The organism is Gluconobacter cerinus (assembly GCF_002723935.1).
Taxonomy (GTDB): domain Bacteria; phylum Pseudomonadota; class Alphaproteobacteria; order Acetobacterales; family Acetobacteraceae; genus Gluconobacter; species Gluconobacter cerinus.
Map to the genome: position 1 here is coordinate 519,045 of NZ_BEWM01000001.1, position 114,693 is coordinate 633,737.

At 58.1% G+C, this 114,693-nt stretch carries 109 protein-coding genes, 1 tRNA gene, 2 pseudogenes and 1 riboswitch (2 of these 113 running past the window's edge); of the genes and pseudogenes, 57 read left to right on the forward strand and 55 right to left on the reverse strand.

Annotation, left to right across the window (positions count from 1 at the left end; all coding sequences use genetic code 11):
* Both GCE01_RS02380 and secA read right to left on the reverse strand, forming a co-directional pair.
* On the reverse strand, window positions 1–741 hold the 5' portion of the coding sequence (locus GCE01_RS02380) for a YebC/PmpR family DNA-binding transcriptional regulator (RefSeq protein WP_046899943.1). The gene continues 9 nt to the left of window position 1, outside the view; only the first 741 of its 750 coding nucleotides appear in the window; its start codon is at window positions 739–741; its stop codon lies off the left edge, out of view.
* 32 nt (window positions 742–773) lie between these two features.
* Window positions 774–3,512, reverse strand: a complete 2,739-nt coding sequence (secA, locus tag GCE01_RS02385; protein WP_064274169.1) for a preprotein translocase subunit SecA — start codon at window positions 3,510–3,512, stop codon at window positions 774–776.
* Window positions 3,513–3,784: 272 nt separating this feature from the next.
* Between secA and GCE01_RS02390 the strand changes: the two genes are divergently transcribed.
* The 5 genes from GCE01_RS02390 (at window position 3,785) to GCE01_RS02410 (ending at window position 8,700) form a co-directional block, all read left to right on the forward strand.
* Complete coding sequence (locus GCE01_RS02390) at window positions 3,785–4,705, forward strand: peptidylprolyl isomerase (RefSeq protein ID WP_099211107.1); 921 nt, start codon at window positions 3,785–3,787, stop codon at window positions 4,703–4,705.
* A gap of 10 nt (window positions 4,706–4,715) precedes the next feature.
* Window positions 4,716–5,951: a bifunctional glutamate N-acetyltransferase/amino-acid acetyltransferase ArgJ gene (gene argJ / locus GCE01_RS02395; protein WP_099210682.1), complete on the forward strand. Its 1,236-nt coding sequence runs from the start codon at window positions 4,716–4,718 to the stop codon at window positions 5,949–5,951.
* 103 nt (window positions 5,952–6,054) lie between these two features.
* The gene (locus GCE01_RS02400) at window positions 6,055–7,284 is read left to right on the forward strand and encodes an NAD(P)/FAD-dependent oxidoreductase (RefSeq protein WP_099210684.1); all 1,230 of its coding nucleotides are present in this window, start codon (window positions 6,055–6,057) and stop codon (window positions 7,282–7,284) included.
* Window positions 7,285–7,336: 52 nt separating this feature from the next.
* Entirely contained in the window at window positions 7,337–8,086 is a 750-nt protein-coding gene (locus GCE01_RS02405; RefSeq protein WP_046899947.1) for a 2OG-Fe dioxygenase family protein, read from the forward strand.
* A gap of 53 nt (window positions 8,087–8,139) precedes the next feature.
* Window positions 8,140–8,700 carry a hypothetical protein gene (locus GCE01_RS02410; RefSeq protein ID WP_064273848.1) on the forward strand — a complete coding sequence of 187 codons (561 nt, stop codon included), beginning with the start codon at window positions 8,140–8,142 and terminating at the stop codon, window positions 8,698–8,700.
* Between the two features lie 17 nt (window positions 8,701–8,717).
* On the opposite strand, the gene GCE01_RS02415 is transcribed toward GCE01_RS02410, so the two are convergent.
* Window positions 8,718–8,791 (reverse strand) — tRNA-Gly (locus tag GCE01_RS02415).
* Window positions 8,792–8,901: 110 nt separating this feature from the next.
* Window positions 8,902–8,981: riboswitch (SAM riboswitch) on the forward strand.
* Window positions 8,982–9,060: 79 nt separating this feature from the next.
* On the opposite strand from GCE01_RS02415, the gene metZ reads away from it, so the two are divergent.
* The 3 genes from metZ to GCE01_RS02430 are packed head-to-tail and all read left to right on the forward strand — an operon-like array spanning window position 9,061 to window position 11,988.
* The gene (gene metZ, locus GCE01_RS02420; RefSeq protein WP_064273847.1) at window positions 9,061–10,254 is read left to right on the forward strand and encodes an O-succinylhomoserine sulfhydrylase; all 1,194 of its coding nucleotides are present in this window, start codon (window positions 9,061–9,063) and stop codon (window positions 10,252–10,254) included.
* Window positions 10,255–10,295: 41 nt separating this feature from the next.
* Window positions 10,296–10,769 carry a Co2+/Mg2+ efflux protein ApaG gene (gene apaG / locus GCE01_RS02425; protein WP_086634393.1) on the forward strand — a complete coding sequence of 158 codons (474 nt, stop codon included), beginning with the start codon at window positions 10,296–10,298 and terminating at the stop codon, window positions 10,767–10,769.
* 52 nt (window positions 10,770–10,821) lie between these two features.
* The gene (locus GCE01_RS02430; RefSeq protein ID WP_099211109.1) at window positions 10,822–11,988 is read left to right on the forward strand and encodes a bifunctional 2-C-methyl-D-erythritol 4-phosphate cytidylyltransferase/2-C-methyl-D-erythritol 2,4-cyclodiphosphate synthase; all 1,167 of its coding nucleotides are present in this window, start codon (window positions 10,822–10,824) and stop codon (window positions 11,986–11,988) included.
* A gap of 125 nt (window positions 11,989–12,113) precedes the next feature.
* Here the strand turns inward: GCE01_RS02430 and GCE01_RS17330 are convergent, their stop codons facing one another.
* The 11 genes from GCE01_RS17330 to aat form a co-directional block, all read right to left on the reverse strand.
* Window positions 12,114–12,242: a hypothetical protein gene (locus tag GCE01_RS17330; RefSeq protein WP_255376441.1), complete on the reverse strand. Its 129-nt coding sequence runs from the start codon at window positions 12,240–12,242 to the stop codon at window positions 12,114–12,116.
* A gap of 140 nt (window positions 12,243–12,382) precedes the next feature.
* Window positions 12,383–13,072 carry an ATP12 family protein gene (locus GCE01_RS02435; protein WP_099210686.1) on the reverse strand — a complete coding sequence of 230 codons (690 nt, stop codon included), beginning with the start codon at window positions 13,070–13,072 and terminating at the stop codon, window positions 12,383–12,385.
* Window positions 13,069–15,642: an AsmA family protein gene (locus GCE01_RS02440; RefSeq protein ID WP_099210688.1), complete on the reverse strand. Its 2,574-nt coding sequence runs from the start codon at window positions 15,640–15,642 to the stop codon at window positions 13,069–13,071. Before GCE01_RS02440 ends, GCE01_RS02435 begins: the two co-directional genes overlap by 4 nt.
* Window positions 15,639–16,631, reverse strand: a complete 993-nt coding sequence (locus tag GCE01_RS02445; protein WP_086634390.1) for an RluA family pseudouridine synthase — start codon at window positions 16,629–16,631, stop codon at window positions 15,639–15,641. The genes GCE01_RS02440 and GCE01_RS02445 overlap by 4 nt, the downstream gene beginning before the upstream one ends.
* Window positions 16,628–18,040, reverse strand: a complete 1,413-nt coding sequence (locus GCE01_RS02450) for a replication-associated recombination protein A (RefSeq protein ID WP_099210690.1) — start codon at window positions 18,038–18,040, stop codon at window positions 16,628–16,630. The genes GCE01_RS02445 and GCE01_RS02450 overlap by 4 nt, the downstream gene beginning before the upstream one ends.
* A gap of 77 nt (window positions 18,041–18,117) precedes the next feature.
* Entirely contained in the window at window positions 18,118–21,348 is a 3,231-nt protein-coding gene (locus GCE01_RS02455) for a YhdP family protein (protein ID WP_099210692.1), read from the reverse strand.
* Window positions 21,349–21,412: 64 nt separating this feature from the next.
* On the reverse strand, window positions 21,413–21,898 hold the full coding sequence (gene bcp / locus GCE01_RS02460) for a thioredoxin-dependent thiol peroxidase (protein ID WP_099211111.1): 486 nt from the start codon (window positions 21,896–21,898) through the stop codon (window positions 21,413–21,415).
* A 60-nt stretch (window positions 21,899–21,958) separates the two neighbouring features.
* The gene (locus GCE01_RS02465; protein WP_046899957.1) at window positions 21,959–22,345 is read right to left on the reverse strand and encodes a hypothetical protein; all 387 of its coding nucleotides are present in this window, start codon (window positions 22,343–22,345) and stop codon (window positions 21,959–21,961) included.
* A gap of 142 nt (window positions 22,346–22,487) precedes the next feature.
* A complete protein-coding gene (locus tag GCE01_RS02470; RefSeq protein WP_099210694.1) occupies window positions 22,488–23,060 on the reverse strand; it encodes a hypothetical protein in 573 nt (190 codons plus the stop codon).
* Entirely contained in the window at window positions 23,057–23,935 is an 879-nt protein-coding gene (locus GCE01_RS02475) for a hypothetical protein (RefSeq protein WP_099210696.1), read from the reverse strand. Before GCE01_RS02475 ends, GCE01_RS02470 begins: the two co-directional genes overlap by 4 nt.
* Window positions 23,935–24,594 carry a leucyl/phenylalanyl-tRNA--protein transferase gene (aat, locus tag GCE01_RS02480; protein ID WP_099210698.1) on the reverse strand — a complete coding sequence of 220 codons (660 nt, stop codon included), beginning with the start codon at window positions 24,592–24,594 and terminating at the stop codon, window positions 23,935–23,937. Before aat ends, GCE01_RS02475 begins: the two co-directional genes overlap by 1 nt.
* A gap of 92 nt (window positions 24,595–24,686) precedes the next feature.
* Here aat and GCE01_RS16775 point away from each other — a divergent pair, with 92 nt between their 5' ends.
* Entirely contained in the window at window positions 24,687–24,854 is a 168-nt protein-coding gene (locus GCE01_RS16775; protein WP_157091174.1) for a hypothetical protein, read from the forward strand.
* 3 nt (window positions 24,855–24,857) lie between these two features.
* Here GCE01_RS16775 and GCE01_RS02485 read toward each other — a convergent pair whose 3' ends face one another.
* Together GCE01_RS02485 and GCE01_RS02490 are read right to left on the reverse strand one after the other, a co-directional pair.
* Window positions 24,858–25,250: an MAPEG family protein gene (locus GCE01_RS02485; RefSeq protein WP_232309097.1), complete on the reverse strand. Its 393-nt coding sequence runs from the start codon at window positions 25,248–25,250 to the stop codon at window positions 24,858–24,860.
* A 31-nt stretch (window positions 25,251–25,281) separates the two neighbouring features.
* Window positions 25,282–26,115, reverse strand: coding sequence for an EcsC family protein (locus GCE01_RS02490; protein WP_086634383.1), 834 nt, complete (start codon window positions 26,113–26,115; stop codon window positions 25,282–25,284).
* Window positions 26,116–26,235: 120 nt separating this feature from the next.
* Between GCE01_RS02490 and GCE01_RS02495 the strand changes: the two genes are divergently transcribed.
* Window positions 26,236–26,751 carry a hypothetical protein gene (locus tag GCE01_RS02495; protein ID WP_099210700.1) on the forward strand — a complete coding sequence of 172 codons (516 nt, stop codon included), beginning with the start codon at window positions 26,236–26,238 and terminating at the stop codon, window positions 26,749–26,751.
* Window positions 26,752–26,766: 15 nt separating this feature from the next.
* Here GCE01_RS02495 and GCE01_RS02500 read toward each other — a convergent pair whose 3' ends face one another.
* Complete coding sequence (locus GCE01_RS02500; protein WP_099210702.1) at window positions 26,767–27,183, reverse strand: EVE domain-containing protein; 417 nt, start codon at window positions 27,181–27,183, stop codon at window positions 26,767–26,769.
* Between the two features lie 148 nt (window positions 27,184–27,331).
* Here GCE01_RS02500 and ccmC point away from each other — a divergent pair, with 148 nt between their 5' ends.
* From ccmC to GCE01_RS02550, 11 genes are all read left to right on the forward strand, one after another.
* The gene (ccmC, locus tag GCE01_RS02505; protein WP_086634380.1) at window positions 27,332–28,093 is read left to right on the forward strand and encodes a heme ABC transporter permease CcmC; all 762 of its coding nucleotides are present in this window, start codon (window positions 27,332–27,334) and stop codon (window positions 28,091–28,093) included.
* Entirely contained in the window at window positions 28,090–28,257 is a 168-nt protein-coding gene (locus GCE01_RS16655) for a heme exporter protein CcmD (protein ID WP_143412318.1), read from the forward strand. The genes ccmC and GCE01_RS16655 overlap by 4 nt, the downstream gene beginning before the upstream one ends.
* Window positions 28,254–28,757 (forward strand): cytochrome c maturation protein CcmE, encoded by a 504-nt coding sequence (ccmE, locus tag GCE01_RS02510; protein ID WP_064273832.1) that lies wholly within the window; start codon window positions 28,254–28,256, stop codon window positions 28,755–28,757. Before GCE01_RS16655 ends, ccmE begins: the two co-directional genes overlap by 4 nt.
* A gap of 8 nt (window positions 28,758–28,765) precedes the next feature.
* The gene (locus GCE01_RS02515) at window positions 28,766–30,745 is read left to right on the forward strand and encodes a heme lyase CcmF/NrfE family subunit (protein ID WP_099210704.1); all 1,980 of its coding nucleotides are present in this window, start codon (window positions 28,766–28,768) and stop codon (window positions 30,743–30,745) included.
* A gap of 12 nt (window positions 30,746–30,757) precedes the next feature.
* A complete protein-coding gene (locus GCE01_RS02520) occupies window positions 30,758–31,312 on the forward strand; it encodes a DsbE family thiol:disulfide interchange protein (protein ID WP_046899968.1) in 555 nt (184 codons plus the stop codon).
* On the forward strand, window positions 31,312–31,770 hold the full coding sequence (locus tag GCE01_RS02525) for a cytochrome c-type biogenesis protein (RefSeq protein WP_099210705.1): 459 nt from the start codon (window positions 31,312–31,314) through the stop codon (window positions 31,768–31,770). The genes GCE01_RS02520 and GCE01_RS02525 overlap by 1 nt, the downstream gene beginning before the upstream one ends.
* 4 nt (window positions 31,771–31,774) lie before the next feature.
* Entirely contained in the window at window positions 31,775–32,515 is a 741-nt protein-coding gene (gene ccmI, locus GCE01_RS02530; RefSeq protein ID WP_099210707.1) for a c-type cytochrome biogenesis protein CcmI, read from the forward strand.
* Window positions 32,512–32,796, forward strand: a complete 285-nt coding sequence (locus GCE01_RS02535) for a hypothetical protein (RefSeq protein WP_046899971.1) — start codon at window positions 32,512–32,514, stop codon at window positions 32,794–32,796. Before ccmI ends, GCE01_RS02535 begins: the two co-directional genes overlap by 4 nt.
* 198 nt (window positions 32,797–32,994) lie before the next feature.
* Window positions 32,995–34,401 (forward strand): class II fumarate hydratase, encoded by a 1,407-nt coding sequence (locus GCE01_RS02540; RefSeq protein ID WP_099210709.1) that lies wholly within the window; start codon window positions 32,995–32,997, stop codon window positions 34,399–34,401.
* A gap of 114 nt (window positions 34,402–34,515) precedes the next feature.
* Window positions 34,516–36,018 (forward strand): S10 family peptidase, encoded by a 1,503-nt coding sequence (locus GCE01_RS02545; RefSeq protein WP_099210711.1) that lies wholly within the window; start codon window positions 34,516–34,518, stop codon window positions 36,016–36,018.
* 155 nt (window positions 36,019–36,173) lie between these two features.
* A complete protein-coding gene (locus GCE01_RS02550) occupies window positions 36,174–38,378 on the forward strand; it encodes a histidine kinase dimerization/phosphoacceptor domain -containing protein (RefSeq protein ID WP_099211113.1) in 2,205 nt (734 codons plus the stop codon).
* An 89-nt stretch (window positions 38,379–38,467) separates the two neighbouring features.
* Here the strand turns inward: GCE01_RS02550 and purF are convergent, their stop codons facing one another.
* Genes purF through thiC form a run of 4 tightly spaced genes read right to left on the reverse strand, consistent with a single transcriptional unit; the run spans window position 38,468 to window position 42,723 of the window.
* The gene (gene purF, locus GCE01_RS02555) at window positions 38,468–39,907 is read right to left on the reverse strand and encodes an amidophosphoribosyltransferase (RefSeq protein ID WP_046899973.1); all 1,440 of its coding nucleotides are present in this window, start codon (window positions 39,905–39,907) and stop codon (window positions 38,468–38,470) included.
* A 25-nt stretch (window positions 39,908–39,932) separates the two neighbouring features.
* Window positions 39,933–40,496: a CvpA family protein gene (locus tag GCE01_RS02560; RefSeq protein ID WP_086634374.1), complete on the reverse strand. Its 564-nt coding sequence runs from the start codon at window positions 40,494–40,496 to the stop codon at window positions 39,933–39,935.
* Between the two features lie 3 nt (window positions 40,497–40,499).
* Window positions 40,500–40,856, reverse strand: coding sequence for a hypothetical protein (locus GCE01_RS02565; RefSeq protein WP_099210713.1), 357 nt, complete (start codon window positions 40,854–40,856; stop codon window positions 40,500–40,502).
* Between the two features lie 13 nt (window positions 40,857–40,869).
* Entirely contained in the window at window positions 40,870–42,723 is a 1,854-nt protein-coding gene (thiC, locus tag GCE01_RS02570) for a phosphomethylpyrimidine synthase ThiC (RefSeq protein ID WP_244591051.1), read from the reverse strand.
* A 307-nt stretch (window positions 42,724–43,030) separates the two neighbouring features.
* Here thiC and GCE01_RS02575 point away from each other — a divergent pair, with 307 nt between their 5' ends.
* Together GCE01_RS02575 and GCE01_RS02580 are read left to right on the forward strand one after the other, a co-directional pair.
* On the forward strand, window positions 43,031–43,528 hold the full coding sequence (locus GCE01_RS02575) for a DUF1543 domain-containing protein (protein ID WP_099210717.1): 498 nt from the start codon (window positions 43,031–43,033) through the stop codon (window positions 43,526–43,528).
* Between the two features lie 31 nt (window positions 43,529–43,559).
* Window positions 43,560–43,907 (forward strand): gamma-glutamylcyclotransferase family protein, encoded by a 348-nt coding sequence (locus GCE01_RS02580; RefSeq protein WP_099210719.1) that lies wholly within the window; start codon window positions 43,560–43,562, stop codon window positions 43,905–43,907.
* A 75-nt stretch (window positions 43,908–43,982) separates the two neighbouring features.
* Here GCE01_RS02580 and hemA read toward each other — a convergent pair whose 3' ends face one another.
* The gene (gene hemA / locus GCE01_RS02585) at window positions 43,983–45,194 is read right to left on the reverse strand and encodes a 5-aminolevulinate synthase (RefSeq protein WP_046899979.1); all 1,212 of its coding nucleotides are present in this window, start codon (window positions 45,192–45,194) and stop codon (window positions 43,983–43,985) included.
* Window positions 45,191–46,144, reverse strand: coding sequence for a LysR family transcriptional regulator (locus tag GCE01_RS02590; protein ID WP_099210721.1), 954 nt, complete (start codon window positions 46,142–46,144; stop codon window positions 45,191–45,193). The genes hemA and GCE01_RS02590 overlap by 4 nt, the downstream gene beginning before the upstream one ends.
* 112 nt (window positions 46,145–46,256) lie before the next feature.
* Between GCE01_RS02590 and GCE01_RS02595 the strand changes: the two genes are divergently transcribed.
* Window positions 46,257–46,961 carry a pirin family protein gene (locus GCE01_RS02595; RefSeq protein ID WP_099210722.1) on the forward strand — a complete coding sequence of 235 codons (705 nt, stop codon included), beginning with the start codon at window positions 46,257–46,259 and terminating at the stop codon, window positions 46,959–46,961.
* A 131-nt stretch (window positions 46,962–47,092) separates the two neighbouring features.
* On the forward strand, window positions 47,093–47,452 hold the full coding sequence (locus GCE01_RS02600; RefSeq protein WP_086634368.1) for a YidB family protein: 360 nt from the start codon (window positions 47,093–47,095) through the stop codon (window positions 47,450–47,452).
* Between the two features lie 52 nt (window positions 47,453–47,504).
* Here GCE01_RS02600 and GCE01_RS02605 read toward each other — a convergent pair whose 3' ends face one another.
* Entirely contained in the window at window positions 47,505–48,398 is an 894-nt protein-coding gene (locus tag GCE01_RS02605) for an EAL domain-containing protein (RefSeq protein WP_244591052.1), read from the reverse strand.
* Window positions 48,399–48,734: 336 nt separating this feature from the next.
* On the opposite strand from GCE01_RS02605, the gene GCE01_RS02610 reads away from it, so the two are divergent.
* Window positions 48,735–50,021 carry an MFS transporter gene (locus GCE01_RS02610; protein ID WP_099210726.1) on the forward strand — a complete coding sequence of 429 codons (1,287 nt, stop codon included), beginning with the start codon at window positions 48,735–48,737 and terminating at the stop codon, window positions 50,019–50,021.
* Here GCE01_RS02610 and GCE01_RS02615 read toward each other — a convergent pair.
* The 4 genes and pseudogenes from GCE01_RS02615 to GCE01_RS02630 all read right to left on the reverse strand — a co-directional run bounded on the left by GCE01_RS02615 (window position 50,018) and on the right by GCE01_RS02630 (window position 53,233).
* On the reverse strand, window positions 50,018–51,625 hold the full coding sequence (locus GCE01_RS02615) for an NAD(P)/FAD-dependent oxidoreductase (protein WP_086634366.1): 1,608 nt from the start codon (window positions 51,623–51,625) through the stop codon (window positions 50,018–50,020). The two genes, GCE01_RS02610 and GCE01_RS02615, sit on opposite strands and share 4 nt — an antisense overlap.
* Window positions 51,622–52,239, reverse strand: a complete 618-nt coding sequence (locus tag GCE01_RS02620) for a TIGR00645 family protein (RefSeq protein ID WP_064273814.1) — start codon at window positions 52,237–52,239, stop codon at window positions 51,622–51,624. Before GCE01_RS02620 ends, GCE01_RS02615 begins: the two co-directional genes overlap by 4 nt.
* 60 nt (window positions 52,240–52,299) lie before the next feature.
* Window positions 52,300–52,623 carry a ribbon-helix-helix domain-containing protein gene (locus GCE01_RS02625; RefSeq protein ID WP_099210728.1) on the reverse strand — a complete coding sequence of 108 codons (324 nt, stop codon included), beginning with the start codon at window positions 52,621–52,623 and terminating at the stop codon, window positions 52,300–52,302.
* Window positions 52,624–52,649: 26 nt separating this feature from the next.
* A pseudogene (locus GCE01_RS02630) lies at window positions 52,650–53,233 on the reverse strand (DJ-1/PfpI family protein).
* Window positions 53,234–53,428: 195 nt separating this feature from the next.
* Between GCE01_RS02630 and GCE01_RS02635 the strand changes: the two are divergent.
* The 3 genes from GCE01_RS02635 to GCE01_RS02645 are packed head-to-tail and all read left to right on the forward strand — an operon-like array spanning window position 53,429 to window position 56,015.
* Window positions 53,429–54,397, forward strand: coding sequence for an ABC transporter ATP-binding protein (locus GCE01_RS02635; RefSeq protein WP_099210730.1), 969 nt, complete (start codon window positions 53,429–53,431; stop codon window positions 54,395–54,397).
* Window positions 54,394–55,218, forward strand: coding sequence for an ABC transporter permease (locus GCE01_RS02640; RefSeq protein ID WP_099210732.1), 825 nt, complete (start codon window positions 54,394–54,396; stop codon window positions 55,216–55,218). Before GCE01_RS02635 ends, GCE01_RS02640 begins: the two co-directional genes overlap by 4 nt.
* Window positions 55,215–56,015 carry an ABC transporter permease gene (locus tag GCE01_RS02645; RefSeq protein ID WP_064273805.1) on the forward strand — a complete coding sequence of 267 codons (801 nt, stop codon included), beginning with the start codon at window positions 55,215–55,217 and terminating at the stop codon, window positions 56,013–56,015. The genes GCE01_RS02640 and GCE01_RS02645 overlap by 4 nt, the downstream gene beginning before the upstream one ends.
* On the opposite strand, the gene GCE01_RS02650 is transcribed toward GCE01_RS02645, so the two are convergent.
* Window positions 56,012–56,605 carry a DUF805 domain-containing protein gene (locus tag GCE01_RS02650; protein ID WP_099210734.1) on the reverse strand — a complete coding sequence of 198 codons (594 nt, stop codon included), beginning with the start codon at window positions 56,603–56,605 and terminating at the stop codon, window positions 56,012–56,014. The two genes, GCE01_RS02645 and GCE01_RS02650, sit on opposite strands and share 4 nt — an antisense overlap.
* A 214-nt stretch (window positions 56,606–56,819) precedes the next feature.
* Here GCE01_RS02650 and GCE01_RS02655 point away from each other — a divergent pair, with 214 nt between their 5' ends.
* From GCE01_RS02655 to GCE01_RS02675, 5 genes are all read left to right on the forward strand, one after another.
* Window positions 56,820–57,866, forward strand: a complete 1,047-nt coding sequence (locus GCE01_RS02655; protein ID WP_099211115.1) for a cation diffusion facilitator family transporter — start codon at window positions 56,820–56,822, stop codon at window positions 57,864–57,866.
* 8 nt (window positions 57,867–57,874) lie between these two features.
* Window positions 57,875–58,768 carry a cation diffusion facilitator family transporter gene (locus GCE01_RS02660; RefSeq protein ID WP_046899993.1) on the forward strand — a complete coding sequence of 298 codons (894 nt, stop codon included), beginning with the start codon at window positions 57,875–57,877 and terminating at the stop codon, window positions 58,766–58,768.
* A gap of 20 nt (window positions 58,769–58,788) precedes the next feature.
* Window positions 58,789–60,150, forward strand: a complete 1,362-nt coding sequence (locus GCE01_RS02665) for an L-serine ammonia-lyase (protein WP_099210736.1) — start codon at window positions 58,789–58,791, stop codon at window positions 60,148–60,150.
* A 371-nt stretch (window positions 60,151–60,521) separates the two neighbouring features.
* On the forward strand, window positions 60,522–61,772 hold the full coding sequence (locus tag GCE01_RS02670) for a chloride channel protein (protein ID WP_373321864.1): 1,251 nt from the start codon (window positions 60,522–60,524) through the stop codon (window positions 61,770–61,772).
* A 401-nt stretch (window positions 61,773–62,173) separates the two neighbouring features.
* Window positions 62,174–64,129 carry a Hint domain-containing protein gene (locus GCE01_RS02675; RefSeq protein ID WP_167386100.1) on the forward strand — a complete coding sequence of 652 codons (1,956 nt, stop codon included), beginning with the start codon at window positions 62,174–62,176 and terminating at the stop codon, window positions 64,127–64,129.
* A gap of 94 nt (window positions 64,130–64,223) precedes the next feature.
* Here the strand turns inward: GCE01_RS02675 and GCE01_RS02680 are convergent, their stop codons facing one another.
* Window positions 64,224–65,009: an acid phosphatase gene (locus GCE01_RS02680; protein WP_099210742.1), complete on the reverse strand. Its 786-nt coding sequence runs from the start codon at window positions 65,007–65,009 to the stop codon at window positions 64,224–64,226.
* A 181-nt stretch (window positions 65,010–65,190) separates the two neighbouring features.
* On the opposite strand from GCE01_RS02680, the gene GCE01_RS02685 reads away from it, so the two are divergent.
* Window positions 65,191–65,472 (forward strand): SelT/SelW/SelH family protein, encoded by a 282-nt coding sequence (locus GCE01_RS02685; RefSeq protein WP_046899997.1) that lies wholly within the window; start codon window positions 65,191–65,193, stop codon window positions 65,470–65,472.
* Here GCE01_RS02685 and GCE01_RS02690 read toward each other — a convergent pair.
* On the reverse strand, window positions 65,457–65,987 hold the full coding sequence (locus tag GCE01_RS02690) for a DinB family protein (protein ID WP_099210744.1): 531 nt from the start codon (window positions 65,985–65,987) through the stop codon (window positions 65,457–65,459). The genes GCE01_RS02685 and GCE01_RS02690 overlap by 16 nt on opposite strands.
* 176 nt (window positions 65,988–66,163) lie before the next feature.
* Between GCE01_RS02690 and GCE01_RS02695 the strand changes: the two genes are divergently transcribed.
* On the forward strand, window positions 66,164–67,219 hold the full coding sequence (locus GCE01_RS02695) for an aromatic ring-hydroxylating oxygenase subunit alpha (protein ID WP_099210746.1): 1,056 nt from the start codon (window positions 66,164–66,166) through the stop codon (window positions 67,217–67,219).
* Between the two features lie 53 nt (window positions 67,220–67,272).
* On the opposite strand, the gene GCE01_RS02700 is transcribed toward GCE01_RS02695, so the two are convergent.
* From GCE01_RS02700 to GCE01_RS02710, 3 genes are read right to left on the reverse strand one after another with little or no spacing between them, the layout of a single operon-like run.
* Window positions 67,273–68,313 (reverse strand): WD40 repeat domain-containing protein, encoded by a 1,041-nt coding sequence (locus GCE01_RS02700; RefSeq protein ID WP_099210748.1) that lies wholly within the window; start codon window positions 68,311–68,313, stop codon window positions 67,273–67,275.
* The gene (locus GCE01_RS02705) at window positions 68,310–69,296 is read right to left on the reverse strand and encodes a CobW family GTP-binding protein (RefSeq protein WP_099210750.1); all 987 of its coding nucleotides are present in this window, start codon (window positions 69,294–69,296) and stop codon (window positions 68,310–68,312) included. The genes GCE01_RS02700 and GCE01_RS02705 overlap by 4 nt, the downstream gene beginning before the upstream one ends.
* 21 nt (window positions 69,297–69,317) lie before the next feature.
* Complete coding sequence (locus GCE01_RS02710) at window positions 69,318–70,616, reverse strand: O-antigen ligase family protein (protein ID WP_244591053.1); 1,299 nt, start codon at window positions 70,614–70,616, stop codon at window positions 69,318–69,320.
* A gap of 59 nt (window positions 70,617–70,675) precedes the next feature.
* Between GCE01_RS02710 and GCE01_RS02715 the strand changes: the two genes are divergently transcribed.
* Entirely contained in the window at window positions 70,676–71,674 is a 999-nt protein-coding gene (locus tag GCE01_RS02715; protein WP_046900003.1) for an aldo/keto reductase, read from the forward strand.
* Here GCE01_RS02715 and GCE01_RS02720 read toward each other — a convergent pair.
* Together GCE01_RS02720 and GCE01_RS02725 are read right to left on the reverse strand one after the other, a co-directional pair.
* Window positions 71,649–72,728: a glycosyltransferase family 4 protein gene (locus GCE01_RS02720; RefSeq protein ID WP_099211119.1), complete on the reverse strand. Its 1,080-nt coding sequence runs from the start codon at window positions 72,726–72,728 to the stop codon at window positions 71,649–71,651. The two genes, GCE01_RS02715 and GCE01_RS02720, sit on opposite strands and share 26 nt — an antisense overlap.
* A gap of 99 nt (window positions 72,729–72,827) precedes the next feature.
* Window positions 72,828–72,977, reverse strand: coding sequence for a hypothetical protein (locus GCE01_RS02725; RefSeq protein WP_232309094.1), 150 nt, complete (start codon window positions 72,975–72,977; stop codon window positions 72,828–72,830).
* 249 nt (window positions 72,978–73,226) lie between these two features.
* On the opposite strand from GCE01_RS02725, the gene mtnA reads away from it, so the two are divergent.
* The gene (gene mtnA, locus GCE01_RS02730; protein ID WP_099210752.1) at window positions 73,227–74,324 is read left to right on the forward strand and encodes an S-methyl-5-thioribose-1-phosphate isomerase; all 1,098 of its coding nucleotides are present in this window, start codon (window positions 73,227–73,229) and stop codon (window positions 74,322–74,324) included.
* Window positions 74,325–74,597: 273 nt separating this feature from the next.
* Window positions 74,598–75,518: a DUF2272 domain-containing protein gene (locus tag GCE01_RS02735; RefSeq protein ID WP_086634000.1), complete on the forward strand. Its 921-nt coding sequence runs from the start codon at window positions 74,598–74,600 to the stop codon at window positions 75,516–75,518.
* Here the strand turns inward: GCE01_RS02735 and GCE01_RS02740 are convergent.
* On the reverse strand, window positions 75,494–75,886 hold the full coding sequence (locus tag GCE01_RS02740) for a rhodanese-like domain-containing protein (RefSeq protein WP_174694771.1): 393 nt from the start codon (window positions 75,884–75,886) through the stop codon (window positions 75,494–75,496). The two genes, GCE01_RS02735 and GCE01_RS02740, sit on opposite strands and share 25 nt — an antisense overlap.
* A gap of 58 nt (window positions 75,887–75,944) precedes the next feature.
* Here GCE01_RS02740 and GCE01_RS02745 point away from each other — a divergent pair, with 58 nt between their 5' ends.
* The 4 genes from GCE01_RS02745 (at window position 75,945) to aroE (ending at window position 80,351) form a co-directional block, all read left to right on the forward strand.
* Window positions 75,945–76,988 carry a cysteine synthase A gene (locus tag GCE01_RS02745; protein WP_099210754.1) on the forward strand — a complete coding sequence of 348 codons (1,044 nt, stop codon included), beginning with the start codon at window positions 75,945–75,947 and terminating at the stop codon, window positions 76,986–76,988.
* A gap of 60 nt (window positions 76,989–77,048) precedes the next feature.
* The gene (locus GCE01_RS02750; protein ID WP_046900890.1) at window positions 77,049–77,774 is read left to right on the forward strand and encodes a response regulator; all 726 of its coding nucleotides are present in this window, start codon (window positions 77,049–77,051) and stop codon (window positions 77,772–77,774) included.
* Between the two features lie 2 nt (window positions 77,775–77,776).
* On the forward strand, window positions 77,777–79,375 hold the full coding sequence (locus GCE01_RS02755; RefSeq protein WP_099210756.1) for an ATP-binding protein: 1,599 nt from the start codon (window positions 77,777–77,779) through the stop codon (window positions 79,373–79,375).
* Between the two features lie 115 nt (window positions 79,376–79,490).
* Complete coding sequence (gene aroE, locus GCE01_RS02760) at window positions 79,491–80,351, forward strand: shikimate dehydrogenase (RefSeq protein WP_099210758.1); 861 nt, start codon at window positions 79,491–79,493, stop codon at window positions 80,349–80,351.
* Window positions 80,352–80,401: 50 nt separating this feature from the next.
* On the opposite strand, the gene GCE01_RS02765 is transcribed toward aroE, so the two are convergent.
* From GCE01_RS02765 to GCE01_RS02785, 5 genes are all read right to left on the reverse strand, one after another.
* Window positions 80,402–81,322 (reverse strand): ABC transporter permease, encoded by a 921-nt coding sequence (locus GCE01_RS02765; protein ID WP_099210760.1) that lies wholly within the window; start codon window positions 81,320–81,322, stop codon window positions 80,402–80,404.
* Window positions 81,319–82,194 carry an ABC transporter ATP-binding protein gene (locus GCE01_RS02770; RefSeq protein ID WP_099210762.1) on the reverse strand — a complete coding sequence of 292 codons (876 nt, stop codon included), beginning with the start codon at window positions 82,192–82,194 and terminating at the stop codon, window positions 81,319–81,321. Before GCE01_RS02770 ends, GCE01_RS02765 begins: the two co-directional genes overlap by 4 nt.
* Entirely contained in the window at window positions 82,191–82,550 is a 360-nt protein-coding gene (locus tag GCE01_RS02775) for a GntR family transcriptional regulator (RefSeq protein WP_080951414.1), read from the reverse strand. Before GCE01_RS02775 ends, GCE01_RS02770 begins: the two co-directional genes overlap by 4 nt.
* 230 nt (window positions 82,551–82,780) lie before the next feature.
* Window positions 82,781–82,963, reverse strand: coding sequence for a hypothetical protein (locus GCE01_RS02780; protein WP_099210764.1), 183 nt, complete (start codon window positions 82,961–82,963; stop codon window positions 82,781–82,783).
* A gap of 363 nt (window positions 82,964–83,326) precedes the next feature.
* Complete coding sequence (locus tag GCE01_RS02785; RefSeq protein ID WP_046900016.1) at window positions 83,327–84,667, reverse strand: RsmB/NOP family class I SAM-dependent RNA methyltransferase; 1,341 nt, start codon at window positions 84,665–84,667, stop codon at window positions 83,327–83,329.
* A 21-nt stretch (window positions 84,668–84,688) separates the two neighbouring features.
* Between GCE01_RS02785 and GCE01_RS02790 the strand changes: the two genes are divergently transcribed.
* The 7 genes from GCE01_RS02790 (at window position 84,689) to GCE01_RS16780 (ending at window position 91,724) form a co-directional block, all read left to right on the forward strand.
* On the forward strand, window positions 84,689–85,423 hold the full coding sequence (locus GCE01_RS02790; RefSeq protein ID WP_099210766.1) for a YggS family pyridoxal phosphate-dependent enzyme: 735 nt from the start codon (window positions 84,689–84,691) through the stop codon (window positions 85,421–85,423).
* Between the two features lie 99 nt (window positions 85,424–85,522).
* A complete protein-coding gene (locus GCE01_RS02795) occupies window positions 85,523–87,550 on the forward strand; it encodes a potassium transporter Kup (RefSeq protein WP_064273768.1) in 2,028 nt (675 codons plus the stop codon).
* Window positions 87,547–88,698 carry a radical SAM family heme chaperone HemW gene (gene hemW / locus GCE01_RS02800; protein WP_099210768.1) on the forward strand — a complete coding sequence of 384 codons (1,152 nt, stop codon included), beginning with the start codon at window positions 87,547–87,549 and terminating at the stop codon, window positions 88,696–88,698. The genes GCE01_RS02795 and hemW overlap by 4 nt, the downstream gene beginning before the upstream one ends.
* Window positions 88,699–88,733: 35 nt before the next feature.
* Window positions 88,734–89,816: a nucleoside hydrolase gene (locus GCE01_RS02805; protein ID WP_099210770.1), complete on the forward strand. Its 1,083-nt coding sequence runs from the start codon at window positions 88,734–88,736 to the stop codon at window positions 89,814–89,816.
* 28 nt (window positions 89,817–89,844) lie between these two features.
* Window positions 89,845–90,264, forward strand: coding sequence for a DUF1489 family protein (locus tag GCE01_RS02810; protein ID WP_046900021.1), 420 nt, complete (start codon window positions 89,845–89,847; stop codon window positions 90,262–90,264).
* 108 nt (window positions 90,265–90,372) lie between these two features.
* Complete coding sequence (locus tag GCE01_RS02815) at window positions 90,373–91,305, forward strand: VOC family protein (RefSeq protein WP_099210772.1); 933 nt, start codon at window positions 90,373–90,375, stop codon at window positions 91,303–91,305.
* Complete coding sequence (locus tag GCE01_RS16780) at window positions 91,302–91,724, forward strand: hypothetical protein (RefSeq protein WP_099210774.1); 423 nt, start codon at window positions 91,302–91,304, stop codon at window positions 91,722–91,724. Before GCE01_RS02815 ends, GCE01_RS16780 begins: the two co-directional genes overlap by 4 nt.
* An 8-nt stretch (window positions 91,725–91,732) precedes the next feature.
* Here the strand turns inward: GCE01_RS16780 and GCE01_RS02825 are convergent, their stop codons facing one another.
* The 11 genes and pseudogenes from GCE01_RS02825 to rimP form a co-directional block, all read right to left on the reverse strand.
* Window positions 91,733–93,742, reverse strand: coding sequence for an FUSC family protein (locus GCE01_RS02825; protein ID WP_099210776.1), 2,010 nt, complete (start codon window positions 93,740–93,742; stop codon window positions 91,733–91,735).
* A gap of 1 nt (window position 93,743) precedes the next feature.
* A complete protein-coding gene (locus tag GCE01_RS02830) occupies window positions 93,744–95,162 on the reverse strand; it encodes an NAD(P)H-dependent flavin oxidoreductase (protein WP_099210778.1) in 1,419 nt (472 codons plus the stop codon).
* Between the two features lie 64 nt (window positions 95,163–95,226).
* A complete protein-coding gene (gene pnp / locus GCE01_RS02835) occupies window positions 95,227–97,377 on the reverse strand; it encodes a polyribonucleotide nucleotidyltransferase (protein WP_099210780.1) in 2,151 nt (716 codons plus the stop codon).
* 193 nt (window positions 97,378–97,570) lie between these two features.
* A complete protein-coding gene (rpsO, locus tag GCE01_RS02840) occupies window positions 97,571–97,840 on the reverse strand; it encodes a 30S ribosomal protein S15 (protein ID WP_007283842.1) in 270 nt (89 codons plus the stop codon).
* The gene (gene truB / locus GCE01_RS02845) at window positions 97,800–98,801 is read right to left on the reverse strand and encodes a tRNA pseudouridine(55) synthase TruB (protein WP_099210782.1); all 1,002 of its coding nucleotides are present in this window, start codon (window positions 98,799–98,801) and stop codon (window positions 97,800–97,802) included. Before truB ends, rpsO begins: the two co-directional genes overlap by 41 nt.
* A gap of 100 nt (window positions 98,802–98,901) precedes the next feature.
* A complete protein-coding gene (rbfA, locus tag GCE01_RS02850) occupies window positions 98,902–99,321 on the reverse strand; it encodes a 30S ribosome-binding factor RbfA (RefSeq protein WP_046900027.1) in 420 nt (139 codons plus the stop codon).
* Window positions 99,318–101,195: a translation initiation factor IF-2 gene (gene infB / locus GCE01_RS02855; RefSeq protein ID WP_369826521.1), complete on the reverse strand. Its 1,878-nt coding sequence runs from the start codon at window positions 101,193–101,195 to the stop codon at window positions 99,318–99,320. The genes rbfA and infB overlap by 4 nt, the downstream gene beginning before the upstream one ends.
* 84 nt (window positions 101,196–101,279) lie before the next feature.
* Window positions 101,280–102,104: pseudogene (locus GCE01_RS17445) on the reverse strand (translation initiation factor IF-2 associated domain-containing protein); the annotation flags it as partial.
* A complete protein-coding gene (locus GCE01_RS02860; protein ID WP_369690487.1) occupies window positions 102,101–102,823 on the reverse strand; it encodes an RNA-binding protein in 723 nt (240 codons plus the stop codon). The gene GCE01_RS02860 and the pseudogene GCE01_RS17445, both read right to left, overlap by 4 nt.
* The gene (gene nusA / locus GCE01_RS02865) at window positions 102,753–104,300 is read right to left on the reverse strand and encodes a transcription termination factor NusA (RefSeq protein WP_046900030.1); all 1,548 of its coding nucleotides are present in this window, start codon (window positions 104,298–104,300) and stop codon (window positions 102,753–102,755) included. Before nusA ends, GCE01_RS02860 begins: the two co-directional genes overlap by 71 nt.
* Before the next feature lie 31 nt (window positions 104,301–104,331).
* On the reverse strand, window positions 104,332–104,949 hold the full coding sequence (rimP, locus tag GCE01_RS02870) for a ribosome maturation factor RimP (protein ID WP_046900031.1): 618 nt from the start codon (window positions 104,947–104,949) through the stop codon (window positions 104,332–104,334).
* A 203-nt stretch (window positions 104,950–105,152) separates the two neighbouring features.
* Here rimP and GCE01_RS02875 point away from each other — a divergent pair, with 203 nt between their 5' ends.
* Genes GCE01_RS02875 through GCE01_RS02885 form a run of 3 tightly spaced genes read left to right on the forward strand, consistent with a single transcriptional unit; the run spans window position 105,153 to window position 107,971 of the window.
* The gene (locus GCE01_RS02875) at window positions 105,153–105,752 is read left to right on the forward strand and encodes a hypothetical protein (RefSeq protein WP_086634017.1); all 600 of its coding nucleotides are present in this window, start codon (window positions 105,153–105,155) and stop codon (window positions 105,750–105,752) included.
* 32 nt (window positions 105,753–105,784) lie between these two features.
* The gene (locus tag GCE01_RS02880) at window positions 105,785–107,035 is read left to right on the forward strand and encodes an AAA family ATPase (protein ID WP_099211121.1); all 1,251 of its coding nucleotides are present in this window, start codon (window positions 105,785–105,787) and stop codon (window positions 107,033–107,035) included.
* 3 nt (window positions 107,036–107,038) lie between these two features.
* A complete protein-coding gene (locus GCE01_RS02885; RefSeq protein WP_099210786.1) occupies window positions 107,039–107,971 on the forward strand; it encodes a hypothetical protein in 933 nt (310 codons plus the stop codon).
* Between the two features lie 75 nt (window positions 107,972–108,046).
* On the opposite strand, the gene GCE01_RS02890 is transcribed toward GCE01_RS02885, so the two are convergent.
* Together GCE01_RS02890 and GCE01_RS02895 are read right to left on the reverse strand one after the other, a co-directional pair.
* Window positions 108,047–109,624, reverse strand: coding sequence for an ABC transporter substrate-binding protein/permease (locus GCE01_RS02890; protein ID WP_099210788.1), 1,578 nt, complete (start codon window positions 109,622–109,624; stop codon window positions 108,047–108,049).
* Window positions 109,624–110,415, reverse strand: a complete 792-nt coding sequence (locus GCE01_RS02895) for an amino acid ABC transporter ATP-binding protein (protein ID WP_244974517.1) — start codon at window positions 110,413–110,415, stop codon at window positions 109,624–109,626. The genes GCE01_RS02890 and GCE01_RS02895 overlap by 1 nt, the downstream gene beginning before the upstream one ends.
* A 164-nt stretch (window positions 110,416–110,579) precedes the next feature.
* On the opposite strand from GCE01_RS02895, the gene ccmA reads away from it, so the two are divergent.
* From ccmA to GCE01_RS02915, 4 genes are all read left to right on the forward strand, one after another.
* The gene (gene ccmA, locus GCE01_RS02900) at window positions 110,580–111,209 is read left to right on the forward strand and encodes a heme ABC exporter ATP-binding protein CcmA (protein WP_064273745.1); all 630 of its coding nucleotides are present in this window, start codon (window positions 110,580–110,582) and stop codon (window positions 111,207–111,209) included.
* Complete coding sequence (gene ccmB, locus GCE01_RS02905) at window positions 111,206–111,871, forward strand: heme exporter protein CcmB (RefSeq protein WP_099210790.1); 666 nt, start codon at window positions 111,206–111,208, stop codon at window positions 111,869–111,871. Before ccmA ends, ccmB begins: the two co-directional genes overlap by 4 nt.
* A 250-nt stretch (window positions 111,872–112,121) precedes the next feature.
* On the forward strand, window positions 112,122–114,107 hold the full coding sequence (locus GCE01_RS02910) for a Hint domain-containing protein (protein ID WP_099211125.1): 1,986 nt from the start codon (window positions 112,122–112,124) through the stop codon (window positions 114,105–114,107).
* A gap of 151 nt (window positions 114,108–114,258) precedes the next feature.
* A protein-coding gene (locus tag GCE01_RS02915) for a S41 family peptidase (protein WP_099210792.1) crosses the window boundary here: on the forward strand, window positions 114,259–114,693 show its beginning. 2,871 nt of this gene lie beyond the right edge of the window; 435 of the gene's 3,306 nt are visible here — the first part of the coding sequence; the start codon lies at window positions 114,259–114,261; its stop codon lies beyond the right edge, outside the window.

Consider the following 114,693-nt stretch of genomic DNA (forward strand, 5'->3'; position numbering starts at 1 on the left):
GAGCGCCTGCGCCACATCGTCTGGAAGGTCAAAGTTGGCGTAAACAGCCTGAATATCGTCGTTATCTTCCAGAACGTCGATCAGCTTCAGAACTGTCCGGGCCTTCTCTTCGTCCAGAGAAATGCTGTTTTCCGGGCGCCAGTCGAGCTTGGCGGACTGTGGCTCGCCGAAACGACCTTCAAGAGCGTCACGCACTGCGAAGAAGTTTTCCATCTCGCAGGTGATCTCGTGCCCTTCCTCGGTCAGCACGGCATTATCCGCACCAGCCTCAATGGCGGCTTCCAGCATCTCGTCTTCAGAGGCGGCATCGACCGGATACGTCACAACACCCAGGCGCTGGAACATGAAGGACACGGAGTTCGATTCACCCAGCGAGCCGCCATGCTTGGAGAACGCTGCCCGAACTTCACCAGCCGTCCGGTTCCGGTTGTCGGTCAGGCCTTCGACGATGATCGCCACGCCAGCCGGGCCGTAGCCTTCGTAGCGCACTTCCACATAGTCTTCGCCGCCAGCAGCACCAGATGCCTTCTTGATGGCACGCTCGACGTTATCTTTCGGCATATTCGCTTCACGCGCTGCGGTGACAGCAGCACGCAGACGCGGGTTGGATGCCGGGTCAGGCAGACCGGACCGCGCTGCAACCGTGATTTCACGCAGGATCTTGGCGAACTGCTTGGCGCGCTTGGCATCCTGCGCACCTTTACGGTGCATGATGTTCTTAAACTGTGAATGACCGGCCATCGGTCGCTCCTTCCTCTACGGGTGTCAGAGGCTCAGACGAGCCTGCCATGACAGTGTTTGAACTTCTGGCCCGAGCCACACGGGCAAAGCGCATTGCGCGGCGTTTCTTCATACCACTGCTGAAGCGTCGCTGCATCCGGCTCGTTAACTGAGCCAGCAGCCGCAAACTGTGCCTGCGGCGCTGCAAAGCTCACAACAGGCTCTGGCTGCGTCAGTGCGGGCGCTGCTGGCGGCGCTTCGAAGCTTTCATGGTGTGCAGAGCTATCGACCACCGGATACGGTGGCGGCTCACTCACAGCCTGGATCCGGCACATCGTCTGCGTCACACGCAGGCGCATGTCATCCAGCATCGCCGTGAACATCTGGAAGGCTTCCTGCTTGTATTCGTTCAGCGGATCCCGCTGACCATACGCACGCAGGCCGATACCCTGGCGAAGCTGATCCAGCCCATGCAGATGCTCTTTCCAGACGGCATCGAACGTGGTGAGAACAACCTGCTTCTCGATCATGCGCATAAGGTCCGGCCCCATATTGGCCGTCCGGGCAGCCTGAGCCTTCTGGGCTTCGGCTTCCACGCGCTCGATCACGCTGTCAGCGTCCATACCGTCTTCCTTCGCCCAGTCAGCGATCGGAAGTTCGAGATTCAGGACGCGGGAAATTTCAGCAGTGAGCCCAGCCGTATCCCAAGCCTCGGCAAAGGATTTCTCAGGAATATGGGCATGAACCAGATCTTCAATTGTGTGCAGGCGCAGTTCCGCAATCACACCCGACAGATCTTCGGACGACATATATTCCTTGCGCTGGGAATACACTTCCTTGCGCTGGTCATTCATGACGTCGTCGTATTTCAGCGTGTTCTTGCGCATGTCGAAGTTACGGGCTTCAACGCGCTTCTGAGCCTTCTCGACGGCCTTGTTCAGCCAGGGGTGAACAATCGCCTCCCCTTCCTTCAGGCCCATCTTCTGCATCATCGCGCCCATACGGTCGCCAGAGAAAATGCGGATCAGATCGTCTTCGAGGGACAGGAAGAAGCGGGAATTCCCCGGATCACCCTGACGTCCCGAACGGCCACGCAACTGGTTATCAACACGACGGCTCTCATGCCGCTCCGTCCCGATGACGTATAGGCCGCCGGATTCATGAACCGCGCCATGATTGGCTTCAACGGCTGCACGGATTTCTTCGGTGATGCGCGCACGCTCTGCGTCATCCTCGATCCCATCCGTGTAAGCATGGGTCAGCATCTCGATGTTGCCGCCCAGTTTGATGTCCGTTCCACGACCCGCCATGTTGGTGGCAATCGTAATGGCACCCGGCGCACCAGCCTGCGCGATGATGCTGGCTTCTTTCTCATGATGACGCGCATTGAGCACGCTGTGCTTGATGCCGCGCTGATCCAGAATGCTGGAAAGGTACTCGCTTCTTTCGATGGACGTCGTCCCCACCAGAATTGGCTGCCCCTTGGCGCTCACTTCCTGGATCAGATCTGCAACGGCGTTATATTTTTCGCCCGCAGTCAGATAGACTTCATCGTCCGTATCAATCCGCTTGACGGCACGGTTCGTCGGAATTTCAACAACCGTCAGGTTATAGATTTCCGCGAACTCATCCGCTTCCGTCATAGCCGTACCCGTCATGCCGGAGAGCTTCGGATACAGGCGGAAGTAGTTCTGGAATGTGATGGATGCGAGCGTCTGGTTTTCCTGCTGGATCTCGACGTGCTCTTTCGCTTCCAGAGCCTGATGTAGGCCATCGGAATAACGACGGCCGTCCATCATACGTCCGGTGAATTCATCAATGATGATCACCTTGCCGTCACGGACGATGTAATCAACGTCCCGCGTGAACAGCGTATAGGCGCGAAGCGACTGCTGAACGTGGTGAACAACAGCCACGTTATGAATGTCGTACAGACCACCTTCCTGCAGAACACCGTCCTGGTTTAGTAGCTCTTCGATACGGTGTGAGCCAGCTTCCGTCAGCGTAACACTGCGCAGCTTCTCATCCTTGTCGTAAGCTTCCGGCTCCAGCACCAGCTTGGCCACAACCGCATCAACAGTCCGATAAAGGTCGGAGCTGTCATCTGCCGGGCCAGAAATGATCAGCGGCGTCCGGGCTTCGTCGATCAGGATGCTATCCACCTCATCCACGATCGCGTGGTTGAACGGACGCTGCACCATATCGCCGAGCGAATATTTCATATTGTCGCGCAGATAATCGAACCCGAACTCGTTGTTCGTTCCGTAAGTAATATCTGCTGCGTAAGCTTCACGACGTTCCTCATCCCCCAGATTCGGGATGATCACGCCGGTTGTCAGACCGAGGAAGCTGTAAAGAACAGACATTTCCTCGGCATCACGACGGGCCAGATAATCGTTCACCGTCACAACATGCACGCCCTTGCCGGACAGCGCGTTCAGGTAAACAGCCAGCGTTGCAACAAGGGTCTTGCCCTCACCGGTCCGCATTTCCGCAATGCGACCGTCATGCAGAACCATCGCGCCGATCAGCTGCACGTCAAAATGACGCTTGCCCAGAACACGGCGGGAGGCCTCACGGCAGACGGCAAAAGCTTCAGGCAGCAGTTTATCAAGGGTTTCGCCTTGGGCGACCCGCTCCTTGAACTCTACAGTCTTGTGCTGAAGCTGCTCGTCACTGAGCCCCTGAACCGTGGGCTCCAGAGCGTTGATCTCCGGCACACGGCGCTGATACGCCTTGAGCGAACGATCATTGGCGGAGCCGAAAAGGGCGCGTGCGAGGCGTGCGAACATGCTGAACCTTGAGATGCCGAGCACCCGGCCGGAAAAGCTCTTTCCACCATCGGAAAGACCTCCCAAACCGGGCAATGACGATTTTCACGTCAGGTGGAGATAGGACCCGTGTGCCCATGGGTCAATGGAGAGGGACCAGAGAAGGCCCTCAAAATACCCATTTCCGCTACGTGACGGAATGGTAAGGGTGCGCGCACTTGCAGGGTTGAGCGGCCTTTGTCATGGTGCAGTCCATTCGTTTTTTCTTATTCTTTATGGTCCGAGGTATTTTCATGCGGCTTTCCCGCTCCACTCTCGCCTGTGCAGCTCTTCTGGCTGGCACGTCGGTTTCGGCTCCCCTCGCATTTGCTGCTCCGGCCGCACCTGCTGCAACCGCTCCGGCCCCGGCTGCTGCACCTGCTCCGAACCCGGACATGGTGATTGCAACCGTTAACGGCGAAAAAATTACCTTGGGTGACGTTCAGCAGGCTGCTGGCAACCTGCCGCCGCAGGCTCGTCAGCTTCAGCCGTCCATGCTGATTCCGCTGCTGGTCAACCAGCTCGTCGATCAGAAGGCAATCCAGATTGCCGCTGGCAAGGAAGGCCTGACCAACAAGCCTGAAGTCAAGGAAGCCATGCAGAACGCCGCCAACAGCGCGCTGCAGAATGCTTATCTTGAAACCAAGGTTGGCCCGCAGATCACGGATGCTGCCCTGCACGACTACTACCAGACGCATTACGCCAACCAGAAGCCAGAGCAGGAAGTCCACGCTCGCCACATTCTGGTGGAGACGGAAGCTCAGGCCAAGGACATCATCGCCCAGCTCAACAAGGGCGCTGACTTCGCCAAGCTTGCTGGCCAGCTGTCCAAGGACAAGGGCTCCGCTGGTGCCAATGGTGGCGATCTGGGCTGGTTCAAGAAGGGCGACATGCTGCCGGCTTTCTCTGAAGCCGCTTTCTCCATGAAGCCGAACACAATCTCCCAGACGCCGGTTCACACGCAGTACGGTTACCACGTGATTCAGGTTCTGGGCTCCCGCACGGCTCCGATCCCGAGCTTTGACCAGATCCATGACCAGGTCCGTCAGGAACTGATCCGCGAGAAGGTTCGCCAGATCGTTCAGCAGGCTGAATCCCAGGTGAAGGTTGTTCACTTCGACGCACAGGGCAAGCCGGTCACGGCCGCTCCGGCACCGGCTCCTGTCAAGAAGTAAGACTAAGACCATGGCAAAGCCGATCCCCGTCTCTCCGCTGGCCCGTCCTCTCCCGGACCTTTCAACGGTTGCTGGTGTTCGGCTTTCCGCCGTCGCCGCGGGCGTCCGCTATCAGGGACGAACAGACCTGATGCTCGCGGAATTTGTCCCCGGCACGATTGTCGCAGGCGTTTACACCAAGAACGCCTGCCCTGGCGCACCCATCCTGTGGTGCCGCCAGGCTCAGACAACTCCCTATGCGCGCGCTCTTCTGGTCAATGCTGGAAACGCCAACGTCTTCACAGGCCGGGCCGGCATTCAGGCCTGCGAAGACTGTGCAGACGCTGTGAGCAAGCTGCTCGACTGCCCCCCGCAGGACGTTTTCCTCTCATCGACAGGCGTCATTGGGGAAAAGCTTCCACAGGACAGAATTATTGCTGCCCTGCCCGCTGCCCAAGCTGGCCTCTTGGAAGATAACTGGGCGCAGGCTGCCCGCGCCATCATGACGACGGATACCTTCCCCAAGGCCGCGCGTCGCGACGTGACGATTGGTGGCAAGCCGGTTCGCCTTCAGGGTATAGCCAAGGGTTCTGGAATGGTCGCCCCCGACATGGCCACGATGCTGGCCTATGTTGCGACGGATGCGAAGCTTCCCCAAAATGTTCTCCAGTCCCTTTTAGCCTCTGGCTGCGCGCAAAGTTTCAACTCCATCACAGTCGATTCGGACACCTCCACGTCAGACACCCTGATGCTGTTCGCAACCGGCCTGGCCGATAATCCGGCCGTTGATGACGTCAACGATCCCGCTCTCGCCGAATTTACCCTCGCCCTGAATGACCTGCTTCTGGAGCTTGCCCTGCTGGTTGTCCGGGATGGCGAAGGGGCGACGAAGCAGATCCGCGTTGAAGTCACCGGTGCTGACTCCAATCTTTCCGCACATCGCATTGCGCTCTCGATTGCCAACTCGCCACTGGTCAAAACGGCCATCGCTGGTGAAGACGCAAACTGGGGCCGTGTCGTGATGGCTGTAGGCAAGAGTGGTGAACCCGCAGACCGCGACCTTCTGTCCGTTGCCATCGGCGGAACCTGGATCGCGCGCGATGGTGGCGTTGTAGAGAACTACGATGAAGCCCCGGTCGTCGCGCACATGAAGGGCCAGGACATCGAAATTACAGTCGATATGGGGCTTGATGATGGACAGGCCCGCGTGTGGACGTGTGACCTGACGCATGGCTACATCGACATCAATGGTTCTTACCGCAGCTAGAGCGATCAACACGAGAGCGGGAGCGGGGGTTGTGCAGCCCTCCGCCTCCCGTTAGCACAGGTATCGCTCCAATTGGCGGGCGCTTGGTATGAGGAAACTGTCCATGTCTGCTGCAACTCGTGTCGTTGTTCTCGGTGGCGGTGTCGGAGGTCTTGAGGCTGCTACGGCCCTTGGTCGCCGAAACAACATAGCCGTGACACTCGTTGACCGCAGCCCGGTCCATTACTGGAAGCCTTCACTGCATGAATTTGCAGCAGGCACGATGCAGCACGACGGCAACTGTATTCCTTTCACCGAAACTGCTGAAAAATTCGGTTTCAGCTTTGTCCAGAGCCTGCCCACCGCCGTTGACCGTACCGCTCAGACAGTCACGCTCGAAAACGGGAGCACCCTCCCCTACGACTATCTGGTTGTCGCGCTGGGTTCCCGCGCCAATGATTTTGGCATTCCAGGCATTCTCGATCACTGTCGCTTCATTGACAGCCTCAATGACGCAGACACTCTGTACTCCGAATTCCGCAAGGCTCTTCAGGCAGCGCGCGCTGCTGGTCAAAAACTGAGCCTCGGTATTGTTGGTGGTGGCGCCACAGGTGTTCAGCTCGCTGCCGAGCTTTGCAAAGCCATTGATGAAGCGCCCGGCCTCGGCCCGTCAGTTCGCAAAACGGGTCTTGATGCTGTCCTGATTGAAACCGGGCCGCGCATCCTTCCCGCCTTCCCGGAAGCCGTGTCCACGGCAGCAGCCAGCCAGCTCGAAAAGCTTGGCATTTCTGTGCGTACGGGCGCCATGGTTGTTGGCGCTGACGAGCATGGTTTTAATCTCAAGTCCGGCGAGCAGATTCCTGCGACTCTCCGGGTCTGGGCTGCGGGTGTTCGCGCCTCTGATGCCACAGGCCTCTTTGATGGCCTGGAACGCGGCCGTGCAGGGCAGCTTGGCGTGACACAGACGCTTCAGACAACTGAAGATGCCAAGATCTTTGCGATTGGCGACTGCGCCCGCATTGACGCCGCACCAGTGGCCCCAACGGCTCAGGCTGCCCGCCAGCAAGGCCAGTATGTTGGGCGCGTCCTGCCGCAGATCGTTGCGGGCCAGACACCTGCACCATTCGTCTATAATGATCGCGGCGCCGTCGTGGCCCTCGGCGATTATAACGGCTGGGGCATGCTGGATGCCAATCGCAGCTTCGGTGGCGGCCTGGTGTCCGGTCTGTTTGCACGCCTTATTCACGAAGGGCTGTACCGCCAGCATCAGGCTGGTATCGTGGGCCTGATAAAGACGGCTTGCACAACGGTGAAAGAGCATCTTTCTCCCGTAAAGCCAGACCTCGGCGCCTGAAATCGCCCGACAGATGTGACCGTCGGGCCGTGGCATCACCAAGTGAGCGGACATGACCGACGCACATCTGCCTTCCACGTTCGATCAGACCATGCAGCGGGTCGAAAACGTCCTGTCTGACAAGGGCTTCAAATTTCTCCAGGCGGATACCATGCGTCCGCTTCTGGAGCACGAAGGCCTGACAGACTGGGACAGTTTTGCCGCCAGCTGGAACGACCTCGGTCTTGATCTCTACATGGCCGATGGGGGCCGCTACCGCCGCCGTCGCTATGCGACCTTTACGGTCAGTTCCGAAAACATCACGCGCAAACCAAATCAGCCTCACTATCAGAGCCGGGATCACAACCTGCTCAATGGCGGCATCGAGCGCTGGTTCGGGCCGATTGAAGACGCGATTGCCACTCATCCCGCCATGCTGGCAGCCATTCGGACAATTGGCCGATTCGCAGATGCCCTGACACCCTCCGAATCACGGCCCGAAACGTGGCATGCAGAGGTTCACCAGTTCCGGATTGAAGCCAATCCTGACAGTGAAGGGCGCCCCACCCCGGAAGGCATGCACCGCGACGGTGTGGACTGGGTGCTCGTCCTGATGATCGGCCGCCACAACGTTGAGCAGGGTGTGACGACGATCCACGATGACCAGAAAGATCTTCTGGGCTCATTCACCCTGACCAAGCCATTTGATGCTGCGATCGTGGACGATCATCGCGTTTACCACGGCGTTACAGCCGTCACCCCACAGGATGCAGACAAACCTGCCTATCGTGATGTGCTGGTTATCACCCTTCGCCACGAATAAACCTGAAATCTCCGATGGATCGACAGGCTTAATTCCGTGTTAAGAATAACATCATGACGATCCAGCAGATTCTTTCCCGTATCCGGCTTCGCCATCTGGCGCTGCTCACAGTCTCAGCCCTCTCGGTCGCCGCTACGGTGAGCGCTGCGACAACGCATCACCGGACGCATCACACGCGTCAGGCAAATGCCGTCAGCGCAGGGGCCGCACCGGTCATCCTGTCTGCCCATCCCGGCACGCAGCTTGATATCGATGCCCGCAAACTGAACACGGACGATCTGGAAGATGCCGCCAAGCATCACGATCAGCCGGTCGTGCTCGTCGGCTCTGCCCCGCTCTCTGCTGGGAAGAATGACGAAGCCCTGTTCGTTCAGCTTCAGTCAGCCCGGCTCTGTGGGTCTGCTGGCTGCACCACATCCGTCTATCTGCGCCACAACGACAGCTGGAAAACAGTTCTGGATTCCGTGAACGGCGATATTTCCGTTCTCCCCACACGCCATAAAGGCATGCATGACCTTCTCGTTGGCAAGAACGACAAGTGGATCTGGGACGGCAACGAGTATCAGGACACGCTCAGCGCGCCACCCATGCCCAAAATGAACGGGCCGAACTAATAATTTTCAGGAAAGTCTGGAGCGGGTGAAGGGAATCGAACCCTCGTATGCAGCTTGGGAAGCTGCCGTTCTACCATTGAACTACACCCGCGACGTCGCTGCTTATATCCCCCCCTTTGCGCCTCTGCAATCCATGCCGAAGGGGTGTTGACGCAAAACCACTCCTCGGCCCATAGTCCGCTCGTGAAATGGCCATAAAGACCGTTTCATCCTCGTGATTTGAGCGGCCGGCTTGCGGCGAGGATAAATAACTGCGCTAAAGAGGCCCTGCGGTTTTCCATTCAAGATTTCCCAGGACTTCCACGGCCCGCCACATGCTTTCCGCCTATCCGGGTGGAAACCTTATGGAGGGACTGATCTATGTCTTCAGAAAACTGGCGTACTGCTACCCGTCTCCTGCACGACGCACCGAACCGCACTGAATTCGGTGAAACGTCCGAAGCCATCTTCCTGACATCGGGCTTTGTCTACGACAGCGCCGAACAGGCTGCAGCGACGTTTACGGGTGACGTGGAGCACTTCCAGTATTCCCGCTTCGGCAACCCTACTGTCGACACGTTGCAGGAGCGTCTCGCTCTGCTCGAAGGGGCTGAAGCCTGCATCGCGACCTCTACAGGCATGGGTGCCGTTTCTTCGGCTCTTCTGGCCCATGTGAAGACTGGGGAGCGCGTCGTCGCATCCCGCGCCATCTTCGGGTCCTGTTACTGGATCGTCACCAGTCTGCTGCCGCGCTACGGCATTGAGACGGAACTGGTCGATGGTGATGACTATGAGGCATGGGAGCGCGCGCTGTCCCGCCCGACAGCCGCTGTTCTGATTGAAAGCCCGTCCAACCCAATGCTGGACGTTCTCGATATCCAGCGCATCGCAGACCTTGCGCACAAGGCAGGCGCGCTGCTGATGGTGGACAATGTGTTCGCATCCCCCATCGGACAGTCTCCCCTCAAGCTCGGTGCTGACGTCGTGCTGTATTCCTGCACGAAGCACATTGATGGTCAGGGCCGTGTCCTAGGTGGCGCTGTTCTGGGCAGCGACAAATGGATCAAGGAGACCCTCCAGCCCTTCACCCGCAACACGGGTAACGCGCTGTCTCCGTTCAATGCATGGGTACTGCTGAAGGGGCTGGAAACTCTCAAGCTTCGGACCGAAGCCATGGCACGCAATGCTGCAGATGTCGCAGATGCGCTCGCTGGCCTGCCGGGCGTTGTGAATGTCCGCTATCCAGGCCGTAGCGATCACCCGCAGCATGAACTTGCTCAGAAGCAAATGAGCAACGGTGGATCTCTCGTCGCTTTCGAAGTCGAGAACGGCAAGGCCGGTGCTTTCGCATGCCTCAACGCCTTCGGTCTCATCGCAATTTCCAACAACCTGGGTGACGCCCGCAGTCTGGCCACGCATCCGGCAACCACAACGCATATGCGTGTTGGCGAAGATGAACGCGCACGTCTGGGCATCACCGACGGCGTGATTCGTCTCTCCGTTGGTCTGGAAGATGCAGCCGATCTGATTGCAGACGTCACCGCCGGTGCCGCTGCTGCTCACGCTGCAAAATAAGTTTTCCTGACAAAGGCGCGGGATGACATTAGAATGGCGTTATGCCTGACAAGTCATCCCAACCCCATCTCCTGGCTGATCCGGAAGCGGCAATGGCCGAAGCCATGGAAAACGCCCCCCGTTTCAGCCAGATAACGGACGACGTGACCGTAACCGTCCGCACGTTCTGGCTGGACGACCAGTCCCAGCCCGAAGACCACCGCTTTGCGTGGGCGTATCACATCTGCATTGAAAATGGTCGGAAGGACACCTTCCAGCTAATTTCCCGGAGTTGGGAAATTGTGGACGGCCTTGGACGGACTGAACACGTTCACGGAGATGGCGTTGTTGGAGAACAGCCCATCATCGGTTCGAAAGACCAGTATGATTATACGTCTGGCGCCATGCTCACCACACCGAGTGGCTTCATGCGCGGCACGTACCACATGCTCGAACCTGTTTCAGGCCAGCGCTTTGACGTGCATATCCCCACGTTCAGCCTCGACAGCCCCCACGAAGCCGGGCTGCTGCACTAACTCCTGACACCTACCCTTGACGTTGCGCGCCCGGCAGCCCATTCCTGCGCGCATGCGTATTGCTGCCCTTCTTCTCGCCGCCGGTCGTGGCCGGCGCTTTGCAGCTGGCTCGCCCGAGGATGAGGGCTCCAGCAAGCAATTCCGGATGCTCAGGGGAAAACCCGTCATCCGCCGTGCCGCTGAAGCTTTGCTTCCACACGTGGATATCCTGCTTCCCGTAGGAGATGACCCACTGCTGGCTGACAGTCTGGCCGGGCTGAATGTTCTGCCGCCCGTATCAGGCGGTGCAGAGCGTCATGACAGTGTACGCAACGGACTGGAAACGCTCGCAAATCTGACAGAGCCCCCGGATCTCGTGCTTGTCCATGACGGAGCACGCCCCTGCGTGCCGCCCGAGGTAGTTCAGAACGTCATTGAGGCATTGAAGGCCCATGCCGGTGTTATCCCTGCCGTTGCGGTCAGCGATACGATCAAGAAAGTGGAAAACGGTATCATTGTCGATACAGTCTCCCGTGAAGGGCTGTGGCGCGCACAGACCCCGCAGGGCTTTCACTTCCCGACCCTGCTCGAACTTCACCGAACCCAACGTGATGCCCGCACCGATGATGCCGCATTGCTGGAACATGCAGGCCATCCGGTCGCCATCGTTCAGGGCTCGGACAACAATATCAAACTGACAGTTGCGGAGGATCTGATGCGTCTTGAAGGTGTAATCGACGGTAACCTGCTACCCCGCGTTGGGCTTGGCTATGACGTCCACGCATTCGAGGAAGGCCGCAAGCTGATCCTCTGCGGTATTGAAGTTCCCCATACGAAGGGTCTGGCCGGTCATTCAGACGCCGATGTCGGCATCCATACGCTCTGTGACGCCATTTATGGTGCGCTGGCTGAGGGCGACATTGGGCGTCATTTCCCACCAACGGACAACGAGTGGAAGGATATGGACTCCGCCCGCTTCCTCATCCACGCTGGCGAACGTATCCGTGCCCGTGGCGGCTTCCTTGTCAACGCTGACATCACTCTGATCTGCGAACGCCCGAAAATCGGCCCTCATGCCAAGGCGATGCAGGACCGTCTGGCAGAGCTGCTACAGGTGAATGTCAGCCGCATCTCCGTGAAAGCCACCACATCGGAACGCCTCGGCTTCACAGGCCGTGAGGAAGGGATTGCAGCAACAGCTGCCGTCAGCATTATGGTGCCGGATAACGGAGACGCCTGAGCGTCCAGGTTTACTTTCGAGGAAAAATCCAGAGCCCATTCTTCATAGCGGAGAGTGGGCTTTTTTCTTGTCGCACTAACAAAAGCGACAGGCCTGACAGGTTCTCAGGCCCAGTTCATGGCGCTTCAACCGTGGATAGCGCAGACCACGACAATAATCGGCGTAGCGGCAAGCAGAAACCATGCCCCCATGGAGCACTTTGCTACAAGACGTTTACCCATGTGACGCATGGGACGACTGACGGATACCGACATATCTTCCTCGACTCTGACATTGCAGGACAGAGCGGAAACTGCGCCATAACTCCCTGTGGAAGCCAGTCACTAATCATCTCGTTCTGTCACAGCGCCAGATGCGCCCCGATTATGGCAAGATCATGCCCTAAACCGGGAAATCAGGTGTTTTGGGCCAACTTTAGAAACTGAATGGTTTCCGCAGCATCTTTTTCCCGAATTGCCATGATGCGAATCAGCTCATCGTCCTGTCCCCAGACCAGAAGTTGCTGCCGTTCATCAGCATTCGCGACAAAAACCGCCTCTTCCAAGCTGATCGCGTCGTAAAGCAGCGCCAGAGATAGCAGCAGACTTCCAAAACACTGTGTCAGCACCCCTAGGGCCGCGAGCTCCGCTTCTCCCTGCCGGGATAGCAGACGCTCCAGCCCCGTCACGTAATCGCCAGACTGCGTTACAGGCATAAGCCCGTCTGTTACTTCCGGACGAATGCCCTGCGTCGCCAGCCAGGCAAAGACGCGCTCCACTGTCGAGTCGGCAGGACCTTTGCGATAGCAGAGCCCGTCATCCAGACCCAACCGTAGAAGCGCTTCCCGCGCCTCAATTAGATCCGGGCGAATCCGCTCGATCATGGTTCCGGCAACGCGGGTCATGGAAAGCTGTTCAGGCGTAAAGGAGGCATCCTTTGGAATAGCCTCCCATTCTGCCGCAATCGCCTGCGCCAGGGACTGCGAGGCAACGGCCAGTACAGTTCCCTGAGGAAGACGGATGGGCCGTCCGTCCAACTCAGGAGAGAACAACCCGTCGCGCTCCCCAACTGAAACGCTCTGCCAGAATCGTTTGCGGCTGCTCAATGGAGAACTCCCAGCGCGCGCAGAATGTCACCCGCTTTGTTGTGATGATGAGACTGCTCGGACGGCGGCGGTCCAGCCTGCCCTTCACGGGCAGCCGCAAGCGCGGCTGTGCAGGGATCAGCCGACGCTTCCCCACCAATCGAAAGCTGGAATCGGCCACCGGCATCCCTGTCCTGCTTCGCCTGTGGCGCAGACAAGGTGCCCGTTACGATAACAGGGGTGGAAGCACCGGCACCTTCGAAGTCAATACTGGGCACGAGATGCAACTGGATTTCCTGCGATCCCAGACGGACCTCACCATGCCCAGCCGTAGAGAACCGGCCAGACTGGAGCCCAATCGTGTCCAGCGTGGCCGTATCGTTGGCAAGCGCCATGTGCAGACCGATACAACGCAGTGGCCGCACTCCGCTTCCCAGAAGGGAATCCGCGCCTGGGCCAGCAATGCGGCCCAGGATCTGGCTGTCCACTTTCCCGTCCACCATGGAGACGCCCAGATGCCCGCTCAAAGACTGCCGCAAATCCTCGGCCGTCTGGCCCTGACCCGACACTTCCCCCACAAGCTGGACTGGCCCCTGAAGCAGCAATGGCAGCCCCAGCCCCTCTTCCAGAAGACCGATCGGGAGTACCAAAGGCTGGAACGTCAAATGAGTTGTGACCGGCAGATGGGATGCATCCAGATCGGCCTGTCCCGATAAGGTCAGTCCCTGCCCTTGTCCGGAAATCGGCTCAAGGCGCAGATGACCGTCTGACAGGGTCAGGTGCGTGGCAAGGTTGGTGTAGTCATGTCCATAGAACACAACCCGGTCGAGCGTCAGATGAAGGTCAAGGTCCTGGGCTCGCAGACGCTTGACCCATGAAGGCACAGCCGCACTCTCCACAACACCTGCGTCAGACACGGCGGGAACAGAAGACTGATCCTGCATCTGAACAGGCTGTGTCGCTGCTTTTTCTACGGTCCCCGTCGCTCCCGGAATAGTTGCAGGCGGAGCTTTCGCAGGCTGCTGAGCAGTTGCTTTCACATCCTTCAGCCAGACATCTCTCAGCGCATCCAGATCAAGCTGGGTTGCATGCAGATGCCCGTTAAGGAGCGGCGTAGAGTTTTCATCAGTCAGAAGATGAAGGGCGCCATCGAAGTCTGCCTCGCGGCTCTTGAAAGCCATATCATCCAGCGTGGCTTCACTCAGCCCTTTACTGCTGACCGTGCCCTGAAGTGAAACGTCATGCAAAAGAACGCGCGGCAGATGAAGCGCCTTAGCCCCGCCCTGCACCACGAGATGACTCTTCTCGGCTCCTACAGTGCCGGAGACCGTTACTTTGGCATCATCCTGAGCATTAATGGGCGGCGTCGCGCCTTCAACATTCAACGCGGTGGACAGAGACAGCGGCATGGACCGCAGTTCTGCCTCAACAGGTACTTCCGTATGGAAATGATCACGTCTTGCGAGATCAACCTGTTCGAGGGTCCCGGCTTTACCAAGGATTCTCCAACCCGTATCGCGCCACAGCACATCTGCGGCCACCGAAAGCGGCGCAGATGCTGCATCAGCATCAAGGTGCAGATTACTGACCGCTGTTCCACGAACCGTCAGACCCGCAACATGCAGATGGATGCGGCTGGGTGCCAGACTCGCCAGTAAGGCCCGCGCCTTTTCGGTCCAGGTCGCATTCGCCACTTGCCCGGCATCACCCTGCACCGTGATGTCTCCACCCAGTCCACGCATGTCAGGCAAGCTGGCATGAGGAAACAGGCGATGAGCATCCTGCAGATTAGGCCATTCTCCCTGCGCAGTCAGAACGAGGCCGCGCAGATTCGATGCATCATGAATCTGACCGTCCACATTCAGCCAGTCGCGCTTGGCATCCGTTCCAAGCGTCGAACCCAGGCTGAAAGTCCATGGCTTTGCGCCAGAGCGCAGAAGGGCCAGATCCCCCACATGCCCCTGCACCGTGAAGGGGGTTCCGCCGTGGCTCCCCTGCAAATTGATCCAAGGGCTTTGGCTTCGCAGACCAGCCAGATCCATCGTGCCGATCTGGAAGCTACCGCTCATTTTCTGAGCCTGGTCGCGCCAACTCACTGTGCTGTTCGTCAGATGCAGCGCATCCAGAGAAAGATCCCAGTGAGCCTGCACGCGCTCACCAACATGCTGTCGAACCGGCAACGGGGCCTCTGCGCCACCTGCGTCTGAACGCGATGGCTGACTGAACGTCCAGTTGGCATTCCCGTCCGCATCGCGCTCCAGTGAGAGCGTGGCGCCATCCACTACGAAATCCTGAAATCGGACCTCGCGGTGAAGAAGCGCCAGAACGGAAAGACCTGCATGCACGGTCCTGGCCTGAAACACCGGAGCCTGGCCTGGGCGCTGCAACACCAGATTGCGCGCCTCGAAAGACGGCCAGGGCAGGATCTGGATGGTGGAGCTTTTCACCACCATCGAAAGACCCGTCTCTTTTTTCAGAGCCTCGGCCACACGCTGGCGCAGCGCATCCTGATCAATCAGCTCATGTGCAGCAATGCTGACGCCCACGAAGGCAACGATGACCCCGATGAGCGCGCCAGTGAGTTTCCTCATTTTGCAGGCCCTCTGCTTCCCTTGATGCGCTTCGGCGCAGGTGTATCGCCCGGCACGAACCCAAGTGAACGGAACGTTTCACGCATATGCGGCGGCAGTGGTGCCGTCACGATCAGACGACCACCGGCCGGATGCGGAATATCCAGCTGACGGGCATGCAGATGCAGCTTGTCGATAAAGCCTTCCGGATGAGCGGTTTTCCCACCGTAGCGCGGATCACCCACAATCGGCGTGCCCAGAGACTCACAATGCACACGAAGCTGATGTGTCCGTCCCGTCAGCGGAGACAGGCCCAACCAAGAGAACTTCTTTCCCGCAGCGTCGATCGTCTCGTATTCGCTCTTGGCGGAAACCGCATCTTCTTCACCGCGGGACGCCGCCACGACAAGAGCAGCACCACCCGCACCAATTTTGGCCAGAGGCTGGTCAATAATGCCAGACGCCTGCGCCGGGCGGCCGACAACAATCGCCCAGTAGGTCTTACCAACATCACGCCCACGGAATGCTGCTGCCAGTTTGGCAGCGACACCAGGCGTACGCGCAATCAGGAGAATACCGGACGTGTCCCGGTCAATCCGGTGCACAAGGCGCGGACGGTCTTCGTCTTCCTTGCGCAAGCCGTCCAGCATCATGTCCACATGCTTGGTGATACCCGGGCCACCTTGCGTAGCCAGACCGGATGGCTTGTCCAGCACCAGAAGATGATCATCCTGATAGATCACCATCTTCTCGATTTCGCGCACCAGCATCGGATCTGGCGGCGGCAGCGGGGCCTGACGGGTCATGTCCGGCAGCGGCGGAATACGCACGCTCTGCCCAGGAGCAAGACGTGCGTTGCTCTGAACCCGGCCACCATCAACGCGGATCTGGCCTTTACGGCACAGCTTCTGGAGCGCGCCCTGGGTGAGATTGGGGTAGTGACGTCTGAACCAGCGATCGAGGCGCAGATCGGCTTCGTCTTCGGTTACAATGCGGTTGGAAACTTTCATGGATCGCGGGATGCCCTTTTGGCGGCCCGTATGTCCAGAAGTTTTCTGATACGGCCCTCGTAACCCCGGTCTGTCGGCTGATAGAGCGAGACCCGCTCCATGCCCTCCGGGAAATAATTCTGTCCCGAAAATGCGTCTTCGGAATCATGGTCGTACTCGTAGCCCTTCCCGTAGCCAATGTCTTTCATCAACGTTGTCGGGGCATTGAGAATATGAGACGGCGGCATGCGGCTTCCGGTCTCACGGGCCAGCTTCCGCGCCGCCTTGTAAGCCATATACACCGCATTCGACTTGGGCGCCGTCGCCAGATGAACCACGACCTGCGCCAGCGCCAGCTCACCTTCCGGCGACCCCAGCCGCTCGTAAGTCTGCCAGGCAGCTACGGCCATCGGCAGAGCGTTCGGGTCCGCCTGCCCAACGTCTTCCGCTGCAAACCGGGTCAGGCGACGGGCGATATACCGCGGATCTTCGCCACCTTCGAGCATCCGGGCGAACCAGTATAGCCCTGCATCCGGATCGCTTCCCCGCAGGGATTTGTGCAGTGCAGAAATGAGATTGTAATGCTCTTCCCGATCACGATCATACAGAATGGCCCGTCGGGACAGGATAGCCGCAAGATCTTTCGGGGTCAGTTCCCTGTCAGGGTCCAGAACAACCAGCTGCTCCACCATGTTCAACAGGTAGCGTCCATCGCCATCCGCCATTGCCCGAAGGCTGGCACGCGCCTCCCGATCCAGCGGCAGGCGATGGCCTACGTTTTTTTCCGCATGCGTCAGCAATGCTTCCAGACTGGCATCGTCCAACCGGTTTAGCACCAGAACCTGACATCGGGATAAAAGCGCGGCGTTCAGTGCAAAAGATGGATTCTCTGTTGTCGCCCCCACCAGCACGACCGTCCCGCGCTCGACATACGGCAGGAATCCATCCTGCTGCGCCCGGTTGAACCGATGGATTTCGTCCACGAAAAGCAACGTGCCACGGCCTGTTACTTCCTGACGCCGATCTGCCTCTTCAAAGGCTTTGCGCAGTTCAGCCACACCAGAAAAAACAGCCGAAATCTGTGCATAATGAAGATTGGCTTTGCCTGCCAACAGGCGCGCAATGGTCGTTTTGCCGCAGCCGGGCCCACCCCACAGGATGAGGCTGGACAATGTGCCCCGCGCAAGCATTCGCGTCAGAGTACCTTCTGGCCCCAGCAGATGATCCTGGCCGCGCACCTCTTCCAGAGTTTTCGGGCGCAGACGATCTGCGAGGGGCTGCGTCCGTGAAGGCGGACGAGCGGGTATTTTTGGAGCCTCAATAGGGCGGGGCGGTGAAGGCTGCCGAGCAGACTGCATGTTCCCACGGGACGGCGGCTCGCGCCCCGCAGGTCCGGGATTTGTCCCGAACAGATCTGTCATGTCCGCCATGGCTGCCTCCTGATACGGGAACGATCATAGAACTCCCGTACATATTTCGGAACAGCTGTGACTTTAAGGAAGAGCGCCTACTGGAGAATTTTCCGTAAAGCTCCAGGAAGAAGCATGGAAAGCGGATTGACGGTCAACTCAGGCTGACCAACGACACCCGTCACATCAAATGTTGCGGCCAATACACCGCCGCCCTTCTCTGGCGCCAGAATATGCCCGATCCCCGGTAGTTTCCCCGGCAGCGCGTTTAGGCCAAAGAGTGGCACAATAGTGCCATGCAGAGACAACGCTGACGTATCCAGATCCACCGGCCCTTCTACAGTGGCGCCAAGCGCCTGATTCCCGATTGTTCCATCGCGCAGAACGAGCTTTCGCCCTTCCAGAGCAATCTTCGTGGACACGTGGCTTACGCTAAAACGATCCGTGCGGCTTTGCGACCAGTGAAGCGGGGAAAGATCGGAAACGGCTGTCAGGGTAAAGGGCGGCTGCAGGAACTGGAACGGCCCGATTTCCAGCTGCCCCCGGAAGGGCGGAAGTCCCAGCCCAAGGCCCGACGTGCCAGCTTTCTCGCGCAGGAAATTCCCATCCAAATGTGCCGCGCCGCCGCCGATCCGATCATATAAGCCCAACCCTTTCAGCAGTGCTCCCAGATTGTCCACATCCAGAACGAAGGGCTGCCTCCGGCCTGTATCGGCCAGAACGGCTCTCACACGCGATGGGGCATCCAATGCAAATCGCCCGGATGTCAGGCTGCCGTTTCGCAGCTCAATATGCGACACGACGCCCCCAACCAGCCCTTTAGGACCAAAATAGACCCGCGGGGCGTGCAGATCGATGGACCAGGCATCGCCAACACCGGAAGTCTTGTCGGCGGCAGGGCTCCCTGCTTCGCGTGACGCAGCTTCTGCCGCATCCCGGGCAGCCTTGCGCGAGGCCGGATCGAAGAGTGGCGCAAGATCCAGCGGATCAGCGTCCAGAGCGATCTGAATGGGAGCGGACGGCTCCTTCGGTAACATAATCTGGGCGTCACCTTCGCTTCGGCCCAGACGGAATCCTTCAATAATGATGCTGCTTAAACGTCCAGCCTGCGTTACGCCGCGACCTGCGACAGAAAGCGTCTGACCATGCGCCTGCAACCCATCCAGCGCCACCATGTCATGGCCCCGAAAGCCAATATGGGCAGCCGCAACAGCTGCCTCCCCTTCAGGCTTGGTCCAGACCGGAACAGTAATTCCGGCCTTCTCCATGTTCAGGGAAAGAGCAAGATCCGCAAGCGTATCAGCATGCTCAATGTAATGCGCTGAAAGCGTGGCCTGCCCCGTGAACAAACCCGCCGGCACAAGATGCGACTTCACTGCAGACAGGGGGTCCAGAAGCGCCGTTGCACGAATATCCTGCAACACCCTTCCCGGCGCTCCCTGCTGGAAATTTTCATCCAGCGCGACATGAACAGGGATACCTGACAACCGCCCATCCCCTGTCAGGTTCAGGCCGTTTTCCGTCGCCCCCAGTGTGCCGGACGCTCCATCAACAGGCCGCCCCATCAGAACATTGCCCAGATGCACATTGGCGAATGAGGCTTTGGCCTGAACATGAATGTCACTGTTTTTGAGACGCGCCGTCAGCGGCAGCGTTAGCCGAGCCTCCGCATCAATAGTCCCCGAAGGCTCCGTGAACGGAAGCGGATGCCGTGACAGAAGATGCAGCCTGGGATGAGAGAGAATATCCCGAAAAGCCGCGACCGATCCCTGAAGATGGGTTTTGATGTCCCCTGTCGTCGGACCTTTCTCGTAAAGATTGCCAATGCGCACCTGACCGTCAGGAATGCTGATGTTTCCATCTGGCGTGGCCTGCTGACCATGCTCCAGATCAAGAACCAGCGTATCAAATCCATCAAACCCGAGACGTGCATCAATCCCCGTCGCGGGCGGCACAGGCCGCAGCCAGTGCACGGTCAGGTCATGGCCCAGCAACTGGCCATCCATGCTGGTGGGGAGGATGTGCGACAGCCCATCGCTCGTATGAAGATGGGTTCGGACCATCAGGTCCCGGCCCTGCCCGCTGGTGATGTTAGCAGCGATCCATTTCCGCCCGCCCTTGATGATACCAGCAGGCCAAACGCTCCCGAGCGTCGCAAAATCAAACCCATCAAGACTGGCCGTCGCATCTCCATCCAGCACATGAATATGCTGGAGATCATCGACGGTCAGATCAGCAGTCGCATGAAGGTGCGTCAGGGCATTATTGGTATCAGCAAGCGTCAGCGAACAGTCAGGAACGGAAAGCCTTGCAGCGCCCTCTGTCCCAGGTTTTGCCATAACCAGATGAAGGGATGCCTTGCCGTCACGCAGATCAACGGGCAGCGCTTCTTTCTGCGCAACATGCCCGGCTCCAAGGGCAACTTGCATCTCAATGCTGGCTGGAAGCTCTCCCATGCCATGAGGCACGACATGAATATCCGCACCCACTGTGAGGGGAACGTCCCATGCCGCCAGAGCCGGGGCAAACATACTTAACCCGGACGGTCGGAACGTCGTAGACGTCAGATGCCACTGGCCAGTGGTCGCGGATGTCTGTCCGCCTTTTGCCGTCAGAAGCGTCTGGAATGGTCCAACGCGCACGGAACTGCGCCACCAACCATTCCATAGGTAATCATGAGACGCAGCAGCGACTTTCAGCCGCTGCCCGTGTGCTTCAATCGGCCCCAATAGCAGTCGTTGTCCATTGGGAAGCCCTAGCAGCGTAATGCTGACGTTCTTGAGGTCCAGGGCCGCCAATCGGTCCATCTGTGTCGGAACACCGCGGCCGCCGTGTTTCTGGGATGGCAGATCCAGATCGACATCGCCATTCGGCTGACGACGCAAAACCAGCGTGACATCCTGCAGGCGCAATCTGCGCGGGGCGATGATGCCGTGCAGAAGCGGGGCAAGTGCCAGAACCGTATCGGCCTCACCGGCCTGTTCGGCAGGCGTTCCATCCAGCCGGGCAACCGTCAGCCCGCGTGCTTCAAGCATCAGCCCCGCAGAAATACCACCTGAGCTTGGTTGCCATTGAACACGCAGCCGGGACCACGAAAGGCGCCCCGCGGGATGCCCCGGCTTTTTGCCTGCGACGACAGACACCGGCTCAATGAGACGTGAAACCGCAGTGATATCGACCGGCCCATGCGCCAGCTTCCACAACAGGACAGCCGACAGCGCGCCTGCCACGGCGACAGGAGCAACAAAGGCAATGCAGGCCCACCGTGCAACATGCAGATGACGGGGCAAATGAAACGGGCCAGGTGTGTAAGGATCAGGGAGGGCCATGACTGGTATGCCGGGAAGCCTCCGGCGTTCTCCCTGTCTGTGAAAGAGATGGCTGGAGAGGCTCTCAGGCCCCTGAGGTCAGGCTCCGGAAAGCTTCTGCCACCAGGGCAGAGTGCTCAGCAGGCTTAACTTTGCGCCAGATATGACGGATTACGCCGCTCCCATCCACCAGAAAGGAACTGCGTTCCATACCCATGTAGGTGCGGCCATACATGGATTTCTCAACCCACGTACCATAGGCCTCAGCCACCACATGGTCTTCATCCGACGCCAACGGGAACGTCAGTGAGTACTTTGCAGCAAAGCGTTCGATTTTTGAGACGGCGTCCGGGCTGACACCAACAATGGTGAGGCCTTCACTGTCAAAAGCCGGCAGGTTCTCCTGAATGGAGCAGGCCTGCGTCGTACAGCCGGGCGTGTCAGCTTTCGGATAGAAATAAAGCAGATATGGCTTACCCTTCAGCGCATCGCTGCTGACGGTACCGCCTCCTGAGACGGGAAGCGAAAACGCAGGGGCCTGGTCGCCCACCTGAAGAGCATGATCTGTCATAAGCACCATGATTGCCTGACACCCTTCGCCCGATCAAGGCGGACGAAGGGTAAAAAGGGCTCAGTATTGCGGATAAACCACAACTGGCGGCGGCGGAGCATAAACGACCGGCGGCGGTGGCGCATAAACCACGCGTGGCGGCGGGGCGTACACGACCGGCGGTGGTGGCGGACCATAAGAGTTGCTCAGCATAGCGCCACCAACAGCACCGATTGCCAGACCACCTAGAATGCCACCGACGACGGCACCGGTATTTCCACGATGACCGCCACGATGCCAGCCCGGTCCCGGGCCATAATATCCACGCCCTGGGCCACCGTATCCGGGGCCGCCATATCCGCCATGCCAATGAGCTTCAGCGGCGGGAACTACGGCATTCGGGGCAACTACTGCCGTGCCGATCAGCAGGGGCGCAGCCAGAAGGACTGCACGGGTGATGCGACGCATGGCAAATCTCCTCATTACGTCAGACGGGGGATCAGAAGAGATCCTGTCCGTCCTGTGAGAAGAAATCTGCCACACGAAAATGGCAGGAAAAGGCAACAATCATGGCAAGATTTTCTCAAATTATGACTATTGCCCGCCCCTCTCAGTGCTTCAGGTCAATCCGGTGATAACCGGCTGGTGGATCAAAGAGTTCTGCTGACTGAGACGCTCGATTTACCGAGGCAGCCTGTACCACAAGCCGTCCGCTCTGGGTCGCGCCGAGCAGCAGACCATCCGCCGTGTAACAGAAGTCTGTGGGCTTGTTGTCCGTGTCCGCGGCTTCCCAGATGACACACGGCTCCCCAGCAATTGTGGCCGGACCGACCTGTTTCCACACCCCTGGCGCAGGTGTTCCCGGAGCGGAAAACGATTCGCCCGGGGCCCCGGTAACCGTGGCAGTTTTCAGAGCCGTATCCAGAACCATCAGACGATGAAGCCGGTAATCCGTCAGCATGACCGTTGCGGCCCCTTCCGGATCAACGCGCTGACGCCACATCTGCGAGTTCCAGCGCATCCGCTGGTGAAGATGCTGCCCTCCCGGCCCCACCATGACGTAATCGATATCCGCATCGTGCATCGGTGTGACAAAGGGGGCCGTCATGGTGTCAGCAGCGTTCGCTGCGCCGACTACGAGAACAGCCAAGGTAAAGGCGGCGACCAGAGAAATACGCTTCATTCTTTCATGCCACCGTTTACTGGTCCGCTTGGCGGCTGATCAGGTGAGGAGACCGTTCCGTCGCCAGCCGAATCATTAGGAACAGATGGCTGGGTTGTATCCTGTGACGGCGCAACCTGCCCTGGCAAAAGCGTTGGAGCCGCAGGACCTGACGTTTCCGCAGGAGTACCTTCTGCCGCAATATGACCCGGCGTCTGCACACTGGAATCGCCTGCAGCGCCACCTTCCGGCACAGGAGACGGGGTTAGTGTGTTCGCCTGATTGCTGGCTCCCCCCTGACGGCGAGACGCCGTGCGGGGCGTAATTTCCTGGAAACCAGCCGGGGGCTGGAACGTCGCGGTAGGGAGATCCCCGTAGGACAGGCTTACAGCGCGGATAGAGCCCGAGGCACCATCGGCATCCACACCATCCTCGGCGAGAATGACACCATCATCCGTCACGCAGGCCGAAGCTTTGCCATGGGCTGTCTGGATATCCCAATGATCACAGACGGCCCCGGCAATCGGCTCTTTACCGCCCTTGGTGTACTTCATGCCCAGATCCAGCATGAACGGATTATGCAGTCCGTGCTGGGGACGAATATGTGCGTACAGTTTGCGCGGCACCATCACGAGCGTCACGACCTGCCCCGGCCGGTCCAGAATCGTGATGCCTTGCCCATCTGCTGAGTCGATCCGCAGCAGATCACCCGAGCCTGAGAAATAGACCTTCACATCGCCGCCCTGAGAGGCCGGAGCAGACAGGTGATAGGTCACGGTCGCATCACGCGCTGGCGCCAGTCTCGGATGGTCATCAGCGAGAGCCGATCCGCCACTGCCTGCGAGAAGCAGGCCAATGAGAAGAGCAGACTGATGCCGCCGGAGGAATGAAATCATCAGGATTCTCCTGGATGTGGGCGCAGAGACGCGATGTCATCGCGCAGGGCGTGCAGACTGAAATCATCCGGCCAGATGGTACGGACAGTCAAAGCCTGGTTCAGCAGCGCCAGATAATCTGCCGCCGGGATACCGATGCCCCCAAGCGTTGTCAGATGGGGAGTGGTATATTGCGTATCCAGAAGGCGATACCCTCCCTTTCGCAATCCTGCAACGAGATGAACCAATGCAATCTTGGAAACATCACGCTGGCGGGAAAACATGCTCTCCCCGAAAAATGCTCCGCCAAGGGCAACGCCATACAGCCCCCCGACTAGGGTACCGTCGTCCCAGACTTCGATCGAATGCGCAAAACCACGCTGATGCAGAGCGCCATAGAGGTCACAGATTTTCGGGCTGATCCATGTTTCCTCCCGGCCCGGCGCAGGGTCTGCACAGGCCAGCATGACATCTCCAAAGGCCCGATCCGATGTAACCTGAACCTTGCCGGACCGGATCGTACGCATCAGTTTGCGGGGAACAATCATTGCGTCGAGCGGAAGTACTCCACGCTCCTCTGGAAAATACCAGCTGAGCTCATCACTGTCCCGATCAGGGGCCATCGGGAAAATCCCCGAGGCGTAAGCATCCAGCAGGATTTCAGGCGTAATGTCAGACATCCGGTTTCTGCTTCGCGTCGCACATGGGGGATTATTCACCTTTCTGTACCCGGATGTGGTACATAGTACTCCAATCTCGATGGAGTACTGCATTGCCTATAGCGTTTGTTTATCTGATCTGTCTGATTCCGCTCGGGCTCGCACGCTTCCTGCTCCCTGAAGCTGACGGCCTGCTGATGGCCCTCGTCAAAATCTGTTTTGCAGGAATTGTGTTCTGGGGCCTGCTGGACTTCTGGCGCCTTCGCCCCAAGCGAAGCTGATCGTCAGATCAGTCCGCCCAGAACCAGAAACAGCCCGATCATAGACACACCCCAGATCAAACTGCGGATGCTTCCCAGACCCAGGGCATAGGCTGGAATATAAGCCAGTCGCCCCAGGAAGTAGAGGCCTGCTCCCCAGGTCACCAGACTTCCGTCCCGACCGGCCACATGGGCCACAAGGACTGCCCCGATAAAGATCGGGAGCGTCTCCTGAAAATTTGCCTGTGCCCGCCGCATTCTGGCGGCAACGCCTGTGTATCGCGGGGCTTCGCCATCCCGGTTACTCGTGGCCCACTGCACACCATCCTGCCTGCGGCAGGCAGCTGACGTCAGAAACAGCTGCACGACAGCCAGAACCAATGTGAAACTCAGCCAGACAAGACTGCTCGGCATCATATTTCCAGCTTTCGTTCAGCGCCCTGAAAAATCAGGAAAAAGTTTCCGATGCGGCACCTGAGCGAATGTCCACTGCAGCTTCGTGAACAGCGCGACCGTGAGTGCGCTCCAGACGACGGATCGTGAAATGTGCCCGCGCAAGTGCGCGATAATGGGCGAGGAAGGCAGCGTTAAGCGAAGCACCACAGAGCGCACCTGCAACAGGAACCATCTGCAACGCGAACTTCCGCGACAGGCCAATTCCATAATGAGAGGCCACTTCGGAAATCAGCATCACGACCGGGCGTCCACGCAGCAAAGCACGCGCGGAGAAGAACCCGAGCTCCCCATCGTCCTCTTCCTGACGGGCAGGGAAAGTTTTGAGTGCAAACACTTCAAGGCACGCGCGGCGTGTTCCCTCATCACGCAGGTCTTCACCCTCTTCTCGGGCAATCCGCGCGATTTCCCGCATGATGGTCAGGGTTGTGAACCCGACGTCAGGGGCCAGTCCAAAAATTCCACCAAACCCGCCGACGGCGCCCGACACGGCAACAGCAGCCTGTCCGGCGTTCTCACGCCACGGTTCACGAACGAGCGGGACGTCATTCTTGATCCCGACAATTGCAATATTGAAAGCACGTTCAATCGCGATTTCAGCCGTCTTCTGAATTTTCTGTTGCACCGTGGGCGCAAGGCCGAGACCTTTCATCCCGAGTCGCGCAGCCTGCCCGACGGCTCCTCCCATCAGATCCGCCAGACGGACAAGGACACCACGCCCCTGTTCGACGCGTTCCAGCACGGACTGAAGCTGGGCCAACGAGTCCCCGTCCAGCGCCAGTGATGCAAATTCGCTACTCGGAAGCTGCGAGCCATTCTCTACGGTCATGACGATCAAAACTCCTGTTCGTAAGACCTGAAACCGTTTACCCGATAGCAGGTTTCATATCGCATCACGAAAGCCCCCTGCTTGACGGGTGCCCCGGCCGGGTGTGGAGAAGGACATATTATGAAAACATTTTCCCGCTGGATCCTGTCTGCCCCGCTGGTAGCCAGCCTCCTTGTGACAGCAGCCACACCGGCTCTGTCCGCTCCACATCATGCCCATCGTAGCCACAGTACAGCCGATCTGCCACAGATCCCGCCGTCAACGGCGCATCAGCTGAACAACCCGCCAGAGAAGAACCTGACGCCGGCCCAGCAGGTTGCACTACCCGACGGTGGAGCGCCGCCGCCGCCGCACGGCTATGTTGCCGTGGAAGACTCCGAGGAAAGACTCGCAAATTTCAGCGGTGAAGTGCGGACGCATCTTCCTGTCGGCATGCCGGGCACCAATGCTGAGCAGAAAACCAACGGCACAAACAACCTGCCGTCCCACTTCAGCATTTTCGGTATGCCGGTGAAGTTCAACGCCCCCGTTACGGCACCCTATCACAGCGAAGATCTTCCTCTGACCTACGCCGGGCACCCGTCCAACGGGCAGACAAATGTTCTCGTCAACGGGGATGCGTCAGACATTCACTAACCCGTAACGGGTCCGTCAGGCGCGGACCCACCCGCCGATTTTCGTCAAATGCCGGAACTCCTGCTCCGTCACCGGGGCGACAGAAAGGCGGGATTGCCTGAGAAGAGCCATCTCTTCCAGAGCCGGATCTGCCTTGATCTGAGCCAGGGTTACCGGAGTCGTGAAAGCACCATTCGCCTTCACATCCACGCAAACCCAACGCGGATCGTCCGCAGTCGGGTCCGGATAAGCCTCTTTCACGACCCTGACGACACCAACGATCTGCTTTTCGCTCACCGAATGATAGAAAAACGCCAGGTCATCCGTCTTCATGGCCGCAAGATTGTTCCGCGCCTGATAGTTGCGAACGCCGGTCCATGGTTCGATGTCATTACGAACCTGTTCATTCCACGAAAAGGCTTCGGGTTCGGATTTTATCAGCCAGTACGCCACGTCTTTCTCCTGCGGAAAGTTCCCATTTCGCGCTCATTTCCGTGAAACGTGATAACAGTCATAGGAACAATGGGACAATGCGCCCCTTCCGAATGCGTGGGGTTCGGACTATTTCAAGTAGAAATATTTCTCCGAGTTGAGAGTTCCCGTGCGCCCTACGCCCAATCTGCTCCATCGTTATGCCAATCCGGGGCAATTCCTGCGTCTGGCCCGTGCGCTTCAGCCGTGGCTATCCACAGGTGCGATCATCTTCCTGACCGTCGGCATTGTCTGGGGCCTCTTCTTCGCTCCCGCTGACTGGCAACAGGGCGAGACAGTCCGGATCATGTATGTGCATGTCCCGATGGCCTGGCTTGCGTCCTCCTGCTACCTTGGTCTCGCTGTCTGCGGGCTTCTCTCCCTCGTGTGGCGGCATCCACTGGCGGATCTCGCCGCCATCGAAATTGGCCCGGTCGGGGCCTGCGCAGCCGCTCTTTGCCTCATCACAGGCTCCCTCTGGGGACAGCCGATGTGGGGCACCTGGTGGGTATGGGACGCGCGCCTAACGTCGGTGCTCGTGCTGTTTTTTCTATATTTAGGGCACATCGCCCTGATCCGGGCCTTCGATGAACCTGCCCGTGGACAGCGCGCCGCTGCCATTCTGGCACTGGCCGGCGCCATCGATCTGCCGATCATCAAGTTCAGCGTTCAATGGTGGAATACGCTGCATCAGCCGGACAGCATCACGCTGACCGGTGCACCGACCATGTCTATGACGATGCTCTGGCCGCTTCTCATCACAACCATCGGCTTCACACTTGGTGTCGCCGCTGTCATTTTCGCCCGGCTGAGTGCCGCAATCCACGAGAGCCGCGCGCGTCAGCTGATGGCACGCTCCAGGCTCAACCGTCCGGACAGGTCCGCAGCATGATGCACCTTCCCAATCACTGGCCCTATATCGCCGCAGCTTATGGTCTCACCATCGGCTGCTCGCTGGTTCTCGGTATCGGCGCGGCTTTGCGCCTGCGCCGCGCCAAAGCCAGGCTGGCGGCCGTCGAAAGCCAGCTCCGTCACCGTGAAAGCTCTGCATCATGACCCGCAAGACACGTCGCCTGTGGATTGTCATCGCCTGCCTCGCCTGCATCAGTTCCGCGGCAGCACTGACGCTGAGGGCCTTCTCGTCCAACATCGTGTTCTTCATGGCCCCGTCTCAGGTCAAGGCGCACCCCCCGGCGCCTGATCGCACGATCCGCCTGGGCGGAATGGTCGTTGCGGGCTCACTGCACCGCATCACGGAACACGACGCCCCGGTAAACTCCTTCAACGTGACGGATGGTCAGGCTTCAGTCGAAGTTCACTACACCGGTATCCTTCCTGACCTTTTCCGCGAAGGCCAGAGCGTCGTGGCACTCGGCACGGTGCAGAAGGATGGTGGTTTCACGGCCAGTGAAGTGCTCGCCAAACATGATGAGACCTACATGCCCAAAGAAGTGGCCGAAGAACTGAAGCGTACCGGCAAGTGGGACCCACGCTTTGGTAAAGCCCCTGACGCGGCAAGCTGGGACACCATGACAGCCAAGAAAACCGGAGGCTGAACGCCATAATGTTTGGACCAGAACAGGGCCATTTTGCCCTGGCCCTCGCCTGCGTTCTCGCACTCATTCAGTTTGTCGTTCCCCTCTGGGGCGCTCACAAGCGCAATGCCCGCCTTGTCGCCATGGCGCCTTTTCTCGCGGTTTCACAGCTTTTCGCTCTGGCCATCTCTTTCTTCAGCCTGATCATTTGCGCCGTTCGGGATGATTTCTCCGTCCAGAATGTCGCGGCAAACTCCGCTGCCTCCAAACCGCTGCTGTATAAAATCACGGGCGTCTGGGGGAACCATGAAGGGTCCGTTCTGCTCTGGACCCTGATCCTCGGCGTCTGCGGCGCAGCCGTATCGACATTTGGACGCAATCTCCCAGACATTCTCCGTGGCCGCGTTCTGGCCGTTCTTGGCGGTGTTTCAGCCGGATTCCAGCTTTTCTGCCTTCTGACCTCCGACCCATTCGACCGTGTTTTTCCGGCTCCCATGGATGGTCAGGGCATGAACCCGCTGCTTCAGGACCCCGGCCTCGCCTTCCATCCGCCCATTCTCTACACGGGCTATGTTGGCTTTGCCGTCCCATTTGCGTTTGCAGTTGCCGCTTTGCTTGAAGGCCGAGTAGATGCCGCGTGGGGCCGCTGGGTTCGCCCTTGGGCCGTAGCGGCCTGGTGCTTCCTGACCTGCGGCATCGCACTTGGGTCCTGGTGGTCTTATTATGTGCTGGGTTGGGGCGGCTACTGGTTCTGGGACCCGGTTGAGAACGCTTCGCTCATTCCGTGGCTGACCGGAACCGCACTCGTTCATTCCGCCATCGTCGTAGAAAAGCGCGAGGGCCTGAAAATCTGGACGGTTCTGCTGGCTATTGCGACATTCTCATTCTCCCTGTCCGGCACATTCCTCGTCCGTTCAGGTATTCTGAATTCAGTCCATGCCTTCGCGAATGATCCGGCCCGTGGCGTGTTCATTCTGGCACTTCTGGCTCTGGTTATCGGCGGTTCACTCGCGCTCTTTGCATGGCGCGCACCGTCTTTGACATCTGGCGGCCTGTTCTCGCCTGTCTCGCGAGAAGGCTCGCTCGTTCTGAACAATATCCTGCTGTGCTCGATCTGTGCGGTTGTTGTGACAGGCACGATGTACCCGCCATTCATGCAGCTTCTGGCAGGGCGCACCATTTCAGTGGGCAAGCCCTTCTTCGATGCGGCAACCATCCCGCTCACAATTCCGCTCCTTCTGGCCATGGGCGTCGGAACAGCGCTTCCGTGGAAACGGGCGCAACTGGCACGAACATTCTCCCACCTGTTTGTCGCGGCCATTCTCGCGGCCATCGGCCTGGTCCTGTGTTTCTGGAAATTTTCCGGAGCATTGCCTATCGCCTGTGGCGCTCTGGCGATCTGGGTCATGGCGGCCTCCGTTACGGATGTTCTGCGCCGCATTGGCCTTGGTCATTCCAGCCGCAGTGAGATGCTGGCGCGCGCCAAGAGCCTTCCCCGCTCAAGCTGGGGAGCAGCGCTGGCACATATCGGTGCGGGCATTACCGTGCTGGGTCTGTGTGGAATGTCTGGTGCCCAGCATGCGATCGTAGAGATCCACGTTGGCGAGACCCGCAGCCTTGCTGGTGATGACTGGACGCTCGTCAACGTTCATGACTATGCCGGGCCGAATTACCGCGCGATGCAGGCAGATATTGCCGTACGCCACAACGGCAAACTGGTCACGATGCTGCATCCGGAAAAGCGGGACTTCACCACACAGAACCAGACCACAACGGAAGTCGCGATCCATACGAACTTCATCACGGATCTTTATGGCGTCGTGGGAGACCGGCACGGAACGGGCGCCGATGCGACCTATGTGCTACGTCTGCACAAGAACCCGCTTGCCCCGTGGATGTGGCTTGGCGGGCTTGTTATGGCCATCGGCGGAGCGTTCTCGCTCTCGGATCGTCGTCTGCGCGTTGGCGCACCGAAGCGGTCTGCCGCACGGACCATGGCCAAAGCCTGAGGAGAGACACGCATGAATGCAACACGACGCGGCCTCCTGACGGCCCTTCCGATTGTTGGCGCTGGCGTTCTGGGCGTCGGGTTCTGGAAAATGCTGCAAGGAATGGAAAGCGGCGGCTTTGACCCGCGGGCCATCAAAAACCCAAATGTCGGCCGCCCTATTCCTGAATTCGCCATGCCGGGTCTGCCCGGGCTGGGTGACGGATTTACGGATAAGGAGCTGAAGGCTGAAACACGCCCGGTTCTGGTAAATTTCTTTGCGTCCTGGTGCATTCCCTGCGTTCAGGAAATGCCTGGCCTACGATCCATTTCCCGCAATATGCCCATCTGGGGCATCGCATATGAAGACAAGCCAGAAAATGCGAGCGCCTTTGTTCAACGTGATGGCACGCCTTATGCCCGCGTGGCTTCTGACAGACATGGCCGCGTCGCAATCGACTGGGGTGTAACAGGCGTTCCCGAAAGCTTTCTTGTCGCCCCCGGCGGCCGGATTCTTTGGCATGGCAGTGCCGCTCTCGATCCGCAAATCTACGACGCGGAAATCCGGCCAAGGCTTGCAGGACTATGATGAAACGTCTGTCTGCCCTGCTGCTTGCTGTGGCACTGGCGGGAGGCGGCATCGCTCTCGCAGTTGATGACCCGTCAGAAATGCTCCCCAATTCAGTGCAGGAAAAGCGTGCGGAAGCCATCGGTGCTCACCTCCGCTGCCTCGTCTGTCAGAATGAGAGCATCGAAGACAGCAGTGCACCGCTGGCCCGCGATTTGCGCAAAGTTGTTCGCGAGCAGGTCGCGGCGGGGAAGTCTGACCAGCAGATCATGGACTGGATGGGCGATCGCTATGGCGAATTCATCCGTCTGGCTCCCCAGTTTTCATGGTCTACAGCCCTGCTTTGGCTGATGCCTGCTCTGGCTCTGGTGGCCGGTCTTGTTATTGCGTGGCGTGCGACGAGAAGTCGCATCGTTACACCTGTGCCGCTCTCGGATGATGAGCGTGCACGCCTGGATGCCCTGTCGGGCCGGGAGTAAAGTCTTGTTCTGGTTGGGAATCCTGAGTGTTGCAGCTATCACGCTGCTACCGGCCCTTTATGGCCTCCGCCGCCTCCGCCGCCGCGTGGACGCGCGGGACTCTGCTTTGACGCTCTATCGCGGCCAGCTCGCCGAACTCGATCGGGACCGGGATCTGGGTCTCGTCAACGGAGATGAATACGGGGCAGCCCGCATCGAGGTCCAGCGGAGGCTTCTGGCTGCCGACGAATCTTCCGCCACACCAGACCTGAAAGATGCAACGGCCCGTTCGAAGCGTTTTCTCCCCCTTCTGGCCGTTGGTCTTGGCATCCCGGTTGCAGCATTTGCGCTGTATATCGTGAACGGGCACCCGTCCCTGCCGCCACAGCCTCTAAGCGCCCGTCAGGTCAAGCCAGACGCTAAAGCCATGGTCATGATCCAGAAGCTTCAGGCGCAGGTCGCCACGATTCCAAAGGACAATCCGACCTACGAGACAGGTCATGTCCTGCTGGGTCAGATCGAGGCGCGCGCTGGCCTGACCTCAGAAGCAATCGCTGACTGGAAATCGGCTCTGGACATTCATTTCACTCCAGAGCTTGCAATCCAGCTCGCAGAACTCCAGACCCTGAAGGACGGGCACATTTCCGCGAGCAGTCTTGATCTGTATCGCCGTGCCCTGGCGGCCGCCCCGGCTGATGCGCAATGGCGCCTGGCTGTGGAAGCGCGGATCGCCGTCGGTGAACATGAGGAGAATCACGGCCAATGATGGAACCCCTTTCCACAGCCGTCACAATCTGTCCGGTCTGCCGGCAAAAAATCCGGTCGACCGCAGAACACTGTCCGAACTGCGGTGCTGAACGTCATTTTGGCCCCCGGATGATCGAATCCGCCATCTGTGCCTTCGCAGGGATGGTTCTGCTTTCAGCCGTTTCGACCATGCTCCTCCCGATCTCCCTGTGGACGATCGTCTTTGCGGCCGCAGGTCTTTGCGCGGGTTTTCTGTTCTCCCACAATCGCTTCGGTGGGGATCGCTGGCTCGGCCGTTAAAGGCCGACATCTCAGTCAGCAGTTGTCTGTGCTTCAAGCGGAAGCGCCATCTGCTGATTGTCTGCGTCCGACAATGCTGGGGAACGTTTTTCACGCGCCCAGCCTCATCTGCACCCCTTCCCCTGTTTTCCCCCCGATCCTTCTGGGATAGTTTCCGCGCAGGCATGAACTCCGTCCTGCAGGAAAGCTCCAGACCGCATGAGCCGTATTGAAACCGATGGCATGGGCCAGATTGAAGTTGCTGATGATGTTCTGTGGGGTGCTCAGACACAGCGTTCCCTGAAGTATTTCAGCATCGGCCGCGAACTGATGCCGCAGGAAATGATCGAGGCTTATGCGATCATGAAGCGTGCCTGCGCCTCGGCCAATGCAGCCAGTGGTCGTCTGTCTCAGGATCGCGCGGATCTGATCCATACCGTCTGCGATGAGATCATGACCGGGCAGCATAACGGGATGTTCCCGCTCCATGTCTGGATGACGGGCTCTGGCACGCAGTTCAACATGAACGTCAATGAAGTCATCGCAAACCGGGCCAGCCAACTCACGGGTCAGCCGTTGGGTAGCAAGACACCATTGCACCCGAACGACCACGTCAACATGGCGCAGTCCACCAACTGCAACTTCCCAACCGCCATGCACATTGCGACTGTTCTGGGTGTACATCGCCGCCTCATTCCTGCCCTCACCAGACTGCGGGATGCCATCGCTGCCAAAGCTGAAGAATGGAAGGATCTGGTCAAGGTTGGCCGCACGCATCTTCAGGATGCTGTCCCCATTACGCTTGGTCAGGAATGGCATGGCTACGCCGGGATGCTGACAGACAACATCGCACGCCTTGAAGCAGCCCGTGATGGCCTCCTCCCGTTGGCTCTCGGCGGAACGGCGCTCGGCACTGGCGTGAATACAGATCCCGGATTTGACACCCGTGCCTGTGGAGAAATCGCGCATCTGACGCAACTGGGCTTCACGGCTGGCGAAAACAAATTCGCCCTTCAGGGCGCGCACGATGCGCTGGTCCACCTGTCGGGTTGCCTGCGGACTGCGGCGGGAAGCCTGTTCAAAATCGCCAATGACATCCGCCTGCTGGCCTGCGGCCCTCGTGCCGGTTTCGGCGAACTGCTGCTGCCAGAAAACGAGCCGGGCTCTTCCATCATGCCTGGCAAAATCAACCCAACACAGGCTGAAGCCCTGTCCATGCTGGCCCTGCAGGTCATGAGCAATGATGTGGCGGTTGGCCTGGGTGGCGCGTCCGGCATGATCGACATGAACGTGTACAAGCCACTCATGATCCACAACATTATGCAGGGCATCACGCTCCTTCATGACGGGTCAGAGAACTTCCGTCAGCATCTTGTCGAAGGTATTCGCGCTAACGAAGACAAACTGAAGCAGGATCTGGACCGCTCCCTCGTTCTTGTTACGGCGCTTTCTCCCGCCATTGGATACGACAAGGCCGCACAGGTCGCCCATCATGCCATGGAAAAGAACCTGAGCCCGAAGGAAGCTGCTCTGAAACTGGGCTTCATGACAGCCGATGACTATGATCGCGTTGCCAATCCGCGGCTGATGCTGTCTCCCAACATCAAGGCGCCTCAGGGCCAGTAACAAGACGATACCGGCCCCGCATGACGAAAACTTCATGCGGGGCCGGTGGCAGACGAGCATCCGTGCTGGTAGGGCAGAAACAACCCTGCAATTCTCATCGGAGATGACAGACAGATGATGTCCCGCCGCGCGCTGCTGCTTGCCCTGTCCCTTCTTTCACCCGTTTCTGCCTTTCCTGCCCTGGCGGCAGATGCCCCGAAGGACACGCCCAAAGCTGACGCAGCCAAGGCCTCAGACAGCTTTACCGGTGAAGCCGCTCTGCTTCCCACTGACTCGGTTACGAAGCATCATCTGAATGGCATCGCCTACACCGCGCATGCCGGCACCCTGACCCTCCGTGGCCCCGATGGGAAGCCGACGGCGCGCATGTTTTACGTGTCCTACACCAAGGACGGCGCAGCGGACGCCAAGCGTCCTGTCTCGTATTTCTTCAACGGTGGCCCCGGTGCCGCAACAGCCTACCTGAACCTTGGCGCCGCAGGCCCGGTCGCACTGACCATGCCTCCCAAGGATGCAACCGACGGCACTCACGCGAAGCTCGGTGACAATCCGGACAGCTGGCTTCCGTTCACGGACATGGTGTTCTTCGATGCCGTGGGCACGGGCTATTCCCGTCCGCTCGACACCGCCAAGGCTGCAGACCAGTTCTACGGCGTCAAGCAGGATGCCAGCACGTTTGCCAAGGCCATCCAGCTCTGGACAGCCAAGAACAGTCGCCAGTCGTCCCCCCATTATCTGGTGGGTGAAAGCTACGGCGGCATTCGTTCCATCCAGGTCGCCAATGCGCTTCAGATGGAACAGGGAATTCTGTTGAACGGCGTCGTGATGCTGTCGCCTGCCATTGAGATGCCGCTTCTGGACACGGACGAGAACCCTCTGTCTGCTGCCCTCATGATCCCCAGTCTGATTTCGGCGCATGAAAGCCCGAACGTCACCCAGCAGTCGGCTGATGCAGCATATGAATGGGCGATGGGCACTTATCTTCCCAAGGTTGCGGGCAAAATCCCCAGCGGCGAAGACGGAAAGACATTCTACGCCGAAGTCGCTCACCGTACGGGCCTTCCAGAGGATGTGGTAACGCGCCAGCATGGTGTTCCGGCTATCGGGTCGCATGACGTCATGTCCCAGAACGGTCGCCTTCACGGCCTGTATGACTTTACGCAGACGATTGCCGACCCTGCGGCAGACGGTCTGGACGAAAGCCCTGACCCAACGCTGTTTGGCTTTGGCCGGGCCTATGGCAATGCGTTCTCTGGTTATGCCGCCAACGACCTCGGTTTCCAGACTCCGCTGACCTATGATCTGCTTTCCTTCAAGGTCAATTCAAGCTGGAAATGGAGCGAAAACGGCCCCGCTCCCATCCATCAGATTCCGGTTCTGAACCGTCTTCTGGCGCTTGACCCCGGCCTGCGTGTGTTCGTTGCAAACGGGTACTACGATCTTGCCTGCCCATTCGGCACAGCCCGCTGGATGAAAGACCATCTGACGGTCGGAGCAGACCGCGTTTCCCTGCATCTCTATCAGGGTGGCCACATGCTCTATACGCGCCCCGCCAGCCGTCATGCCCTGTCTCTGGACGTCGCATCCTGGATGCAGCAGGACGCAATCCAGCAGTAAGCCAAATTGACAACAGGGGGCCGAAAACCTTAAGGTTCACGATATATTCCTGTTGAATTGTCGTATTTTCACAGGGGTTTGCTTTTCGAGCAGCCCCTGCCTAGATGACAAGACCAAACACTTTCTGCATTTCCGCCAAGAGGGATTTTCAGACCTTGACCTTATCGTCGAAGATCTCTCTCCAGTCGGGGCAGCCCCTTTCAGATGCGCTGCTCACATCCTGTGATCGTGAGCAGATCCATCGCCCGGATGCGATCCAGCCCTACGGGCTTCTCCTGATTGCCAAGGCCGATACTCTTCAGATTATTGCCGGCGCAGGCGATCTGGAAGCGCGCCTCAATCCGAACTGGCTGGGCCAGAGCCTACCTGATCTTCTGAACATTCCAGCAGATGGGCTGAAACTGTCAGGCGGCAAGGCCCTGAACAATACCCGGGTCTCCGGCCTGCAGGACGAGACGTTCAATGCCCAGTTCCACGTCTCTGGCGAGCACCTTCTGGTAGAACTGGAGCCTCTGGACAGTCGTAATTTCCTGACGTGGGAAATCTTCAGCCAGATTGATGCCACAGCTGACCGTTTCGAGCGTTGCCCGGACATTGCCGCCGTGTGCCATCACGGCGCACAGGTCTTCGCGAAGCTGACCGAATTTGATCGCGTGCTTGTCTACCGCTTTCAGGAAGACGGCTCTGGCTGCGTGATGGGGGAAAAGCGCAATGAGGCTTTCCCATCCCTCATGAACCACCACTTTCCGGCCAGCGATATTCCCCGGCAGGCGCGTGCGCTTTATCTGCGCAACCGTATCCGTGTCATTCCAGACATTCATTACGAAGCTGCCCCTATTCGCCCTGTTGAGGCTGGCACCACAGGTATCGACCTGAGCGATGTGCAGCTTCGCAGCATCTCACCCGTTCATTTGCAGTATATGTCGAATATGGGCGTGGCGGCCTCAGCCTCCATCTCGCTGGTCGTGGACGGCATTCTGTGGGGCATGATCACCTGCCACAACGCGACACCGCGCATTCTCTCCGAGGACATCAGAGCCGCATGCCGGACGCTCGCTGGCGTCATGTCACGTCAGCTTCGGAACAAGGAAGAACTCATCACGTATCAGGAGCGTTTGCGCCTGAGGAACGCCATTGAGTTCGCGACGTCCCATTTCGACCCTGCCGCGTCCGTAAAGGACAACCTGCAGCGATCCGTCACGGAGTTACGCAGCCTGTTTCCCTGCGATGGCTTTGCAGTCATTGATCAGAAAGAGATCAAAACGTCTGGCAAGGTTCCTGAACATTCGGATCTCCTGGCCATTCGAGACTGGCTCCGTCTGGGCAGCAACGGCGGGATTTTCTGTAGCTCCTGCCTGGGCAAGGACTACCCTCCCGCAGAAATGTGGCCCGAGGCTTCTGCCGGAATTCTGGCCATCACACTGCCTTTCCGAACCTCCCTGACGCTTGTCTGGAGCCGGGTCGAGATCGTTCAGGTCATTGAGTGGGCTGGCAATCCTCACAAGGGAGCGCCTGACCACGACGGGATTCTGCATCCTCGCAAATCTTTTGAGTCCTGGGAGCAGACCGTTCTTGGTCATTCCCATCGATGGACGACAGAACAGAAGCAGGCCGCCCGTCGCCTTCGCCGCAGCCTGATTGCCGATTATCAGACCCAGCAACTCCGCGAGTTGAATGCGACCCTGACGGCGACAGTTCAGGAACGTGAGAGCCTGATTCAACAGAAAGACTTCCTGATCCGTGAGGTAAACCACCGTGTGCAGAACTCACTGCAAATGGTGGCATCTTTCCTGAAGCTTCAGGCCCGGACGTCCACGAACGAAGAAACCACCGAAGCCCTTTCTGAAGCCCAGCACCGGATTGCGGCCATCGGGCTAGTTCATCGGCGCCTGTATCGTGGCGATCAGATGGGCATGGTTGATCTGAGCCGCTACCTTGAAGAGTTGATTGAAGAGCTCTGCTCTTCACTCGGCGAAGAATGGCAGGCGCAACTTCGCATGGTTCTGTCACCCGTCTCCATTTCGGCAGACCGCGCCATTAATGTCGGGCTGGTGCTGACGGAGCTGGTCATCAATGCCAGCAAATATGCCTACGGCGGCCAGGCCGGTCCGCTTTACCTCTCACTTTCCGTCACTGGCGACCGTCTGACGTTGACTGTTTCCGATCAGGGCCGTCATGACATCAATCTGAACGGAAGTGGTTTCGGGACACGCATGATGAAGGCTGTCGTCGGCAGTCTTGGTGGCACCCTCACCTATACGCCGCTTTCCCCTGGCCTTGAGGCTGTCATGGCCGTGCCGCTTGACATCAACGGACCAGCTTCAGCGCATGAAGACATTCCTGACGGTCTGTATTCCTGAAAATCATCTGTCTGAGCACAAAAAAAAGCGCCTGCTCCCTCATGAGAGCAGGCGCTTTTTTTATAAGGTCGCAATAGAGCGAATATCACTCAGGAAACCAGATTGCCTTCTTTGTCCACGAGCGTGATCGGATAATCACCCGTGAAGCAGGCATCGCAGTAGCGACCTGCGCCATCCGTACGACTTTCATGACCCAGCGCCCGATAGAGGCCATCAAAGCTGATGAAGGCGAGGCTATCTACGCCGATAACGGCCGCCATTTCTTCCATCGTATGGGTTGCTGCCATCAGCTTGCTCTCTTCGGGCGTATCAATGCCATAGAAGCAAGGATGGCGCGTTGGCGGAGACGTAATGCGCATATGCACTTCCGTCGCACCGGCCGCGCGCACCATATCCACAATCTTGCGAGACGTCGTTCCACGTACAATCGAGTCATCGACCAGAACGACCCGACGTCCAGCCAGAACCGGACGATTGGCGGAATGCTTCATCTTCACGCCAAGATTTCGGATCTGATCCGTTGGCTCAATGAATGTCCGGCCGACGTAATGATTACGGATAATGCCCAGCTCAAACGGGATACCGCTCTCAGCCGCATATCCGATCGCAGACGGAACGCCAGAGTCCGGCACTGGCACGACAACATCTGCTTCGACTGCCGTCTCGCGTGCCAGCTCTGCACCGATGCGCTTGCGGGCTTCATAGACAGGCTGGCCTTCAAGCACTGAATCAGGCCTTGCAAAGTAGATGTATTCAAAAACGCAGAAGCGCCCACCCTGATCGCCAAACGGGCGAAGGGACCGAAGCCCCTCAGAGTTTATCACCACGATTTCGCCTGGCTCGATGTCCCGAACGTATTCCGCACCAATGATGTCGAGCGCACAGGTCTCACTGGAAAGAACCCAGCCACCGTTCGAATCTTCGTAACCCGGCATCCGGCCAAGAACCAGCGGACGAACGCCCAATGGGTCACGCATACCAATCAGGCCATCATCGGGCGTCAGGGTAATGAGGGAGTAAGCCCCCTTCACCTGCTTGACGGCGTCAATGAAGCGATCGAGTACCGTGGTATAGAGGGAAATGGCGATGAGATGGATGAAGACTTCCGTATCCGTAGAGGAATGGAAGATACATCCGCGCTTCACCAGCGCTTGCTTCAGTGTGGCAGAGTTGGTCAGATTTCCGTTATGGGCAACGGCCAGACCACCGAACTCGTAATCCGCATACAGCGGCTGCACATTCCGGACATGCGTTCCGCCTGTGGTGGCGTATCGGTTATGACCGATGGCAACACTTCCAGGCAGCGTTGCCATGACACGGCTGTCTCCGAAGACATCACCAACCAACCCCAGACCTTTATGCTGATGGAACCGTTCGTTATCGAAACTGACGATTCCGGCAGCTTCCTGACCACGATGCTGAAGCGCATGGAGTCCAAGAGCGGTCAGGGCAGACGCATCAGGCACGCCCCAGACGCCGAAAACGCCACATTCCTCGTAAGGACGGTTAAGAGTATCGGAGGCAGTCATGCAGTTCGGCCTTTCCGGACTGGGTTCACAACGACGCGTCATGACCGCTTGTGGGCGGCGATGCAAGATGTGGTTGCAATGAATGTGGCAGATAACCGGCAAGTCGGGATGCTCCGGCCTCAATATATGGCCCGGTGAAGCTTCCCTGCATCAGGTAGGAGGTCCAGGACCCGAAAAAAGACCCTGCCAGCAGATAAAGTGCGATCAGCATCACATATCCGCGCAGAATGCCGAAAATAGCGCCCAGTATGCGATCTACGCCGCCAAAAAGAGTGCCCCTCACCGCTGCACCGACACGTCCGGCGATCGTCGTCAGGGTCAGGAGGATGACGATGAACAGGACTGCGGCGCTTGCGCTTTCCGCCAGCCAGCTCTCATGCAGATAGGGAGAGATCCATGGAACCAGGGCAGCATGGAACCGATAGGTGAGAATGACGGCCGAAGCCCAGGCGACAAGCCCGGAAAGCTCTGTGGTAAAACCGCGTGTCAGCCCCCAGAGAGCAGACAGACCAATCACGATCAGCACGCCGATATCCAGCCGGCTCAGGTCATCCGGCGAAATATGAGACAGATCTGGAAGAGAGGGCATGGCTCAGGGCAATTTGGTGGAACGATAGTGGCCGCCTTTACGCGGACGGATGCCATTAGCACGAAGTTCTTCCGCAAGGCGGATTCTTTCGTTCAGTTCTGCCCAGACCTGATCGCCTTCAACGCCGCGGGCTTTCCATACCTTCTCAAGAAGACCGACGAAAGCCGCGCTTTCACGGACCAAACCGGCGCGATCATTGACCATGACATGCAGAACGCAGTTTGAAGCCGAATTGCCCAGCCGGGTCGCCAGTTTCGTGACTTTGCGGGTTTTCCGGAATGGGAGAAGGTCTTCCTTAAGCGGCATCACTATATGATGAGGGTGATGGCCTATGGACGCAAGGCCATCACCCTCAATCATTCCGCGTCAGGTGTTATTCCGCAATCGTTTCCACTTCATTTTCCGGAACATAAAGTTTTGCACCATGTTCCTGAAAGACTTCACTCATCTGCGCCATACCATCCTGACGTTCTGCCTCACGGCGAATGTCGTGGCTGATCTTCATGGAGCAGAACTTCGGGCCGCACATCGAACAGAAATGAGCCGTCTTGTGAGCCTCTTTTGGAAGCGTTTCGTCGTGGAAGCTGCGTGCCGTATCCGGGTCCAGCGCCAGATTAAACTGATCTTCCCACCGGAACTCGAACCGTGCACGGGACAGGGCATCATCCCGCAACTGAGCTGCCGGATGCCCCTTAGCCAGATCAGCCGCATGAGCCGCAATCCGGTAGGTTATGACACCCGTCTTCACGTCTGAGCGGTCCGGCAGACCCAAATGCTCCTTGGGTGTTACATAGCAAAGCATCGCCGTCCCGAACCAGCCAATCATGGCCGCCCCGATACCAGAGGTGATGTGATCATAGCCCGGCGCAATGTCGGTCGTTAGCGGGCCAAGCGTATAGAACGGCGCTTCGCCACACTCCTTGAGCTGCTTGGTCATGTTAACCTTGATCTTGTGCATCGGCACATGACCTGGCCCTTCAATCATGACCTGACAGCCCTTTGCCCAGGCCACCTTCGTCAGTTCGCCCAACGTCGTCAGTTCAGCAAACTGCGCCGCATCATTCGCATCGGCAATTGACCCCGGACGCAGCCCATCCCCCAGTGAAAAGGTGATGTCATACCGGCGCATGATGTCGCAGATCTCTTCGAAGTGCTCGTAGAGAAAGCTCTCGCGGTGATGCGCCAGACACCAGGACGCCATGATGGAGCCACCACGGGAGACAATTCCCGTCGTCCGTTTTGCGGTCAGCGGGATGTGCTGAAGACGGACACCAGCATGAATCGTGAAATAATCCACGCCCTGCTCGGCCTGCTCGATCAGCGTGTCGCGGAAGATCTCCCACGTCAGCTTCTCAGGAACACCATTCACTTTCTCCAGCGCCTGATACAGCGGCACCGTGCCGATCGGCACTGGAGAGTTCCGCATAATCCAGTCACGGATGTTGTGAATGTTCCGCCCTGTAGAGAGATCCATCACCGTGTCCGCGCCCCAGCGGATGGACCAGACCAGTTTTTCCACCTCTTCGGCCGCAGAAGACGTCACAGCCGAATTGCCGATATTGGCGTTCACCTTCACGAGGAAGTTGCGGCCAATAATAACCGGCTCAAGTTCCGGATGGTTGATATTGGCGGGAATGACAGCCCGCCCCCGCGCCACTTCTTCGCGCACGAATTCTGGCGTGATGAACGCTGGAATCTCCGCACCGAAATCCTCGCCATCTGCCCGGCGCTCTTCCGCTCCCTTTGCCATTTCAGCACGGCAGACGTTTTCGCGATGAGCAATATAGATCATCTCTTCCGTGATGATCCCTGCCCTTGCGTATTCATACTGCGTGACGTGCTGTGCGCCCTCACCCGAATAGACTTCGTGCGGTGCCGGACACGCCGGAACAGCTTGCGCCTCACTTGCGAAGCCGTTGTCTTCTGGCTTGACGGCCCGCGCTGCAACCCGTTCGAAGCCCCGCTTGGCAAGCCATTCTGCACGTGGAGCCGAGAGGCCCTTCGTCACATCAATCGTGACAGACGTGTCTGTATAAGGACCGGAGGTATCATAAACTCTGACAGGCGCTTCATTCGCTGACGGATGCAGCGCAATTTCGCGATATGGGACCAGAATATCCGGGCGTCCCGGCGCTTCGGACCATTTCTTGCAGGAACCCTGAATCGGGCCAGTCGTCACATGACCTACAGCTGGTCTCTGGTTCAGGTTTTGTGGAATGTCACCCATGTTCGCCCCCTCTGAGGCAGAGGGAGCAACAGCACGCACCACTGGCAAAGCCAGTTTCGTTGTGTCTCAACACCATTCCCTCCGCCGGTTCTAACCGGATCAGGTTTCCCGGATGCAGGATGCACCCGGCAGGGTCGTCACACCGCAGACCTTACAGTCCTTCAGTGACCTCTCAGCTTCTTTTGGCGAAGCTCCCCCTGGTAGGGGCCACACTCATCGCATCGGCTTCGTCCTGTCAATGCGTTTCACCGTGAAGTGTGTCGGGGAACCAGCTATGACCTGCTTTACGTTTTGAGGAGACACGCTCTTGAACCTGTATGTTTTCTATCTCGGTGGCGCAGCACCCGGCGCGAACATCGAAGTTCATGATGTTCAGTTTGCGATCGCGAACAAGCCGGAAGATGCTTATCCATCACTTGCAGAACGCTGGTTTGGGGTTCGGAATTCCCTGCACGTCGATGCTTATGGCATCATCACATGGGCGGACGGACACGCCGTCACACTCAGTCCTGAAAAGCCTACAGGCACCCAATCGCTCTATTTCATCAATATGGGTGGATATGCGGCCGGTGAGTTGAAGGAAGAGCACGCTTTTACCTTCCTCGTCGCCACATCGGCAGAGGATGCCAAGGCAAAAGCCAAAAAGACCCTATTACCGGGCTATGACCATCGCCACCGCGACAACTTCATGGAAGTGGATGACTGTCTGCCGCTGGAACAGATTGATGGGCTTTATATCCATCTGACTCCACAGAACGACGGGCACCCTATCACAGCGCTTTGGCAAGGGTACCGAAAGATCTGATGTCCCTGCGCTTTATCTTACGGAGCTACTCATGCCTGACCAGAGGCCGGTTTATCTGTTTTCTTACGGAACACTCCAGCAACCCGAGATTCAGCTGTCCTCATTCGGTCGCCTGCTGCATGGTGAAGAAGATGCGATGACGGGCTATCAAGCGTCGATGATGGAAATCACGGACGCTGCTGTCATCAAGGCCAGCGGCAAACGCTTTCATCCTGTTATTCACCCGAGTGACAATCCACAGGACGAAATCACAGGGCAAGTCTTTCGCATCACTGAAGCTGAGCTTCTCGCTGCAGATGCTTATGAAGTGTCCAGCTACAAGAGGGTGCAAGTTACACTGCGCTCAGGCAAAAATGCGTGGGTCTACGTGCTCGCCTGACCAGCTCAGAATCAAAAAAGGCAGCCAGTGACCCGGCTGCCTTTTCCAAAATTCAGAACGCTGGCCTACCTGACTTCAGGCAGCCTCAGAGCGCTTGAGCTGACGTTCGCGCCAAAGCGTGGAGAGTGCTTCAACCAGTTCATCAATTGCTTCGTTCGTATGAAGCGGCGTCGGCGTCAGACGCAGACGCTCCGTTCCGCGCGGGACGGTCGGGAAGTTAATCGGCTGGATGTAATGCCCAAAGCGGTTCAGCAACTCATCGGAGAGATCCCGACATAGCTCAGCCTCACCCACCATGACGGGTACGATATGGCTTGGATTGCCGACATGCGGAATACCTGCCTTGTCCAGAGCAGCCCGCAGATAGGCTACAGCACGCTGCTGTCCTTCACGTTCTGCGCTGCTGCGCTTGAGATAACGGACACTGGCCAGAGCACCCGCAGCAATCATCGGCGGCAGAGCCGTGGAGAAAATGAAGCCTGAACCGAAAGAGCGCACGAAATCGCAAAGCGGCGCGGAGGCAGCAATATAGCCGCCCACAACGCCATACCCCTTGCCGAGCGTCCCTTCGATCACCGTCAGACGATGAGACAGGCCTAGCTTCTCAGCCACGCCCGCACCATGATCGCCGTACATGCCTACGGCATGAACTTCATCAAGGTAGGTCATGGCGCCGTATTTGTCGGCCAGATCACAGAACGCTTCGATCGGGGCGATATCGCCATCCATGGAATAGACGGACTCAAATGCGATGATCTTCGGAACGTCTGCTGGAAGTTCCTTCAGGCGACGCTCAAGATCTTCCACATCGTTGTGACGGAAAATCTGCTTTTCAGCGCGGGAATGACGGATGCCCTCAATCATGGAGGCATGGTTCAGTTCATCCGACAGAACCACACAGTTCCGTAGCCGGCCTGCAATAGTGCCGAGCGTTACCCAGTTGGACAGATAGCCCGAGTTGAAAAGCAGGGCGCTTTCTTTCCCGTGAAGGGAAGCCAGCTCTTTTTCCAGTTCCACATGATAGTGGTTCGTGCCGGAAATGTTGCGCGTTCCACCTGCGCCAGCGCCCGTCTCATCAAGGGCATCATGCATCGCCTTGAGGACTTCCGGGTGTTGCCCCATGCCGAGATAATCGTTGGAACACCACACTGTGACGTCACGACCGAGCCCATGATGATAGGCTTTCGGGAAATTGCCGGACCGGCGCTCAAGTTCCGCAAAGTAACGGTAGCTGCCATCGGCGCGCAGACCGTCCAAGGCGGACTGGAACATCGCATCATAATTCATCGCGTTTTCTCCTGCGCGGCACTGTAATCCTGTGAAATCTTTCCGCCAAGTGCCTGCTCCAGATAGGCCAGCAGAACACGGAGCCGCGCAGGCATCTGCATCCGGGTGGCACCACACCCCACGACCATAAACCAGACAGACAGAACACTGCCCCGCCACTTGGGCAGAACCTCAACCAATCGCCCCGCATCCAGATCCCTCCGCAGCATGAAATCTGGCAGAAGCGCTAGGCCTGAGCCATTTCGGAGCGCGGGCAAAAGCATGTCCCCACTATTCACCATCATCCTGCTTCGCAGGCGAACAGAAGCCTGCTGGCCGCTCTCATGCGTAAGTCGAAGCAGGTCTGGCAGATCGGAATTCGCGTAGAGCAACCCTGCATTGCCTGAAAGATCTTCCGGCTTTTCGATCGTCCCGAGTCTCTCTTTCATTTGTGGTGAACAGACCAGCCGCATCACGGAACGGCAAAGAAGATGAGCCCCTCCGTTGGTTACGGGAGCGAAGTCTCCCGGTGTAATGCGGACGGCTGCTTCAAACCGGCCACTCAGCAGATCGACGGTCCGATCATCCAGATCAATCTCCATGGAAATATCCGGATACCGGTCCATAAATTCCGGCAGAACAGGTCCAAGAATATCCAGCCCGAACCCCATGGGAGCCGCCAGGCGGATCGTTCCTCTCGGACTGACTGAACCTTCCCGTAATTCTGCTTCCAATCCTTCGCCATCAGCCAACATCCGCCGGGCACGTTCCAGGCACGCCACTCCAGCCGATGTCAGGGAAAGATGACGCGCACTTCGCTGAAAAAGAGTCGTTTTCAGGCGATGCTCCAGACGCGCAATCACCTTGGACACTGTAGGCGGAGACAGCCCAAGAGTGCGCGCTGCAGAGGCGAACGAGCCGCTTTCAGCGACACGGGCAAAAACAGCCCAGCCTTCCAGATCGGGGAGCATACAGCCTCTCTAAGATGCGCTTTATGGAAACTTCATATTTCCATCAATTCCATTTTCTTTACGCCACATTGCGCCCATCTTGAAGGCCATAACCTTTACTGAGGAGCGACCAATGCTCGATATCAGACCCTTCTCCTCGCTTGGCCACGCCAACCATGGATGGCTGGACGCCCGGCATCATTTCTCTTTCGCTGGCTACACGGATCGGCACCGTATGCACTGGGGCCGTCTGCGCGTCTGGAACGATGATAAAATCGAAGGTGGGACAGGCTTTGGCGCTCATCCGCACAAGGACATGGAAATCATCACCTATGTTCGCACCGGAGCCATTTCTCACGAAGACAGCCTTGGCAACAAAGGCCGTACGGAAGCTGGCGACGTTCAGGTCATGTCTGCCGGCAGCGGCATCGTCCATGCCGAGTTCAATAAGGAAACCGAAGACACCACCCTCTTTCAGATCTGGATCATTCCCAATGAACCAGGTGGCACGCCCAGCTGGGGCACGCGTCCTTTTCCTAAGGACGCCCGCAGTGGACGGTTCGTAACCCTTGCCTCCGGCTTTTCAGAGGATGACGCTCTGCCGATCCGCGCCAAGGGACGCGTTTTGGGGGCAACCCTGAAAGCGGGCGAGACCCTGACTTTCGAAACGAGCCGGGAGAATTTTTCCTATCTCGTACCCGCAACAGGAAGTCTGGAAATCGAGGGGCGCACCGTTGCAACGCGGGACGGGGCAGCTCTTACGGATGTGGAAACCATCGTCATGACGGCCCTGGAAGACGCAGAGATCGTGCTGGTAGAAAGTGGCCCATTAGACTGACGCGGAAGGGCGGAAACATCACGCAAAGGTGTTTCCGCCTCATGCTACACACGCCTTCTTCAAACGTTGTTATGACAGGGCCAAGTCCCACCGGATGCGGCCAGTTTCTCCCTTGATGAGGAGTACGGGTCATGACAACCACGACTGAGACCAAAGGCCAGAAATCCACCTCCCTGTTCGTCCGCTTCGGGGACTGGCTCAGCAATGCAAGCATGGACAGGTCTGGCCTGACGGAAGTTACAATCCGTCTGATGCGTGACGACTGTCACCTTGCCACCCGTGTGAGCGAAATTCACAACACGGAAACCAACCCGCTCACCCCCAAGGAAGTCGAAACGCTCATGGGTGAGAAGCATCTCAAATATATTGCAGATCAGACGGGACAGTCGCTTGAGGCGATTGAGGATGCTCTGACACAAGTCCTCCCCATGCTTGCTAATCTGCTTCGCGTGGATCCAGAGCGCCTGTTCCAGTACCAGTGCAAGATCTGAAGTCATAACCGGCAGCTCTTTCATATTTTTAGAGAGCGGCCGGTTTTGCCGGCTACAGCCCTTCGGCTGTTCGGGTCATACGTCGTCGTCTTGACCGACCGTCTACACTGGCGAACCGCTCGGTAATCTGAGCGGTCGTTTCAGCACCCGCCAAAATAAGGCCAGACGCCTCAGAGCAACCGGTTTTCTGAACGAATTCCAGTTGCTTTGGCGTGTCCACACCCGTGGCACGAATGCACAAGCCCAGCGCTTTAACGGCTTCAAGAGCAGCACGATAAAAAACAACTGCACCTTCATCGAGCTCTGGCACACTTCCCTGCAAACTCCAGGACAGCGTAGATGCAGACAGAACTGCGAGATCAAACTGCACACCATCCAACAGGCCGCTGACGGCGCGTTCTCTCAGCAAAGTCAGACTGGAGACCGAGGAGCCAAATCCGTTCGTGAAGATCTGAACGCCACGGTCCCGAAGAGATGCCAGCGTGTAACAGACTTCGCGCTCCTCCTGAGCAATCCCGCTTTCCTGGAAAACCAGATCCAGACGTGAAATCGGAAACCCACTCTGATCCAGGACACTGTTCAAGCGACCATTGAAAGCGGTATCCGGCGCCTGATCGTCTTCAAGTGAAACCATGAGCCGCATACCATCTGGCCAGCTCGCGGCCTGCGTACAGGCAACCTGCAGGAGCTCCAGATCAAACTCTCTCTGCTGCTGCTCCAGCGGCTTGCGACGACTTCGCCTCACGGTCCGTCGGGGAATAGCCAACCAGAGCTGACTCATGTCCACCTGAGCACCAATCAGCTTTTCCATCCCCGCTCGGCCAGCCGCCATCCGAGGCAGCCATCGCAAAGGCGGCAGTGCACTTTTCTGGCGCGCCCGGCGACTGCGCAGAGTGGTAGCGAACATCGTGGCACTCGTCGGAGAAATATTCGTCTCGGACCTCACAGGATCATCTCTTCGGTCTCTGGTCACAGCGCCAGTCACTCCGGGGCCAAATGAGGCTGCGTCCGCAAAACTGACATCCCGTCCTGCATCATCCAATTTCGAACATCTCCTGTTCCATCTGTGCGACAGAATGACGGGAGAAGGCTAATTTTCCCTTAACAACTCCCATTTCCCGCTCACTTTCCCGTGGGGACGCAACAAAATGGCTGTGGAACCAAGAGTGAAATTCTTCGTTCGCTCAATCAGGACAATTCTGCTACCGATTCTGCTCAAGCGGATTTTCCGTGCCACTTCCTTCAAGCGCGCAGGTTCAATCTGCCTGTCAGGACATTGTTGATGACGGATGCTCTCGCTCGCTCCGCCCCGAACACGTCTTCCCGCAACTCTCTCAAGGCTTTGCTACCTTTCTGGCAGGTGACGTTCGCGTCCTTTCTGGGATGGTTTCTGGACGCTTTTGACCAGACATCCCTGATGTTCACACTGCCGGACATCGCTCATGATTTCAGCTGCACCATTGGCACACTGGGGATGGTTCTGACGGCCCAGTCCCTTGGACGCGCCATAGGCAACACAAGCTGGGGCTGGCTCGCGGACCGTTACGGCCGTCGTCTGGCCTTTATGCTCGGCGTGGTCTGGTTCGGTGTCTTTTCTGCCATGACGGGCCTGTCCCACAGTCTTCTCATGCTGGGCATTGTCCAGTTCCTGTTCGGCATCGGCTTTGGTGGCGAATGGACCGCCTCTGCAGCCCTGCTGATGGAAAGTGTTCCCGCCTGGACACGCCCGATGGCATCTGCGCTCATGATGTCAGGTTATGAAGTCGGATATTTTGCAGCAGCCGGAGCACAGGCTCTGATCCTGCCGCATTATGGCTGGCGCGTGCTGTTCTTCATCGGACTGGCGCCTGCCCTTCTGGCGATTTTCATTCGTCTTGGGGTCAAGGAAAGCCCGGTCTGGCTGCGGAACCGGGCAGACCGCGCGGCCGGTCAGGCCAAAACGCCGACACAGCCTCTTCCCAAGGTAAAATTCCGCCTGAACGGAGCGGCCCTACAGGCGATTGCCTTCATGGCGTTTCTGGAATTTCAGAAAGCGGCCATTTACACATTTTACCCGACGATCCTGCGTGGCAGCCACCACCTGACACCACAGGACATCTTCATTCCCATTACCCTCTACTGCATCGGATCGTTCGCTGGAAAAATCCTGTGTGGCTGGCTGGCAGAACGATGGGGTGACCTGAAGGTCATGCTTGGGGCGATTGCAATTGTCGTTCTGACAATCTGGCCGTTCCTGAGCGCTCCGTCCTGGAGCATGCTGCTGACGGCAGCTTTCGTTATGGGTGCTGCTGCGTCTGGTATCTTCGCCCTCGTGCCGCATTATCTGGCAAAATGCTTCCCTTCCGAGACACGTAGCTTCGGCATGGGGCTGGGTTACGCGCTAGGGTCTATTGGGCAGGGCATTGCCGGATGGCTGATTCCGGGAATTGGCCGGACACCGATCACACTCCCGCTCACTGCGGAAGCCTTCGTGGTCGGGTCCAGTGCCGTCACGGCCGGTATCGCCCTGCTTCAGCCAAAGCACCTTCCGGGCGAAACCATGGAAGGCGACGAAGAAGCAGCCTCTTAAAGAGAGGCTGCCAGCCACTCGGCGGTACGGATTCCATCTATGCCGGCGGACAGAATACCGCCGGCATATCCTGCCCCTTCTCCCGCAGGGAAAAGCCCACGCAATGTTGGGCTCTGGCCATCACGGTCTCGCTGAAGCCGGATAGGGGAAGACGTACGGGTTTCCACTCCCGTCATGACAGCATCATCCATCGAGAAGCCCTTTAACTTGCGCTCAAAACGCGGCAAAGCTTCACGAATGGCGTCCGAAACAAAATCCGGCAGGCAGAGCGTCAGATCAGTCGGTGTCACACCTGGCTGGTAGGACGGCACGACGTCCCCCAGCGTTGTGGAAGGGCGACCGGCCAGAAAATCCCCGACGCGCTGGGCAGGCGCACGGTAATCGCCGCCACCGGCCACAAACGCCGCCTTTTCCCATTTCCGCTGAAGTTCGACACCGGCCAGAACATCGTTCGGAAAGTCCTTTTCCGGCGTCACTTCAACGACAATTCCACTGTTCGCATTCCGCTCGGCACGGGAATACTGGCTCATGCCATTGGTCACGACCTGTCCGATTTCAGACGTCGCCGCCACGACCTGTCCGCCCGGGCACATGCAGAACGAATACACAGCCCGGCCATTCGACGCGTGATGAACCAGCTTGTAATCAGCGGCACCCAGCAGATCGTTCCCGGCGTATGAGCCGAAACGGGCTGTATCAATGACAGACTGGGGGTGTTCGATCCGCACACCTATAGAGAACGGCTTGGCATCCATGGCGACATTCGCATCACGGAGCATTTCGAAGGTGTCGCGTGCGGAATGCCCAACGGCCAGGATAACGCGCTCGGCAGGCAGGGTCTCTCCCGTTGAAAGGCGCAGGCCTCGCAAACGGCGTTCCGTTCCCTCACCCTCCATGTCAAAGCCATCGACGCGCGTCTCAAACCGGTACTCGCCGCCGAGACGCTCGATTTCCTCACGGATGAACATCACCATCGTGACCAGTCGGAAGGTCCCGATATGGGGCTTGGAGACGTATAGGATCTCTTCCGGCGCACCCGCCCGAACAAACTCTTCAATGACACGTCGGCCCAGATTGCGAGGGTCGGACACGCCAGAGTAGAGCTTGCCATCAGAGAACGTCCCGGCTCCGCCTTCCCCAAACTGGACATTGCTCTCGGGCGTCAGAACAGATTTCCGCCACAGGGCAAACGTATCAACAGTTCGGGCGCGAACCTCTTTGCCACGCTCGATGATGATAGGCTTGAGACCAGCCTGTGCGAGCGTCAGCGCCGCCATGATTCCGCAAGGGCCTGCCCCGATAACCACAGGGCGCGGCATCCCCTCGGGCAACGTTGCTTGGGGAAGATGATAGGTTGTGTCAGGCGTGGAGCGAACATGCTGGTCTGCTTCGTGGGCCGCAAGGACAGACGCTTCGTCCGTCACGTCACAGTCGATGCTGTACACCAGAACGATGTGACCGCGCTTGCGGGCATCGTAGCCGCGGCGGGCGATCTTGAAACTTTTCAGGGCCTCGGACGGGATATTGAGGCGCGTCAGCACTGCCTCCCGGAGCGCCTCTTCCGAGTGCTCCAGCGGCAGGCGCAGTTCTGTCAGGCGAATCATGCGTCGTGCTTTTCTTTGTGCTGGGCGGCGTCAGGCTGCGGATCGGCGTGATGCGTATCCGGCGAACCTTCCATGATGCGATCCATGACGGCCATCAGAACACCGGACACAACGAAGGCCAGATGAATCCCCACGCTCCATTCCAGAGCGCGCGTGGAGGTGTCATCCACACGAATGAAATCAGCCAGAACATGGATGGCAGACATGGCGACAATGGACGCCATGAGCTTGATCTTGATATCCCCGAACGTCACGTGACCAATCCAGGACGGATAATCTTCGTGCTGACGGATATCGAGACGGGAAACAAAGTTCTCGTAGCCCGAGAACATGACGATCAGCAGCAGGTTCGCCAGCAGGACCAGATCGATCAGATCCAGCACACCAACGAAAACGTCATCGAAATCCAGGCCGGTTGCCTTGAGAACAAGGCCCAGAAGCTGCTGGAAGAACTTGAAGGCCACCAGCAGCAGCCCGATGGTCAGGCCGAAATAAAGCGGTGCGGCAATCCAGCGGGTTGCGAAGAAGGCACGTTCCATGACGTGTTCTGCGCGTCGCGAGGACAAGGGATTGCTGCCAGGTTTCTGGCCCTGTGGGGAAGAAGGAGTCGTCATGGTCCTTCTGTACGATTTTGCGAGCGTTTCCGCCAATGCCTCTTTGCTGCGCCGTATCGATTATCCAACCCGACGCAAGGCAACAGTCTGACCAACGGCGGAACTGGAACCTGACGGCACGCGTCGTTGCCGGTCCAGATAGCGAAGGCAACTGACACGCAGAAACGACGCCATATTCGGCAGTTCACCACGCAGTTCGAGAATTTCGTCCGAAAGCTTGGTGATGAGCTGATTGACGGTCATGCCATCTGCCGCCGCGATTTCCGTCAGAATGTCCCAGAACATGTTTTCCAGCCGGATCGTCGTTACGACCCCATGAATCCGCAGCGACCGCGTGCGACTTTCATAGAAGATCGGATCGGCACTAACATAGAGGTCACACATATGGGCTCTCCTGACGGAACAAAGGCTCAGGCTTCGATTTTGGTTCCCAGAACCTTCAGGAACTGACCAATCCATGCCGGATGTGCTGGCCACGCTGGCGCTGTTACGAGCTTGCCGTCTGTCACTGCACCGTCAATTGCGATGGCCTGATAGTCCGCTCCTGCAAGGATCATTTCAGCACGACAGGCCGGATAAGCGGAGACCTTGCGGCCTGAAATGACATTCGCTGCGGCGAGAAGCTGCGGGCCATGGCAGACAGCGGCAATCGGTTTGTCAGCCGTGACAAAAGCGCGCGGATCAGGTCCAGCACGCTCTCATCGGTGCTAAGCTGCTCCGGGGCACGGCCGCCGGGAATGACCAGTGCGTCATAGTCTTCCGCTTTTGCGCCTGCATAAGTGGCGTTCAGCGTGAAATTATGACCGCGCTTTTCAGTGTACGTCTGATGGCCTTCGAAATCGTGGATGGCCGTTGCCACCTGCTCTCCAGCCTTCTTGCCCGGCGACACCACATCAACCTTGTGTCCCACCATCAGCAGCATCTGAAATGGCACCATGATCTCGTAATCTTCAACGAAATCACCTGCGAGCATGAGAATACGTTTACCGGCCATTGGATCATCCTGACAATCAAGGTTCACAATACTGCTCCCGTCTTACCGCATTCAGGAAGCGCGTGGGTAATAGGTGGTGACGACATTCCGCTCTGTCACCATGGCCTCCCACTTGCCTGAATAGGAGAGCTCACGCAGAATTATTATTCCGTTCCGTCATGGCACTCTGGTGCCGTCAGAAGGCCCTGTTCCGTCATGAAGAATGCTGCCGCGATTGAGGTGCATGACCTCCGCAAGACATATCAGGTCCGTGATGGCGGCAGTTGGCGTGGCAAAACGCGCGAAATCACGGCTCTGGACGGCATTTCTTTCACCGTCCCCGCAGGCGAGATTGCCGGTTTCATCGGGCCGAACGGCGCTGGGAAATCTACTGCCATCAAAATTCTGGCGGGTATCCTGCGCCCGACCTCCGGGACCGTCCGCGTTGGCAACCTGATCCCTTGGGAAAACCGGCTCGCACATGTCGCGCGGATCGGCGTGGTGTTTGGCCAGCGCACGCAGCTCTGGTGGGATCTCTCTGTTGGGGAGGGACTGGCGCTTCTTCGGGATATTTACAGCGTGGAGCCAGCGCGGTTCCTTCGCAACCGAGAGCGTCTGGCGGATGCGCTGGATCTGCACGGCATCATGGATCAGTCCGTCCGGCAGTTGTCTCTTGGCCAGCGCATGCGGGCAGAAATCGCCGCTGCCCTGATCCATGATCCGGATGTGATTATTCTGGATGAACCTACGATCGGGCTGGATGCCCCATCCAAGCTAGCGGTACGCGCTTTTGTGCGGGATCTGCGACGCGAACGCGGCACAACGGTGCTTCTGACCACGCATGACATGCATGATATCGAAGCACTGGCAGACCGGGTCATCGTCATCGGCCATGGCCGCATTCTTGCAGATAGCCCGTTTGAAGCCCTTCAGGCGACCACTCTGTCGGAGCGAATTCTGGAAGCAGATTTTACCGGGCCGCTGCCAGACCTACTTCTGCCCGAGGGGGCGACAGAAACAGCGCGTGGCTCTCGCAGCGTGACGATCACGTTTGATCCGCAACGCCTGCCCGCGCCTGTGCTTGTGGCGCATCTTTCGACACTGCCGGGCTTGGGTGATCTGCGGATCGGGCGCCCGGCGATTGAAGAAATTATCACACGCTTCTACGCGGACCACGCATCGTGACGATCAAACCCTATGTGACGTCTTTCGTCCTGCAATGGAAAATTGGTCTGCGATATCGTCTTGCGGTACTGGCGGGGCTTGTGGCGCAGATGTGGTTCGGCGCGATTTCCCTCATGGCCTATGCCGCGGTTTACCATCATGCTCCCGGCGTGGACGCCCCCATGACGCTGCGTCAGGCCATGACGTATACCTGGATCCAGCAGTCCCTTTTCACCCTGCTTCCTCTCGGCTGCCTCCCCGCCATTGGTGAAGCGGCAAAGAGCGGAGCAATTGTTTATGACCTGTTGCGCCCCGTCGATCTGTGGAACTGGTGGCTTTCGGCCTCGCTTGCCCGTCTTCTTGGCAACGCCATCCCGCGCGCAGTCCTTCTTGCCGCTGTCGCAGGGCCACTTGCTGCCCTCGTTGGGCTGAATGGCTGGAGCCTTGCCCCGCCCGCCTCATTATGGGCCGCAATACTGGCTCTGTGCTCCTTCATCCTTGGTGCTTTCATCTCCGCAAGCATCGTGATGTGGTGGAATATCGTCACGGCCCGAACGTTATCGCCTCTCGGAACGTATGCTGTCGGCACACCACTGGCTGTTCTGCTCTCAGGAATGCTCCTGCCGCTGCCGCTTTATCCGGACTGGGCGCGTGAGTTGCTCCTGTTCCAGCCTTTTGCCGGAATTTCTGACATTCCCATCCGGCTTTACATGGGCATGGCCATCCCGGGCGGCGTTCTAACCGCCTTGGGCATTCAATGTTTCTGGCTGGCCGCACTCACGCTTGTTGGGCGCTTCTGGATGCATCGCACCATCTCCCGGATGGAGGTTCAGGGCGCATGAATGCGTTTTCACTCTACCGGCGCATGGCAGCAGCCTCGATCAAGGCACAACTGCGGTATCCCGGAACATTCGCGCTTCAGCTCATTGGAAATTTCGTCACCACCCTGCTGAGCTTCTTCGGAATCTGGAGCCTGTTCCAGCGGTTTGGCAGCATCGCGGGCTGGGATATTGGCGCCGTGGCCGTTCTATACGGACTGGTAAACGTGTCTTTCGCGATTGCCGAAACCCTTGGCCGCGGCTTTGAAGTTTTTGGTGGCGAATACGTCAAGACAGGCTCATTCGACCGGCTTCTTCTTCGCCCACGCTCGACACTGGTCCTGCTTCTTGGCCACGAACTGCGACTTCGCCCGATCGGCCGCTTCCTTCAGGGAGCATTCGTTATGGGAGCAGGTTTCTGGCTCTCGCCACATGTCTCATGGGCGACAGTCTGGCTTTTGCCCTGGGCAGTGACGGGGGGAGCCGCCATGTTTCTGGGCGTTCTGATTGGGCAGGCCGCCCTGTGCTTCGTAACGGTCGAAGGGCTGGAGGTTGTGAACGTCCTAACCTATGGCGGCGTGGAAGCAGGACAATATCCGCTTACCATGTTCGCGCGCTGGCTTCGTCGCTTCCTGACATGGGCGCTCCCGCTATCAGCCGTCTGTTACTATCCGGCTCTGGCCATGCTGAACCATCCTGACCCTTTGGGCATGCCTCTCTGGTTTGGCCTGCTGTCTCCGGGGATGGGCTTTGCGTTCCTCGGTCTGATGGTTCTGTGCTGGCAAAGAGGCGTAGCCGGATATGTTTCAAGCGGCAGTTAGGGCTGCTTGGCTGGATACCCCCACTTGTTGATGCGATAGTCAGTGTCGAAGCACATCATGATCCACACCGGAATCATCCCGATCACCGTAAAGTACAGGAGCATCCACCAGCCTGACCGACCGGTATCGTGCAACCTCCTGACAGACACACTGAGATCTACAACGAACATGTAGAGGCAGGGCAGAATAAGGAGAAGGTTCAGCAGCCCTGCAATAACACTGCCACTGTGTTTGAGATCATCGGAAATCACGGAGATCAGGATCGTCCAGCAGATTTCAACAATCCTGAAGTACCAGTACTCCTTTCGGCGGGAGCGGCCCTGAAAGTCTGTCGCCCGGCGGAAACAGCTGCGAACGGCGTCAGTGAAAGACATGTCCGCAGCGGGCAAAGACGCAAACTGCCCGGCCTGAATATCCAGAAACACATTGTTGGCCATTGTGCCCCAGGGCTCGAAATCCACCCGCTGCCCCTTCATGGGCGCCAGAGTGTCCCGCCAGTTCATTTTCGAAAATGCATACCGGACGTCCTGATCATTCAGGATCACGCCTTCGCCCGTCTGAACATCAAATCCGAGAACGGTGCCTTTCATGGACACTCTCCCTGCAAGTCCACCTCTGCTGACATTGCAGGGCTAGGTCTCCTCTTTGTTACGGAATATAACCGACGCGTCCACCCACAGCGTTGAAAAACCGTGCTCTATCAACATGCGCGCACTGACAATTCTGGACGAGCCAGATCATCGCTTGGGTTGATGGAACGAGATGCTATATGATGCGAGACCCCAGCCACAGATTTGCCCGGACATGACACCAGATCACAGCCACACGTGCGCACACGGCCATGACCACACCGATCATGACCATTCTCATGCAGATGGGCACGACCATGCCTCTCATGATCACCAGGATCATGACCATGAGGGCTGTGACGGGCACGATCATGGGTTTGGTTTTGGACGTCCGCATACGCATGCACCGGCGAATTTCGGCCGTGCGTTCGCCATCGGGATCGTCCTGAACACAATTTATGTTGTGGCCGAAGCCCTCTGGGGGGTCTGGGCACACTCGCTGTCCCTTCTGGCAGACGCAGGGCACAACCTGTCGGACATTCTGGGCCTTGGCGCAGCATGGCTGGCGGAAAGCCTGGCCCGCCGTGCACCCACGACACGTTTCACCTATGGCCTGCGTCGTTCCACCATTCTTGCGGCGTTCGTAAATGCGACGGTCCTGCTGCTGGTAACGGGTGGGATCATCTGGGAATCCATCGTTCGTCTTTTCGCGAATGCGCCCGTTGAGGGATCAGTCGTCAGTTGGGTCGCGCTCGTCGGAATTGCGGTCAATGCGTTTACTGCCCTCCTTTTCATGAAGGGGGCCTCGAACGACCTCAATATCCGTGGCGCGTTCATGCATATGGCGTCTGATGCCATGATGGCCTTTGCCGTTGTGATTGCAGGACTCCTGATCACATGGACCGGCTTTCAGATCATTGATCCGATCGTCAGCCTGATTGTCTCTGTGTCCATTATTGTCGCGACATGGTCTCTGCTTAAAGGGTCAGTCTCGCTATCACTGGATGGCGTTCCTGCCGGGATTGTACCAGCCGACGTTCAGGCCGCTCTTCTGGCCGTTCCCGGCGTCAGTGGACTGCATCACCTGCACATCTGGCCGATGAGCACGACAGAAACAGCTCTTACGGTCCACCTGCTGCGGGATGACACGGCTCAGCAAAGCCCCGAACAGATCATCACGCAGGCCACAATCCTCCTGCGTGACAAGTTCAAAATTTCTCACCCCACCTTCCAGATCGAAAGTCCACCAGCGTCCTGCGATCTTCAACAGGTCTGCTGCTGAGAGCTTCAATGACGTCCACACGTATCAAGATTGCCTACGCTTCCATTGGGGTGAGCGTAGTGGTTCTGGCCATCAAGTACGCGGCATTCTGGGTCTCCGGCTCCGATGCGCTGCTGTCTGATGCCATTGAAACCATTCTGAATGTCATTGCGGCATTCGGCACCCTGTGGGCACTCTCCATTGCAGCACTGCCCGCTGACGACAATCACCCTTATGGCCACGGCAAAGCAGAATACCTGTCCGCTGTTATTGAAGGCGTTCTGGTTGTTCTGACGGCACTCGGCATTCTCGTCGTGGCCGTACATGACTGGATGCATCCGACGCCGGTTCATGCCCCCTTCCAGGGTGTTGCACTGAATGCGCTCGCCGGTGTCGTTAATCTGGTCTGGGCACGCATTCTCATCGGGTTCGGCCGGAAGAACTCCTCACAGGCCCTGCTGGCTGCAGGCGAGCACGTTCAGTCAGACGTCTGGGCGACTGTTGCGCTGGTCATCGGCGTGTCCCTGATACCCGTCATCAAATGGGACCGGCTGGACGCAGTTCTGTCTGCCCTGGTTGCCCTGAACGTTCTGCGGGCTGGCTTCTCGATGATGAGCCTGTCCATGTCAGGTCTTATGGATGAAATTCCGGGCACAGAGGCGGTGGAAACCGTAAAGGCTGTCATCTCCTCAAGCGGAACTGGCGCTCTCGAAGCGCATGATCTGCGCCTGCGGAAAGTGGGCCCCTTACATTTCGTCGAGTTTCACCTCGTCGTTCCGAGCGAAATGAGTGTGCATGACGCTCATGAAATCTGCGACTGTATTGAAGCGGGTCTGCGGAAAGAACTGGGCCGGGCTTCGATCCATATTCACGTAGAACCTGCTGACAAGGCCAAGCATTCCGGCGTTCTGGTCCTGTCCTGACAGCTTCGGACATTCCGATTATGATCAGTCTTTTCGACCTGTTCCGCATTGGCCTCGGCCCGTCTTCTTCCCATACGGTCGGCCCCATGCGGGCCGGACACGCCTTTGCCGAGGCCCTTCCAGAAAGCATATCTGTCGCCAGAATTCAGGTGACCCTTTATGGCTCCCTGGCATGGACCGGCGTTGGACACGCAACAGACACAGCCGTTCTTCTCGGCCTCGAAGGATGGCTCCCGGATCAGATTTCGCCTGATCATGCCAAACAGATCATCGAAAAAATCCAGTCTACGAAACATCTGACTCTCCGGGGCCAAACCATCCCTTTCGACCCGGCATCCGATACCGTCTTCGATTACGAAACCGTTCCTCCTGTCCATCCGAACACGCTCCAGTTCGAAGCATTTGACGGTGCTGGAAGGTCTTTCCTACGGGAGCGCTACTGCTCGATCGGTGGCGGTTTTATTGTTCCGGAAGACCACTCTACCGAGGCCACTATCATCCCGCCCGTCGCCGTTCCTTATGATGTCATATCGGGACGCAAACTCCTGGATGATTGCCAGAAGAGCGGCCTGACTATTGCTGGCCTGATCTGGGCCAATGAAACAACACTCCGGGCCGATAACGACGTCACTGCTTATATTGATCGTATTCTCGATACGATGATGGAATGCATCGACCGAGGACTAAGAGAAGACGGCATTCTTCCCGGCAAACTGCATATCAAACGCCGCGCACGCACTCTTCACCGCAAGCTGGAGAGTGGAACCCGCTGGAATCAGCGCGCACCCCATGAAATCATGGATTGGGTGAGTCTTTTCGCGATCGCCGTGAATGAGGAAAACGCTGCGGGCGGACGCGTTGTAACAGCTCCGACCAATGGGGCCTCCGGCGTCATTCCTGCCGTTCTGCGCTATTACAGGGACTTCTGTCCCGGCGCCTCACGGGAAGGCATGCGGGATTTTCTTTTGACCGCCACGGCTATCGGCGCCTTGTTCAAGCGCAATGCTTCCATTTCTGGTGCAGAAGTAGGCTGTCAGGGCGAAGTGGGTGTCGCATGCTCCATGGCCGCAGCCGGGCTTGCCGCAGCGTTGGGCGCCACACCGGATCAGGTTGAAAATGCTGCTGAAATCGGCATGGAGCATCATCTGGGCATGACCTGTGATCCGATTGGTGGCCTCGTCCAGATCCCTTGCATTGAGCGCAACGCGTTTGGAGCCATCAAAGCCATTAACGCGGCCTCACTCGCGATACGCGGTGACGGAGTGCACCATGTTTCGCTGGATCAGGTGATCCAGACGATGCGCGAGACCGGCGCGGACATGAACCATCGCTATAAGGAAACATCGCTGGGCGGTCTGGCCGTCAGCTTTCCGGAATGCTGAGACCGTTGCAGCCACATTGCGAGTTATTGCGTTCATTTTCTACTTGATCGGTTCAGACTTCTTGACCCGGCGCGAAGAAGGCTGGCAGGACCGGACATGTAACGCGCGGGGTTTGAACCGGGCGTATCTTCCCTTGCCCGACACTCCTTCTTGGACGTCCTCCATTGGCCGATACCTTGCCCACCCCTCCAAGCCCTGCTCCCAAGCCCTTACCTCCGGGACATGTCTCCTCACAGCACGCCCTGCGCCGTAAGGACCGTATCCATCATCTGAGACGCTCGGCCCGCGCCACGACCACCCAGTGGCGACGCACTGTCATCTACTGGATCGGCGCCGTTCTCATTGGTGTTGTTGCCGTGCTTTTCGCCCGCATGGGTGACGCTGCTGCTGATCTGAGAACGCGGATTCTGGAATGGCATCCCTGGGCGATGCTGTTCGTGGCCCCGGCAGGTCTCGCTTTCATCACATGGATGACCCGAACCCTTTTCAAAGGTGCACAGGGCTCAGGTATTCCGCAGACAATCGCCACCCTGCACATCGAGAATTACACGATGGTCGACAGGGTTCTGGCGCTCAAGATCTCGGTTGGGAAAATTCTTCTGACCTGTCTGGGCCTGCTTTGCGGTGCATCGATCGGGCGCGAGGGGCCGAGCGTTCAGGTTGGGGCATCCATCATGCATGCCTTCTCCCGCCTTCTCGGACAATCCAACATTGCCGCAAAGCGCAGCATGATCCTTGCCGGTGGCGCGGCTGGTATGGCCGCAGCATTCAATACGCCACTGGCCGGCATCGTCTTTGCGATTGAAGAACTCTCCCATTCCTTCGAACAGCGCACCTCCGGACGGACGCTGACCGTCGTTGTTGTCTCCGGTGTGACGGCCATCGCGCTTTTGGGAAACTACACCTATTTCGGCCATGCCGACGTTGATATCCCGGTTGGTACAGCATGGATCGCGGTGCTGACCTGCGGCATCCTCGGAGGACTGGCAGGTGGAACGTTCGCGGCACTGGTCATCAAGGCGTCGCGTGGTCTTCCAGGCCCTGTCGGCCGTTTCGCCGGGAAGCGCCCAATCGCATTTGCGGCAGCCTGTGGGCTCGTACTGGCTATCATTGGCCTGATCTCCAAAGGGACAACCTATGGAACGGGCTATGCGCAGGCTCGCGCCATCTTCTCGGGCACAGAGCACTATCCGGCCTCTTTCTTCGTCCTGAAATATCTAGCGATGCTGGTGTCCTATTGCTCGGGCATTCCGGGCGGCATGTTTGCGCCATCGCTGGCGATTGGTGCTGCGATTGGAGGCTGGGTTGAGCAGTTTCTGCCCCACACCACGCCCGGCGCAGTCGTACTATTGGGGACAGTCGCCTATTTCTGTGGCGTCGCGCAGTCTCCCCTTACAGCGACGATCATCGTCATGGAGATGTGTGACAACCAGCAGGTGACGCTTGCGCTGCTGGCCACGTCCTTTCTGGCGTTTGGTGTCTCTCGCATGGTGTGTCCTCGCCCACTGTACACCGCGCTGGCTGACAGATTCATGGAAGCCAACGAACATGCCCTGCGACCGCCCAGACCTGAGGCGCCAGAATCGAACACAGCATCCATTGAAAATAAAAAAGCGCTCTGAGGAGCGCTTTTTTATTAAGAAACGAGGCTTAAGATTCTTTTCGTTAATAAGTAATTAATTCGACCCCAAACTCTTCCAATACGCTTCGATCTCTCTATCCATCAGTAAATCTATTTTACTGCACGATAACGCCTGATTAATCGTGAGTTTTCCGGCATTTCTTCATCTATTCAGAGATGCGGCCGTGAAAATAAATTTCACATAAAGATACAAAAATCCAAAATCCGTATTGTTTTTAAAATTCGAACATGCGATTGAACCGCCGCGCCCGAAAAGAACGCTATTTCAGGCGCTTCACCGCAATAACAATCCTATATGCCCATAATCAAAATTATCTTTGATTGATTCAAGGGCATTCATTATGGGCGCACATGCGTCTTTCCCCAAGAAAAGACATCCTAGTGAATCACAGAAATCCTTCCAGATATCCTGATCCTTGCCATGATGGACTGAACCGTCGTCAGCACAATACGACCGTCAGCGGACTCTATATTTCAGGAAAGAATGACTACCTCATTGTGAATTCTGGTGGCACCGCCATCAAGACAACAGTCACAGCAGGCGGCCATGTGAAGGTTTACTCTGGTGGCAGAACCATCAGCTCCATTCTGACAGTTCCAGACACTGAGGAAGTCATTTACTCCGGCGGAACGGCAACAGGCACAATCGCCACCAAAGGCGCGGGCCAGACCGTCAACACGGGTGGCGTTGCCAGTGACACGGTTGCAAGCAACGGCAATCAGTTCATCTTTGGTGGTTCGAGCTTCAATGCCTCCATCCAGAGCGGCGGCAAGCAGACTCTGACATCGGGAACGGCAACGGCCAACACCGTGACCTCTGGCGGCACAGTGGCTGCGACCGGCGGCACGACAGTTCGTGACCGTATTCAGGCGGGTGGCGTTGAGAACATCAGCCAGAATGCCGTTGCCTCAGGTGCGACTGTTTCTGGCGCTGCCGCGAGACTGAATGTTTCGAGTGGTGGCCGCGCCGTCAACACGATCGTCAATGCTGGAGGCAACATCGTTGTCGGAAGTAAGGGCATCGCAAGCGGGACGACAATTTCGTCTGGCGGATCTCTTGTCATTCAAGGCGGAAGCATCACCGATACGATGCTTGTCCCCGGTGGCCAGATCGACATCGGCACCCTGGATTATAAGGGCAATACGGCCGCCAAGATCGTCGGTAACGTCCTGACCGTGACACAGGGCAAGGCATCCTACACCATCAAGCTCGTAGGCGATTACTCTCAGTATCACGCCCATTTCTCCCCAGACGGAAATGGCAAGACAATCATCTCGCTGGATAAGGGAGCAGAAGTCTGCTTCCTCGCGGATACGATGATCCGCACCACGACCGGTGACATCCCCGTTCAGGACGTCCAAATCGGCGCTGAAGTTCTCGCCTGGACGCCCGAGGGAGAGCAGGTTCGCCCGGTCGTTTGGGTTGGTCGGAAGCATGCCATTGTCCGTCAAGGACTGGCCTCGGATGTCGCGGGTTATCCGGTTCGCATTTGCACGAATGCGATTGCAGATGGCGTTCCATCCAAAGACCTTCTGGTGACACCAGAGCATAGCCTGTTCATTGATAGCGGTCTGATCCCGGCCCGTATGCTCGTGAATGGCCGCAGCATTATTTACGATACCTCCATCACATCCTACGATTACTTCCACATCGAGACGGATGTGCATTCTGTCCTTACGTCTGACGGAATGCTGACCGAGAGCTATCTCAACACAGGCAACCGGGACGGCTTCACACAGGATGGCACTGTCGTCAGCCTGAGTAGCCCGGTCCGCACATGGGAAGCTGATGCTGCTGCACCGCTGACTGTCAGCCGCAACAAGGTTGAGCCTGTTCATCACGCTCTTGCCGAGCGCGCGATAAACCTTGGCTTTGATGACGTCCGTGACGCCAGAGCAGTGGTGACAGACCCGGACCTCCATGTGATCACACCAGCCGGTAAAGTGATCCGTCAGTCCCGTGAGAGCAATGGTCGCGCGATCTTCACGTTGCCATCAAACGTCCGCAGCGTGCGCCTCGTCTCAAGAGCAGCCAAACCATCCGACGCTATTGGCCCGTTTGTGGATGATCGTCGTGAACTGGGCGTGCTAGTTGGGAACATCACCCTGTATACTCCTGAGAATACACGTACGATCACGTCTCATCTGGAAGAGACTGATCTCTCAGGCTGGGCTGACAAAGAGAACTCTGCCATTCGCTGGACACTCGGCGATGCCCAACTCGATCTTGGCTCCAGTGCTGTAGAACACGGCATGTCTCTTCTTGCCGTAGAGATCGTTGCTGGCGGACCATACATCGACCAACCGAACACCGAAGTCTCCGCTCTTCAGGCATAAAACTGAAAACGGCCACCCTAAGCAGGGTGGCCGTGTGACGAATGACTCAAAAACAATCCGGCCGTGGAGCTTTCTGCTCTTGGCCGGATTTATATCATTCAGACAAAATGGAATGTGCGGCAGCGTCTGCTTCTGCAGCACAATCAGCAGCATCTGGTGCAGGGGCCGCAACCTTCATGGCGCGCAGTTCTTCCCGGGCGGCAGCGAGATCATCCTGTAATTCCGGAGCCGCAAGCAGCGCATCCATTTCAGACGATGCATTCAGGAAGCCAGCCTGCACGTCCGATTTCCAGTGCGCCCCACAGACAATCCGGCTCTCACCAAAAACACGCCCGCGCTGCAAAAGCATGGTGGCATGTTCAGGCATCAGATGAGCAAGCAGAAGAGCCATGCCATATCCCGCCGTCGTATGGCCTGATGGATATGAGGAATGCAGACCCAATCCCTCGGGCGACGTGCAGATTGGCAAGTTCGTGCCAACGAACGGCCGTGTCCGATGCCAGTAATGTTTGGCTTCTGACGTCCGATGAATGATGGGATTTTCCATGCGCTTCAGCACAATCGCCAGATGGGGCGCCTTCGCCAGATCCAGCGTGTAGCCGACGGAGCAGGAGAAATCGCGCACAAGATGCGGCACTTCCAGATCCGCATCTTTCTGCGCCAGCGCCCAGCGTGGCGTATCTTTCAAGGCGCGTGTCTCACGGAAAATACGGTCATCATCCGCCTGCGCGGCACTACCTGAGGCTGGTGGCTGCGGCAGAACCAGACGGGCATCCGGCACTGCGGATTCCGGCAATGGCTCCCGGGATGGTGTTTCACAGGCAGAAAGAAGAGTAGCGCACATCAGAAGTGCAACAGGCAGGCGGACAGACGACATCATGCGGCGCAGGGTCTCACGAAAGGGAATAAAGACGATCCACTTTCATAATGTTCTCTTCCTGTCGGGGGAAAGTGTTTCTTTATGACCGTTGCAAGTCGTGCCTAGAGACACATCTGAAAGATGGCAGAGTTGCCGTGCTGTGCAATGATGCTCCTCAACGCCTCACCCCAGGAGAAAAGACATGTCCTCCACAGCACCGCGCGTCTCAATCCGATATTGCACGCAATGCAACTGGCTTCTGCGGTCTGGATGGATGGCGCAGGAACTGCTCTCCACGTTCGGGCAAGCTCTCGGGGAAGTTGCCCTGATCCCTGATACCGGCGGGCGCTTTGAAATTCATGTGGATGACGTGCTCGTCTGGGAACGCAAGCGCGATGGGGGATTTCCTGGCCCGAAAGAGCTCAAACAGCGTGTCAGGGATATCATCGCACCTGAACAGGACCTTGGTCACACAGACCGCTGATACTCATCCCGGAGAAAGACTGTCAGGTCATTGGAGGGCCAGCTCTCCGGGATCTGCTTGAGCATGTCGCCTACAAATCCCCGGTGGTAAGTGGCGTGATTGACGACATGAAGAATGATCTGTTCACGGGTCATCACCCCAGGCTGGCCATCAACATATGTGAATGAAATCGGGCAGCTCAAATCATCCACGCTCCATTGCATGACGGCATTCAGATACCACTGATGCATGGATTGCGTGGCCTGCCAGAGCGTTTCGAGATCGGGCACCTCATCGGTCTGACGTGACCGATACCCATGATCCTGACCCTGAAGATGATGGCGGAAAATGTCGTCGACGACATAGACATGGTTCAACGTGCCCAAAAGAGTGCTGAACGTTGTCTGCCGCGGTTTCTCAATCTCCAACTGCGGTAACTTGAACAGAGCGTCGTATGTCAGCCTGTCAGCCCAAGCGCGATATTTCAGGAACATGATGAGCGTCTGCAAATGAGGCGGCGAAGACAATCTGGGCATAAAGCACCTCATTCCGATATCGTTCCATATGTGCCGTATTTAGCCAATCGAGACAATGCAGCCAGACTGCAATGCCTCATTATTAGAACGCTATAAGCATATTTATGCTATATCCGAGAACGCCCTATCCATGAAATGATTTGCGAGATCCTTCTTAAGCCCGCGGGGACCCTTCCATGACCGCAGCCTGCGCCAGCCTCTCTCCCGCATCCGTTGGCCTTCCACGGAACTGCACGTTCGAACCCGCAGACTGGCAGATCCTTGCCAAGTCCTGGTACCCGGTCGCCCTGTCCCGTGAACTCGGGGAACGCCCGCTTGGGGCGGTGCTGTTGGATGCACCTCTCGTCATTTACCGCTCTGGAGATGATATCGTCGTTGCCGATGATCTGTGCCCTCATCGTGGGGTACCGCTAAGCATGGGCAATGGAAACGGCGAGACGATTGCCTGTGCCTATCATGGTTTCCGGTTTGGTCAGGATGGCCGTTGCGTGCGGGTGCCTGCCCATCCGGACAGCAAGATCCCGCCGAAGCTCCACCTGAAGACCTACCCTGTTGTAGAGCGGTTCGGCCTCATCTGGACGTGCCTGCGCCCCGAAGGAGAAATCAATCTCCCACCGATGCCGCATTGGGACGATCCAGTCTTCCAGCAGATCACTTGCCCGTCCATCGACATCAAGGGCTTCGCAGGACGTCAGGTCGAAGGCTTCATTGACGTTGCGCATTTCGCTTTCGTCCATACCGAGACTTTTGCAGACCCTGAGAACCCGATCGTTCCATCCTATTCACCCAGGCTGACGGAAACGGGTTTCGAGGCTGAATATCGCAGCAACGTTTCCAACTTTCCGCACGGGCTTCTGGGCGTTGAAGAGTTTGCGGACTTCGAATGGCTCCGGCATTTCCGGGTTTTCCTGCCCTTCACGGCAACGCTGGAAATCCACTTCCCGAACGATGGCAGGCTCGTCATCATGAATGCAGCCTCACCGGTTTCGGCTCGTGTGACACGCATGTTCGCGCCAATCTGCCGGAATTTCGATACGACTGGCTCCGTTGAGGATGTTTACGAATTCAATCGCCGTGTCTTTGAAGAAGACCGTCAGATTGTTGAGGCGCAGAAGCCGGAAAACCTGCCTCTTGACCCCAACCTTGAGGCGCATGTGATGGCAGATCGCAGTGCCATCGCCTATCGCCGAGGTCTGCGTGGGATGGGGCTGAGCCAGTTTTTCACAGCCTGAACGCAAAAAAGGAGGCCCGAAGGCCTCCTTTTCATGACAGTCTGAAGCAACGTTCAGCTTGCAGCGGACAGATCCACAACACCAACTGTCCCATCTTCTGTTCCAAAGATGATAGCCCCGCCCTGCGGAGTAAAGGACACGGACGTCACCTTGCCACGTGCAGCTTTCTGGCCTGAGCAGAGAGGCAGTACACGCTGGTCCCCGCCCCCGATCTCAGCCAGAAGAACAGTGCCGTCTTCGTAGCCGGCCGCAATGATGTCTTCCTTCGGGTTCGGGCACACAGCGCTGACAAACAGCCCCGGCAAACGGGCCAGCTCGGACGGAGCCTTGCCCATCGGGCCGCCACCGAAGAACGGCCACAGCACAATGGCATCCGCCCCGGCCGTCGCCAGCCAACGGCCATTGCGCGTAAACGCCATGGACCGCACCTGCTTCGGATAGCCGCTCATGCGCATGTTGTGCCCATCGGCCAGACGCCAGCCATGCAAGTCATTTTCCTGCATGGACGTCACGAGAGCTTCCCCACCCGGATGAATGGCAATGCCAATATGGCTGCCTTTCCATTCGAACGGGCGCACCGTATCGACCTTGGCCTGCACGAACCAGACAGACGCACCGTTGTAATGCGAGGCCGCAACGCGCTTGCCCTTGGCATCAAAAACAATGCCCGTCACAGATGACGGATGATCCAGCTTCTTAAGCGTTGTCGTGCCTTCAGCCGCACGGACTTCAAGCTCCCGGCCAGCCGAAAAAGCGAAATGTGTGGTGGATGACGCAATACAGTCCACCCACCGGCGTCCTTCGCTCAGAATCTCCGTCCGGCCATCGGCATACGTGCGGACAAGTTTTCCGTCCTCGCCGCCCGTTAGAAAAGCATCCGGCAGGCTGTCCTGTGACAGGCACAACGCCCCCTCGTGAACCGAGAGAACCGTCCAGGCGCCAAGCGTATTCATCTTGTCGCGCGGAATAAGAATGATCTCACCGTCCGCCGTGGCAGCAGCCAAAGTCTTGCCATCACGTGACGACGCAACGCCGATGATCGGGCTTTCGAAGCGGCGTTCTGCGCCGCGATCTTCAATGATTTCCCGTGTCATTCCGCGATGCAGCTTTCAAAGCCGCGACGAAGCTGCGGACGGTTCAGATTACGGCCAATGAAAACCAGACGGGAATCCCGGCTTTCTCCCTCACGGTAGGGGCCGATGAAATCACCATCTGCCATCATATGCACGGCCTGAAACGCAAAGCGCTGATCTTCACCCTTGAAGTGCAGAATGCCCTTGGAGCGCAGGATATCGCCACCCTGCTCTTGCAGGAGCGCGCCAATCCAGGCCTGGAAGCGCCGCTGGTCAATCAACTCCTTCACAGAGAGGGAAATGCTGACGATGCCCTCTTCATGGGAGTGATGATCGTTTTCCAGAAAATCCGGCATCGTGGACAGGGCGCGCTGAAGGTCAAAGCCACCACGATCCAGAATATCCGTCAGCTTCACGCCGCCATGCTGGGCTTGGTGAATTTCAGCCACGGCATTGATCTGGCGAATGCGGGCAACGATTTCCTTGCGGCGCTCTTCATCGGCGAGGTCGGTCTTGTTCAGAACGATCACATCCGCAAATGCGAGCTGGCTGGCGGCCTCCGGGCTTTCTTCCAGCGTCTGCATGATGTTGAAGGCATCAACAACTGTCACGACAGCATCAAGACGGGCCTTCTCACGGATGTTCTCATCCACGAAAAACGTCTGTGCGACAGGCGCCGGATCGGCAAGGCCTGTTGTCTCGACGATGATCCCGTCAAAGCGCCCGCGACGACGCAGCAGCCCACCGAGAATGCGGATCAGATCGCCACGCACGGTGCAGCAGATGCAGCCGTTGTTCATTTCGAACACTTCCTCGTCGGCATCCACCACGAGGTCATTGTCCACGCCAAGCTCACCAAACTCATTGACGACCACGGCATATTTGCGGCCGTGCTCAGCAGTCAGGATATGGTTAAGCAGGGTGGTTTTACCGGCGCCAAGAAAGCCGGTCAGAACAGTAACGGGAACGGTTCCGGCGCGTGCCGGATCACTGGTGCTGGACATGGGGGTGCCTCCGTAATCTGCTTACGATATAGGCCCGCGCGCCCTGTCTTGAAAGCCGTTGCGATAGGCTAACCCAAGACCGAGCATCAGAAATCCCCATCCACCCAACGGCAGATTCATGAAATCCGAAGAGGACGCGATGGGCCATTCCTGAATGAAGACCGCAGCAAAAAGACCGATTGCAATGGCTGAACCCTGCCGTCCCGGCCAGAGCGCCTTGAGCCAGCAGGCCACCATCAGCACAAACAGGATCAGGCCCGGAATGCCGGCGTTCACCAGAGCCTGAAGATAATGATTGTGCGGATGCTGAACACAGAGATCGCGCCAGCCTTTTTCTGGCGTTGCCATGGAAAGCCACGACAGACCGTGGAACGTCGCCGGGTCATCACAGTGATGGCGATAGGCGTCATAGCCTTGCCCCAGCAAAGGGTGTTCCTGCGCCATCACCACAGCATGCGTGTAAATCTCGCCGTAAGGAGACTGGCTGAAATGCGTCAACTGCTGCCGGGCAAGCACAACGAGATGTGAGAAGCTACCGGGCGACAGCGCACTTGCAGCAAAGATCAGAAGCGGCATCATCGCCGCCGCAACAAGCGCTGCCGGGCGCATCGGCCGATACAGAAGCGCGCAGATACCAATTCCGAACAGCGAAAGCGCGAACGGCATTCTCTGCCCCGCGAGGACCATGACGGCCACAGCAAGAACCGTCGCAGCGCAGAGCCCCAGAGTGCGGGACCAACGACTTTTCCACCCTTCGATCAAAGTACAACCAAGCATCAGCATCGGCAGAATAAGACGTGACAGCGGGGCAGCGGCACGGGGGTGCGTGTAAGGGCCTGTAAGAGTGCCATCATGGAAGCGCGGCACGCCGAACAGATTTCGCCCGAACGCCGCCTGAACCATAATCTGGAATGCAATGTAGAGCCCGCATCCACACGTGACCCAGAGCGCTCTTTTGCGCCAGACGTCATCGCGCAACAGCCAGCAGCCCAACGCTGCGGCAGCCAGCGGAAAGCGGATGGCCGCCAGAGACTGGCCCAGTGCCCCATGACCGGGCGAGACCCAGACTGTGCACAAAACCTGCCAGCCCCACCAACAGAAGGTCGCGATGACCCAGGGCTCTCTTGCCCAGTCCCATTGCCGCGTTCGTGCCGACTGCACCAACAGCAGAACGGCAAGAATATCGAGGTCGGCTTCCGCCAGCCCTCTGAGATGCGTGAGTGTCAGCGGCAGCAGAACAGCAAGCCACTGGCCGAGGCGGGTCAGGGAAAAAGAAGACAGGCGCATGGACATTGTGGATGGCGGGTTTCGACTTTCCATGCAACCACCTCCATCCGAATGCGCTTTTTTGAAATAGTCCCTTTCTTATGGAGACAGGCATGTCCTCAGACACCATTCTCATTCCCGGCATCGACACTCCGGTTTCCCGCGTGGCTCTCGGCACCTGGGCCATTGGCGGCTGGATGTGGGGCGGGCCGGACGATGAAAACGGCGTTCGCACCATCCATGCAGCTCTCGATGACGGCATCAATTTCATCGACACGGCACCCGTCTATGGCTTCGGGCACTCAGAAGAAGTTGTTGGCCGGGCACTGGCCGAAAAGCCCAACAAGGCTTTCGTTGCGACAAAGCTGGGCCTGAACTGGACGGATGACAAACCCGAAGACCGCAAGGTTTTCCGTGATTCCCGCCCTGCCCGCATCCGCAAGGAAGTGGAAGACTCCCTGCGCCGCCTGCGGGTCGAAACGATTGATCTCGAACAGATCCATTGGCCCGATGACAAGACTCCCATCGATGAAAGCGCACGCGAGCTGCAGAAACTTCATCAGGAAGGCAAGATCCGGGCGCTCGGCGTTAGCAATTTCTCGCCGGAGCAGATGGATATCTTTCGCGAAGTCGCCCCACTCGCAACAATTCAGCCCCCGCTGAACCTGTTCGAACGCACCTGCGAAAAAGATATTCTCCCATACGCCAAGAAGAATAACGCCGTGGTGCTCGCTTATGGCGCGCTCTGCCGCGGACTGCTCTCCGGCAAGATGAACAAGGATACGAGCTTCCCGAAAGATGACCTGCGTTCAGGTGATCCGAAGTTCCAGAAGCCAAAGTTCGAGAGCTATCTCGCCGCAGTCGAAGACTTCAAGGAGCTGGCCGCCAAGCGCGACAAGTCCGTTCTCGCCTTCGCTGTACGCTGGGTTCTGGATCAGGGGCCAGTCATCGCACTCTGGGGCGCACGCAAGCCTGAACAGGTCTCCGGCGTGAAGGATGTTTTCGGCTGGTCTCTGACCGACGAAGAAAAGAAGGCTGTGGACGAAATTCTGGCACGTCACGTCCCGGACGCGATCGACCCGACCTTCATGGGGCCACCGAACCGCGACTGAAGGCAATGGCTGCCTGACGCAACGCGACAAGGCGCGCGCGGGCAGCCTCCAGACTGAACAGAGCGGCCCGTTCGCGGCCCTTAAGGCCCAGCTCCGCTCTGAGTGCCGGGTTATCCATCAGTTGACCCAATGCCGCCTCTAGCGCTCCGGAAGCATCCGGGGCCGCTAGCAGGGCCGCGTCCCCGACTACATCCGGCAGCGCGCCAAATGGCGAGACGATCACAGCTGCCCCGCATGCCATGGCTTCCAGCGCCGTCATGCCAAATGGCTCCGGCCAGCGGCTTGGCACAACAACAACAGCTGCTTCTGTCATAGCTTCAAGAACATCCGGATGGGACCGATAACCAGTCATCAGAACATCCGCCTGTGCCGCCTGAGGGCGCAACCGCGTCAAAAACGGGGTTTCCGGTGAATCAGGGCCAAATCTGTCTGCGCCCATAATGACAACTGTCCAGTCCGGATACTGATGCCGAAGACTTGCCCAGGCTGAGACAAAAGCATCTACCCCCTTGTCTGCGACCACCCGTCCCGCGAACAGAACCTGTTTTTTCCGCGGGCGCTCAGCTGGCAATACGGACAGATCCACACAGTTCGGCTGAATTTCGACGCGTGGCGATGTATCGCTGCCTTCTGCAAAACACGTCGCAACCCATTGGGACACAGCGCACACCAGCACCTTCGCGGCGAGCCGGGATCTTTCTTTCGCAGTTTTAGCGCCCCTCATGGAGCGCGGATCATTGTGCAGAAGCAGCCGGACGGGAGCGACACGAGACAGCGCCATGGCCAGATCGGGCCTGTTATGAACCTCGATCAGATCAGGCCGGAAGTGTCGGGCTGCGTGAACGCAGGACAGCGCATAGTTCAGGCGTTGAGGAAGTGGCCATATGCCACGCTTCAGAGGAACAAATTTGCCGCCCGGCAATGGCACGCCGGAGACAGCTCTGCCGATAATCCGATCATCACAGAGGGCCACGCGGCTGACGAGTAGGGAAATCGCGCCAGCGTGGCCCTCAGCATAAAGTTCACGCGGCGGCAGAACCGTCAGTACACGCAGAGACACTGCTCAGCCCTTTTCCAGATCCGGCCCGACAAACAAGGGGCCGAGCGAGGATGAGGCTTAACAGCCTGAGGCAGAAGAGTGAAAGAGGCCTGCTCAGGAAGAGATCTGGCGCTTTTCCTGTTCAAGCTTCTGGCGGCGCACCACCTTACGATTCTCCCGCAGCAGACGGTATTTTTCCAGCGCCGTCATGTTGGCAGACCTGTTTTTCGTGGAAAGACGTGGCTGAGCGTCAGACGAGCGCACGGCTGTATTTCCGGGGTTCACGAGAGAGGCCATTATCTTTCCCTACAGCTAGAAAGAGAATCCAGACACGAAACGTAATACAATTCATACTACCGGTTTCTGAACACTCGCAAGGTAATATCCGCCCAACGCGCAATACGGCCCGGGGGTTTCCACTCTTGAGTTCGCGGAGTGTATCGCGCACATGCGCTATAAGACGTCTTTTCTGTTCCGCGCCCTGAATGCCGGAGCGTCTCCCAGGAGCATCCAATGAAGATCAATGGCATTGCCTATCGCAGCATCTGGCGCCCGTCTGACGACGCCAAAAGCATCCGCATTTTCGATCAGACCCGCTTTCCATGGGAAGTGGAGGTGCTTGAACTCCGCGACGTCGGCGCTGTCGCGCATGCAATCCGCAGCATGCAGGTTCGGGGTGCTCCGCTGATTGGTGCCGTTGCGGCCTATGGTCTAGTTTTTGCCCTGCAGAACGACGCATCCGATGCTGCGCTGGAAAAAGCGGCTGCTGATCTGATCGAGACACGCCCGACCGCCATCAACCTGCGCTGGGCCATTGAACGCATGGTGACGCGTCTGCGCGCGCTCACGCCAGCAGAGCGCGTTGAAGCCGGATATGTGGAAGCCGATGCGATCTGTGATGAAGACGTGCAGGTCAATGAAGCCATCGGCCGCCATGGACTGGACCTGATCCGCGAAATCTGGGAGCGCAAAGGTAAGACAGGCCGCGTCAATCTTCTCACGCACTGCAATGCCGGCTGGATTGCCACGGTGGACTGGGGAACAGCACTGGCCCCCATTTACATGGCGCACGACGAAGGCATCCCTGTGCATGTGTGGGTGGATGAGACACGCCCCCGCAATCAGGGCAGCCTACTCACGGCCTGGGAACTCGGCAGCCATGGTGTCGCGCATACCGTCATCGCGGACAATGCTGGCGGCCATTACATGCAGGCTGGCGATGTGGACATGGTCATCGTCGGCACGGACCGCGTAACGGCGCAGGGCGATGTGGCCAACAAGATTGGCACCTACCTCAAGGCGCTCGCAGCCAAAGACAACAACGTCCCGTTCTGGGTGGCACTCCCGTCTTCCACGATCGACTGGCGTGTTCGGGACGGCGTGAAGGAAATCCCGATCGAGGAGCGTAGCCAGAACGAAGTCCTGTTCATGACAGGTCTGACGGATAACGGTGCTCCGGGCCGCGTCCGCATTGCACCCGATAACAGCCCGGCGGCCAACCCGGCTTTTGACGTCACACCTGCCCGTCTGGTTACAGGCTTGATTACGGAACGCGGCCGCTGTGATGCTTCGGAAGAAGGGCTGAAGGGGCTGTTCCCTGACGGGCAGTAAACCCGCCTCCTGACAGTCCTGTGAGGATAGGCCCCTGCCAGAAACAGGGGCCTGACTTGCCTTCAACATGAGGGTGTACGCTTCTGTCGATGCACCCGGGTTTGCACTCTGTCAGAGTTTCCTCATTAGGGTGCGCCTGATCAGTCTGCCCGGCTAAAACTCTCCGCAAAATAACGGCATCGGTTGCGAGCAGTCACGCCATGCTCTGCCCCAACTCTTGACGCCCCATCGCACTTGCCGTTCAAGATGCAGGTTCATCGAGCCAGCATGAGGATGATTGTGTCAGACTCGCATATTTTCTGGCGAACAGCTGCTACGGCCGCCCTGTTCGCACTGACCGGCTGCGCCAGTCAGAACAGTGTCCGTCCGTATCCGGCCCAGACTCCCAACGCACAGTATGCGAACGGCACAACAGGTCCGGTGGGCTACAACAGCCACGTTCCGGACTTTGCGACCCGTAATTTCGAGCCGTTCAACCGTCAGGACGTCGCAGCGATTGCCCTGCGTGAATGGCGGATGTTCGGTGCCCCCGTATCAGATGATGACCCGGAAGACCGACCGGAACCCACCGATCCTGCCCTGAAGCCGGAACGCATTCCGGGATTGTGGCAGCGCATTGGTGAATACTGGTGGATTGGCCAGGACCCGTATGAAACGGAAGCTGGCTGGACGGGCAAAACCGATGCGAACGGCACACGTTTCGAAGCCGTGCATGACGGGCGCTACGCCTGGTCGGCAGCATTCATTTCTTACGTCATGCGTGTCGCCGGCGCGAATGACCGCTTCCCGTATTCGCCTAACCACGCGACCTATATCAATGCGGCCGCCAGTGGGCAGTCCAGCGGTGTCAGCGCGCATGATCCGGGAAGCTACACCCCGAAGATCGGCGATCTGATCTGCGTAGGCCGTGGCCGTAGCAAGACCGTGACATTCTCGATGCTGCCTACGTCTTACGGTTTCCCGGCCCATTGCGGCATCGTTGCCGCCGTCAATCAGAATGACCAGCCTTTCGGTCATGAGCTGAGCATCGTTGGCGGCAATGTGGACGACGCCGTGTCCCTGACACATGTCCCCACGGATGCGAACGGCCGGATCGCTGATGGTTCAGGCCACAGCTACGACAGCCGCTATCCGTGGTGCGTCGTCCTTGAAGTGCGTTATGACGCCGATCAGGAACCTGACAGCGGCATGTGAACGAATGGCAGTCCCCCGGCGCGCCAGCCCGTGCCGGGGCCATGCTTGTCTTCGAAGCCATCGACAATATTGCTTACATCCGCATATCCGGCATGTTCAGCCAGAAGCGCTGCATTATGGGAGCGCATCCCCGACCGGCACAGAAACAGGACGCGACTGTTCTGATCAGGCACGGCATTCAGCAGTCCTTCCAGAAACATCTGCTCCAGACCCGGCTGCCACGTCAGACACACAACGGGCCTTGGCAGGGCAGAAGAATCGGGCAGGCCAATCTCCGCCCATTCCACAGGTGTCCGCACATCGACGAGGATGCTGTCGGCTTCATTTGCAAGCACGTCCCATGCCTGCTTTGCTGTCAGTACCTTCATGGCCTTCCTCATCCCTACAAAACGCGGTCTATAATTCCGTTAGCACAGGAGTGAACGTATGACTGACATCACCAGCCCACACCAGTCCGTTTCGGCAGGGTGGCAGAGCACCTCCTCCAGCATGACGGCCGCCATTGGCGGAACGCCGCTCATCCGTCTGAAGCGCGCCTCCGAAGAAACCGGCTGTGACATCTACGGCAAGGCGGAGTTCATGAACCCCGGCGGGTCTGTCAAAGACCGTGCAGCACTTGCCATTATCGAAGATGCTTTCCGCACTGGCGCTCTCAAGCCCGGCGGAACCGTTGTCGAAGGAACAGCTGGCAATACTGGCATCGGACTGACGCTTGTGGCCCAGGCCATGGGCTGCAAGGCGATCATCGTCGTGCCGGAAACCCAGAGCCGCGAAAAGCTCGACTTTCTACGCATGATCGGCGCAGACCTGCGACTGGTCCCTGCCAAGCCGTTCCGTGACCCGGGCAACTACGTTCATGTGTCGCGTCGTCTGGCTGAAGAAACAGGCGCTTTCTGGGCTAACCAGTTCGACAATACTGCCAACCGCGAAGGCCACCGCACCACGACAGCCGTCGAAATCTGGAACCAGACGGGCGGAAAGATTGATGCCTTCACCTGCGCCTGCGGCACCGGCGGCACTCTGGCAGGCATCGGAATGGGCCTGCGGGAACAGGCTGCGGCGGCAGGCAAGACGTCCCCAAAAATCGTGCTTGCTGATCCGGAAGGTTCGGCACTCTATGGCTGGGTAAAATCCAACGATCTGACCATCAGCGGCGGTTCCATCACGGAAGGCATTGGCCAAGGACGTGTCACAGCCAACCTTGAGGGCTGCGCACCTGATGATGCAGAGCGAATTGCAGACCCGGAAGCGCTGGAGCAGATCTTTGCCCTGACCGCAGAAGAAGGCCTGTCCGTCGGTGGTTCGTCAGGCATCAATGTTGCAGCAGCTATCCGAACTGCAAGGAAGCTTGGTCCTGGACATACGATTGTTACAATCCTGTGCGATGGAGGGGCAAGGTATCAGTCCAAGCTGTTCAACCCTGAGTTCCTTCGTGCGAAAAACCTCCCGGTTCCCTCCTGGCTGGCGTAAGCACGAAAGTGGCGCGGCAGACCTGAACCGCGCCACAAGCCGATGGAAGGTAACATTATCATGGGTACAGAAACCCTTCCCCATCTTCTGGTCGTCGATGATGACCGTGAAATCCGGGAGCTTCTGAGCAAGTTCCTCGAACGGAACCACTTTCGCGTCACGGCTGCGCGCGATGGTCGTGAAGCCCGAAAAGCCTGGGCCAATGGTCATTACCAGCTTGTGGTTCTGGACCTGATGCTTCCGGGCGAAAGCGGCCTTGAAGTCGCCCGCTGGCTGCGCACCCAGGATAATGTCCCCATCATCATGCTGACAGCCATGAGCGATGAAACCGACCGGATTATCGGGCTGGAGTTTGGCGCCGATGATTACGTCGCCAAGCCGTTCAATCCCCGCGAACTCCTCGCCCGCATTCGCGCTGTGCTGCGCCGGACGGTGGATGCCTCCGAAAAGCGCCAGGCCACAGATACCCGCAAGATCATGTTTGCCGGCTGGTGCCTCGACCCGGTCCGCCGCCGTCTGCTCAACCCGGATGGAGCAGAAATCTCCCTGACGGGTGGCGAATATGACCTTCTGATCGCGCTGCTGGAACGCGCCAACCGCGTCCTGACCCGGGACATGCTGCTTGAGCTGCTTCGCGGCCGTCAGGCTGGACCATTCGACCGCGCCATTGACGTCGCCATCAGCCGCCTGCGTCGCAAGCTGGAAGATGACGGCCGGAATGCACAGGTCATCAAGACCGTGCGTGGTGGTGGTTACGTCCTTGCAGCAGAAGTCGAACGCGTCTGACCGTGCGCTTTTTTCCCAGTTCCCTTGTCGCCCGCACCAGCCTGCTCCTGATTGTTGGGCTGGGCGTTATTGAACTTGCGGGACTGGGGATCCACGCGCTTGATCGCCTTGATCTGGCTGAACGCAGTCAGATGCATGACTATCAGATCCAGGTCTTTTCCATTTACCGCACGATTGCGGAAACAAAGGCGGAAGACCGGAAAAACGCCATAGACGACCTGCACATCCCGTCGAACACAACAGTTCTGCTGCTTCCGACGCCGGATCAGGAAATCCATAGCCACAAAATCCCGCTCCCCTTTTTCGCATCCGGGGGGCTCTCTCAGGGGCGGTTTCATGCACCGCCGCCGGGCTTCGGTCCGGGCGGGGCTCCATTTGGTCCAGGAGGGATGATTGAGCCGGGCCTTCCGGGAGCAGCCCCGCCGGGTGAAGAACATCCATCTGGCGCTCCGGAACACGGCCCTTTCCCTGACGAACGGAACTTTGACCGCCCTCATGAAGGCGGCCCCGAAGGATGGTACGGGCCGGGACTGGGTGGCCGCGAAGGATATCGGGAAATCCCGCCTTTCATGCGCGGATCATTCCTGCCTTCATCCCTTTATCCACTTGAAGTCTGGGCCGGGCAGGAACTTCGTACACATTCCACGTCAATGCTGTTGCCGGATGGTCAGTGCTGGCTTGTCATCCGTTACGTCATGCCCTTGCCCAACCCTTTCGAAGCGCCGACATTCATCATTGCGTTCCTGATGATGTCCCTCTTCGGAGGGGCCTTGATCCTCTGGGCCACACGTCGTCTGATCGCCCCCGTCACAACACTGGCCACCGCTGCCGAAGCGCTTGGCCGGGACGTGAACAGCTCAACGGTTCTTCCGGAAAACGGCCCATCAGAGATCCGTCGCGCTGCTATTGCCTTTAACACGATGTCCATGCGGATTCGTCGTTTCGTCTCGGATCGAACGCTCATGCTCACGGCGATTGGACACGATCTGCGCACACCCATCACACGACTGAAGCTGCGCGCCGAGTTCATTGACGATGATGAACTGCGCAACAAGATTCTGGCGGATCTTGATGAAATGGAGGCCATGGTGGCCGCCACACTGGCTTTCGGTCGTGACAGCGCCTCTAACGAACAGGTTGTCTTCCTTGATCTGCGCACCCTGCTGCAAACCATCATGGATGAAGCAGCCGAAAGCCATCCGGATCAGGCAGACGCGCTTGTCTATGAGTTGCCGATGCAGCCAGTCCGCATTCAGGCACGGTCCGTGGCACTCAAGCGCGCGCTGAACAATCTCATTCTCAATTCTTTGAAATATGGTGGAAGTGCGCATGTCACGCTCATTCCACCGACAAAAAAGAAAGAAAAAGATCGCACTGCCCGCATCATCATTGAGGACAATGGCCCCGGCCTTCCCGAGAGCGAGCTTGAACGGGTTTTCGAACCTTTTGTGCGGATCGAAACCAGCCGCAATCGTGAAACAGGTGGCACCGGCCTGGGACTTTCCATCGCCCGGACAATCCTGCGGGCACAGGGCGGCGACGTGCGCCTTCAGAACCGTGGCGAAGGCGGCCTGAGGACGATCATCACACTGGCAGCGTAGGCCCCTCTCCTCATCACTTCTCTGCCATCCATAGCCTGAACCGCTCAAAGGCGGTTCCAATCTGTTCAGCATGTCTTTCTATGTCAGGGACGCCCCAACACAGGAGAGCCAAGGCATGAGTGACCAGAACTTTCGCAGCATTCTGACAGGATCATTTTCGACACCATGCGCAGACAATCCGACTGTCGCCATGATCGAAGCCGCATACATCCATGAAGGGCTGAACGCGCGTTACATTAACTGTGACGTCAAGGCAGACAATCTCGCTGCCGCCGTCAAAGGTGCCAAAGCCATGGAATGGGTCGGGTTCAACTGCTCCCTGCCCCATAAGGTCGCAGTTCTGGAGCATCTCGATGCTTTGGATGAGTCAGCAAAACTGATCGGGGCAGTTAATTGCGTCGCCATCAAAGACGGGCGCCTGACGGGCCATAACACCGACGGCAAGGGGTTTCTGGCGTCCTTGAGAGAGATCACAGATCCAGCCGAAAAACGCGTTCTCCTTCTTGGCGCAGGTGGAGCTGCACGTGCGATTGCCGTTGAACTTGCACTGGCCGGCGTCGCCCATCTCACCGTCGTCAATCGTGACGTCAAGAAAGCCGAGACCATTGCTGCGCTGGTACGTGACAACTCAAGCGCAGATGCCGAAGCCAAGCCCTGGCAGGGCGACGTTTCCGTTCCCGAAGGCACAGATATCGTCATCAATGCCACATCCATCGGCCTTGGTGATCCGGAGGCGATTCCTCCTGTGGACATCAAAAGCCTGACCAAAGGGCAGATTGTTGCGGACGTCATTCCCAACCCACCGCAAACACGCTTCCTTCAGGAAGCCCACGCGCAAGGCTGCACGACCCTCGATGGCTTGGGAATGCTGGTCAACCAAGGGCTGATTGGCGTTGAGATCTGGCTGGGCAAGACGCTCGATGGAGACGTGATGGCCCAGACACTGGAAGAAATTTTTGAATCATCCGGAGACTGAACTCCGAGACCCCTCCGTCTGGCACACAGACGGAGGGGTTTGCATTTTGCCTAGATAGGCTCTGCCCGGCGACGCAGCCAGACTGTCAGAACGAGACAGACCGCCGCCAGCAACACACCCCACCAAAGTGAAGGCATCGAAAACAGGGCTAGAAAGTCCAGGTGTCCGGTTACGATCTTATCTGTTGGCGTATGCTGTACATCAAACCCATCAGACTGGGTGGCGATGATCTTCATCTGGGCATCGTGGAAGCCAGTCCCGGGAAAATGCAAAAAGCGGTCCCATATGATGCCCGTAATATGGTTCGTACGCAGACCAATGGCTTCCACAATATAGAGACCCGCCAGTCCCCCTAATACCCACACGGCAGGCACGGTTCTGACACTGGCTGAGACCAGGAACAGAACGGCATAAATCGGTAACCACCACAGAGTATTCAGCACGATATAGGCAACATCATCGATTATCAGATGACCTACACTGGCTTGTTCTGCCAGACCCACCGGAGAAATTCCGTATGCCTGTGCAGTCGCGACAATAAGAACGACCGTCGCCACCCAGCTTAAAAACAGCGACAAAAGAGGGCCGATCGCAAGCACAACACTCGCCTTGGCCGCCACACTCAATCGGTCCGAGACAGGCAGAGACTTCCAGAAAAGCACCGACAGATCCTTACGTTCATTATAGAACGTACCGAGCGCATAGATGCACCCCACCGTCAGGGCTGCGACATTGGCGATCCCGAACAGCATTTCCGCCGTGATCCTGAACATCAGGATTGGTGGAACACTTTCTGCCGTCCCTTTCATGACCTTGAGGTGGCTCGTGTGCAGCTGCAAGCAGAGAAGAACCAACGGCAGACAAACCATTACCAAGGGGCCGAGTATCAAAAACCGGTTTCCCCAAAGCTCTCGCCTGACAGACCAGACGTATTGCTTCAGCGGCCACGTCATTTTTCCATATTCGCTCATGCCCCTGCCCCTTTCCTGTTCCCACGGTTCTGTCCCATCAGCACCAGAAACAGATCGGCCAGTCGCGGCTGGCGTGTTTCGCCAAGGGCCGCCAGTTCACTGTGCGGCACACCATCAAAAAGCATGATCGGCTGCCCCATGATGAGCCTTTCACTGATCGGCCCCAGATGTCGGGCAGCGTCCGAGGTCTCCGCTCTGGGTTTCAGTTCCACGAAACGCTGCGCCAGATTTTCCATGCTATCCTGCAACGTGATGCGACCATCCCCGATCAGGATCACATCCGTGAGGATATCCTCGATTTCCTCGACCTGATGGGTCGTCACCAGAATGGTGCGGTCATGATCGAAGTAATCATTCAGAAGCGTGATGTAGAATTCGCGGCGATACAGCAGGTCCAGCCCCAGCGTCGGCTCATCAAGCACCAGCAGCTTGGCATCAATCGCCATGACCAGCGCCAGATGAAGCTGCGCGACCATACCCTTGGACAAGTCCCGTACTCGGGAACGCTTCTGAATGTCAGTCCGGGAGAGAAAGTGCTCCGCCCGGCTCCGGTTAAACCGTGGGTGAACGCCTTCGACATAGTCCAGAACCTGCCAGACCTTCATCCAGCGCGGCAGCAAAGCCACATCGGCAATAAAGCAGACATCCTGCATCATCGCTTCGCGCTCACGCCAGGGATCACGCCCCAGAACCCTGAGGGAACCTTCATAGGGGACAAGACCCAGAATGGCATTCAGAGCCGTCGTCTTGCCTGCGCCATTAGGCCCGATCAGCCCGACAATCCGGCCTGATGGAATACTGAGGTCAATGCCCAGAACACCTTTGCCCCCGCGATGCACTTTTCGCAGACCCTGTGCTTCAATACAGATCATGCGACATCTCCCTCTTTGAGAAGATCATCCAGGCTGAGACCAAGACGGCGGATTGTCCGTAGCGTTTCCGGCCATTGTTCTGTCAGGAATTTCTGACGTTCGCTCTCACCAAGACGCGCTAGCGCACCCTGCGCCACGAACAGTCCAAGACCACGACGCTTCTCGACCAGCCCTTCATCAGAAAGCTGCTGATACGCCTTCATCACGGTCAAAGGATTCACCTGACATTCGGCTGCAACCTGTCGAACCGACGGGATCGCATCACCCTCAGCGACAGCACCATCCAGCATCATGCCGACCACCCTGTCCCGAAGTTGCTGATAGATCGGCTGGCTCTCATTCCACGCACCATCCACAACACACCTCCTCAAATCTCTCTGCCCGGGACTCCATTTCGTACGCCTCATTTCCGTTCTGGTGATTTACATAACTATATCACCAAATCGGAAGCAAGAAGATTTCCGCACCGGCCTGCCCGCGACGTCTCCAGCCGCAGGTCAGGTCCTTTCAGGTTTGGACAAAAATAAAGCGTCATCTTCCAAGAGATGACGCTCTAAAAAACCTCAGATCCAGCCATGCTGGCAGATCAGAACATGGCGCGGTCTGGAATTGTATTTCCGTACGGTGAAATGTTCTCAATCGTCTGAGAAAATTTTTCATTATTTTTAGAAGAATCCGAGAATCCACTACCAGAACATGCAGACATCACCAGAAACAATGGAATAAATGCCAGAGCAAATACTGGTTTTACTGTCTTGTTTTTTGTCATTTTCTCGTCCTCTTCTTGTTTTTTTTCGGACCATACTCCTTAAAAAAAATATTAAAATTAGATATTTTGGATCATGAAAACCTATTTATAAAAAAAATTTATAAAGGAATTTGGCGCTACAAAAGCATATATGCGTTGAAATTATTCTGTTTATTTTCATATCTTTAGAGGAAACAAGCGCACTTTGATAAAGACCCAAAAAGCTCTTCATCTACGCATTGAGGTACGATTTCGCGGTAAATACTCGCAGGTTGAGCGGGCAACCTTCGCACGAAAGTATTTTGCATATTATTTCTAAAATATTGGTGCTTTCGGAGTGAACGCAAAAAAAAGCCTGCCTGAAAATCAGGCAGGCTTTACGTCTCAAACGCGGATTAATCTGGCGGCAAAGAAGCCGTCCATTCCGCCCCGATCCCACCAAAGACCGGGATGTGTTCGGAAAAATCCTTCCGGCGTCCGGGCAATCGCCATGTCCGCCAGTTCTTCATCCGTGAACGGCACATGCTTCCAGCCCCCGCGTTCAAGCGCGGCTGCGATGCGATCTGGACCTTCTTCATCCTGAAGAGAGCAGACGGCATACATCAGCATGCCACCCGGCTTCAGCATGTCACGCGCCGCGTCAATGAACGCGTCCTGACCTTCTGCCAATGCCGTGACATCACGCGGGCGTTTGATCCACAGCACATCCGGATGACGGCGGAACGTCCCTGTTGCTGAACACGGCGCATCCAGCAGCACCGCATCAACCGGTGCTTTCGGGCGCCATTTCAACCCATCTGCAACAATCGTCTCAGCAGTTGCGCGCATCCGGGTGATGTTCTCACGTAGCCGAACTGCGCGGGACTCTTCCTTTTCGATGGCCGTGACATCTGCGCCGGCAGCAGAAAGCTGAGCCGTCTTGCCTCCTGGGGCCGCACAGAGGTCAATCACCGTCTTCCCGGCGACATCCCCCATAAGCTTCACAGGCATGGCAGCAGCCACATCCTGCGCCCAGAACTGCCCCTCTTCGAAGCCTTCCATTGTCGCGATCCGTGTCCCAGCCGGATAACGCACAGTTCCCGTTGGCAGGACATCGCCGCCTTCAGGAGCCGTTGCCCCCGGGCGCAGGCTCAGATCCAGCGGCGCCTCACGATGCAGCCCGCGGGAAATGGACCGTGCGCGATGGCCCCAGGCGCTCCACAACCACGCCGGAACATCCAGTCTGGCGTCATCGAGCCCTTCCAGAAGATCGCGCCCTTCACGCGCCACACGCCGAAGCACAGCATTCGCCAGCCCAGCGAAAGGCGCCAGACCGCGACGACGCAGCAGGTCAACAATCGTGCCTACCGCGGCATGCGGCGGCGTTTCCAGATGCAACAGCTGCGCCACACCCAGAAGCAACGCACACCGCACAGGCTCGGGTGGCTCACGGCGCAGCATCGGCTGAAGAATTTCAGTCATGCTCCCCATGTACCGTAGCGTTGTTGCCGCCAGACGATGCGCAGAAGCACGATCCCGCGGGTCCATTGGCCCGGCACGGTCCAGCGTCGTTTCGAGCATACGGCGATGTTCGACCACACCGCAGACAATGTCGAAGGCAAGATCACGTGTCGGATCCGGACTGGGACGGCGCTCCTGTCCCGGCTTCGGACGGCGTCCTCCCTGGCGGGACGCGGACGGGTTCTTCGGACGGCCGGAGCCGCGAGGGGGCGTATTCTGTGTCATTATCGGGCGTTGATCTCTCGCATGCTGCCGAAATCGCATCTTGCGGCGCCGGACGCAATGGAGTCTTCTGCCGCAATGTCCGATCAGATTGCAGAAAATCTCTCCGCCATCCGTAGTCGCATCATTCAGGCCTGCGAAACATCAGGCCGCCCTGCCACGGATGTGGGCCTCGTTGCCGTTAGCAAATTTCATCCGCAGGATGCCGTGGAAGCGGCCTTGAAGGCCGGTCAGCGCGTCTTTGGTGAGAACCGCGTTCAGGAAGCAGCCTCCAAATTTCCAGCGCTTCGTGAGACCTGGCCAGACCTGCGCCTGCACATCATCGGTGGCCTCCAGACCAACAAGGCCGTCGATGCCTGTCGCATCGCAGATGTGATCGAGACTCTGGATCGCCCCGCCCTTTCTGATGCGCTGGAAAAGGCTGCAGAGAAGACAGGCCGCCTTCCGGAGTTGCTTATTCAGGTCAACACAGGGAACGAGCCACAGAAATCTGGCATCCCCCGCGATGAAGCCGACGCGTTCATCAAGGCCTCAATGCTGCGCTTTGGAGCGAAGGTGCGTGGGTTGATGTGTATCCCGCCAGAAGATGAAGATCCCGCTCCGCATTTCCACTTCCTGACACAGCTTGCACAGCGCCACGGACTCCCCGTGGTGTCCATGGGCATGTCGGCTGATTTCGAGACAGCCATTGCCGAAGGCGCCACTCTTGTGAGGGTTGGAAGTGCCATTTTTGGCTCCCGCCCCATGACCGGATCCTAACGCGCACCTTGCATCCCTGTAAGAAATCTTGTCATGAGGGGGAATAGACCACGCTTCGACACATCCCTGTGAGGCGATGGTTTCCTGCGATGCCCGTAAATGGAACCACCGATGCCAGAACACGACGGCGATCACGCTTCCCCTCCTTACCCCGGCGCCGGGGTTCCGGTGGACAGCGGCGAAGTCCTTCAGACCATCGAACAGGCGCACAAAGACGGAAACACTTCTGAACTCGGTGACACAGAGGGCGCTGGCGGCCACAAGAAGCCCGGCGGCTTTGGCGCGCTTCTGGCTGTTCTGGGTGTTGTGTATGGCGATATCGGAACGAGCCCGCTCTACGCCCTTCAGTCTTCCGTCGGCATTGTAGGATCTGCCAAGCATCCGGCAGCAGCCTGGGAAGTCATGGGACTGGCCAGCCTGACCTTCTGGGCACTCATGCTGATCGTGACGTTCAAATACGTCATCCTCATCATGCGGGCAGACCATGACGGCGAAGGCGGCATCATTGCCCTGATGTCCCTCGCCCAGCGCGTCTGCAAATCTCAGAAATTCCGATGGCTATTCGGTCTCGTCGGCATTGCAGGCACCTGTCTTTTCTTCGGGGACAGCATCATTACGCCGGCCGTGTCGGTGCTTTCTGCCGTTGAGGGCATCGAAATCGCCGTCCCCTCTGCCAGCCATGTCATCATCCCGATCGCGATGGTGGTTCTGGTCGCTCTTTTTGCGGCGCAGGCCCTCGGAACGGGCAAGATCGGCAAGGCTTTCGGGCCGATCATGGTACTCTGGTTCACAGTTCTGGCCATTCTCGGTGTCCGCGGGATTCTGCTTTACCCGCACATCCTGCTGGCACTGTCTCCTACCTTTGCCCTCGAATTCATTGTCCTGCACGGATACCTGTCGTTTATCGCGCTGGGATCTGTCGTGCTGTCCGTGACGGGTGCAGAAGCACTTTATGCTGACATGGGCCATTTTGGCCGGGCCCCGATCCGCAAGGCATGGCTGTTTTTCGTTCTGCCATCCCTCACCCTGAACTATTTCGGCCAGGCGGCTCTGCTGATCCATGATCCGGCAACACTGGCCAACCCGTTCTATCATCTCGGGCCACACTGGGCGCAGATCCCGCTTCTGATCCTTGCCACCTTCGCAACCGTCATTGCGTCTCAGGCCGGTATCTCGGGTAGCTTCTCGCTCTGCCGCCAGCTCATTCAGCTTGGCTACCTGCCGCGCACCCGCATTGTGCACACCAATGCCTCCGAAGAAGCACAGATCTACCTGCCGTCCCTGAACTGGATCCTCGGTTTCGGCGCACTGGTACTGGTTCTGTCCTTCCGCTCCTCCGCTGCACTGGCCGCTGCATACGGCATCGCCGTGACCGGTACGTTCCTGTGCACCTGCGTTCTGGCAATGGTCGTGTTCCGCCGCACCTTCAAGTGGAGTGCTGCTGCCGTCGGCGCCGTGTTCGGACTGTTCTTTGTCGTGGATGCGGTGTTCTTCTCCGCCAACGTCCTGAAGATCCCGGATGGCGGCTGGGTCCCACTCGCCATCGGTATTATCAGCACCATCGTCATGACCACCTGGAAGCGCGGACGTGGCCTGATTGCCGCCAAGCAGCAGGCTGACTCCATGCCCATGGCCTCGTTTCTGGCTCGCCTGCCGCAGTCTCGGACCATCCGCGTTCCAGGTCTAGCGGTCTTCCTGACGGCCAATCCGGATGTGGTCCCGAACTCGCTGCTGCATAATCTGAAGCACAATAAGGTCCTGCATGAACATGTCATGTTCGTGACTGTGCAGAACCTTGATCAGCCAGAGGCTGAGCGTGGCCACCGCACGATCGTTCAGGAACTGGCCCCGAACATCAATCGCGTGATCGTCCGCTACGGCTTCATGGAAATGCCAAACCTGCCGCGTGCGCTCATGGAACTGAAGGCACTTGGTGTGGCGTTTGATGCCATTCAGGCCTCGTATTTTACGTCCCACGAGCTTGTGGTTCGCTCCCGCGTTCCCAAGATGCAGCTCTGGCGGATGTGGCTGTTCCTGCTTCTCCTGCGTAATGCCGCCTCCACCACGGAATTCTTCCGTATCCCGCCTGATCGCGTGGTGGAGTTTGGCGTCCGGATTGCAATTTGACCGAACCTCTTTCTCTCTACATTCACTGGCCATTCTGTCTGGCGAAGTGCCCTTACTGCGACTTCAATTCCCACGTCCGGGATGAAATTCCGCAGAAGCGCTTCGCCGCAGCCTTACGTCGTGAACTGGCGCATGACGCGGCCCGTCTGGGCCGCCGGCCACTCCGCTCCATTTTCTTCGGTGGCGGCACACCGTCCCTGATGGCTCCGGAAACGGTCGCAGCTCTTATCGAAGATGCGCATCAGCTTTTTGATGCCGAGCCGGATCTGGAAATTACGCTAGAAGCAAATCCGACCAGCGTCGAAGCCGGAAAATTTGCGGCTTTCCGTCAGGCTGGCGTAAACCGCGTCTCGCTCGGCGTGCAAAGCCTTCGCGACGACGCCCTGAAGATGCTCGGTCGAGAACACTCCTCGGGACAAGCCATTCGTGCACTCGAAATTGCACGCACGCTGTTTCCGCGCATTTCGTTTGATCTGATCTACGCCCGCCCCGGCCAGAGCGATGCTGACTGGCAAAATGAACTGTCCACCGCGTTGGATCTGGTGGCGGATCATCTGTCGCTCTATCAGCTCACGATTGAACCCGGCACGAAGTTCGAAGCCCTTCACCGGCGTGGAGAGCTGAAGCTCCCGGATGCCGAAGACGCTGCGCGCCTTTATGACCTCACGGGCGATACGGCCGCAAAGCACGGTCTCCTCCCCTATGAAGTGTCCAACTATGCCCGGCCCGGCGCGGAAAGCCGCCACAACCTGACGTACTGGCGCTACGCAGATTATATCGGCATCGGCCCCGGCGCGCATGGTCGCCTGACTTTGGATGGAGAGCTTTACGCAACCCGTCGTCACCGTGCCCCCGAACCTTGGGCGGACCGCGTTGAAAGAACGGGTTCTGGCAGTACGGACGAAACCCTTCTGTCTGCGGAAGAACGTGGCCGGGAAGCGCTTCTGATGGGGCTGCGTTTGTCTGAAGGCATCAATGAAGCCAGATTTGCCGACCGCACGGGTAGACCGATGGAAGATTGCGTCGATCCGTTCATGCTTGAGGCTTGCCTGGAAGAAAACTACCTCACCCGTGACGGCGGAATTCTAAAGGCGACGGGGGAAGGAAGACTTCGTCTTGAAGCATTACTGGCAAGATTGGTCACATGAAGGCATGATCGGGCGTTAATTAACAGGACGAGACCATGCGCCGATCCATTCTCTCTGCCCTCCTTGCTGCCTGCGCTCTGACCGGCATTGCGTCCGCTGCCCCTGTGGCTCCGGGATATTATATTCAGGATAACGACTATCTCGGCCCAGGCGGCTCCGACATCCAGTCCGTCATCCCGCTGCTCAACCGCGAAAACGTCAATCTTCTGGCTTTGACCGTGACGATCGGCGACGACTGGGAGAATGCTGAATCCGCGCATCTCCGTCGCTTCCTGGAAATTGCAAAGCAGACCCAGGTTCCCGTAGCGGATGGCGCTACCATGCCACTCGTCAACACCGTCGCGGCAACGAAGCTTCGTGAGAAGCAGTACGGCACCATTCCCTGGAAGGGCGCATGGGGTGGGCTGGGCTCCATTGACCACACTCCAGAGACACAGCCCGCACTCGGCAAGATGGCCGAAGGCACACCACACATGGCCGTCGATCCGCTCCCCGCGGCGATGGTGCTGATCAAGGCCGTTCATGATCACCCGCATCAGGTCACGATTATTGCGGCAGGTCCTTTGACCAACCTCGCCCTTGCCATCCGTCTGGACCCCACCTTTGCCGCTACGGCCAAGCAGCTTGTATTCATGGGTGGCCTGCTGGACTCCAGCATGATGTCCATCACAGGCAATGCGGACTTTGCCTCAGACTTCAACATGATCGGCGATCCGGAAGCAGCCCACATCACACTGACCGCGCCGTGGGCTGCCATCACATGCGTCGGCAATGTCTCCAACGACGTCATGATGACGCATGAGCTGATGAACCGCATCGCGGAGAAGAAAACGCCGGTCACGGAGTATCTTCAGAAGTTCTACGGCCCACTTCCGCTGTGGGATGAACTGACCTCTGCAATTGCTGTCGAGCCAGATCTGGTTACGAAGTCTGTCGATGCCTATATGGACATCAACACGGCACCCGGCATGGATTACGGACATGCGCATGTCTGGCCGGACGCGACTGCACCCAAGGGCATGGGCCTTCGCAAGGTGAAAATCGTCCAGTCCGTGGATACGAAGCGCTTTATCAACGAGTTCGTCGCCCAGGCTCAGAATGCCATGGGAACGCACTGACACCAGACTTTCCGGAAGGGCACCCGACATGCTGAACATCATCAAGCTGGCCGTCGGTTGCCCGACCATCGAGGTACTGCGTGAGCGCATGCAGCACCCGCGTGTAAACGGTCATGGCGCCGTCCCCACGCGGACAATGCCCAAGCGTGCAGCCGAAGTCCTGGACGGCGGCTCTCTTTATCGCGTGATGGACGGCATGATTCTGTGCCGTCAGCCCATTATAGGGCTTGAGGCCTGCCGTCGCCCGGACGGGACGGAAGGAACGCTGATTGTAGTCTCAGACGACATCATCCCCGTTCAGCCCCGCACCATGCGCCCCTTTCAGGGATGGCGATATCTGGACCCAAAAGATGCGCCCCCTGATCTCGGCCAGTCGGCGGGCAGTGATGGGGTTGCTGATCTTCCGCCTCAACTCCGTAGAGAGCTGGCAGAACTCGCTTTAATCTGAAAACGCTCCCTCAAAAGGGCCGATATGGAACAATACAGTCATTCAAGCGTTCAGCCTGAACGCCGAGACTGCATTGCAGGCTCTCTCCTGCCCTGAAGGAGATTTTCCTTGCCTCCGTTCCATTCAATTTCTCGCAAAAGACTGCGTCACGCGTCCTTGTTTCTGGCCGGAAGTCTGTGCCTAGGTGCGGCTCCTGCGCTTCAGGCCGCTGATGCACCTGCGACCGCCAGTGCACCGTCAAAGGCGCAACTCCTGCCGGGCAAAATTGTCTATGCCCAACTCACAACGCCAGACCTCAAAAGCGCCAAAGCTTTTTACGGTTCGCTTCTGGGGTGGACCTTCCAGGACGTTCCCGTCTCAAAAGGGCAATATGCACAGGCGTTGGTTAACGGAGCGCCAGTCGCAGGACTGGTCGAGCTTCCGCGCATGGCACATCACGGGGACCCGCTTTGGCTCCCGTTCATTTCCGTGTCAGACGTAAAAGCGGCCGCAGAAGCAACGAAAATCTGGGGGGGCCATATTCTCTTCAAACCTCAAATGGTTGAAGGACGAGGCCACGAGACTGTCCTGGCAGATCCGCAGGGTGGCCTGTTCGCCGCACTCCATTCCAGCGCAGGTGACGAGCCGGATGTTGAGACGCCACCCGCTCAGGGAACATGGATCTGGAGCGCCCTACTGACGAACAATCCCTACGCAGCGGCCGGATTTTACCAGAAGCTATTTGGATACACGGTCGAAGCAGTTCAGGACGCCAAGCGTGGCACGGCTTATTTGCTGGCATCCCAGTCCTTCGCGCGTGCTACAATCAATCCGCTCCCCGCTCGCCTCCCTGAAGGTGCACACGCCCGCTGGATGAACTTCGTGCAGGTGGACAGTGTGGATGCTGCGGCCAAGAAAGCCGTAACGCTTGGCGGGACAATTCTCGTACAGCCCCATCCAGACCGGCAGAACACCACCATTGCCATTATCGCCGACCCTGCAGGCGCGGCCTTCGGGCTGATGGAGTGGCATGACCCCAACGCATCGGGGGACGCAAAATGATCAGACGTTTATCTCGCACACTGGCCCTCATGGGCGCCTTTTTCCTCGTCCCGCTTTTGTCAGGCTGCGTTGGTTATGACGGCTACGACGGATATTATGGCGGGGGTGGCTACGGCGGCAGCTACTACAACACTGGCTGGGGCGGCGGTGGCTGGGGCGGCTGGGGACCGGGCTATGCTGTCGGACCGGCCGGAGGCGGCCGCTGGAGAGGTGGATACCGCGGTGGCGGCCGACCTAGGGGTGGCCCACCCCCAGGGAGACCCGGAGGAGGCGGTCGTCCGGGCGGAGGCGTCTCTGGTGGTGGCCGCCCCGGCGGCGGTGGCTTCCATGGCGGAGGCCCGGGCGGCGGAGGAGGCCCTGGAGGGGGCGGACATGGTGGCGGCGGTCACGGTGGCCCCGGTGGTGGTGGACGCCACTGACACCCTGCTCAGGGGCTGGAGAGAACCGGTCCCTGAGCTTCTTCACTGGCAGCGGGGCGATCAGAACGCTTCAGCGCCGCAATACTCGACATGATCTCACCACTCTCAAGCTGCCCCGCAATTTCCGCGAGGGGCTCTCGTGCTTCAAGAGCTTCGGCCTTTTCCTTCCAGAACTGGCCGGTCTGAGGATCAGGCGCACACAGCCCGGCAGCCATATCAAACCGAAGCAGCGTGACTTCTCCGCTCAGGCTTCTAAGTGCGCGTAACAAGGCATGCATGCGCTCCGCCCCCGGCCCCACACCAGAAAGCCCACCAAGAAGCGGAAGCGAGCCACGGGCAAACTCCGCCCGTGTGGTGTCAATCCCTGCCTGACGCTGCGTCCGATCTGTAGAAACCGTATCATTGCCATTCAGCACGGCGGACAGATAGCGAATGTTCCCCACAATCGCGGCGCGCAACAGACCGTCCATGTCCTGCGTCTGCCGTTGGGGAAAAAGTGCAAAAGCGCAGCCAAGTCCAATCAGGCTACCAAGCGTATTATCCAGAATACGGAGCCATGCGACACCATCAGACGGCATCGTCATTTCCGTGACGATAATGAAATGTGCGCTCAGGAACAGGACCAGAAGCGTATAGTTGACCGCGCGCATGGCAATCGCGCCAATCACGAACAACGCAAGCGCGACCATCATTTCTGTCGGCCCCGGCAGGAACGGCGTTGCCAAAAGTGCCAGAACACCCCCGCCGATTGTTCCCAGAACGCGTTCCAGAGCCCGCACCAGGGTTGTCTGGCCGGAGGGCTGGATAACAAGCAGTACGGCCACAAGAGCCCAGAAGCCATAGCTCAGGCCAAGCCACTGCGTTGCCAGATAAGTCCCCAGAAGACCAACGACCATCCGGAGGGCATGACGCCAGATCACAGGCGTCAGCCGGGCAACGTGCTTGGGCGCATCAGCATCAAAAGGGAGCCGGGCTTTCTCAGCCAGACCATCCGCGAGCGTGCCCAGCGTCCGTGCACTGGTCGCCACCAACTCTCCGATCGTGCCAGACCGCACACGAATACGATCAGCTAAACCGAGCGCTTCCCCGGAAAGGCGCTTCAGATCGGGATTCGGCGACAGAGCAGCCTCACTGGCATGCTGACAAAGCGCCGAAAATGCTGCGAGCGTTCCTCGTGCTTCGAAATCCAGTCCGCGCGTTTCAACAAGATGCTCAACAGCAAGCATCGCCGTGAAAAGACGTTCTGCGCCGGCAAGAGAGGCAATCAGGCGACCACGCATACTGTAACTGGCATGGCCTGCATCAATCTGAAGGGCAACGCCTCTCGCCCGCTCAATGGCCGTGCGGATCGTCTGGCGATGAACCGTCTCCTGAAGACGACCTGCGGCCAATTCTCCAGCCATAACGGCAAGAAGCTGATAGCAGCCACCGACAGCCCTCCGTGCAGGCGCATAGGGATGCTGCGGCCACAGGATCAGGCACAGCACGATCGCCCACGTTCCACCGCCACCGAAGGCGAGCGCAATCGTCAGAGCATCGTTGAATGAATGCGCCGGAAACCCGATCCCGGCGAGCATGACGCAACCCAGCAACGCGCAGAGGAGTGCCATGCTGGGAACTAAGGCACGTGCCAGCCCCGCGAACAGGCCCGTCACGATCAACCAGGGAATAACCCCCCAATACGGGAATGTCGCAATCAGGGACGTCACACCGCCCAGTACCGCACCCGCAACCGTAAAAATGCCGAGGATGCGCAACTGCTCACGCGGTGTACCACCGGGTTCAATTAGACAGCACCAGAATGCTGCAAAAGCAGCCCAGGCAAAAACAGCCTGATGGAAATAAAGAGCAGGAAGAAGGGCAACAACTGTTGCAAGGGCCGCCCGGACACCCTCAGCAGGAGCAAGTTGCTCCGGGCTGAGGGGAACGGAATGACGGGCCAGAAACTGTGACAGGAAAGTCAGATGACGGGTGCGGTTCAATGAAGCCTGTCGCGCCAGTGGATCACGCACCGTCATGTTATCGTCCTGTCAGAATACGCTCCACGAGCTGACCAACTGTAGGAACAAATCCATTCGCATAGAAAGGATCAGTTCCGAAGCGCCAGGCATTCGTGCCACCAAACATCAGGTTGTGGTCAACCACATCATCCGCATGCTCGTCATTCGGAGCATGCGCAATCGTCTGAAGCGTCTTCTGGATGCAGAAAGACCGCGGATCAGCTTTTTGACCGTTGGTGTAAGGCTCGCGCTGCATCCAGTTGGAGAACTTGCACGCCGACAGGCAGCCCATGCAGTTCGTCTGGTCAGCCAGGATTTCACGGGCGCTGTCAGGGGTGACAAAAACCAGCGTATCATCAGGGGTACGGAGCGCCTCGGTGAAGCCCGCGGCCTCCCAACCTGCGATATGCTGACGGTCGGTTGAGGACACAAACACTTCGCGCTTGCGTGCACCGACGCCGTAAGACGCATCCAGCTCTGCCGTGGCTTCCGGGCTGTATGCAACCTGACGCTCCGAGCGGCCTCGCAGGTCATGCATGAAGCTGTTGTTGACAGCAGAGGAATAGAAGCCGGTCGGAGAGAAGCGGTTCAGATAGACATCCCCCTTCTTCAGCGTCAGAAGACGGCGCTTCCAGGCCTCCGGAATCGGGCTTTCCTTCGTGAGCAGAGGGCGCGTTCCAAACTGGAAGGCAATTGGCCCCAGATCCGGATTACCGATCCAGTCCTGCCAGTCTTCCAGAGCCCAGACGCCACCGGCCATGATGATAGGCGTCTTATCCAGACCATACTGACGCATGACCCGACGAAGCTCCAGCACGCGCGGGAACGGATCTTCCGGGTGTAATGGGTTTTCCGTGTTGGAGAGACCATTATGGCCGCCCGCGCGCCACGGATCCTCATACACCACGCCACCCAGCAGTTCCGGAGCCTTGCTGTACGCTCTGCGCCAGAGCGCGTTGAATGCACGCCCTGAAGACACGATCGGGTAATAGGGAATGCCGTACTTGATCGCGATATCAGACAGGCGATACGGCATGCCTGCACCACAGGTCAGGCCATTGATAACGCCCGGAGCGCCCTCAAGGATACCCTCGATGATTTCTTCGGCGCCGCCCATTTCCCAAAGGATATTGGCATGGAGGCGTCCTTTGCCACCTGAGATCTCACGGGCAATCTTCGCTTGAGCAATACCGCCATCGATGGCGTAGCGGATCAGTTCGCGCTGCCGTTCACGGCGGGTCCGTCCGTGGTAAATCTGGGGAACAGGACGCCCCTGTTCGTCGTAGCTGTCAGCGTTGACGGCGGAAATGGTTCCAATTCCGCCGGCAGCGGCCCAATGACCTGCCGAAGTACCGGTGGAGACAGAAACACCCTTGCCCCCCTCGACGAGAGGCAGAACATCCTGACCACCAAAACGAAGGGTGTCGATCAACTTCATGGGGACTCGATGTCTCCGATACTCACACAAAAAAGGCGGGGCCTTGCGAGCCCCGCCCGAGGACTCACTCGGCGTCGCGACGGGGCGGACGGCCGGCCTTGGCCCCCACACTCTCCGTGATATCGGCACCAGTTTCCTGATCGACAACCCGCATGGACAGCTTCACCTTGCCGCGGTCATCAAAACCGATGACCTTGACCTTCACGGCGTCGCCCTGCTGGACAACGTCGGACGTCTTGGCAACGCGACCCTGCGTCAGCTCGGAGATGTGCACCAGGCCATCACGCGGCCCAAGGAAGTTCACGAACGCACCGAAGTCGGCCGTCTTCACAACCTTACCATCGTAGATGCGGCCGATTTCCGGCTCAGCCACGATGCCTTCAATGCGGGCGATAGCCTTCTGGGCCTGCTCGTCATTGGACGCAGCGATCGTGATCGTACCGTCATCCCCGATGTCAACCTTGGCACCGGAATACTCGACGATCTCACGAATGACCTTGCCACCGGAACCGATCACATCGCGGATCTTTTCCTTCGGCACGGACATCGTCGTGATCTTCGGCGCATTGCCAGACACATCCGTACGGCCTTCCGTCAGAGCCTTGGCCATTTCGCCGAGGATGTGGATACGACCGCCACGAGCCTGCTCCAGGGCAATCTCCATGATTTCCGGCGTAATGGACGTGATCTTGATGTCCATCTGAAGGGCCGTAATGCCCTGATCCGTACCGGCAACCTTGAAGTCCATGTCACCCAGATGATCTTCATCACCCAGAATGTCGGACAGAACTGCAAAGCCACGATCTTCCTTGATCAGGCCCATTGCGATGCCAGCAACCGGGCGCGGCAGCGGAACACCGGCATCCATCAGCGCCAGGGACGTACCGCAGACGGTTGCCATGGATGAGGAGCCGTTGCTCTCCGTGATCTCGGAGACGACACGCATCGTGTACGGGAACTGCTCCTTGGACGGCAGCAGCGGATGCAGCGCGCGCCATGCCAGCTTGCCGTGACCAATCTCACGACGGCCCGGAGAACCCATACGACCACACTCGCCCACCGAGTACGGAGGGAAGTTGTAGTGCAGCAGGAAGTTCGAGCGGTACTCGCCTTCAAGCGCGTCAATGATCTGCTCGTCCTGGCCCGTGCCAAGCGTTGCAACGACCAAAGCCTGCGTTTCACCACGGGTGAACAGGGCAGAACCATGGGCGCGCGGCAGGATACCGACTTCTGCAAGGATCGGGCGAACCGTCTTCAGGTCACGGCCGTCGATGCGGATACCGGTCTTGAGAATGGTGCCGCGAACGACCTGAGCTTCAAGCTCCTTGAGCATCGGCTTGGCCAGCTCAACATCGAGACCTTCTTCAGCAAGGATCTCGTTGATGCGGTCCTTGGCTTCAGCAACCTTCTTGTAGCGTTCCTGCTTGACGCGCTCCTTGTAGGCATCGGCCATCAGCTTGTTGCCGACCTTTTCGACGCGCTTGCGAAGAGCAATCTCTTCCTTCGTCAGCGTCGGCAGATCCCACGGAGCCTTGGCTGCGTGTTCGGCCAGAGCGATGATGGCTTCAATCACAGGCTGGAAGGACGTGTGACCCAGGGTCACAGCTTCCAGCATGGTTTCTTCCGAAAGCTCACTGGCTTCAGACTCAACCATCAGCACGCCTTCAGACGTACCGGCCACAACGAGATCCAGCGTGCTGTCCTTAACTTCGGACAGCGTCGGGTTCACGACGAGCTTGCCATCGATGCGACCAATGCGAGCAGCAGCAACCGGACCGAAGAACGGAATACCAGATAGCGTCAGGGCAGCAGAGCAACCGATCAGAGAAACGATCGCCGGATCGTTTTCCATGTCATGGCTCAGAACCGTAGCTGTAACCTGAACTTCATTGCGGAAGTTGTCTGGGAACAGTGGACGGAGCGGACGATCGATCAGACGTGCATTCAGCACTTCCGCCTCAGACGGACGACCTTCGCGCTTGAAGAACCCACCTGGGATCTTGCCAGCGGCGTAAGCCTTTTCCTGGTAGTTGACTGTCAGCGGGAAGAAGTCCTGTCCCGGCTTGACGCTCTTGGCACCAACAGCCGTACACAGAACAACCGTGTCACCATAGGTGATCATGACAGCGCCGTCAGCCTGACGGGCAATCTTGCCGGTCTCAAGAATAAGCGGGCGTCCGGCCCACTCGATTTCCTTACGGAAATAATCGAACATATCGTTCTCCTAGATTAGGAACGAGCCATCATCTGGACATCCGGCAGGTGACGGAGCAGCGTTTCGGACGGCATGGCGGTGGTGGCGGGAAGCCCCCGGCACGACACCATGTGGCCTGAAACGCCGGTCGCGCACCCCACCCCCGGAAAGACCGATGGCAGGGGTGTCCGGGGGCAAGCCCCCGGACGACGTATCAGCGACGCAGGCCGAGACGCTCGATCACGCTCTGGTAACGAGCCTGATCCTTGCGCTTCAGATAGTCCAGCATGCTACGACGCTGACCGACCATCATCAGAAGACCACGACGGGAGTGGAAGTCCTTCTTGTGGGTCTTCAGGTGCTCGGTCAGGTTAACAATGCGCTCGGTCAGGATCGCAACCTGAACTTCCGGCGAGCCCGTGTCGGTCTCGTTCTGGCGGTACTCAGCGATCAGAGCCGTGCGGCGTTCTGCAGTAATCGACATCGTGTTCTCCAAAAAACTCGTGGTTTTCCAGCATCCGTGCTGCCCTGAGCCGTCCATCGCGGATGTGACACAGGCCAATCACGTGCTCTCCGATCATCGCACGCCACAGATGGTCTCCCTCCTGTGACACGGCCGGCAGAGAATATGTGAGATCCGAGGGGTCAAGAGACTGGCCCCAGATCAATATTCTTCCCTCCGCTTCGGTAACGGCCAGCGCCGGGATGTCGACCAGCGCGGTCGCTACATCCAGCAGAGGAGCCGGAAGAGCATCGGCGTTGTCCACAGTTTGAGTCGATTTGTCCAGTGCTATCTCGTCAATCGTCATGGCATGGGACAGATCAAACGGCCCGCATTTCGTTCGACGCAGGACAGAAATATGCCCCACCGTTCCGCACGCAAGAGCGATGTCTCGCGCCAGAGACCGCATATAAACGCCCTTGCCAGACTGTACTTCAAAAACCGCAGTATCTGGATCCGGGCGCTCTACCAGTGTTATCGAATCTATCCGGGCCGGGCGTGGCGGAAGTTCCGGCGGACGGCCCGCACGCGCAAGATCGTAAGCCCGTTTTCCACCAACTCTCAATGCAGAGAACACGGGGGGAATCTGCATCACATCGCCCGTCAAAGCAGGCAGGCAGGCGCGTAGATCATCATCTGTTGGACGATGAACCGACGTTGCAAGAACTTCTCCCTCGCGATCATCGGTTGTGCGGCTTTCCCCCAAAGAAAGGGTAAAGCGGTAACGCTTTGTCGCATCCATAATATAAGGGATTGTTCGCGTGGCCTTGCCAAATGCGATCGGCAGGACGCCCGAGGCCAAGGGGTCGAGCGTGCCGCCATGGCCCGCTTTTTTCGCGTCAAATTCCCAACGCAGTTTATTGACCATGTCCGTAGACGTTGGGCCAAGCGGCTTGTCGAGAATCAGCCATCCGTCAATCTCGCGTCCGCGTTTTCTTGCCACTGGTCCAGCATCCCTCACTCATGATCGGGCGCTGATAGACCAGTCTGACCTGTAAATGCAAAAACACCCCTGACCCGAAGGCCAGAGGTGTTATGCAAAATCAGTCTTCCAGATCTCGGCTAACTTCCGGTGAACGAAAAAGCTGATCCAGTTCCATCGCATTGTCCAGCGCCGTATCTGGCTGGAAATGAATTTCCGGAACACTTCGCAGTCGAAGCACCTTGGCCAACCCGGAGCGAAGGAAGGGAGAAACCCGCTTTAAAGCAGGAAGAACTTCTTCCACATCGCTTCTGCCCAGTCGGGTCACGAACACTGTCGCGTGACCAAAGTCCGGGGACACCCGAACTTCCGTAACCGTGATGCGAACATCCAGCAGGTCAGGATCACGAAACTCCGTGCGGGCGAAGATGTCCGCCAGTGTCCGGCGAACCTCTTCTGCCACCCGAAGCTGGCGAGTGCTCGGCCCTTGGGCAACAACGCCGGCCGGGCCTTTCAGGTCATTTCTGGAACGTGAGCTCAAGCCGGGATCACTTCCATCTCGTAGCACTCGACGACATCGCCTTCGCGCAGATCATTGTAACCTGCGAAGGAAAGACCGCACTCATACCCACGAGCCACTTCCTTGACGTCATCCTTGAAGCGCTTGAGCTGGCTGAGTTCACCCTGATGGATGACCACGTTCTCACGCAGCAGACGCACGCCACAACCACGCTTGACGAGGCCTTCGGTAACGTAGCAACCAGCGACCTTGCCAGTCTTCGTGATGTTGAAGACCTGACGGATCTCCGCATAGCCCAGGAACTTCTCGCGATGCTTGGGCGCAACCTTGCCCTTCACGAGCTGCTCTACGTCGTCCGCCACCTGATAGATGATGGAGTAGTAGCGGATATCCACACCTTCACGCTGCGCCAGTTCACGAGCCTGCGTCGTCGCACGAACGTTGAACGCCACGATAATGGCATCAGAAGCCTTGGCGAACTGAATATCGCTTTCCGTGATCTGACCGACGCTGGCGTTCAGGACGCGAATTGCAACTTCTTCATGAGCCAGCTTCTGGACGGTCGTGGAGATTGCTTCTGCAGAACCCTGAACGTCCGCCTTGATAAGAAGGGCAACTTCCTTCTGATCACCGGCCTGAATACGAGCCAGCATCTGGTCGAGTGTGCCACGGGCAGCAACCTGCGTCGCAGCCTGCTTTTCCTTGATGGTACGCTGACGGAATTCGCTGATCTCACGAGCGCGGACGTCGTTTTCAACAACAACGAACGGCTCACCTGCACCCGGAACGCCTGCGATGCCGAGAATCTCGACAGGCATGGATGGGCCAGCGTCCTTGAGCTGACGGCCACGATCATCGAGAACCGCACGAACACGTCCCCACTCTGCACCAGCGACAACGATATCGCCGCGACGCAGTGTGCCCTTCTGAACCAGAACGGAAGCCACTGGGCCACGTCCGCGATCAAGGCGGCTTTCGATGACCGTACCTTCGGCCATACGATCCGGGTTGGCTCTCAGATCAAGCATTTCAGCCTGAAGCAGAATAGCTTCTTCCAGCTTGTCCAGACCCGTACGCTTTAGTGCCGAAACTTCGACATCCTGCGTATCACCGCCCATATCTTCGACCACGATTTCATGGCTCAGAAGTTCCTGACGGACACGGGTTGGGTTGGCGCCAGGCTTGTCCATCTTGTTGATGGCGACAATGATTGGGGCGTTCGAAGCCTTGGCATGCTTAATGGCTTCGATCGTCTGCGGCATGACACCGTCATCAGCCGCAACCACCAGAACGACCACGTCCGTCACGGATGCACCACGAGCACGCATGGACGTAAACGCCTCATGGCCCGGTGTATCGATGAAGGTGATCTTCTTCCCGGAAGGTGCCGTGACCTGATACGCACCGATGTGCTGCGTGATACCGCCGGCTTCTGCGCCAGCCACATCAGCAGAGCGCAGTGCATCGAGAAGAGACGTCTTACCGTGATCGACATGACCCATAACGGTCACGACCGGAGCACGCGGCGCCAGATCTTCTGGGCGATCTTCAACACCCTTGATGCCGATTTCCACATCGCTTTCAGCAACGCGCTTCACACGATGGCCGAACTCTTCGACAATCAGCTCAGCAGTATCGCCGTCGATGCTCTGGGTTGCCGTCGCCATGACGCCCATTTTCATGAGCGACTTGATGACATCACCCTGGCGGGACGCCATACGGTTGGCCAGCTCGGCTACCGTGATGGTTTCCGGAACAATTACGTCACGCACAACGCGCACCTGATCAGAACGAAGACGTTCAAGCTCAGCCTGGCGACGCTCACGATCGCGCTGACGGCGAACTGAAGCCAGCGAACGGGTTTTGCCGTCATCGCCTTCAATCGCTGCGCGCACGTCGATGCGACCGCTACGACGGTCATTGCCGCCCGGGCTCTTACGTGGGGAAGGTTGCGTGGAACGACGCTGGGCCGGACCGCTGGGAGCACCACCGCCACTGCGACGGGCAGGAGCACGACGCTCTTCTTCGCCACCAGCGGCTGCGGCCGGAGAACGCAGATGAAGCGTCTCACCACCACGTGGCTGTGCCGGCGCGGCAGGTGTAGGACGCGCAGTCTGAACCGGACGCTCCGGCATGATTGCACGCTCTGCGAGTGGACGCAGGCGCTGCACAGGGGCTGCAAGCTGCACGCCACCCGTTGAATGTGTGCGCGGATCAAGCGGAGCAGCACGCTGGGCTTCTTCAGCTTCGCGTTCAGCCTGACGCACAGCGCGCTGAGCTTCTTCTTCTGCGAAGATGCGTGCGTCTTCCGCTGTTTTGATCGCCTGACGATCACGCTCGATGCGCGCTGCTTCTTCAGCTTCTCTTGCTTCTGCAGCAAGACGCTGTTCTTCCTCAGCACGACGGGCTGCTTCTGCAGCCGACATGATCTGGATCTTTTCGGCTTCGCGGCGTTCAGCCTCTTCAACCGCAGCTTTACGCTGTGCTTCCAGAACGCGCTGACGCGTTGCAAGCTCCGCAGCCGTCAGGGCGCGACCGCCAGCACCAGCACCACGACCACCACGTGCGCCGCCAGCAGCCGAGCCACCCGGACCGGACGCTGCGCGCTTGGGCTTGCGAACTTCAACCTGTACGACCTTTGAACGGCCGTGGCTGAAGCTTTGACGCACGGAGCCAGCGTCGACTGTACGACCGACCTCCTGACGTCCTGCTGGGCGTAGGGACAGGCGGCCAGTCTTGTTCTGTTCGCCGCCCTGTGATGGGGTCTGTGTTCCGTCCTGGTTGCGCTCGTTGCCGTCGCTCATAGTTCCGCCTGTTCCTTACTGACCCCTTTGGGGTCTGGGAGTGGACGTCCTGCCACTCCCGAAAATCTCTCATGTTCGGCGATCAGGCGCTGTGCCAGCGCACCCGGCGCCATCACCGCATAGACCGCCCGGTCCCGGCCGAACGCCGAAGCCAGGACGCGATCGGGAACTGTCACCGCCGGCAGAGATCGCCGGCCCGACACCAGTCTGGAGAACTCGTCCAGGCTTGCACCTTCGGAACGGATCACCACCCCTGCCCTACCGGAAATGAGCCACTCCCGGCATTTCTGAAACCCGCAGACAACCTGCCCCGCTCTTCGGGCCAGACTGACAGCGTCCAACATCCTCTGTCCCAGTGCCGCCTCGACGAGATCCGCCAGACAGTCCGGTACAGACACCTGGGCCTTTGCAGCACGTGCAAAAGCCTGTCGGGTGCGGGGGCTATCTAACACATCCCGGCTGGCACTCAACCACATTCCCCGACCAGGCAGCTTTGCAGCCAGATCTGGCACAACCCGATTATCCGGGCTGACCACGAAACGGATCATGCTTTCAGGCGGCCTCTGCTCTCGGGTCACGAGGCAGCGGCGCTCTGAACCGCGGCGCCCTAAAGCACCGCGAATGGGACCATTATCAGTATCAGAAATATCAGACGTCGGTCGACTCCCCGTCCTTCTTTTCGGCTTCAGCCGATTCGTCACCTTCAAACCAGTGGGCACGGGCTGCCATGATGACTTCGTTCGCGGCATCTTCATCCATGGCGTCTGCGCCAAGAATGTCCACGAGTTCATCACCTGCCAGATCCGCCAGATCGTCGAGCGTTTTCACACCCTTCTCACCAAGCGTCACCAGCATCTGGTTCGTGAAGACTCCGAGATCAACAACATCGTCCGTCACGCCAAGCTCTTTGCGCTTGTCGTCCAACTCGTGTTCCTTGCCAGCCAGATACTCGTTTGCACGCAGCATCAGCTCTTCGGCAACACTCTCATCGAAGCCTTCGATGTCATGCAGTTCGCCCGGCTCCGTATAAGCCAGTTCTTCGATGGAGTGGAAGCCCTCTGTAACCAGAAGGCTGGCAATCACATCGTCCACATCCAGCGAGTCAACGAACAGGCCAGTCCGCTTGCGGAACTCTTCCTGACGACGCTCCGATTCCTCGGCCTCCGTCAGAATATCGATGTCCCAGCGGGTCAGCTGGCTGGCCAGACGTACGTTCTGTCCGCGGCGACCGATCGCGAGCGAAAGCTGCTCATCTGGCACCACGACTTCAACACGCCCTGCTTCTTCATCCATCACCACTTTGGTGACTTCAGCAGGTGCCAGCGCATTCACAACGAATGTTGCAGCCTGCGGGCTCCAGGGAATGATGTCGATCTTCTCGCCCTGCAACTCAGCCACAACGGCCTGAACGCGCGAGCCGCGCATACCAACGCAGGCACCGACCGGATCAATTGCGGCATCACGGGAAATGACAGCCATCTTGGCGCGGGACCCTGGATCACGGGCAACAGCCTTGATCTCGATGATTCCATCGTAAATTTCCGGCACTTCCTGGGCGAACAGCTTGGCGAGAAATGCCGGGTGCGTCCGTGACAGGAAGATCTGCGGGCCGCGCGGCTCGTCACGTACATCATAGATATACGCGCGAATACGGTCCGAATTTCGGAAAGACTCGCGAGGGATCAGTTCATCACGACGCAGAAGGCCTTCGGCATTGCCGATTTCAACCATCATGTTGCCGTACTCGGTCCGCTTGACGGTACCGTTAACGATCTCGCCTACGCGATCCTTGAATTCATTGAACTGACGCTTGCGTTCATATTCACGCACGCGCTGCACAATAACCTGCTTGGCCGTCTGCGCTGCAATACGACCAAAGTCGATCGGCGGCAGTGGATCAACGAGATGTTCGCCAATCTGAATTTCCGGCTGGAACTTACGAGCAATGTGAATGGGGATCTGCGTGTCCTCATTCTCCACCTGCTCGACCGCTTCCGTCCAGCGGCTGAGACGAACTTCGCCCGTCTTGCGGTCAATGGTCGCGCGAATGTCCTTCTCGTGACCATACTTGGCGCGGCCAGCCTTCTGAATGGCCTGCTCCATCGCTTCCAGCACTTCTTCGCGGTCGATGTTCTTCTCGCGCGAGACTGCGTCTGCGACCAGCAGCAGTTCAGGGCGGATAACAGATGTGTCCATCAGATCGGACCTCCAGCCAGCATGAGACGGGTCATTGTTTCTTCTTCCCCGGCTTCTTCGGATTCAGTTTCGGAACGCGAGGCGTCTCGCCGTCACTCTCCGCTTCAGGTGTGATACCCGAAAGGGCAGCACTTGCCTCAATCAGGGCATCCGTCAGGATCAGACGGGCCTTGCGAACTTCCGCCAATGGCAGCTCCGCTTCAGTCCCGTCGTCCAGACGAATCACGCCCTTGCCATCCCGCGTGCCCATCACCGTTCCAGAGAAACGACGACGGCCATTGAGCGGAACATCAAGCTCAGCCTTGGCCAGATGTCCGGCGAATCGCTCCCAGTCCTTTGCACGGGTCAAAGGGCGGTCGATTCCAGCTGATGATACTTCGAGCATCCATGCGCCTGGAATCGGGTCATCCACGTCAAGGATGGCACCGACGGCGTGACTGATCTGCTCGCAGTCCTCCACGGAGATCAGGGAGCCGTTTGCACGGTCCGCCATGATCTGAATGGTCGGGGTGTCGCGCCCGAGAACGGAAAGACGGACGAGCTCGTAGCCCAGGTCCGCCAGCGTCGGCACGATCCGCTCCGCAATGCGGGCTTCAAGGCCCGTCAGATGAGGCAGTTCGAGACCGGAAGATGTGTTCTGTTGAGACAAGACAAAAAAGGCGGCCCGTCAGGGCCACCCCCCGAAAAGAAGCGGAAGATGAATGGAATGACCTCTATCTAGGCCCTCCACCCTCGCAATGCAAGTAGAACGACAGGGATACAGCCCCATAAGCATATCGAAAGATTTGTTTACATTTATCAGTGCGGAGAATGCTTGCCTTGAACGGGTAGTCAGGGTGAGATGAGGCCCTGATGACAGCCGAACCCGAGCCTAAACCGCATCTCCTTCCGCAGCAGGATGCTCCCCGGAGCCGACCTCTCTGGGCGGGAGGTAGTCTTCTGGCCGTGGTCACCATTGGGGCCGGGGCATTTTTCTACACTCATGCCACAACGCCCAAGGCGGCAGTTCCCGCTCCTCCGCCAGACAATGCTGCCGTTGGCACGGCACCGGCGCTTCAGGCGGCTGTTCAGCTTTCCATGCTCTCCGCACAGAATGCCCCTAAAGCGCTTGCTGCCACCAGCTTCAATGCCCAACAGCGAAGCCAGATTTTAGCGGCTGTGCAGCGTGGCGATATGCGCCTTGTGGAAATGCCGGTTCTGGATGCGGCAGGCGTGACAGGACAGACTGTTGATGTCACAGTATCCGGATTGACCCAGCGCGTTGTTTTGACAGGAAAATTCCAGCGGCTCATTCTGCCGATTGCCGAAGCCGCACAGGTTACGATTGATCCTGTCACAATGCCGCACGCACCCGCTCTTACCATTGGTGCCATGACCGCCCTCGGCCCCGAAGCCCTGCCAAGCCTGACTGCGCTGAGTCAGCGTATCGTGCTTGGTGTGATTGTTCAGTAAAGGCCACCCCGGTGTTCAAGTCCCTCGTTCCCATGCTCAACCGGGCCATGCCAGTTATGATGGCGGCCTTCCTGATTCTGGCGGTCATTCAGGTGGCCGTCATGCTACACCTGTCTCTGGATGGTTTCTGGAGAGCTCTGAACTGGGCACGCCCTGCCTATCTTCCCCTTGCCGGAATCGGCGCCCTCCTGACCGTCATGGGTCTGGGATACGAAACTTCTGCAGAAAAACTGGCGCGTCGTGGACTGCGCCGGAGGAAAGGTCTGATCATGGATGTTCTCAGCCGGCTGACCAATCGTGGTGCGCTTGAAGAACTCATGGCCCGCGAACAGCGCGAAACCGTCATTGATGCGGAGGAGCTTGCCGCATCTCTTCGGGCCCGCGTCATCGGGCAGGACCGTGTCTGCGAAGACATTGCCCAGCAGCTCCGCCGCCGCCTCGCTCTTCAGGTGCGTGGCAAGCCCGTCGGCATTTTTCTGCTGGCAGGGCCTCCAGGAACTGGCAAAACCTATCTGGCCAAGCAGATCGCTCGCCAGATGGAACGTCCTCTGCTCCATTTCGATATGACGCAGATGTCCAGCCCCCATGCAGCCACACAGCTCTTCGGCTCCCCGAAGGGCTATGTCGGTTCAGACACTTTCGGCAAGCTGACCGGCGGACTCAAGGATCAGCCAGATGCCGTCGTGCTACTGGATGAAATTGAAAAAGCCCACCCGGACGTGTTCAAGAAGTTTCTCACTGCATGGAACGATGGTCACGTTACGGAAGCATCTACAGGCGAACAGGTCTCCACCACCCGCGCCATCTTCATGCTGACGTCCAACATCGCAACGGACGCACTGACAGAGATTGCGGACCGCCTGGAAAATGAACCTGACAAAATGCGTGCGGAGTCGGTGGAAGCGCTCAAGCGGGCAGGCTTCGCTCCTGAGGTTCTGAACCGCCTCGACAGGATCTTCGTATTCCGCGCCCTTCGCGGTCTGGATCTAGCCCGTGTGGCCGCTCTGGAAATTGAAGCCATGATCGAAAGCTATGGCCTGCACGTTGAAACAGGCGGTATTGATCCGGCCCTGCTCTTTCAGGTCATGGTCAAGCAGAAGAACCTGGGCACCGGCGCCAGCGCTCGTGATCTGGTGCGGTCCATTGAAGATATGGTGAGCGAAAGCCTGATTATCACCCGTCAGCAGGGCGCCAAGACGGTTCGTCTGACGGCAGGAGATGAGGGCGTTGTCGCGGAAATTTCCAAGGATACCGAAGCGCAACTCGGCCGCCTGAGCCACTGATCCATGACAGCATTTGGACGACTCTGGCGCCGTGCGCCTCTCTGGCGCACAAGCCTTATCATGATGGTCGGCGGGATCGGGATGGCGTCGTTTTTCCCGACCCCGGCTTTGAAGAAAGCCATGCCCTGGCTCCCGGGACATGCTCCTGGTGCAAGCCCATCGCCTGCAGCGGGCGCTGGCCCTCAAAACCCCGCCGGCGGCAATGCCCCCAATGGTGGCGTGGATCAGGTCGGTGTTCCCGATCCAGGCATCACCCTCCGGCACAGCCTGAAGATTGCCGGGCGCACTGTTCCGCTCCCGACCGGAGACTGGCACACTATCCTGACAGCCCGCAGCGGCCCTCACGGAGAAATTTCCCAGCAGGTTCTGGCGCGCACGGATAGTGGTGTTGTCTCGGCAGTGATTGTTGTCCGAGCCAGCCAGCAGACTCTTCCGCAGGAAGTGACGGACGGGCTGGAAACGCCGTGCCATGATGATCGCAACTATGCGTCACGTATCAGTGGAAAACCGGGCGCATCGGAAGAGTGCACCTATATGGGGAACGCAGTTCTGGCGAACAATACAGTCAGCCCGGACCCGTTCATCACAGCGGCCTTCAACCGCATGGCAACGCTCGGCTTTCCAATTCCACCCCTCATGATCAATGTTGGCTGGTATCACGCGGCCCTTCAGGGCACGCAGGGCGTTCAGGTCGAAACTGTTGAGACGCTTATTGCCCCGATTGAGCACGGGTCCCGCCAACTCCTGGCGCCCATTAACATCTGGGGCAAAGGCACAGTTCATTCCAATCCGGACTCCTCGCGCTTCATCACGGATCTGGATCGGTGGATGCTGAAATGGGCGGACGTTCTGCGGCAAGGGTTTGACGGGACGCTTAACCCTAATACCCTCACACCATCCATCACGAGTGATCCGTCAGCGCCCAAAGCGTCCTGACAAAAAAAAGGCTGCCTCCCAACAGAGAGGCAGCTTTTTTTATTCATTGAATGAGGCGTCTTTCATGCCTCCCAGTCAGTGGTGGCCAATATTGCCGCCCATACCGCGGCCCATGCGCCGTTCTGCCATACGGGCCAATCTCACGAACGGTAGCCCAAGCAGAAGATAAGCCGCACCGACCATCAGCCCCGTTCCGAAATAATCGTAATAGGTGGACGATAGACGGACATAGGTCTGACTGAGTTCCGTCAAGGTAATGACGGACACCAACGAACTGTCTTTGAGCAACGAAATAAAGTCATTGGTCATGACCGGCACAACCGTGCGGAAGGCCTGCGGCACCACGACCAGACGAAGCGCCTGCCAGTGCGTCATGTTCAGGGCAATAGCGGCTTCCATCTGGCCCCGGGGGACAGACAACAAACCCGCACGGTAATTCTCGGCTTCATAGGCCGCGTAATTGAGCCCCAGTGACAACACGCCTGCCATGAAGGGAGACAGCCGAATGCCAAAGGCTGGCAGCCCATAGAAAATGAACAGAACCTGAATCAACAACGGTGTGCCGCGGACGATTTCCACATATAGCCCCGCCACAAGCCGAGGGACCGTCCCACCATAATGCCGCGCCAACGCAAGAAGCAGGCCCAGAGCGACCGCAATTACCATAGCGAGCGCTGAAACAGCCAACGTCATCAAGGCTGCCTGGCCGATCAGAGGCAGGAACCCGACATACCGGTGGACCAGAACTTTCCAGTTTCCACCCGTGGTGCTGGCCATGGCCGCCCGATACCGGTCCCATTCCACCGGAGCAATATCCGGATGGGTATGGTCCCCGGTGTAGTTCTCCATCAACGGAGTCCACAGGTTCCAGCGTGCCAGAATCTGGTGAAGCGTCCCGTCCTTGATAAGATCGCCGAGGGCGGCATCCACCTGATCACGCAACGCGCGGCTACCAGGTGCAAACGCGATACCATATTCCATGCTGCCGATCGGTTCGCCCACCAGCTTCATGTCATCGGAAATGCTGCCGTAATACAGGGCGATGGGCGCATCCAGCAGGATCGCGTCCAGCCTTCCGTTGCGCAGATCTGAAAAGGCATTTGTCTCTTCTTCATAAGACCGGATCGTAGAGCCACCCTGCCGGCGCAGCATTCGCTCGGCTGTGGTGTCCTTGATCGTGCCAATCTTATGCCCCTTGAGAGCCTCCAGCGTGTCGAGACCCGTTTCTTCCTTGCGAAGAATAATCCGCTCGCTTGTTACATAATAAGGACGGGAGAACAGGACCGCCGCCTTGTGCTCCGGCGTCATTTCAATGCCGTCTGCAACCATGCTGTAAAGATCGCGCGACAGACCGGGAATCAGGCCATCCCAGTCATTCTGAATGAAACGCGCCTTGCGGTGCATTTTCTCAGCGATGGCATTGACCAGATCGTATTCGAACCCGGTCATCCGGGATTCATGCTCGGGATCATGGAACACGTAAGGCACATTGGCCTCACCATCCGAAGCCCAGGGCAGATCGGTGTTATCCCGAGCCCCCGGCACGACCAGAACGTCTGGCGCGGATGCGACAGTCTCGTCAGCTGCTACGGCATGAACGGAGGGTGCCAACATGAAAGCCAGCGCCAGAAGACACGCAAAAAACTTGTTCATCACAGGAGCGTCCGCAGGAAGCGCCGTGTGCGCCCCTCTTTCGGGTTGGCGAACATTAGGTCCGGGTCACCGCTTTCAACGATCTCACCAGCCTCCACATACAGCACGCGATCCGAGGCGGCACGGGCAAAGCGCATGTCATGTGTTACGACAAGCTGCGTCATCCCATCATCATCCAGATCCCGCATCACCGACAGAACTTCTTCTGAAAGTTCCGGGTCGAGTGCGGATGTCGGCTCGTCGTACAACATGACAGATGGCTTCATGGCGAGCGCACGGGCAATAGCCGCGCGCTGCTTCTGGCCGCCCGAAAGACTGTCCGGGTAGCGGTCTTTAACACCCGCCAGGCCCACTTTTTCCAAAAGCGTACAGGCAGTCGCCTGCGCCTCATCCCGTGAGACACCCTTCACGCGCATCGGCGCCATCATGACGTTATCAATGACGGTTCTATGAGGGAAAAGATTGAAGGCCTGAAAGACCATGCCGACATGCGCCCGCAAACGATGGGCCTGTGCCTCATTGGCGCGCGTCCAGCTTTTGCCAGTGCAGGCGAGTGTCACATCTTCAATACGGACAGTTCCGGCGTCAGGATGCTCCAGAAAATTGAGGCACCGCAGGAAGGTGGACTTGCCACACCCTGACGGTCCGATAATCGAGATCAGCTCGCCACGTTCAACATCAAGTGACAGACCACGAAGAATTTCGTTGCCATCAAAAGACTTGGCGATCCCGCTCGCCTGTAACACCAGATCAGTCAGTTCCAGACATCCCTTAACAAGACGTGTGATCATTATACCGTTCAGCCCTCTTAACGGACCTCGCACTGGCTATCGAGACCTTTCCTGCATGCGGGAATGAGAATTCACCAGATTGCAGCTTTTCAGACGCCCCCTTGCAGTTCCCGCGCTCAGAGGGTCTAAGCTGATAAGACCGTGAACCGGACAGAACGCTTCCCATGACGACCCAGCCGCCCGACCCAACAACACCTTCCGTGCTTCTGGATGTCAGGGATATTACGGTTTTCCGTGGAGACCGGCTGGTTCTGGATGATGTGAGCCTTTCGCTTGCTCATGGCGATGCCATGATACTCACCGGCCCGAATGGTGCGGGAAAATCCACTCTTCTCAGAACAATCGCAGGCCTTCGCAAGCCTGATGGTGGCACGATTGAGCGCTATGGAGCACTGGCCTGGCTGGGCCATCAGGATGCTCTCAAGCCTGGCCTGACGCTGGCGCAAAATCTTGCCCTGGCCGATCGCCTGGGCAGCGGAAGCATGGAAGACGTGTTGGAAGCCCTTGATCTGGCATTCCTGACTGACCTTCCAGCACGCCTCCTGTCCTCGGGGCAGAAACGCCGGGCAGCTTTCGCACGCGTCATGCTGTCAGGAGCACCCCTTTGGCTTCTGGACGAACCGACCGTTGGTCTGGACGTAGCGAGCATCGAACGGCTTGGGGCAATCATGGCCAAACACCGTGACAATGGGGGAGCCATGATTGTTACGACGCATGTTCCGCTCCCTCTGGATAACACGCGCTCGCACGAACTCCCTTCCCTTGCTCACGCTGAACCGCTCTGGCTGTCATGACCGCTTTCTTTGCCCTGATCGACCGCGACCTGCGACTTGCCTATCGGTTTGGGGCGGATACACTCGCATCCCTGCTCTTCTTTATATTGTGTGGCAGCCTTTTCCCTCTGGCTCTTGGCCCCTCACCAGACCTGTTGCGTCATATGGGGCCGGGCATCATCTGGGTCTGTGCACTGCTCGCATCGCTGCTCCCGCTGGACAGACTTTTCGGCTCTGAACTGGAAGATGGCTCACTGGATCTGCTGATGCTCACGGGCCTTCCAGCGTATGCCGTTGCCTTCGCCAAAATGATTGCTCACTGGCTGACAACTGGCCTGCCTCTTCTTGTTGCAGCGATCCCGCTTGGCATCATGCTGGGCGTAAAAGGGAGCGAACTCCCGCTTCTCTTGTTCGGGCTGATGCTTGGAACGATGTGCCTGTCCCTGATGGGTGGCATGGCCGCCTCAATCGTGTTGGGGGCGCGTCGTGGTGGCGTTCTTTTGCCACTTCTTGTTCTGCCTCTCGCAACGCCAGTACTGATTTTCGGTGCGGCTTCGTCCTATGCCGGGCAGCTTGGTGCATCATCCAGCGCCGGATTCGACCTTCTGGGAGCATGCCTGCTTGCAATGCTGCCACTTTGCCCACTCGCAGCAGGCTATGGCCTCAAATCTGCGGTCGGTTAAAAAATCTCTCGATAAATCCATAAATTTTTTCGATTTGAACGTTTCTTGCCCGGCTTGAATAAGCCGAGCAATGAGGCGTTGGTTTTTTACAAATTATTCATCTTCATCATTTACATTGACTGTTAGCTTTAATTGAACGAATTACGCCATCAATAGCTTTCGTTTGTCTGCAGAAGAAGCGATGGGAGCAATTCCACTTCACTCTGCGAACAATACGGCGCACCCCTGCATTCTGGATTTTCATCACATCATGGCAACATCTACACCCGCTTGGACAAACGGCGATCTCTACACGTGGGTCGGCCCAACAACCGGCGGCAACTGGAGTGACGTGTCGAACTGGAGCTACGATGGCGCACCAGCAACACACGTTCCTGATACGCAGACGAATCAAGGCACAGTCACCATCCCATCAGGTGTGACCGTTACCGTCTCAAGCGCGACATCAACGCTTTCCGGCGTCAACATCAAGGTTGCAGGCACTCTCGATATCGCGTCTGGCACCAGCGCTCTGGCTGTCAACAATCTGGAAGTCGCTTCAGGTGGCACGGCAAACATCCAGCGCCCGCTGACGGCTAACAACGTCCTTCAGGTTGATAACGGCGGCACTGCGACATTCGCGAATGTCTCGCAGGACTGGTCTGGCTATCCGGGCCTCAAGCCATCGATCGCGACTGGCGGCACGCTCAATTTTGATAATTCCAACATTACGCTGGGCAGCGTCAGCGGCAGCGGAATTGCTGGCAACCTCAATATTTCCAATGGTTCGACCGTCAAGACGGCCAGCAACAGCACCACCATTACAGGCCCCATCACGGTCAATGGCGCAGGTACGTCCTTCACGGACAGCTCTGCCCTCCAGTCTACCCTGACGTTGAATGATGGTGCCAAAGCCACCATTACGACTTACCCGACTGACGGCACAAAGGTCGTTTTCGGAACGGGCAACAACACGCTGATTCTTCCGAGCGACCAGTACGCAGCTAATAAGCTGGTTCTGGCCAACCTGAAGGAAGGCGACAGCCTCGGCGTGAATGGTCAGACCGTAACGTCTGCCACCATGACCAGCGACAATGTAAAGCTGACCACGTCTAGCGGCACAATCAGCCCCAAAAGCGTTACCTACGACAGCAGCTACAAAAACGCTCCGACCGATAGCAACCCGGTCACGGTTAACACCAGCAATGGAAACGGCGTCATCTGCTTCCTCGCAGGTTCAATGATCCGCACGCAGGATGGGGAAGTTGCTGTCGAGACCCTGCGCCTTGGCGACAGCGTGGTTGTGTATGTTGATGGCCGTGAAGACGTTCGCACTGTCACATGGGCCGGACGTCGTCACATGACGGTACGTCCAGGTCCGTTTGCAGACGAAGCAGGCTACCCGGTTCGTATTCTGAAGGACGCCATCGCACCCGGCATGCCACACACGGACCTTCTGGTGACGGCAGAACACTGCCTGTTCCTTGATGGAAAGTTTGTCCCGGCCCGGATGCTGATCAATGGTCGCTCCATTCACTACGACACAAGCATCACGTCTTACGATTACTTCCACATCGAGACGGCAGATCACTCGGTCATTATGGCCAACGGCCTGTTGACGGAGAGCTTCCTCGACACGGGCAATCGCGGCGATTTCCGTCAGGACGGAAATGTTTTCAGCATCGGCGGCAGCGTCAAGAGCTGGAACGACGACGCAGCGGCCCCGCTCACGACGGACCGCACAACAGTCGAGCCCCTGTTCCGCGCAATCGAAGCACGGGCAGACATGGCAGGTCTGGTGTCTCAGGCTGACAGTGCAGTCCTGACGCAGGATGCTGACCTGCATCTCATGACGGAAGATGGCACCATCATCCGTAAAACGCGTGAGACCAACGGCTATGCCATGTTCATGCTGCCGGAGAAGGTTCGCTCTGTGCGCCTGATGTCCCGCACGAGCCGCCCGTCCGATGTGATTGGCCCATTTGTTGATGACCGCCGCGAACTCGGTGTGCTCGTTGGCCAGATTGCCCTCTACGAGGCAGGCAGCACCACGGTGCTTCCGGCACATCTCGCCAAGGAAGAGCTGTCTGGCTGGAGTGTTCCCGAAGGAACGACCATGCGCTGGACCACAGGTCATGCCGCAATCTCGCTCCCGAGCCGGTCTTCTCACAGCATTGCCATGCTGGCTGTTCAGGTCCTGTCCAACAGCTCCTACCTGGTAGCGGCTGAAGACAAGGTCATTGCTCTGACCGCCTGATCCAGGTTTTCACGGCAAAACACGAAGCGCCAGCCCATCTAGGGCTGGCGTTTTTTGTGTTCCCACCTTCAAAACGCACCTGCCGTCTCGACGGCGATATGAAACCGCAGCATCATCGACGGATATTTTCATATGAGAAGTCCTTCACATCATGCGGTTTTCCCTCCGACGTTCCCTTCTCTCATGCGCGGCTCTTCTGGGGTGCATTTCCGGGCTGACCGCCCAGGCTGAGCCCGGTTATTTCAGGGAGCCGTCAGTCACTGGGCAGACCGTTCTTTTCAGCGCGGAACAGTCAGTCTGGAGTGTGCCCCTGACGGGAGGCACAGCCCAGCGCCTGACCAGCGCGCCCCATGGCGCCAATGCTGTTGACCCGCAGCCTGTCCTCTCCCCCGATGGCAAAGAAATCGCATTTCTGGCGAATTTTGATGGGCCGACAGAGCTCTACATCATGCCAAGTTCCGGCGGCACACCCCGACGCATGACGTTTGAAAACGCGCCGAAACTTCATATCGCAGGATGGGATGCTCATGCAGGCATCCTGTACTCCATGCCGGACGCAACTGGCCCTTACTACAGCTATAATGTC

Bases quoted from the DNA above. Each gene is read 5' to 3' on its own strand.
- secA (WP_064274169.1), bottom strand. From the start codon at position 3,512: ATGTTCGCACGCCTCGCACGCGCCCTTTTCGGCTCCGCCAATGATCGT.
- GCE01_RS02390 (WP_099211107.1), top strand. From the start codon at position 3,785: ATGCGGCTTTCCCGCTCCACTCTCGCCTGTGCAGCTCTTCTGGCTGGC.
- argJ (WP_099210682.1), top strand. From the start codon at position 4,716: ATGGCAAAGCCGATCCCCGTCTCTCCGCTGGCCCGTCCTCTCCCGGAC.
- GCE01_RS02400 (WP_099210684.1), top strand. From the start codon at position 6,055: ATGTCTGCTGCAACTCGTGTCGTTGTTCTCGGTGGCGGTGTCGGAGGT.
- GCE01_RS02405 (WP_046899947.1), top strand. From the start codon at position 7,337: ATGACCGACGCACATCTGCCTTCCACGTTCGATCAGACCATGCAGCGG.
- GCE01_RS02410 (WP_064273848.1), top strand. From the start codon at position 8,140: ATGACGATCCAGCAGATTCTTTCCCGTATCCGGCTTCGCCATCTGGCG.
- metZ (WP_064273847.1), top strand. From the start codon at position 9,061: ATGTCTTCAGAAAACTGGCGTACTGCTACCCGTCTCCTGCACGACGCA.
- apaG (WP_086634393.1), top strand. From the start codon at position 10,296: ATGCCTGACAAGTCATCCCAACCCCATCTCCTGGCTGATCCGGAAGCG.
- GCE01_RS02430 (WP_099211109.1), top strand. From the start codon at position 10,822: ATGCGTATTGCTGCCCTTCTTCTCGCCGCCGGTCGTGGCCGGCGCTTT.
- GCE01_RS17330 (WP_255376441.1), bottom strand. From the start codon at position 12,242: ATGTCGGTATCCGTCAGTCGTCCCATGCGTCACATGGGTAAACGTCTT.
- GCE01_RS02440 (WP_099210688.1), bottom strand. From the start codon at position 15,642: ATGAGGAAACTCACTGGCGCGCTCATCGGGGTCATCGTTGCCTTCGTG.
- GCE01_RS02445 (WP_086634390.1), bottom strand. From the start codon at position 16,631: ATGAAAGTTTCCAACCGCATTGTAACCGAAGACGAAGCCGATCTGCGC.
- GCE01_RS02450 (WP_099210690.1), bottom strand. From the start codon at position 18,040: ATGGCGGACATGACAGATCTGTTCGGGACAAATCCCGGACCTGCGGGG.
- GCE01_RS02455 (WP_099210692.1), bottom strand. From the start codon at position 21,348: ATGGCCCTCCCTGATCCTTACACACCTGGCCCGTTTCATTTGCCCCGT.
- bcp (WP_099211111.1), bottom strand. From the start codon at position 21,898: ATGACAGATCATGCTCTTCAGGTGGGCGACCAGGCCCCTGCGTTTTCG.
- GCE01_RS02465 (WP_046899957.1), bottom strand. From the start codon at position 22,345: ATGCGTCGCATCACCCGTGCAGTCCTTCTGGCTGCGCCCCTGCTGATC.
- GCE01_RS02470 (WP_099210694.1), bottom strand. From the start codon at position 23,060: ATGAAGCGTATTTCTCTGGTCGCCGCCTTTACCTTGGCTGTTCTCGTA.
- GCE01_RS02475 (WP_099210696.1), bottom strand. From the start codon at position 23,935: ATGATTTCATTCCTCCGGCGGCATCAGTCTGCTCTTCTCATTGGCCTG.
- aat (WP_099210698.1), bottom strand. From the start codon at position 24,594: ATGTCTGACATTACGCCTGAAATCCTGCTGGATGCTTACGCCTCGGGG.
- GCE01_RS02485 (WP_232309097.1), bottom strand. From the start codon at position 25,250: ATGATGCCGAGCAGTCTTGTCTGGCTGAGTTTCACATTGGTTCTGGCT.
- GCE01_RS02490 (WP_086634383.1), bottom strand. From the start codon at position 26,115: ATGACCGTAGAGAATGGCTCGCAGCTTCCGAGTAGCGAATTTGCATCA.
- GCE01_RS02495 (WP_099210700.1), top strand. From the start codon at position 26,236: ATGAAAACATTTTCCCGCTGGATCCTGTCTGCCCCGCTGGTAGCCAGC.
- GCE01_RS16655 (WP_143412318.1), top strand. From the start codon at position 28,090: ATGATGCACCTTCCCAATCACTGGCCCTATATCGCCGCAGCTTATGGT.
- ccmE (WP_064273832.1), top strand. From the start codon at position 28,254: ATGACCCGCAAGACACGTCGCCTGTGGATTGTCATCGCCTGCCTCGCC.
- GCE01_RS02515 (WP_099210704.1), top strand. From the start codon at position 28,766: ATGTTTGGACCAGAACAGGGCCATTTTGCCCTGGCCCTCGCCTGCGTT.
- GCE01_RS02520 (WP_046899968.1), top strand. From the start codon at position 30,758: ATGAATGCAACACGACGCGGCCTCCTGACGGCCCTTCCGATTGTTGGC.
- GCE01_RS02525 (WP_099210705.1), top strand. From the start codon at position 31,312: ATGAAACGTCTGTCTGCCCTGCTGCTTGCTGTGGCACTGGCGGGAGGC.
- GCE01_RS02535 (WP_046899971.1), top strand. From the start codon at position 32,512: ATGATGGAACCCCTTTCCACAGCCGTCACAATCTGTCCGGTCTGCCGG.
- GCE01_RS02540 (WP_099210709.1), top strand. From the start codon at position 32,995: ATGAGCCGTATTGAAACCGATGGCATGGGCCAGATTGAAGTTGCTGAT.
- GCE01_RS02545 (WP_099210711.1), top strand. From the start codon at position 34,516: ATGATGTCCCGCCGCGCGCTGCTGCTTGCCCTGTCCCTTCTTTCACCC.
- purF (WP_046899973.1), bottom strand. From the start codon at position 39,907: ATGACTGCCTCCGATACTCTTAACCGTCCTTACGAGGAATGTGGCGTT.
- GCE01_RS02560 (WP_086634374.1), bottom strand. From the start codon at position 40,496: ATGCCCTCTCTTCCAGATCTGTCTCATATTTCGCCGGATGACCTGAGC.
- GCE01_RS02565 (WP_099210713.1), bottom strand. From the start codon at position 40,856: ATGATTGAGGGTGATGGCCTTGCGTCCATAGGCCATCACCCTCATCAT.
- thiC (WP_244591051.1), bottom strand. From the start codon at position 42,723: ATGGGTGACATTCCACAAAACCTGAACCAGAGACCAGCTGTAGGTCAT.
- GCE01_RS02580 (WP_099210719.1), top strand. From the start codon at position 43,560: ATGCCTGACCAGAGGCCGGTTTATCTGTTTTCTTACGGAACACTCCAG.
- hemA (WP_046899979.1), bottom strand. From the start codon at position 45,194: ATGAATTATGATGCGATGTTCCAGTCCGCCTTGGACGGTCTGCGCGCC.
- GCE01_RS02590 (WP_099210721.1), bottom strand. From the start codon at position 46,144: ATGCTCCCCGATCTGGAAGGCTGGGCTGTTTTTGCCCGTGTCGCTGAA.
- GCE01_RS02595 (WP_099210722.1), top strand. From the start codon at position 46,257: ATGCTCGATATCAGACCCTTCTCCTCGCTTGGCCACGCCAACCATGGA.
- GCE01_RS02600 (WP_086634368.1), top strand. From the start codon at position 47,093: ATGACAACCACGACTGAGACCAAAGGCCAGAAATCCACCTCCCTGTTC.
- GCE01_RS02610 (WP_099210726.1), top strand. From the start codon at position 48,735: ATGACGGATGCTCTCGCTCGCTCCGCCCCGAACACGTCTTCCCGCAAC.
- GCE01_RS02615 (WP_086634366.1), bottom strand. From the start codon at position 51,625: ATGATTCGCCTGACAGAACTGCGCCTGCCGCTGGAGCACTCGGAAGAG.
- GCE01_RS02620 (WP_064273814.1), bottom strand. From the start codon at position 52,239: ATGACGACTCCTTCTTCCCCACAGGGCCAGAAACCTGGCAGCAATCCC.
- GCE01_RS02625 (WP_099210728.1), bottom strand. From the start codon at position 52,623: ATGTGTGACCTCTATGTTAGTGCCGATCCGATCTTCTATGAAAGTCGC.
- GCE01_RS02635 (WP_099210730.1), top strand. From the start codon at position 53,429: ATGAAGAATGCTGCCGCGATTGAGGTGCATGACCTCCGCAAGACATAT.
- GCE01_RS02645 (WP_064273805.1), top strand. From the start codon at position 55,215: ATGAATGCGTTTTCACTCTACCGGCGCATGGCAGCAGCCTCGATCAAG.
- GCE01_RS02650 (WP_099210734.1), bottom strand. From the start codon at position 56,605: ATGAAAGGCACCGTTCTCGGATTTGATGTTCAGACGGGCGAAGGCGTG.
- GCE01_RS02655 (WP_099211115.1), top strand. From the start codon at position 56,820: ATGACACCAGATCACAGCCACACGTGCGCACACGGCCATGACCACACC.
- GCE01_RS02660 (WP_046899993.1), top strand. From the start codon at position 57,875: ATGACGTCCACACGTATCAAGATTGCCTACGCTTCCATTGGGGTGAGC.
- GCE01_RS02665 (WP_099210736.1), top strand. From the start codon at position 58,789: ATGATCAGTCTTTTCGACCTGTTCCGCATTGGCCTCGGCCCGTCTTCT.
- GCE01_RS02670 (WP_373321864.1), top strand. From the start codon at position 60,522: ATGGGTGACGCTGCTGCTGATCTGAGAACGCGGATTCTGGAATGGCAT.
- GCE01_RS02680 (WP_099210742.1), bottom strand. From the start codon at position 65,009: ATGATGTCGTCTGTCCGCCTGCCTGTTGCACTTCTGATGTGCGCTACT.
- GCE01_RS02685 (WP_046899997.1), top strand. From the start codon at position 65,191: ATGTCCTCCACAGCACCGCGCGTCTCAATCCGATATTGCACGCAATGC.
- GCE01_RS02690 (WP_099210744.1), bottom strand. From the start codon at position 65,987: ATGCCCAGATTGTCTTCGCCGCCTCATTTGCAGACGCTCATCATGTTC.
- GCE01_RS02695 (WP_099210746.1), top strand. From the start codon at position 66,164: ATGACCGCAGCCTGCGCCAGCCTCTCTCCCGCATCCGTTGGCCTTCCA.
- GCE01_RS02700 (WP_099210748.1), bottom strand. From the start codon at position 68,313: ATGACACGGGAAATCATTGAAGATCGCGGCGCAGAACGCCGCTTCGAA.
- GCE01_RS02705 (WP_099210750.1), bottom strand. From the start codon at position 69,296: ATGTCCAGCACCAGTGATCCGGCACGCGCCGGAACCGTTCCCGTTACT.
- GCE01_RS02710 (WP_244591053.1), bottom strand. From the start codon at position 70,616: ATGGAAAGTCGAAACCCGCCATCCACAATGTCCATGCGCCTGTCTTCT.
- GCE01_RS02715 (WP_046900003.1), top strand. From the start codon at position 70,676: ATGTCCTCAGACACCATTCTCATTCCCGGCATCGACACTCCGGTTTCC.
- mtnA (WP_099210752.1), top strand. From the start codon at position 73,227: ATGAAGATCAATGGCATTGCCTATCGCAGCATCTGGCGCCCGTCTGAC.
- GCE01_RS02735 (WP_086634000.1), top strand. From the start codon at position 74,598: ATGATTGTGTCAGACTCGCATATTTTCTGGCGAACAGCTGCTACGGCC.
- GCE01_RS02740 (WP_174694771.1), bottom strand. From the start codon at position 75,886: ATGAAGGTACTGACAGCAAAGCAGGCATGGGACGTGCTTGCAAATGAA.
- GCE01_RS02745 (WP_099210754.1), top strand. From the start codon at position 75,945: ATGACTGACATCACCAGCCCACACCAGTCCGTTTCGGCAGGGTGGCAG.
- GCE01_RS02750 (WP_046900890.1), top strand. From the start codon at position 77,049: ATGGGTACAGAAACCCTTCCCCATCTTCTGGTCGTCGATGATGACCGT.
- aroE (WP_099210758.1), top strand. From the start codon at position 79,491: ATGAGTGACCAGAACTTTCGCAGCATTCTGACAGGATCATTTTCGACA.
- GCE01_RS02765 (WP_099210760.1), bottom strand. From the start codon at position 81,322: ATGAGCGAATATGGAAAAATGACGTGGCCGCTGAAGCAATACGTCTGG.
- GCE01_RS02770 (WP_099210762.1), bottom strand. From the start codon at position 82,194: ATGATCTGTATTGAAGCACAGGGTCTGCGAAAAGTGCATCGCGGGGGC.
- GCE01_RS02780 (WP_099210764.1), bottom strand. From the start codon at position 82,963: ATGACAAAAAACAAGACAGTAAAACCAGTATTTGCTCTGGCATTTATT.
- GCE01_RS02785 (WP_046900016.1), bottom strand. From the start codon at position 84,667: ATGACACAGAATACGCCCCCTCGCGGCTCCGGCCGTCCGAAGAACCCG.
- GCE01_RS02790 (WP_099210766.1), top strand. From the start codon at position 84,689: ATGCTGCCGAAATCGCATCTTGCGGCGCCGGACGCAATGGAGTCTTCT.
- GCE01_RS02795 (WP_064273768.1), top strand. From the start codon at position 85,523: ATGGAACCACCGATGCCAGAACACGACGGCGATCACGCTTCCCCTCCT.
- GCE01_RS02805 (WP_099210770.1), top strand. From the start codon at position 88,734: ATGCGCCGATCCATTCTCTCTGCCCTCCTTGCTGCCTGCGCTCTGACC.
- GCE01_RS02810 (WP_046900021.1), top strand. From the start codon at position 89,845: ATGCTGAACATCATCAAGCTGGCCGTCGGTTGCCCGACCATCGAGGTA.
- GCE01_RS16780 (WP_099210774.1), top strand. From the start codon at position 91,302: ATGATCAGACGTTTATCTCGCACACTGGCCCTCATGGGCGCCTTTTTC.
- GCE01_RS02825 (WP_099210776.1), bottom strand. From the start codon at position 93,742: ATGACGGTGCGTGATCCACTGGCGCGACAGGCTTCATTGAACCGCACC.
- GCE01_RS02830 (WP_099210778.1), bottom strand. From the start codon at position 95,162: ATGAAGTTGATCGACACCCTTCGTTTTGGTGGTCAGGATGTTCTGCCT.
- pnp (WP_099210780.1), bottom strand. From the start codon at position 97,377: ATGTTCGATTATTTCCGTAAGGAAATCGAGTGGGCCGGACGCCCGCTT.
- rpsO (WP_007283842.1), bottom strand. From the start codon at position 97,840: ATGTCGATTACTGCAGAACGCCGCACGGCTCTGATCGCTGAGTACCGC.
- nusA (WP_046900030.1), bottom strand. From the start codon at position 104,300: ATGGACACATCTGTTATCCGCCCTGAACTGCTGCTGGTCGCAGACGCA.
- GCE01_RS02875 (WP_086634017.1), top strand. From the start codon at position 105,153: ATGACAGCCGAACCCGAGCCTAAACCGCATCTCCTTCCGCAGCAGGAT.
- GCE01_RS02880 (WP_099211121.1), top strand. From the start codon at position 105,785: ATGCTCAACCGGGCCATGCCAGTTATGATGGCGGCCTTCCTGATTCTG.
- GCE01_RS02885 (WP_099210786.1), top strand. From the start codon at position 107,039: ATGACAGCATTTGGACGACTCTGGCGCCGTGCGCCTCTCTGGCGCACA.
- GCE01_RS02890 (WP_099210788.1), bottom strand. From the start codon at position 109,624: ATGAACAAGTTTTTTGCGTGTCTTCTGGCGCTGGCTTTCATGTTGGCA.
- GCE01_RS02895 (WP_244974517.1), bottom strand. From the start codon at position 110,415: ATGATCACACGTCTTGTTAAGGGATGTCTGGAACTGACTGATCTGGTG.
- ccmA (WP_064273745.1), top strand. From the start codon at position 110,580: ATGACGACCCAGCCGCCCGACCCAACAACACCTTCCGTGCTTCTGGAT.
- ccmB (WP_099210790.1), top strand. From the start codon at position 111,206: ATGACCGCTTTCTTTGCCCTGATCGACCGCGACCTGCGACTTGCCTAT.
- GCE01_RS02910 (WP_099211125.1), top strand. From the start codon at position 112,122: ATGGCAACATCTACACCCGCTTGGACAAACGGCGATCTCTACACGTGG.